This is a genomic window from Solirubrobacter soli DSM 22325, assembly GCF_000423665.1.
Taxonomy (GTDB): Bacteria; Actinomycetota; Thermoleophilia; order Solirubrobacterales; family Solirubrobacteraceae; genus Solirubrobacter; species Solirubrobacter soli.
In genome coordinates this window covers 58954-174296 of the sequence record NZ_AUIK01000025.1, presented here as the reverse complement: position 1 = coordinate 174296, position 115343 = coordinate 58954, and the positions used below count along the sequence as shown (strand labels likewise).

General features: G+C 71.6%; 104 protein-coding genes (2 of these 104 only partly in view). 62 read left to right on the top strand and 42 right to left on the bottom strand.

The genetic code is table 11. The features are described from left to right. On the bottom strand, positions 1 to 372 hold the 5' portion of the coding sequence (gene grxD / locus G569_RS50120; protein ID WP_037497794.1) for a Grx4 family monothiol glutaredoxin. Its footprint begins 27 nt before the window's first position; only the first 372 of its 399 coding nucleotides appear in the window; its start codon is at positions 370 to 372; the stop codon falls past the left edge of the window. A 3-nt stretch (positions 373 to 375) separates the two neighbouring features. Then, the gene (locus G569_RS0120590) at positions 376 to 603 is read right to left on the bottom strand and encodes a BolA/IbaG family iron-sulfur metabolism protein (RefSeq protein ID WP_028064826.1); all 228 of its coding nucleotides are present in this window, start codon (positions 601 to 603) and stop codon (positions 376 to 378) included. A gap of 71 nt (positions 604 to 674) precedes the next feature. On the opposite strand from G569_RS0120590, the gene G569_RS0120585 reads away from it, so the two are divergent. The 6 genes from G569_RS0120585 (at position 675) to G569_RS0120555 (ending at position 5153) form a co-directional block, all read left to right on the top strand. Then, complete coding sequence (locus G569_RS0120585) at positions 675 to 1028, top strand: HesB/IscA family protein (protein ID WP_028064825.1); 354 nt, start codon at positions 675 to 677, stop codon at positions 1026 to 1028. A gap of 50 nt (positions 1029 to 1078) precedes the next feature. Beyond that, on the top strand, positions 1079 to 1831 hold the full coding sequence (locus tag G569_RS0120580) for a hypothetical protein (RefSeq protein ID WP_157592183.1): 753 nt from the start codon (positions 1079 to 1081) through the stop codon (positions 1829 to 1831). A gap of 21 nt (positions 1832 to 1852) precedes the next feature. Beyond that, the gene (locus tag G569_RS0120575) at positions 1853 to 2476 is read left to right on the top strand and encodes a glutathione S-transferase family protein (RefSeq protein ID WP_028064823.1); all 624 of its coding nucleotides are present in this window, start codon (positions 1853 to 1855) and stop codon (positions 2474 to 2476) included. 102 nt (positions 2477 to 2578) lie between these two features. Beyond that, entirely contained in the window at positions 2579 to 3046 is a 468-nt protein-coding gene (locus G569_RS0120565; protein WP_028064822.1) for a group II truncated hemoglobin, read from the top strand. A 48-nt stretch (positions 3047 to 3094) separates the two neighbouring features. Then, complete coding sequence (locus G569_RS0120560; RefSeq protein WP_028064821.1) at positions 3095 to 3850, top strand: hypothetical protein; 756 nt, start codon at positions 3095 to 3097, stop codon at positions 3848 to 3850. A 10-nt stretch (positions 3851 to 3860) separates the two neighbouring features. Next, a complete protein-coding gene (locus G569_RS0120555; RefSeq protein WP_028064820.1) occupies positions 3861 to 5153 on the top strand; it encodes a hypothetical protein in 1293 nt (430 codons plus the stop codon). A gap of 47 nt (positions 5154 to 5200) precedes the next feature. Here G569_RS0120555 and G569_RS0120550 read toward each other — a convergent pair whose 3' ends face one another. From G569_RS0120550 to G569_RS61310, 4 genes are all read right to left on the bottom strand, one after another. After that, positions 5201 to 6544: a hypothetical protein gene (locus G569_RS0120550; RefSeq protein WP_028064819.1), complete on the bottom strand. Its 1344-nt coding sequence runs from the start codon at positions 6542 to 6544 to the stop codon at positions 5201 to 5203. Between the two features lie 58 nt (positions 6545 to 6602). Next, the gene (locus tag G569_RS0120545) at positions 6603 to 7985 is read right to left on the bottom strand and encodes a hypothetical protein (protein WP_028064818.1); all 1383 of its coding nucleotides are present in this window, start codon (positions 7983 to 7985) and stop codon (positions 6603 to 6605) included. Continuing rightward, a complete protein-coding gene (locus G569_RS0120540; RefSeq protein WP_028064817.1) occupies positions 7982 to 9001 on the bottom strand; it encodes a hypothetical protein in 1020 nt (339 codons plus the stop codon). Before G569_RS0120540 ends, G569_RS0120545 begins: the two co-directional genes overlap by 4 nt. A 204-nt stretch (positions 9002 to 9205) precedes the next feature. Further along, complete coding sequence (locus G569_RS61310) at positions 9206 to 9715, bottom strand: DsbA family protein (protein WP_037497789.1); 510 nt, start codon at positions 9713 to 9715, stop codon at positions 9206 to 9208. Between the two features lie 28 nt (positions 9716 to 9743). On the opposite strand from G569_RS61310, the gene G569_RS0120530 reads away from it, so the two are divergent. Next, positions 9744 to 11267, top strand: a complete 1524-nt coding sequence (locus G569_RS0120530) for a Na+/H+ antiporter (RefSeq protein ID WP_028064816.1) — start codon at positions 9744 to 9746, stop codon at positions 11265 to 11267. 39 nt (positions 11268 to 11306) lie between these two features. Here the strand turns inward: G569_RS0120530 and G569_RS0120525 are convergent, their stop codons facing one another. From G569_RS0120525 to G569_RS50105, 4 genes are all read right to left on the bottom strand, one after another. Next, positions 11307 to 12245 (bottom strand): DHH family phosphoesterase, encoded by a 939-nt coding sequence (locus G569_RS0120525; RefSeq protein WP_028064815.1) that lies wholly within the window; start codon positions 12243 to 12245, stop codon positions 11307 to 11309. A 54-nt stretch (positions 12246 to 12299) separates the two neighbouring features. Beyond that, the gene (locus G569_RS0120520) at positions 12300 to 15602 is read right to left on the bottom strand and encodes a P-loop domain-containing protein (RefSeq protein ID WP_028064814.1); all 3303 of its coding nucleotides are present in this window, start codon (positions 15600 to 15602) and stop codon (positions 12300 to 12302) included. A gap of 218 nt (positions 15603 to 15820) precedes the next feature. Next, positions 15821 to 16276, bottom strand: coding sequence for a Het-E N-terminal domain-containing protein (locus tag G569_RS58510; protein ID WP_053226717.1), 456 nt, complete (start codon positions 16274 to 16276; stop codon positions 15821 to 15823). 43 nt (positions 16277 to 16319) lie between these two features. Further along, the gene (locus G569_RS50105) at positions 16320 to 17006 is read right to left on the bottom strand and encodes a chlorite dismutase family protein (RefSeq protein WP_053226716.1); all 687 of its coding nucleotides are present in this window, start codon (positions 17004 to 17006) and stop codon (positions 16320 to 16322) included. 75 nt (positions 17007 to 17081) lie between these two features. On the opposite strand from G569_RS50105, the gene G569_RS0120500 reads away from it, so the two are divergent. After that, a complete protein-coding gene (locus G569_RS0120500; RefSeq protein WP_028064812.1) occupies positions 17082 to 19391 on the top strand; it encodes a lysylphosphatidylglycerol synthase domain-containing protein in 2310 nt (769 codons plus the stop codon). 2169 nt (positions 19392 to 21560) lie between these two features. On the opposite strand, the gene mug is transcribed toward G569_RS0120500, so the two are convergent. Further along, positions 21561 to 22175, bottom strand: coding sequence for a G/U mismatch-specific DNA glycosylase (mug, locus tag G569_RS61305; protein WP_245602523.1), 615 nt, complete (start codon positions 22173 to 22175; stop codon positions 21561 to 21563). A gap of 19 nt (positions 22176 to 22194) precedes the next feature. Between mug and G569_RS0120485 the strand changes: the two genes are divergently transcribed. Continuing rightward, entirely contained in the window at positions 22195 to 23268 is a 1074-nt protein-coding gene (locus tag G569_RS0120485) for an epoxide hydrolase family protein (protein WP_053226727.1), read from the top strand. On the opposite strand, the gene G569_RS0120480 is transcribed toward G569_RS0120485, so the two are convergent. Then, positions 23265 to 23630, bottom strand: a complete 366-nt coding sequence (locus tag G569_RS0120480) for a hypothetical protein (RefSeq protein WP_028064809.1) — start codon at positions 23628 to 23630, stop codon at positions 23265 to 23267. The two genes, G569_RS0120485 and G569_RS0120480, sit on opposite strands and share 4 nt — an antisense overlap. 2 nt (positions 23631 to 23632) lie before the next feature. Further along, positions 23633 to 27169, bottom strand: a complete 3537-nt coding sequence (locus G569_RS50095; RefSeq protein WP_064750409.1) for a methionine synthase — start codon at positions 27167 to 27169, stop codon at positions 23633 to 23635. A gap of 115 nt (positions 27170 to 27284) precedes the next feature. Between G569_RS50095 and G569_RS0120470 the strand changes: the two genes are divergently transcribed. Further along, entirely contained in the window at positions 27285 to 28175 is an 891-nt protein-coding gene (locus G569_RS0120470; protein ID WP_037497782.1) for an EndoU domain-containing protein, read from the top strand. Positions 28176 to 28199: 24 nt separating this feature from the next. Here the strand turns inward: G569_RS0120470 and G569_RS0120465 are convergent, their stop codons facing one another. Together G569_RS0120465 and G569_RS50090 are read right to left on the bottom strand one after the other, a co-directional pair. Further along, a complete protein-coding gene (locus tag G569_RS0120465; RefSeq protein WP_245602522.1) occupies positions 28200 to 29759 on the bottom strand; it encodes an ABC transporter permease in 1560 nt (519 codons plus the stop codon). A 5-nt stretch (positions 29760 to 29764) separates the two neighbouring features. Further along, complete coding sequence (locus tag G569_RS50090) at positions 29765 to 30589, bottom strand: ABC transporter ATP-binding protein (RefSeq protein WP_037497780.1); 825 nt, start codon at positions 30587 to 30589, stop codon at positions 29765 to 29767. Positions 30590 to 30703: 114 nt separating this feature from the next. Between G569_RS50090 and G569_RS0120455 the strand changes: the two genes are divergently transcribed. Together G569_RS0120455 and G569_RS0120450 are read left to right on the top strand one after the other, a co-directional pair. Further along, positions 30704 to 31099, top strand: coding sequence for a GbsR/MarR family transcriptional regulator (locus tag G569_RS0120455; protein WP_245602521.1), 396 nt, complete (start codon positions 30704 to 30706; stop codon positions 31097 to 31099). 52 nt (positions 31100 to 31151) lie between these two features. Beyond that, positions 31152 to 32096 (top strand): dienelactone hydrolase family protein, encoded by a 945-nt coding sequence (locus G569_RS0120450; protein WP_028064805.1) that lies wholly within the window; start codon positions 31152 to 31154, stop codon positions 32094 to 32096. 60 nt (positions 32097 to 32156) lie between these two features. Here G569_RS0120450 and G569_RS0120445 read toward each other — a convergent pair whose 3' ends face one another. Together G569_RS0120445 and G569_RS50085 are read right to left on the bottom strand one after the other, a co-directional pair. Continuing rightward, the gene (locus G569_RS0120445; protein ID WP_028064804.1) at positions 32157 to 33227 is read right to left on the bottom strand and encodes a carboxylate-amine ligase; all 1071 of its coding nucleotides are present in this window, start codon (positions 33225 to 33227) and stop codon (positions 32157 to 32159) included. Next, a complete protein-coding gene (locus G569_RS50085; protein ID WP_037497778.1) occupies positions 33224 to 33997 on the bottom strand; it encodes an NAD-dependent epimerase/dehydratase family protein in 774 nt (257 codons plus the stop codon). Before G569_RS50085 ends, G569_RS0120445 begins: the two co-directional genes overlap by 4 nt. 94 nt (positions 33998 to 34091) lie before the next feature. Between G569_RS50085 and G569_RS60540 the strand changes: the two genes are divergently transcribed. The 8 genes from G569_RS60540 (at position 34092) to G569_RS62785 (ending at position 45945) form a co-directional block, all read left to right on the top strand. Next, complete coding sequence (locus tag G569_RS60540) at positions 34092 to 35129, top strand: PspC domain-containing protein (protein WP_211233033.1); 1038 nt, start codon at positions 34092 to 34094, stop codon at positions 35127 to 35129. Then, complete coding sequence (locus G569_RS58505) at positions 35111 to 36346, top strand: sensor histidine kinase (RefSeq protein WP_053226715.1); 1236 nt, start codon at positions 35111 to 35113, stop codon at positions 36344 to 36346. Before G569_RS60540 ends, G569_RS58505 begins: the two co-directional genes overlap by 19 nt. Then, a complete protein-coding gene (locus tag G569_RS0120425) occupies positions 36343 to 36972 on the top strand; it encodes a response regulator (RefSeq protein WP_028064803.1) in 630 nt (209 codons plus the stop codon). Before G569_RS58505 ends, G569_RS0120425 begins: the two co-directional genes overlap by 4 nt. Positions 36973 to 37248: 276 nt before the next feature. Beyond that, on the top strand, positions 37249 to 38160 hold the full coding sequence (locus tag G569_RS65455) for a hypothetical protein (protein ID WP_053226714.1): 912 nt from the start codon (positions 37249 to 37251) through the stop codon (positions 38158 to 38160). A 66-nt stretch (positions 38161 to 38226) separates the two neighbouring features. Next, entirely contained in the window at positions 38227 to 39498 is a 1272-nt protein-coding gene (locus G569_RS0120410; RefSeq protein ID WP_028064802.1) for an SGNH hydrolase domain-containing protein, read from the top strand. Positions 39499 to 39562: 64 nt separating this feature from the next. After that, complete coding sequence (locus G569_RS60535; RefSeq protein WP_084285285.1) at positions 39563 to 44869, top strand: ThuA domain-containing protein; 5307 nt, start codon at positions 39563 to 39565, stop codon at positions 44867 to 44869. Positions 44870 to 44922: 53 nt separating this feature from the next. Further along, a complete protein-coding gene (locus G569_RS0120400) occupies positions 44923 to 45246 on the top strand; it encodes a hypothetical protein (RefSeq protein WP_157592180.1) in 324 nt (107 codons plus the stop codon). A 75-nt stretch (positions 45247 to 45321) separates the two neighbouring features. After that, positions 45322 to 45945 (top strand): hypothetical protein, encoded by a 624-nt coding sequence (locus tag G569_RS62785; RefSeq protein WP_157592179.1) that lies wholly within the window; start codon positions 45322 to 45324, stop codon positions 45943 to 45945. Positions 45946 to 46008: 63 nt separating this feature from the next. On the opposite strand, the gene G569_RS0120390 is transcribed toward G569_RS62785, so the two are convergent. Together G569_RS0120390 and G569_RS50060 are read right to left on the bottom strand one after the other, a co-directional pair. Then, the gene (locus G569_RS0120390) at positions 46009 to 48168 is read right to left on the bottom strand and encodes a glutamine synthetase III family protein (RefSeq protein WP_028064799.1); all 2160 of its coding nucleotides are present in this window, start codon (positions 48166 to 48168) and stop codon (positions 46009 to 46011) included. 106 nt (positions 48169 to 48274) lie between these two features. Further along, positions 48275 to 49480 (bottom strand): sensor histidine kinase, encoded by a 1206-nt coding sequence (locus G569_RS50060; RefSeq protein ID WP_084285283.1) that lies wholly within the window; start codon positions 49478 to 49480, stop codon positions 48275 to 48277. 135 nt (positions 49481 to 49615) lie between these two features. Between G569_RS50060 and G569_RS0120380 the strand changes: the two genes are divergently transcribed. The 6 genes from G569_RS0120380 (at position 49616) to G569_RS0120355 (ending at position 56193) form a co-directional block, all read left to right on the top strand. Further along, a complete protein-coding gene (locus tag G569_RS0120380; protein WP_157592178.1) occupies positions 49616 to 51925 on the top strand; it encodes a SpoIIE family protein phosphatase in 2310 nt (769 codons plus the stop codon). Between the two features lie 52 nt (positions 51926 to 51977). Next, the gene (locus G569_RS0120375) at positions 51978 to 53453 is read left to right on the top strand and encodes an ammonium transporter (protein ID WP_245602520.1); all 1476 of its coding nucleotides are present in this window, start codon (positions 51978 to 51980) and stop codon (positions 53451 to 53453) included. Next, positions 53450 to 53824 carry a P-II family nitrogen regulator gene (locus tag G569_RS50055; RefSeq protein WP_053226712.1) on the top strand — a complete coding sequence of 125 codons (375 nt, stop codon included), beginning with the start codon at positions 53450 to 53452 and terminating at the stop codon, positions 53822 to 53824. The genes G569_RS0120375 and G569_RS50055 overlap by 4 nt, the downstream gene beginning before the upstream one ends. A 78-nt stretch (positions 53825 to 53902) precedes the next feature. Next, positions 53903 to 55102, top strand: coding sequence for a PucR family transcriptional regulator (locus G569_RS0120365; RefSeq protein WP_245602526.1), 1200 nt, complete (start codon positions 53903 to 53905; stop codon positions 55100 to 55102). A 39-nt stretch (positions 55103 to 55141) separates the two neighbouring features. Continuing rightward, the gene (locus G569_RS66030; RefSeq protein WP_157592177.1) at positions 55142 to 55921 is read left to right on the top strand and encodes a calcium-binding protein; all 780 of its coding nucleotides are present in this window, start codon (positions 55142 to 55144) and stop codon (positions 55919 to 55921) included. 68 nt (positions 55922 to 55989) lie between these two features. After that, positions 55990 to 56193 carry a cold-shock protein gene (locus tag G569_RS0120355; RefSeq protein WP_028064795.1) on the top strand — a complete coding sequence of 68 codons (204 nt, stop codon included), beginning with the start codon at positions 55990 to 55992 and terminating at the stop codon, positions 56191 to 56193. Here G569_RS0120355 and G569_RS0120350 read toward each other — a convergent pair. Then, complete coding sequence (locus G569_RS0120350) at positions 56174 to 56764, bottom strand: COG1361 family protein (RefSeq protein WP_169542204.1); 591 nt, start codon at positions 56762 to 56764, stop codon at positions 56174 to 56176. The two genes, G569_RS0120355 and G569_RS0120350, sit on opposite strands and share 20 nt — an antisense overlap. Before the next feature lie 25 nt (positions 56765 to 56789). Between G569_RS0120350 and G569_RS58495 the strand changes: the two genes are divergently transcribed. From G569_RS58495 to G569_RS0120285, 13 genes are all read left to right on the top strand, one after another. Then, positions 56790 to 57335 carry a GNAT family N-acetyltransferase gene (locus G569_RS58495; RefSeq protein ID WP_169542203.1) on the top strand — a complete coding sequence of 182 codons (546 nt, stop codon included), beginning with the start codon at positions 56790 to 56792 and terminating at the stop codon, positions 57333 to 57335. A 127-nt stretch (positions 57336 to 57462) separates the two neighbouring features. Continuing rightward, positions 57463 to 58203: an MlaE family ABC transporter permease gene (locus G569_RS0120340; protein ID WP_028064793.1), complete on the top strand. Its 741-nt coding sequence runs from the start codon at positions 57463 to 57465 to the stop codon at positions 58201 to 58203. Then, a complete protein-coding gene (locus G569_RS0120335) occupies positions 58200 to 58997 on the top strand; it encodes an ABC transporter permease (protein WP_028064792.1) in 798 nt (265 codons plus the stop codon). Before G569_RS0120340 ends, G569_RS0120335 begins: the two co-directional genes overlap by 4 nt. A gap of 1 nt (position 58998) precedes the next feature. Then, complete coding sequence (locus tag G569_RS0120330; RefSeq protein WP_053226709.1) at positions 58999 to 59817, top strand: ABC transporter ATP-binding protein; 819 nt, start codon at positions 58999 to 59001, stop codon at positions 59815 to 59817. Between the two features lie 4 nt (positions 59818 to 59821). Beyond that, positions 59822 to 61168, top strand: a complete 1347-nt coding sequence (locus G569_RS58490) for an MlaD family protein (RefSeq protein WP_028064790.1) — start codon at positions 59822 to 59824, stop codon at positions 61166 to 61168. Next, entirely contained in the window at positions 61165 to 62802 is a 1638-nt protein-coding gene (locus tag G569_RS0120320; protein WP_028064789.1) for an MlaD family protein, read from the top strand. The genes G569_RS58490 and G569_RS0120320 overlap by 4 nt, the downstream gene beginning before the upstream one ends. Beyond that, a complete protein-coding gene (locus G569_RS0120315; RefSeq protein ID WP_028064788.1) occupies positions 62799 to 64205 on the top strand; it encodes an MlaD family protein in 1407 nt (468 codons plus the stop codon). Before G569_RS0120320 ends, G569_RS0120315 begins: the two co-directional genes overlap by 4 nt. Further along, positions 64205 to 65749, top strand: coding sequence for an MlaD family protein (locus G569_RS0120310; RefSeq protein ID WP_028064787.1), 1545 nt, complete (start codon positions 64205 to 64207; stop codon positions 65747 to 65749). The genes G569_RS0120315 and G569_RS0120310 overlap by 1 nt, the downstream gene beginning before the upstream one ends. A 2-nt stretch (positions 65750 to 65751) precedes the next feature. After that, entirely contained in the window at positions 65752 to 67077 is a 1326-nt protein-coding gene (locus G569_RS0120305; protein ID WP_028064786.1) for an MlaD family protein, read from the top strand. A 3-nt stretch (positions 67078 to 67080) separates the two neighbouring features. Continuing rightward, on the top strand, positions 67081 to 68673 hold the full coding sequence (locus G569_RS0120300; RefSeq protein WP_028064785.1) for an MlaD family protein: 1593 nt from the start codon (positions 67081 to 67083) through the stop codon (positions 68671 to 68673). 31 nt (positions 68674 to 68704) lie between these two features. Beyond that, complete coding sequence (locus G569_RS0120295) at positions 68705 to 71377, top strand: efflux RND transporter permease subunit (protein WP_028064784.1); 2673 nt, start codon at positions 68705 to 68707, stop codon at positions 71375 to 71377. Between the two features lie 97 nt (positions 71378 to 71474). After that, complete coding sequence (locus G569_RS0120290; protein ID WP_028064783.1) at positions 71475 to 72074, top strand: TlpA family protein disulfide reductase; 600 nt, start codon at positions 71475 to 71477, stop codon at positions 72072 to 72074. Continuing rightward, positions 72064 to 72645 carry a hypothetical protein gene (locus G569_RS0120285; protein ID WP_028064782.1) on the top strand — a complete coding sequence of 194 codons (582 nt, stop codon included), beginning with the start codon at positions 72064 to 72066 and terminating at the stop codon, positions 72643 to 72645. The genes G569_RS0120290 and G569_RS0120285 overlap by 11 nt, the downstream gene beginning before the upstream one ends. 11 nt (positions 72646 to 72656) lie before the next feature. Here the strand turns inward: G569_RS0120285 and G569_RS0120280 are convergent, their stop codons facing one another. From G569_RS0120280 to G569_RS63885, 4 genes are read right to left on the bottom strand one after another with little or no spacing between them, the layout of a single operon-like run. Beyond that, a complete protein-coding gene (locus G569_RS0120280) occupies positions 72657 to 73205 on the bottom strand; it encodes a CGNR zinc finger domain-containing protein (RefSeq protein WP_053226708.1) in 549 nt (182 codons plus the stop codon). A gap of 13 nt (positions 73206 to 73218) precedes the next feature. Next, entirely contained in the window at positions 73219 to 73659 is a 441-nt protein-coding gene (locus G569_RS0120275; protein ID WP_028064780.1) for a GNAT family N-acetyltransferase, read from the bottom strand. Then, complete coding sequence (locus G569_RS63890; RefSeq protein WP_028064779.1) at positions 73659 to 74621, bottom strand: aminotransferase class I/II-fold pyridoxal phosphate-dependent enzyme; 963 nt, start codon at positions 74619 to 74621, stop codon at positions 73659 to 73661. The genes G569_RS0120275 and G569_RS63890 overlap by 1 nt, the downstream gene beginning before the upstream one ends. Next, positions 74618 to 75094, bottom strand: a complete 477-nt coding sequence (locus G569_RS63885; protein WP_028064778.1) for a hypothetical protein — start codon at positions 75092 to 75094, stop codon at positions 74618 to 74620. Before G569_RS63885 ends, G569_RS63890 begins: the two co-directional genes overlap by 4 nt. Positions 75095 to 75123: 29 nt before the next feature. On the opposite strand from G569_RS63885, the gene G569_RS63880 reads away from it, so the two are divergent. Next, entirely contained in the window at positions 75124 to 75591 is a 468-nt protein-coding gene (locus G569_RS63880; RefSeq protein WP_028064777.1) for a hypothetical protein, read from the top strand. Then, entirely contained in the window at positions 75581 to 76018 is a 438-nt protein-coding gene (locus tag G569_RS50035; RefSeq protein ID WP_053226707.1) for a VOC family protein, read from the top strand. The genes G569_RS63880 and G569_RS50035 overlap by 11 nt, the downstream gene beginning before the upstream one ends. Before the next feature lie 37 nt (positions 76019 to 76055). On the opposite strand, the gene G569_RS0120250 is transcribed toward G569_RS50035, so the two are convergent. Both G569_RS0120250 and G569_RS0120245 read right to left on the bottom strand, forming a co-directional pair. Next, positions 76056 to 76361 carry a hypothetical protein gene (locus tag G569_RS0120250; RefSeq protein WP_028064776.1) on the bottom strand — a complete coding sequence of 102 codons (306 nt, stop codon included), beginning with the start codon at positions 76359 to 76361 and terminating at the stop codon, positions 76056 to 76058. A 344-nt stretch (positions 76362 to 76705) separates the two neighbouring features. After that, positions 76706 to 77953: an aminotransferase class I/II-fold pyridoxal phosphate-dependent enzyme gene (locus tag G569_RS0120245; RefSeq protein ID WP_028064775.1), complete on the bottom strand. Its 1248-nt coding sequence runs from the start codon at positions 77951 to 77953 to the stop codon at positions 76706 to 76708. Between the two features lie 110 nt (positions 77954 to 78063). On the opposite strand from G569_RS0120245, the gene G569_RS50030 reads away from it, so the two are divergent. From G569_RS50030 to G569_RS58485, 4 genes are all read left to right on the top strand, one after another. Further along, positions 78064 to 79095 (top strand): hypothetical protein, encoded by a 1032-nt coding sequence (locus G569_RS50030; RefSeq protein WP_053226706.1) that lies wholly within the window; start codon positions 78064 to 78066, stop codon positions 79093 to 79095. 10 nt (positions 79096 to 79105) lie between these two features. Further along, positions 79106 to 79720, top strand: coding sequence for a sterol desaturase family protein (locus tag G569_RS50025; protein WP_037497770.1), 615 nt, complete (start codon positions 79106 to 79108; stop codon positions 79718 to 79720). Positions 79721 to 79732: 12 nt separating this feature from the next. Then, positions 79733 to 80020, top strand: a complete 288-nt coding sequence (locus G569_RS0120230; protein ID WP_028064774.1) for a hypothetical protein — start codon at positions 79733 to 79735, stop codon at positions 80018 to 80020. 262 nt (positions 80021 to 80282) lie between these two features. Further along, positions 80283 to 81401: a DNA-3-methyladenine glycosylase family protein gene (locus G569_RS58485; RefSeq protein WP_053226705.1), complete on the top strand. Its 1119-nt coding sequence runs from the start codon at positions 80283 to 80285 to the stop codon at positions 81399 to 81401. Here G569_RS58485 and G569_RS0120220 read toward each other — a convergent pair. From G569_RS0120220 to G569_RS0120210, 3 genes are read right to left on the bottom strand one after another with little or no spacing between them, the layout of a single operon-like run. After that, positions 81319 to 82347, bottom strand: coding sequence for an ABC transporter substrate-binding protein (locus tag G569_RS0120220; RefSeq protein WP_028064772.1), 1029 nt, complete (start codon positions 82345 to 82347; stop codon positions 81319 to 81321). The genes G569_RS58485 and G569_RS0120220 overlap by 83 nt on opposite strands. Continuing rightward, positions 82344 to 83201: an ABC transporter permease gene (locus tag G569_RS0120215; protein WP_028064771.1), complete on the bottom strand. Its 858-nt coding sequence runs from the start codon at positions 83199 to 83201 to the stop codon at positions 82344 to 82346. The genes G569_RS0120220 and G569_RS0120215 overlap by 4 nt, the downstream gene beginning before the upstream one ends. Further along, positions 83198 to 83908: an ABC transporter ATP-binding protein gene (locus G569_RS0120210; protein WP_028064770.1), complete on the bottom strand. Its 711-nt coding sequence runs from the start codon at positions 83906 to 83908 to the stop codon at positions 83198 to 83200. The genes G569_RS0120215 and G569_RS0120210 overlap by 4 nt, the downstream gene beginning before the upstream one ends. 179 nt (positions 83909 to 84087) lie before the next feature. Here G569_RS0120210 and G569_RS0120205 point away from each other — a divergent pair, with 179 nt between their 5' ends. After that, a complete protein-coding gene (locus G569_RS0120205; protein WP_028064769.1) occupies positions 84088 to 85191 on the top strand; it encodes an adenylate/guanylate cyclase domain-containing protein in 1104 nt (367 codons plus the stop codon). Here G569_RS0120205 and G569_RS0120200 read toward each other — a convergent pair. Then, positions 85172 to 86020, bottom strand: a complete 849-nt coding sequence (locus tag G569_RS0120200) for a prenyltransferase/squalene oxidase repeat-containing protein (protein ID WP_169542202.1) — start codon at positions 86018 to 86020, stop codon at positions 85172 to 85174. The two genes, G569_RS0120205 and G569_RS0120200, sit on opposite strands and share 20 nt — an antisense overlap. A gap of 113 nt (positions 86021 to 86133) precedes the next feature. Here G569_RS0120200 and G569_RS50015 point away from each other — a divergent pair, with 113 nt between their 5' ends. Both G569_RS50015 and G569_RS0120190 read left to right on the top strand, forming a co-directional pair. Beyond that, positions 86134 to 88842 carry a M14 family metallopeptidase gene (locus tag G569_RS50015; protein WP_157592172.1) on the top strand — a complete coding sequence of 903 codons (2709 nt, stop codon included), beginning with the start codon at positions 86134 to 86136 and terminating at the stop codon, positions 88840 to 88842. Between the two features lie 60 nt (positions 88843 to 88902). Beyond that, positions 88903 to 91062 carry a M15 family metallopeptidase gene (locus tag G569_RS0120190; RefSeq protein WP_028064767.1) on the top strand — a complete coding sequence of 720 codons (2160 nt, stop codon included), beginning with the start codon at positions 88903 to 88905 and terminating at the stop codon, positions 91060 to 91062. A 246-nt stretch (positions 91063 to 91308) separates the two neighbouring features. Here G569_RS0120190 and G569_RS0120185 read toward each other — a convergent pair whose 3' ends face one another. From G569_RS0120185 to G569_RS50010, 3 genes are read right to left on the bottom strand one after another with little or no spacing between them, the layout of a single operon-like run. Beyond that, a complete protein-coding gene (locus tag G569_RS0120185) occupies positions 91309 to 92682 on the bottom strand; it encodes a VWA domain-containing protein (RefSeq protein ID WP_245602519.1) in 1374 nt (457 codons plus the stop codon). A gap of 54 nt (positions 92683 to 92736) precedes the next feature. Next, positions 92737 to 93615, bottom strand: coding sequence for an AAA family ATPase (locus tag G569_RS0120180; RefSeq protein WP_028064765.1), 879 nt, complete (start codon positions 93613 to 93615; stop codon positions 92737 to 92739). After that, the gene (locus G569_RS50010; protein WP_157592171.1) at positions 93612 to 94232 is read right to left on the bottom strand and encodes a TetR/AcrR family transcriptional regulator; all 621 of its coding nucleotides are present in this window, start codon (positions 94230 to 94232) and stop codon (positions 93612 to 93614) included. Before G569_RS50010 ends, G569_RS0120180 begins: the two co-directional genes overlap by 4 nt. A gap of 183 nt (positions 94233 to 94415) precedes the next feature. On the opposite strand from G569_RS50010, the gene G569_RS0120170 reads away from it, so the two are divergent. From G569_RS0120170 to G569_RS0120155, 4 genes are read left to right on the top strand one after another with little or no spacing between them, the layout of a single operon-like run. Continuing rightward, positions 94416 to 94967: a YceI family protein gene (locus G569_RS0120170; RefSeq protein ID WP_028064764.1), complete on the top strand. Its 552-nt coding sequence runs from the start codon at positions 94416 to 94418 to the stop codon at positions 94965 to 94967. Positions 94968 to 94973: 6 nt separating this feature from the next. After that, a complete protein-coding gene (locus tag G569_RS0120165) occupies positions 94974 to 95522 on the top strand; it encodes an NADPH-dependent FMN reductase (protein ID WP_028064763.1) in 549 nt (182 codons plus the stop codon). A gap of 42 nt (positions 95523 to 95564) precedes the next feature. After that, positions 95565 to 96143 (top strand): hypothetical protein, encoded by a 579-nt coding sequence (locus tag G569_RS0120160; RefSeq protein ID WP_028064762.1) that lies wholly within the window; start codon positions 95565 to 95567, stop codon positions 96141 to 96143. After that, the gene (locus G569_RS0120155) at positions 96134 to 96676 is read left to right on the top strand and encodes a hypothetical protein (protein ID WP_028064761.1); all 543 of its coding nucleotides are present in this window, start codon (positions 96134 to 96136) and stop codon (positions 96674 to 96676) included. Before G569_RS0120160 ends, G569_RS0120155 begins: the two co-directional genes overlap by 10 nt. Here G569_RS0120155 and G569_RS58480 read toward each other — a convergent pair. Genes G569_RS58480 through G569_RS0120130 form a run of 5 tightly spaced genes read right to left on the bottom strand, consistent with a single transcriptional unit; the run spans position 96673 to position 101846 of the window. Next, the gene (locus G569_RS58480; RefSeq protein ID WP_157592170.1) at positions 96673 to 98211 is read right to left on the bottom strand and encodes a globin-coupled sensor protein; all 1539 of its coding nucleotides are present in this window, start codon (positions 98209 to 98211) and stop codon (positions 96673 to 96675) included. The genes G569_RS0120155 and G569_RS58480 overlap by 4 nt on opposite strands. A gap of 41 nt (positions 98212 to 98252) precedes the next feature. Then, the gene (locus tag G569_RS0120145) at positions 98253 to 99017 is read right to left on the bottom strand and encodes a hypothetical protein (RefSeq protein WP_157592169.1); all 765 of its coding nucleotides are present in this window, start codon (positions 99015 to 99017) and stop codon (positions 98253 to 98255) included. Next, a complete protein-coding gene (locus G569_RS0120140; RefSeq protein WP_028064758.1) occupies positions 99014 to 99358 on the bottom strand; it encodes a hypothetical protein in 345 nt (114 codons plus the stop codon). Before G569_RS0120140 ends, G569_RS0120145 begins: the two co-directional genes overlap by 4 nt. Further along, positions 99351 to 100520: an ArsA family ATPase gene (locus tag G569_RS50000; RefSeq protein WP_064750411.1), complete on the bottom strand. Its 1170-nt coding sequence runs from the start codon at positions 100518 to 100520 to the stop codon at positions 99351 to 99353. The genes G569_RS0120140 and G569_RS50000 overlap by 8 nt, the downstream gene beginning before the upstream one ends. Before the next feature lie 12 nt (positions 100521 to 100532). Then, positions 100533 to 101846, bottom strand: coding sequence for a D-glucuronyl C5-epimerase family protein (locus tag G569_RS0120130; protein ID WP_028064757.1), 1314 nt, complete (start codon positions 101844 to 101846; stop codon positions 100533 to 100535). A 69-nt stretch (positions 101847 to 101915) separates the two neighbouring features. Between G569_RS0120130 and G569_RS0120125 the strand changes: the two genes are divergently transcribed. Genes G569_RS0120125 through G569_RS0120100 form a run of 6 tightly spaced genes read left to right on the top strand, consistent with a single transcriptional unit; the run spans position 101916 to position 108210 of the window. Then, positions 101916 to 103001, top strand: coding sequence for a hypothetical protein (locus G569_RS0120125; RefSeq protein ID WP_157592168.1), 1086 nt, complete (start codon positions 101916 to 101918; stop codon positions 102999 to 103001). A gap of 46 nt (positions 103002 to 103047) precedes the next feature. Then, positions 103048 to 104184: a calcium/proton exchanger gene (gene cax / locus G569_RS0120120; protein ID WP_053226701.1), complete on the top strand. Its 1137-nt coding sequence runs from the start codon at positions 103048 to 103050 to the stop codon at positions 104182 to 104184. A 54-nt stretch (positions 104185 to 104238) separates the two neighbouring features. Then, positions 104239 to 104577: a LytR/AlgR family response regulator transcription factor gene (locus tag G569_RS0120115; protein ID WP_037497865.1), complete on the top strand. Its 339-nt coding sequence runs from the start codon at positions 104239 to 104241 to the stop codon at positions 104575 to 104577. Then, entirely contained in the window at positions 104577 to 105947 is a 1371-nt protein-coding gene (locus tag G569_RS58475; protein WP_053226700.1) for a sensor histidine kinase, read from the top strand. The genes G569_RS0120115 and G569_RS58475 overlap by 1 nt, the downstream gene beginning before the upstream one ends. After that, on the top strand, positions 105944 to 107566 hold the full coding sequence (locus G569_RS58470; protein ID WP_053226699.1) for a histidine kinase: 1623 nt from the start codon (positions 105944 to 105946) through the stop codon (positions 107564 to 107566). The genes G569_RS58475 and G569_RS58470 overlap by 4 nt, the downstream gene beginning before the upstream one ends. Continuing rightward, entirely contained in the window at positions 107557 to 108210 is a 654-nt protein-coding gene (locus tag G569_RS0120100) for a response regulator transcription factor (RefSeq protein ID WP_028064753.1), read from the top strand. The genes G569_RS58470 and G569_RS0120100 overlap by 10 nt, the downstream gene beginning before the upstream one ends. Here the strand turns inward: G569_RS0120100 and G569_RS0120095 are convergent. Next, a complete protein-coding gene (locus G569_RS0120095) occupies positions 108201 to 109640 on the bottom strand; it encodes a TRAP transporter substrate-binding protein (protein WP_028064752.1) in 1440 nt (479 codons plus the stop codon). The two genes, G569_RS0120100 and G569_RS0120095, sit on opposite strands and share 10 nt — an antisense overlap. Positions 109641 to 109747: 107 nt before the next feature. Between G569_RS0120095 and G569_RS0120090 the strand changes: the two genes are divergently transcribed. Continuing rightward, complete coding sequence (locus tag G569_RS0120090; protein ID WP_028064751.1) at positions 109748 to 110761, top strand: TolB family protein; 1014 nt, start codon at positions 109748 to 109750, stop codon at positions 110759 to 110761. A gap of 33 nt (positions 110762 to 110794) precedes the next feature. Here the strand turns inward: G569_RS0120090 and G569_RS0120085 are convergent, their stop codons facing one another. After that, positions 110795 to 111109, bottom strand: a complete 315-nt coding sequence (locus tag G569_RS0120085) for a hypothetical protein (protein ID WP_028064750.1) — start codon at positions 111107 to 111109, stop codon at positions 110795 to 110797. A gap of 10 nt (positions 111110 to 111119) precedes the next feature. Further along, complete coding sequence (locus G569_RS0120080) at positions 111120 to 111458, bottom strand: hypothetical protein (RefSeq protein WP_028064749.1); 339 nt, start codon at positions 111456 to 111458, stop codon at positions 111120 to 111122. A gap of 89 nt (positions 111459 to 111547) precedes the next feature. Between G569_RS0120080 and G569_RS0120075 the strand changes: the two genes are divergently transcribed. Continuing rightward, positions 111548 to 112714, top strand: a complete 1167-nt coding sequence (locus G569_RS0120075; RefSeq protein WP_028064748.1) for an acyl-CoA dehydrogenase family protein — start codon at positions 111548 to 111550, stop codon at positions 112712 to 112714. Here the strand turns inward: G569_RS0120075 and G569_RS0120070 are convergent. Further along, positions 112711 to 113451, bottom strand: coding sequence for a dienelactone hydrolase family protein (locus G569_RS0120070; protein WP_084285268.1), 741 nt, complete (start codon positions 113449 to 113451; stop codon positions 112711 to 112713). The genes G569_RS0120075 and G569_RS0120070 overlap by 4 nt on opposite strands. Positions 113452 to 113476: 25 nt before the next feature. On the opposite strand from G569_RS0120070, the gene G569_RS0120065 reads away from it, so the two are divergent. Together G569_RS0120065 and G569_RS61290 are read left to right on the top strand one after the other, a co-directional pair. Continuing rightward, positions 113477 to 113920, top strand: a complete 444-nt coding sequence (locus G569_RS0120065) for an SRPBCC family protein (protein WP_028064746.1) — start codon at positions 113477 to 113479, stop codon at positions 113918 to 113920. 10 nt (positions 113921 to 113930) lie between these two features. Next, a protein-coding gene (locus G569_RS61290) for a 3-hydroxyacyl-CoA dehydrogenase/enoyl-CoA hydratase family protein (RefSeq protein WP_157592167.1) crosses the window boundary here: on the top strand, positions 113931 to 115343 show its 5' portion. Its footprint extends 180 nt past the window's final position; the window shows 1413 of its 1593 coding nt (coding positions 1–1413); it begins with the start codon at positions 113931 to 113933; its stop codon lies beyond the right edge, outside the window.

The following is a 115343-nucleotide window of genomic DNA, read 5'->3' as shown; positions in this document are numbered from 1 at the left end:
GGGCGGGGCGCCGGCCTCGGCGGCGACGGGGGCGTCGGCCGGAGCGGCGTCGGACGGGATGATGCCGAGCGTGCTCGCCAGCTCGCCCGTCTCGTACATCTCGGTGACGATGTCGCAGCCGCCGACCAGCTCGCCGTTCACGAACAGCTGCGGGATCGTCGGCCAGTTCGAGATCGCCGACAGCTCCTGGCGGATGCGCGGGTCGGGGAGGATGTCGACCGCCGCGTACGAGGCGCCGAGCGCGTCGAGCGCCGCGACCGTGCGCGCGCTGAACCCGCACATCGGCTGCTCCGGCCGGCCCTTCATGAAGAGGATGACTTCGTGCTCGGAGATCGCCTTGGAGATCTCGTCGCGGATGGGATTGGTGCTCACGGTCTACTCCGCCTTGGTGACGAGGGACAGGGCATGGATGGGGCCGCCGATGTCGGTCCCGAACACCGCGTAGACACGGCGATGCTGCTCGATGCGGCTCATTCCGGCGAACTCCGGCGCGACAACTTCGGCGCGAAAGTGGTCCTCAGTACCGGTGAGGTCGATAACCGTGGCTGAAGCACCCGGAATAGCGGCCTCGATGCGTTGCTTGAGATCGTCCGTAGAGGGCATCTGACGTACAGGCTAGCGGTCGCTACACTTCGGGAAGTATTGGCTGGGAGACCACCACAGGAGTACGACACGTGATCAGCTTCACCGACAAGGGCGCAGAGAAGGTGCAGGAGTTCCTGTCGTCCCAGAGCGCCGACGTCCAGACCTCGGGTCTGCGCGTGGGCGTGCGCGGCGGCGGCTGCTCAGGCTTCCAGTACGCGCTCGCCTTCGACACCGAACGCGACGGCGACACCGTCTTCGAGGACCACGGCCTCCGCATCCTCGTCGATTCCCCGTCGCTGCCGTACGTGCGCGGCGCGATCGTCGACTACGTCGAGTCCATGCAGGGCGCCGGCTTCAAGGTCGACAACCCGAACGTCATCGCAGCCTGCGGTTGCGGCTCTTCCTTCCGCGTCGCGGAGGAAGAGGAAGTCTCCGCCGTCTAGTCGACAAACGTTCACTTGTAACGGCGTTTCGCGCCGCTTGAATGGCGCGCATGTTCATGCGCGCCTTCTTGTTGTCCATGGCCGTGCTCGCGTTGGCCGCTCCGGCCGCCTCCGCGGGGCCTTTCGACAAGGTCGTCCCGATCTATGACGCGTCCGACGGCGTCTCTGTGACGCGCTCGGGCGGCAAGATCGTGTTCCGGTTCGGCCCGAAGGCCGCGAAGCTCTATCGCGGGCTCGCCGGGAAGAAGGCCGTGGTCGCGTGCGGGCATCCGATCAAGGACGACGGCAGCTACGGGGGAGGCGGGGACACCGGCGGGGGCAACTACTCGTGGCACGCGGGGATGTTCTGGACCGACGTGCGGCTTCCGAGCAGGCGCGGTCGCGTGAGCGTGCGACTGCCGAATCCGTCTGACGTCTGCTTCATCTCGGTCAAGGATCCGCGTGACGACGTGTGCATCCCGGCCGTTGGGGACGACGACTACTGCATGAAGGTCGTGGTCACGCGGACCGAGCAGGGTGTCATCGACCTCGACGAGCGGTTGCGCGCACTCGAGCTCGACTCGATGTTCGACCAACCGATCGCGGAGCTGCAGGAGGAACTCGGCGATGAGGTGGTCGCGCTCGACTCGCCCGACGCCACGCCGCCGCCCGGCATGGTCGGGCTCTTCAACGACGAGCAGACGACCGTGGCGGCGACGCTCCTGCGCGACGGCCGCCGCTGGTATGTGCGCCGCGACGGCGATGTCTTCAGCACGAACGTCCCGGCGATCGGCACCAGCGGGCACCTCGACTCACTCTTCTAGCCGCTCGCGCGTTGGAGGCGTATGCGCCTCTATGACTACGCCGCCTCCGGGAACTGCTTCAAGGTCCGTCTGCTGCTCGCGCTGCTCGGGCGGTCGTACGAGCGGGTCGCCGTCGACATCTTCGCCGGCGACACGCTGACCGACGCGTTCGGGGCGCTCAATCCGCTGCGCGAGACGCCGGTGCTCGAGCTCGACGACGGGCGGACGCTGACCCAGTCCAACGCGATCCTGACGTTCCTCGGCGAGGGCACAGCGTTCCTGCCGGACGATGCGTTCGCGCGAGGGGAGGTCGCGATGTGGCTGTCGTTCGAGCAGGAGCGGGTGATGGGCGGGATCGGCGGGCCGCGGTTCCGGGCGCTGACCGGGCGGCCGTTCGACCCGGCGCGGCTCGAGACCGGGCGCGGGGCGCTCGCGCACCTCGACGCGCACCTGGCGACGCGCGACTGGCTGGTCGGTGAGGCGCCGACGATCGCCGACGTCGGTGTGTTCGCGTACGGCAGCCGCGCGGGCGAGGCCGGCCTGGACACGCCGCCGCACGTCAACGCCTGGCTGGACCGTGTGCGTGGGTTGCCGGGCTTCGTCGACGACTACGTCGTCTACCCGGACAACGCGCGGCCCGGGGCGTCGCGGTCGATCTACGACTGACCCGGGGCACAGTCGCGGCGTGACGCTGCGCGAGCGCGACGAGGAGTTGGCGCGAGCCGAGCGGCTGCTCGACCGGGCGGGCGAAGGCTTTAGCGTGGTGGGATGAGCGAGACGCCGACGATCTATGAGTGGGGCGGTGGCCGCGAGGCCTTCGAGCGCTGGCTGAACGTCTTCTACGACCTCGTCGAAGGGGTGCCGGAGCTCGCGCGGCTGTTCGGCGGGACCGTGAGCGAGGAGCACCGCGTGCACGTCACCGAGTGGTGGTGCGAGGTGATGGGCGGGCCGCCGGTCTACACCTCCGAGCGGGGCGGCTACGAGCACATGCTGGCCAGGCACCGCGGCCTCGCGATCACCCCCGAACTGCGCCTGCGCTTCGTCACGCTGCTCAGCGAGGCGGCCGACGTGGCGGGCCTGCCGGACGACCCCGAGTTCCGGGCCGCGCTGATGGGCTACGCGGAGTGGGGCACGCGGCTCGCCGTCCACAACTCCCAGCCGGGCGCAGCGGTCGCGGAGCACGCGCCGGTCCCGCGCTGGGGCTGGGGCGTCGCGCCGCCGTACATCCCTGAGTAGACGAAGATCCCATTGATCAGCGGTTCGCGTGCGCTTCAATGCCGCGCGATGCTCATCCGAACCCTGATCCTCGCCTTGGTCTCGCTCGGCCTCGCCGCTCCCGCGGCGCACGCTGAGACGCTCGGCGACCTGTACGTCCCTGACTACGACGCCGCTGACGGCGTGACGGTCGGCCACGCGGGCGACATCCCATACCTGCATTTCGGTCCGAAGGCGGCGAAGCTCTGGAAGACGATCGGCGGCCGGAAGGCCACGGTCGGGTGCGGGACGGTCACCGTGAAGGATCTCGGGGACGGGTTCGGGACCACGGGGTTCGGCTCATCGGAGATCAAGCTGCCCGCGCGGCGCACGCGTGTGTTCCTGTACGACGGCGGCTCAGGAGAGCTGTGCGTGATCGCGACGAAGCGGTCCAAGCGCGAGAGCCAGTGCCTGCCCATGTCCGCGCCGGACGACAAGCTCTGCATCCGCGTGGTGGTGGCGATGACCGACTCGGGGCGCGCGTACATCGACGCGAAGAAGCGGGCGATCGAGCTCTTCGTGGCTCCCACGCTCCAATCGTTCGCCACCGGGGAGGACGGCGCCAAGGTCCGCAAGTTCCTCGACCGCTACGTGGTCACGCTTCCCGACCCGGACGCCGCTCCGCCCGCCGGCAAGATCGGCGCTTGGACGCAAGGCGAAGACGCGGTCTACTCCAGCCTGCTCGCCGACGGCAAGCGCGCGTTCTGGAGCATGCGCGGCGGCGTATACAGCACGAACCTCGCAGATCTCATGGGTCCGCGCGAGGACGCCTTCTCGATCTTCTAGCCTCGGCTGGGTGCCGAGGCTCGCCCTGGCTTGTTACGCGCTGGCGGCGGCCGTTCTCGTCGCGCTCGTGGTCGTGGAGCTCTCGCGCGACGACGTCGACGTCAAGCCGGCGCGACAGGGGCCGACCGCGAAGAGCTCCCCCACGCCGGCGGCCACACCCGCTCCTCCCACGCCGCCGCCCGCCGGCAAGGGGCTCGCGGTGGGGGTGACGGAGTTCAACCCGAACCTCGTCGCCGCGCCGGCGGCGAAGCAGGTCCCCGAGCCGTGGAACGGCGTGCGCGACAAGCTCGGCGCGATCAAGCCGGCGTACTTCCGGCTCGTGATCGACTGGGCGTCGATCCAGCCCGCGGCGGAGACGCCGGCGAACATGGACCAGCCGAACGGCGGGTGCATGCGGGAGGTCGGGCCGTGCCTCGGCTGGGGCGGGGTGCGGGAGCAGCTGCGGGCGCTGGCGTCGCGGCAGCGTGAGGGCGGGTGGACGGCGCTGGTGGTGTTCACGGGGACGCCGGACTGGGCGGCGAGCCCGGCTTCCGGCTGCGAGCGCCCGCAGGCGGGGCCGCGGTCACGCCCGCCGCGCGCGGACGCGCTTGGGGCCTACCAGGCGCTGATCGAGCGGGTGATCGCGACGGCGCGCGAGGAGGGCGCCGCGCTGAGCTTCTTCACCCCCTGGAACGAACCCAACCACCCGGCGTTCGTCAGCCCGCAGCGGGCCGCGTGCGACCCGTCGTCGCCGAGCCTGGCGCCGGCGGCCTACGCGCAGCTCGCGGCCGCGATGCAGCAGGCGCTCGCGGCCGCGGCCGGCGACCAGCAACTCGTGCTCGGCGAGACGGCGGGGCTGATGAAGACGACCCGCTACGTCACCTCCGTCCCCGACTTCATCGCCGGCCTCCCCAAGGACCTCGTGTGCGCGACGACGGTCTGGACGCAGCACGCATACATCGGCGGCGACGACCCGGTCGAGCAGGCGTCGAAGGCGCTCGACGCCTTCGGCTGCGGCCACCCCTTCACGATCTGGATCACCGAGACCGGCGTCGGCCCGGCGCCGAAGGACCTCAGCGCGGGCGCCTCGATCTCCGACGCCGCCGCCGGCTGCCTCGCCCTCCACGACCAGCTCGTGCGCTGGTGGGAGGACCCGCGGGTGACGATCGCCTTCCAGTACACCGTCCGCGAGGACGACAAGTTCCCCACCGGCCTGGTCTCCACCGACCTCACCCACGAGCGCCCAGCCCTCAAGGAATGGACCGCGTGGGGCGGCGCCCGCAAGCCAACCGACCCGCCCCCACGATCCACCTGCGCAACCTAAACCCCACCTAAAGGGTCAGACCCCTTAGGTGGGGTTTAGGTTTGTCGCTAGCGGACTCTCGCGGTGAGGGTCTTGGTGACCGCGGGGCCGCCGTTGGGTGCCCAGGTGACCTTGACGGAGAGCTTGCCCTTGCGGGAGACCTTCAAGCGAAGGGCGGCGGTGCCCGCCTTCTTGACGGTCTTGGAGGCCTTGCCGACCGTGCGCTTGCCCGCCTTGGCGGTCGCGGAGAGCTTGCCGGCGCCCGGGACCTTGACGGAGAGCTTCACGCCCGCCCGCTTGGTCGCGGAGAGCACCTTGACCGAGAGCGACGGCACGTCGGTCTTGACGTCGTCCTTGACGTCCTTGTCGACCTGTGTGCGCGCCGGCGGGACGTCGGCCGGGCCCCAGTCGGGCTCCACGGCGTTCGGGATGACGACCGGCGGCGTGGGCGTGGCGCCCTCCACCGTGCAGTCGGCCGCGAACGGCGGGACCGCCGCGACGTGGACGCCGTCACCGTCGTGGTAGGCGATCGCGCCGCCGTCCGGGGAGAACGAGGGGACGCCGAACGTCCCGCCCGCCGGCGTGCCGTAGCGGTAACAGATGTGGACCTCGTCGCTGTTGGGGTCGCCGTCCTTCCACGAGGTCGGGAACGTCGGGACGTAGTAGACGGTGAGCGTCGAGTCGTTCTCGCCCGTGACGAACGCGAGCTTGCGCTTGTCGCGGGTGATGTCGCCGCCTGAGACGTGCGGGTTCTTGTCCGCGGTGTCCGACGTCCAGTTCATCACCATGTTGCCGTGGCCGTTGCCGCCGTCGGAGATGCGGTCGAGGATGATGTCGCGGTTCGGCAGGTGCGACGGGTTGGAGATCATCGTCATGTCGTTGTCGACCCACGCCGGATGGCGCCAGCCCGAGTGGTAGCCGAGGCCCGGCTCGTCCCAGGACGTCTGCCGGTCCGAGTACGAGTAGCCCGTGCCCGCCTCATTGATCGCGACGACGCAGGTGGGCGGGAAACAGCCAGGGTTCTGGCTCTGCGTCATGTAGTAGTACGTATAAGCGACCTTCGTCCCGTCCGGGGAGATGGCGGGATCGAAGGGGCCGAAGAACGTCCGCGAGCCCGCGGGGCGGGTGTCGGAGACGGGCGTGTCGAAGTCGGCGAGCACGGCGCCCTCGCGCGACAGCTTGTTGAGGCGGACGCCCTTGAGGCCGATCATGGTGCCGTCGTCGGCCTGCGACACGTCGCTGTAGCCGCCGGTCGAGGTCACCTGGTAGGAGCGGGAGCCGTCCGGAGTCGACAGATAGATGTTGCCGTCGGTCTTGTTGACATAGGCGATCGAGTCGGCCGACGCGGTCTGCGCGCCCACTGCCAACGCGAGCAGGGCGGTGGGGAGAGCCGCCCACGTGGTCCATTTCATGGCAGGAGGATCGCGGCGGCTCATTGCCGCCTCATTGCCGGACCCTTGCGACCGCTTCTTAGGAGCCGGCTTGGGCCAGCAACCAGAGGGCAAGCGACGTGAAGCCGACCATCACGCCCAGCATCCAGTACTGCGAGCGCACGGCGAGCTTCGCCTGGCCGTACAGGACCAGCGCCCGGTCATGGGCGAGCATCAACGCCGCGACGTGGCCGACGACGACCACCGCGACCTGCACGTACCACGTGTCGTTCTGCGGGAAGACGCCGTAGTCGATCCCGGCATTGACGGTGCCGAACAGGTCCCACCCCTGCCCGAACGGGTCCGACGCCAGGTAGATGATCGCCTGCCCCTCGAAGACGAGGAACGTCAGGTAGTGGGCGGCGACATAGACCGCGGCGATCGGGACGAGCGAGTGCACGAAGCCGAACTCGAGCTTCGCGAACGAGAGCCCGCCGCCGACCGAGCGCGCGCCCTCGATCCCGAGCCGGTAGAAGCCGGCGACGAGGCCGACGCCCAGCAGCAGCCCGAACGTCGCCGCGATCTTCGACGCCGTCAGCGCGCCGATCCCGAGCCCGTCGAGCACGTCCACGACGTCCGCCGAGACGTCCTTCCACAACTGCCCCTGCGAGAGCCCGTCGAACGTGACGGTGCCGATCATCACGGTGACGAACGCCACGGTGCCGGCGGCGGGGTCCAGCCGCGTCAGGCCGGCGAGCGGACGCCGCACACCCAGCCTGCCGTCACGCACCTCCCACACCGACATGCGGGCGAACATGTCGAAGTACACGCCGAACGCCTCGCCCCGGCGCGACCAGGTCTCCACGCCCCAGTAGCACTGCGCGGCGAGCATCAGGATCGTGTAGCCGAGCGCGGCCGTGACAAGCGTCCCCGGCTCCTCGCCCCACCCGCTCACGAGCTCGATCCACGTGAACATCCACAGCCCCACGACGGCCGGCCAGCGCCCGAGCTTCTCCGGATACGGCCGATTCAAAGACGGCAGCACCCGCCCGATCGCCCGGAACGGGCTGAACGCCCGGTAGATCCCGCCGAAGATGATCGACGCGAACACCATGCCGACCCAGAACGTGATCAGCAGGAACGTCGGCGCCCAGTTGTCCAGCGCGGTCCCTGACCCCAGATAGCCGGCCAACAGCGTCACGACGAGCAGGAACACGCCGATCGACCCGCACACGATCTGCACCGGGAGCGACGCGATCGCCCGCCCGTACTTCAGCGGCTTCCAGGAGTCCTGCTCCAACCGCGGCTGCGGCCACAGCACGGCCAGCGCGAAGAACGAGATGACCAGCACCGCCGCGGCCGCCCACGCGAACAGCCACTGCGGGATCGGCAGCTGCTGGCGCTGGACGAGACCGTGCGCCTCCGCAACTCCCGGCACGAGCAGGGCGACGGCCGCGGCCGCCGCGAGGACGCGCGTTTTCACAGGCCGGACTTGACCGCGTTCTCGAATTGCGTCACGCCGATCGACCCCTCCAGGCGGGCGGTGATGACGCCCTTGGTGTTGACCACGAACAGCCAGGGCTCCGACGCGAGGTTGAACTCCTTCAACGGCTCGCGCAAGCCCTTGTTGACGTCGTTGTCGACGTAGACCTCCTGGTGGATGAAGTCCATCTTGTCGCCATACTTGGCCTTCATCTGGAGCTCCATGTCGGTCACAGGCCCGCAGACCCGCGACTGGCACAGCTGCGGCGTGGAGAACAGCAGCGCGACCGGCTTCTTGCCCACGACGTCGGCGAAGTCCACGTCGTGCATGTCGCTCGGCGGAACGCGCGTGTCGATCTTCGAGACGTCGCCCTTGGCGCTCTCGAGCGTGTCGGTGTGCACCTTCGGCGCCTTGTCGCCGACCCCGGGGATCCGGTCCGCGCTGGTCGGGGTGACATTGATCTCGCCGGTGGCGCCGGTCAGCGACCCGTCGGCCTTCTTGGTCGTCGCCAGCACGGAGTACTTGCCGTCCTTGGCGAACTTGACGTCGGCGCCGTAGACCGCCACGAACGGGTCGGTGGTCGTCGCCGCCTGCTTGGAGCGGTAGCGCTTCTCGGTCAGCAGCACGTCGGCGGGCGCGACGAACGGGCCCTCGGCCTTCGCGTCCGGCGTCGGCGCCACGTAGACCGCGGTCGGCCCATAGACCGGCGTGCCGTCGCTCGCGATCATGCCGAACGCCATCCGGCTGTCACCGGGCGTGGTGAAGACCGAGCTGGCGAGCGCGAGCTGCGGGCCCGCCGCCATCTTGTTGGCCAGCTCCTGCAGCGTCGCGCCGTTCGCCGCGGGGAACTCCGCCGCGGTCGGCTCGGACGCCTTCTTGACGTTCTCGCGCACGCCGTTCTCGCTCGGGACGTTCTGGACGGCGTCCGACGGTGTGGTCGGCTTGTTCGAACCGCCGCCACAGGCGGCGACGACGAGGGACAGCGACAGGGCGAGGATGGTTGTGGCGCGCAGCATCAGCCGGGCAAGGGTAGTCGCCTGCGATGGGATCTGACCCAGGAGCCGGTTGACGAATACCGGTACGCCCGCTGCGGCGCATCCGCGGCGTCTCGCGCCACCCGCGCTGCTCACGGCCCAGAGGGCCGCATCGCGAGCGCGGCCGGCCCGAGCCACTGGCGGGCTGCACCACATCGGTCGGACCGACCATTCGTCAACCGGCTCCTAGCCGGTCAGCGCTTCGACGAGGGACCCCGCGTCGAACGAGCCGATGTGTGGCACGCCGTTGACGATGAACGCCGGGGTGGCCGCGATCCCGGCGGCGCGGGCGGCGTCCTCGTCGCGCGCGACCCGGCCGGCGTAGGCCCCGTCGATCAGCTCGGCGCGGAACCGCTCGACATCGAGTCCCAACCGCTGCGCCACCTCGGCCAGGTCGGCGACCGCCAGCTTGCCGCCGTTGGCGTACATCGCGTCGTGCATCTCCCAGAACTTGCCTTGGGCCGCCGCGGCCTCTGAGGCCTCGGCCGCCTTCTGCGCCTCCGGGTGCACCTCGTGCAGCGGCAGGTGGCGGAAGGCGAACCGCAGCCGTCCGTCGAGCCGCGTGCGCACCCGCCGCACGATCGACTGTGAGGCGGAGCAGTACGGGCATTGGAAGTCGCCGTACATGATCAGCTCGAGCGGAGCGTCCGGCGGGCCGGCGACGTGATCGTCGCCGTCGAGTGGCGGCACGGGCATCGCCGGCGATCCTAGACTCCCGCGCTCCGTGGGTGACCTCGAGCTCCTCTTCGCGCTGCTCTTCGCGGCGGTGCTGCTGGTCCGCGCCGCCGACCACGTCGGCGTCCCGTACCCGATCGTGCTCGTGCTCGCCGGTCTCGGGATCTCGTTCATCCCCGGCCTGCCGCCGATCGAGCTCGACGCCCACGTCGTCCTGCTCGTCTTCGTCCCGCCCCTCCTGCTCTCGGCAGGCTGGTACTCCTCGCCGCGCGAGCTGCGGGCGGAGAGCCGCGCGCTGGCGCTCCTCGCGCTCGCGCTGGTGATGGTCACGACCGTCGTGATCGCCGTCGCCGCCCACGAGCTCGTCGCCGAGCTCACGTGGCCGGCGGCGTTCATGCTCGGCGCGGTGGTGGCGCCGACCGACGCCGTCGCCGCGGTCGCGACCTTCACCTCCGTGCGCGTGCCCGAGCGCGTGAAGCTGCTCGTCCAAGGCGAGTCGCTGATCAACGACGCGACCGGCCTGACCGCGTTCAAGGTGGCCGTCGGCGCTGCCGGCGTCGAGGGCTTCCAGGCGGGCAAGGGGCTGGGCGAGTTCGTCCTGGCGGCGGCGGGCGGGACGGTCGTCGGCGTCGGCGTCTCGTGGGTGATGCTGCGGCTGATCCGCCGCCAGCCCGACGTGACGGTCTCGGTCTTCCTGACGGTCGCCGCGGCCTACCTGAGCTACATCATCGCCGAGGAGGCCCGCGCGTCGGGGATCCTCGCGGCCGCGGTCGCGGGCCTGTACTCCGGCTGGCACCAGTCGGAGTACTTCGACGCCGACACCCGCCTGACCGCCAGCGCCTTCTGGAAGATCATGGTCTTCGGGCTGGAGGCGCTGCTGTTCATCCTGCTCGGACTGCAGCTGGACTCGATCCTCGACGAGGTCGGCGACGGCAGCGCGGGGACGCTGCTGGCGACCGGCGCGCTGCTGGCGGCGCTCGTGATCGCGGTGCGGTCCGTGTTCGCGCTGCTGCCGCTCGCGCCTGGCCTCTCGCTCAAGGAGCGCGTCGTGGTCGGCTGGTGCGGCATGCGCGGGGCGATCTCGCTGGCCGCGGCGCTCTCGATCGAGGAGGGGATCGACGGCCGCGCCGAGGTGATCTTCCTCACGTTCGTGGTGATCCTGATCACGCTCGTCGGCCAGGGGCTCACGCTGCCGCCGCTGATCCGCGCCCTACGGCTCCCGGACGAGCGCGAGTGGTCGCCCGAGGAGGCGATCGCGCGGCTGGAGGCGGCGCAGTCGGCGCTCGACCGGCTCGACGAGCTCGAGGACGAGCAGCGGATCGGCGAGGAGCCGCTGCGGCGGCTGCGGGACCTCTATCGCGCCCGCTTCCGCCAGTGCATGGCGGTGATCGGCGGCGAGAAGACCCCGGACGTCTCGGCGGAGCAGCGGATGCGCTTCGGCGAGGTCCGCCGCGACCTGATCAAGGCCGAGCGCGCCGCCGTGCTCGGCCTGCGCAACGAGGGCAAGGTCAGCCAGGAGATCCAGCGGCTGATCGAGCGCGACCTCGACCTCGAAGAGGCACGGCTGAGATAGCCCGCTCCCCGGACTCCGCGGGGAGCGGACTACAAGAGATCAGCCGTCCGCGTTGATCTTGGCGACCAGCTCGGTGAGCACGCGCGCGGCGTCGTCGTTGGAGACCTGGCAGGTGCCGGCCGCGTCGTGACCGCCGCCGCCGTACTGGAGCATCAGCTCGCCGACGTTGGTCTTGGAGCCACGGTCGAGGATCGACTTGCCGGTGGCGAACACCGTGTTCTGCTGGCGCAGGCCCCAGAGGACGTGGATCGAGATGTTGCACTGCGGGAACAGCGCGTAGAGCATGAAGCGGTTCGTGGGGTGGATGACCTCCTCCTCGCGGAGGTCGAGCACCACCAGGTTGCCGTGCACGGTGGAGCAGCGCTTGATCTGCTCCTCGGCGGCCGCGGCGTGCGCGTTGTAGAGCTCGACGCGCTCGATGATGTGCGGGTTCTCGAAGATCTCCTCGACCGACATCGCGGTGCAGATGTCGATCAGCTGCATCATCAGCTGATAGTTGGAGATCTCGAACTCGCGGAAGCGGCCGAGGCCGGTGCGCGGGTCCATCAGGAAGTTGAGCATGACCCACCCGGTGGGGTGGAGGATCTCGTCGAGGTCGAACTGGGCGGCGTCGCCCTTGTCGACGGCGTCCATGAGCTCCTCGATGCCGGGGAAGACCTCGGCGCCGCCGTAGTAGTCGTAGACCACGCGCGCGGCGGACTGCGCGCCCGGCACGATCACGTGGTTGTCCTTCGGGCCGCCGACCCGCTTGGCCTCGGAGCTGTGGTGGTCGAACGAGATCGCCGCGTTCTCGTTGTACGGGAGGTTCGTCGTGACGTCGTTCGGGCCGATCTCGACCTTCCCGTCCTGCACGTCCTTCGGGTGGACGAAGAGGATGTCGTCGAGGATCCCGAGGTGCTTGAGCAGCGCCGCGCAGACCAGCCCGTCGAAGTCCGACCGCGTCACCAGCCGGTAGCGCTCGGCGTGGGTGGAAGTCATAACTGGAGTCATCCCCCAGGGACATCGGCCGCATTCGCGGAAAGTTCAGCCGCCTCACCCGGTCCACCACCCGTCGATCTCGCCGATCCAGTCCACGAGCAGGCGCGGCAGCTCCGGGTCGAGGTCCGTCAGCGGCCCGCCGCTGATCGCCTCCATCACGTTGAACCGGCCGCTGAGCCACGCGGCGAGGAACGCGTCCTGCAGGACGATCGCCGCCCGGGCCTGGTCGAGCTCGTGCAGGACGTCGGCGATCGTGAGCAGCGACGACGCGCGCTTGTGGGCGTCGGGGATCGTCGCCGCGGTGGCGATCAGCCCGTCGAGGACCCTGAGCGCCTCCGCCGCGGGCAGGAGGCGCGCGAGTTGGGCCGGGAGACGCAGCGGCGCCCAGTAGTCGACCGCGTCCTCGTCCAGGACCTGCAGCGCCTCCCGTGCCGCGGCCGCGGCCTCGGTGTCGAGACCGGCCTCGGCGAACACGTTCGCGACGATCCACGGCTTGTCGTCGATGCTCTGCGCGAGGCCGTGGGCGGTCGCCGCGGCGTCGCGGCCGGCGGCGCGCAGCCCGCGGACGAGCGCCGGGCCGTAGAACTGCGCGCCGTCGGGATCGGTCCCCTCTGCGAGCCCGATGCACCGCTCGGCCTGGTCCTCGTACCCGCTGTCCCGGAACACGGGTGCGAGCGTGAAGAGGGTCTCGACCCGCGCCCTCGGCCCGTATTCGGCGGGCGCGTCGGCGAGCACGCGCTCGGCGAGCGCCAGCGCGCGATCGGTCGCGCCGGCCCGTGCCATCGCCGCGGCGATCTCGGCGAGCTTGAGCAGATCGGGGTACTCGCCGTCGGCGAGCGCGAGCGCGTCGTCGATCCGGCCGCAGTCCAGGAGCGCATCGATCACGGGGTCGACGTCCCGCGACACCCGCGCCCCCGGGAGCACGCGCTCGACCCGCGCGTGGGCCGTGTCCGCGCATGCGGCGGCGCCGGCGCGATCGCCCGCGGCGGCAAGGGTCAGCGCCAGCCGGCCGAGCGCGCCCGCGGCCTCGCCGCCGTCGTCGATCGACTCGGCGATGCGGATCGCGCGACGCGCCTCCTCGAGCGCGGCCGTCGTCTCGCCGCGGTCGAGCAGGACGGCCGCGACCTCCGCGCGCGCCGCCGCTCGCGCGTGCGGGAGGGCGAGGTCGGCCACGGCGCGGGCGTCGTCCTCGTGCCCGCGTGCCGCCAACGCGGCCGCCACCGGGACAACGGCCGCCGCGAGGACCGATCCGTCGCCCACGTCCAGCGCCTGCAGACAGCGCCGCGCGCCCGCCGCGTCGCCCATCAGCGCGTAGCCCTCGGCGAGCACCGCGAACGTGTCGTTGCGGTCCTCGTCGACCTGCGCCTCGAGCGCGGCGAGCGCGTCGCCGTGGCCGAGCGCGCCCAACGTGCGCAGGTCCTCGTTGCTGGTCCAGCGCTCCGGCAGGCCGAGCTCCTCGCGGGCGGCCGCGAGCCGGGCACCGAGCAGCTCGCGCTCCTCGTCCAGGCCGGGGTGGTGGAGCAGCCGCAGCGCGTCGCCGACGTGCTCGGCGGGACCGTCGGCGATCCTGCGCGCGAGCGCGCGGGCGTGTTCGAGATCGCCGGCGTGCGCCCAGCCCTCGGCCAGGCCGCCGAGCTCGACCGACGACGTCGCGCCGGCCTCGATCTCGGACAGCGCGTCGTCGAGGCCGGCGGCGCCGGCGGCCACGGCGAGGTTCGCGAGCAGCGTCTTGTCGACGTTCTCCTGCGCACGCGCGTCGTCGAGGGTCGCCCGCACGAGCGCGGCCGCCGCGTCCGGCTCGCCCGCCGCGCGCAGGGGCCCGGCCACGTATGCGAGGCACAGCGCGCGCTCGTCCTCCCACTCCGCCGACGCGGCGACGTCCAGCAGCCGCCGCAGCAAGGGCAGGTCGCCTCCGGCGGTGTCGACGAGGTCGAAGAGCACCTGCACGAAGTCGTTGAACTTGAACTCCGCGACGGCGAGCTGCTCGATGGCATCGGCCAGGATCGCTCGTGCGGCGTCCGTGCCGCGCGCCACGGCGCCGAGCGCGGCGGCCCGCTTGGTCGCCGAGACGGCGAGGTCCGCGCGGGCGCGGGCCTCCTCGGCTCCGCCGCAGCGGGCGAGGACGCGCAGCGCCGGCGTTGGGATCGTGCTCGCGGCCGACACGGCGTTGCCGCCGATCAGGCACAGCCGGACCCGCGCCGGCGCGTCGCCGTCGGCGAGCTCGATCGCCGTCGCCACGTCGCGGATGAACCCGGTCGCGGCACCGAACCGGTCGCGCTGGCGCGTCAGCCAGGCACGGTCCGGAAGCGCGACCGCGCTCGGCGGATCGGTCTCGGCGTAGTGGTCGGCGCAGTGCTCGAGGACGTAGACGGGGGTTTCGGGCGGCCACCCGCGCGTCCCGTAGGTGCGACACCAGCCGGCGAACACGGTCCGCAGCTCGTTCAGCTCGGCGGCCGAGAACTCGCCGGCGACGAGGCCCCGGAGGCTGTGATGGAAGATGTCCAGGCGCTCCGGGCCGATCAGGAAGCGCCGCACCGGGCGCAAGGCGGCCCGGAGCGAGCGGCGCGGCTGCTCGAGCACCTCGGCGAGCTCCTCCTCGGTCATGCCGCCGTGCGCGACGACGAGCGCGCCGAGCAGCCGCCAGGAGACGTCGCCGAGCTCGGCCTCGGCGAGCCGCTGCAGCTGCCGGGCGAAGTAGTCGTCGGCGTCGTCCGGCGGGTCGTGCTCGAGCCGGTCGAGCTCGCCGGCGCCGTGCTCGGCGATCGCCTCGCACACGAAGCGCGCGAACAGGGGCTCGCCGCGGGTCAGGGCGAGGATGCGGCCGGCGCTCGCCGGGTCGAGGCCGTAGCGGTCGAGGAGGCTCCCGATCGCGGTGACGCCGAACGCCGCGAGCTCGAGGACGGCGGCGCGCTGCAGCGGATGCTCCGGGGGGACGGCGCCGCGCGGGTCCGGCTCCGTCCGCGATGAGACGACGACGTGGACGTGCGGGCCGAGCGCCGTCGGCAGCAGGTCGGCGATCGCGATCTCCTCGGCGGCCATCTCGTCCAGCCCGTCGACGATCAGCAGCAGCGGCCGCTCGATCGTCGCGCGGGCGACCGCGGCGGCCCACAGCTCGCTCGCCTGCGCCCGCAGCTCGATCACGCCGGGTGGTGTTCCGCCCTGCGCGCCGAGCGCGTCGAGCAGCTGCGCGTTGATCGCCTGCAGGAACGCGACCGCCGTGTTGCGGGCCCCGTCGGCGCGGATGAAGAAGCAGGCCATGGTCGGCCGTGGCCCGGGCCGGTCGGCGGCGCCGAGGCGGTCGACGAGCTGCGCGAGCAGCGCCGACTTGCCGAAGCCGCCGCGCGCCTCGACCAGCACGTAGCCCGGCGCGGCGCGATTGACGTGGCCTCCGATGAAGGCCAGCTCGTCCTCCCGCGCGACGAACCGCTTGCGATAGAAGGCCAGCAGGTCGGCGATGTCGGCGAGGTACTGCGTGCGGGGGTAGCCCGGACCCTGGTAGACCGTCAGGCTGAGGTCGCCGCCGACGTCGAGGTCGTGAAGGTGGAAGCGCGCCGGCGCCGGTGCCGACGCGCCTTCTAAGGGCGTTCCGGTGACGCTCCGGAGTCGACGTCGACGCCGCTGATGTCGATGCCGCCCGTGGTCGTCACGTGATCGAGATCGACCGCCGTCGCGTTGCCGCGCGCCTTGATGTCCGCGATCCGGATGAACGCCGCGTGGACCTCGTCGAGGTCGACGCCGACCGCCTTCGCCGCGGCCGCGTCGTTGGCGCGGACCTCGTCGATCACCCGCTGCGCCGCCTCCAGGACGGCCACGTCGTCCCCCGCCGCGCCGTCCTTGAGATCCTCGGCCAGTGAGTCGCGCTTGGGCTCGGACTCGGGCTTGCGCTCGACCGCCCCCACGTCGACGCCGCGCTTGGAGAGGAGCCCCTTCAGCGCCGCGTAGGCGTCCTTCACGGCGCTGGCCGCCGTGTCCTTCAGACCGGCGGCCGCGCCCGCGGCGACGGCGGCGACGATCAGCGAGATCGGGTCCATAGGGCCGATCCTCTCCCCGCGCCGCCCGCGGGTCAAGCTCAGGTCAGGTGGCCGCGTGCACGACCGCGCCGTCGAGCGCGTTGAGCGCGCGCTCGACCGACATCGCCACGCAGGTGAACGTGGGGGTGTCGCGCTTGGTGTAGGCGCTCGCCTCGGTGGTGCGCAGGCGCTGGACGAGGTCGAGGAAGACCGCCGGCTCGTCGCCCTCGAACGCGACGACGAACTCCTGGTCGTCGAGCCCGAACGAATAGCTCGTGTTGAGGTCGATGCTGGGGTACTCGCGCCCGACGCGGATGTGCTCCTGCATGATCCGCCAGCGCTCCTTCGGGTCGATCCCGTACCACTCGCGGGTCTTGACGAAGGGGTAGACGAACAGGTACTTCGAGTGCGCGGGGCGGACCTCGAGGCGGGACTCGTCCGAGTACTCGGACGGCTTGGTCATCGCCAGGAAGCTGTAGGACGTCGTCGCCCACGCCATCAGGCCCGTCTGGGCCAGCACGACGTGGAACTCGTGGATGCGCTCGAGGTTGCTCGCCTGACTGAGCAGGAGCAGGTCGGCGTCACCTCTCGTACCCACCAGCGAGAAAGCGCGCAGGAGCCGATCCTGCCCGAAGTCCTCGCAGGCGGCCATGACCTCGCGCTTGTGAACCTCGCGCTCGCTCGGATCCAGGCGCCGCCAGGCCGGGTCCACCTTCAGAAACGTGTATTTGACGAACTGGCGCTCAGGCATATCTCGGGGAGTCAGGATAGGTGAAGAGCGGTTAGCCGTACCGGACCCGTCGTTCACGTTTCATAGGATCGCGGGATGCGGGTGGCCCTTGTATCCCCGTACTCGTGGACATACCCGGGCGGTGTAACCCGCCATATCGAGGCCCTTGCCGGTGAGTTGGACCGGGCCGGCCACGACGTCAAGGTGCTCGCGCCGTTCGATCCCGACCGCCGCCGGACCGCCTGGATGCACCGTGGGGCGCGGCCTCAGGTGCGCGATGTGCCGGACTGGCTGGTGCCGCTGGGCGGGACGATCGGGTGGCCGTCCAACGGTGCGGTCTCCAACCTGGCGGGCACGCCGTCGGGCGTCGCGAAGCTGCGCAGGGAGCTGCGAGCAGGCGGTTTCGACGTCGTTCACATCCATGAGCCGGTCGCGCCGACCATCGGATGGGACGCTCTGACGAGCGGCAACGCGCCACTTGTCGGGACGTTCCACTGCTATTCGGAGTCGGTTCCGCCGCACAAGGTCGCGGCGCTGCTCGGGGCCCGGCGCAAGCTCAATCACCTGAACGTGCGGATCGCCGTGTCGGAGGCCGCCGCGTGGACCGGCCGGCGCTTCTACGGCGGGCGCTACCGGATCATCCCCAACGGCGTCGTGATGCCGGAGAACGGGGTGCCGGAGCCGCGCCGCCGTGGTCCCGGCGAACCGCTGCGGATCGCGTTCGTCGGTCAGGCCGTCGAGCGCAAGGGCCTGCCCGTGCTGCTGCGCGCGTTCGAGGCGCTGCGCCGCGAGGTCCCCGCCGAGCTGATCGTGATCGGCTCGACCGCCGAGGAGCTGGCGCCGCTGCTGGTCGAGGCCGACGGCGTGACCGCGCTCGGCCGCATCGACGACGCCGCCAAGGAGGCCGCGCTGCGCTCGGCCGACCTGCTGTGCGCGCCGTCGCTCGGCGGCGAGTCCTTCGGGATGGTGCTGACCGAGGCGTTCGCGGCCGGCCGCCCGGTCGTCGCGTCGGACATCGCCGGCTACCGCGACGTCGTCGCCCACGGCCGCGACGGCCTCCTGGTCCCGCGCGGCGACGCCACGGTGCTCGCCGAGACCCTGCGCGACCTCGCGATCGACCCCGCGCGGGTCGAGGCGCTGGCCGCGCATGCCGGCCGTAGCGCCGAGCGCTACACGTGGCCGCGGATCGCCGCGCAGGTCGCCTCGGCCTACGAGGACGCGCAGGTCGTCCCGCAGCCGGAGACCGCGACCGAGCGGGCGGCGGTCAGGATCGGCCTCAAGCCCGCGGACGGCCTCGAGCGGATCCCGGCGCGACGCCTGCCTTCGCTGGAGCCGGTCCCGGCGGGCGGGCGCAAGACGCGCCTCGCGCGGCGCGCGCTGCTCGGCGGCGCCGGGCTCGCGACCGTCGTCGGCTCCTACCTCGCCGTCCAGCACATCGGGCTGAGCCGGATCGGGGACACGCTGGTGCGCTCGCAGCCGTCCTGGGTGCTGTTCGGCCTGGCGCTGATGTGCGCGTCGATGCTGCTGCGCGCCGTCTCCTGGCACGCGATCTTGAAGGCGGCGATGCCGGACGCCCGGCCGCGCGTGGTCGACGCCGTCCAGGGCACCACGATCGGGGTCCTGATGTCGGCGACGCTGCCGGCGCGGCTCGGCGAGCCGTCGCGCGCGCTCGTGGTGGCGCGGCGCCTGGGGCGTGCGCGCGACCGCTTGCCGGTCGTGCTCGGCACGCTCGTCTCGCAGACGCTGATCAACGTGCTCGCGCTGGTGATCCTCGGCGCGGTGATGTTCACCACGATCGGGCTCTTCGCGGGCCGCCAGCAGGCGCTGCTCTGGTACGGGCTGGCGCCGCTGATCCTGCTCGTGGCCGTGCTGGTCGCGCCGGCGCTGATCCGCAGCGGGCTGCCGTCGCGCTCGGCGCGCGTGGCCAAGTGGGTGGCGCAGGGCCGCGACGCGGCCTCCCGCGTGCGCTCCGGCCTGACCGTCTTCATGCGCCCGCGCGAGGGGACGATCGCGATCTCGATGCAGTTGTCCGCCTGGGCGCTGCAGTGGGTGTCCTGCTACGTGCTCCTGGTCGCGCTCGGGCTCGAGCACAAGGCCGATCTGGGCGCCGCGGCGGCGATCCTGTTCGCGGTCAACGTCACCGCGGTCCTGCCGGTCACTCCCTCCAACCTCGGCGTCTTCCAGGCGGCGTGCATGGCGGTGCTCGTCGGCGCCTACGGCGTCGCGCCCGCCCAGGCGCTCGGCTACGGGATCATCCTGCAGGCCGTGGAGGTCGCGACCGCGGTGATCATGGGCACGCCCGCGCTGGTCAAGGAAGGCCTCTCCTGGCGCGAGGTGCGCCTGCGCGCCCTGCACAGCGCCCCCGTCTCGTTGAGACCGAGCAACCCAGCCGAAGAGCCAGTCTGAGTTTGACCTGACTGGGTCCGGGGAGCGAAGGACTGCTCGTACTGACAGGCCGGTCACAAAACTCAGGGCTCGCGCAACTAATGGGCGATGGCCCTACTTTCCGCCGTAGCCCTCGGCGCTGCGCTGATCGCGCCTGTCGCGCCCACCGACACCACACCTGAACAGCGGGTCGCTCCCGCGAGCAGCGCCGTGACCACGCTGCGCGCCGCCGATCCGGAGAGCGGGCAGCCCGCGTGGACGTTGCGGCTCGCGCGCTCGGAGACCGGGCTGCAGTGCAGCACCGTGGGGCAGGTGAGTGACGACGCGTTCGGCCTGGAGGGGCTCGACGGCACGTTCCGCGTGCTGCCGGAGCCCAACGTGGACGCGTGCGGAGAGCCGGGGACGCTGCTCGGCGCGCGGGTGTTCGCGGCGCGGCAGGTCGAGAACGTGCGGACGGTCGTGTACGGCGTCGCGGGCGCGGGGGTCACGCGGGTCAGCATCGCCGTGGCGGGCGGGAGGACGCAGGTGGTGCCGCACACGGCCGAGGGCGCATTCGTGGCGGTGCTGCGCGGCTATCCGGAGGATGCGCAGCCGAGCGTGACGATCGCGCGGGCGGACGGCTCGGAGCGCACGCAGTCCTTCGCGGCGAAGCACGGGTTCGTCGTCGCCGATCCCTATGGCGGGCGGGCGTGGAAGCTCGAGGCGTTCGGGTTCGGCGGCTCGCGCGCGGCGAAGCTGCAGCGGACGTGCGTGCTCTTCGCGACCGCGCGCTCGGTGCCGGGTGACGCGAACGTCAGCTCGACCCCGGTGTGCGGACTCGAGCCCGCACGGCGGGGCGTCAAGCATCGCGCCCTGTACTTCGCCACCCGGCGTCTGAGCGGTGCCGGGCCGTCGCGGAACTACCTGGCGGGCAACTGGAACCACCATCCGGCGCGGGTGGCGGTCTGGGGGATCGCCCGCGACGCCAAGCGGATCACGGTCATCGCCGGCTCGCTGCGGGTGCGGACCGCGCCGCGGCTCAACGGAGGGTTCCTCGTGTTCCTGCCGCCGTCGACGCGAGCGGCGTCGGTGCACGTGGTGATCGACGGGAAGCGCTACGGGTCGTCGTTCGGCACGGTCACGCCGCCGAAGCAGGCGCGGGCCTCGGCGGCGAGCGTCCCGGTCGGCGAGGTCGCCCCGGGCCGGTTGGACGACGGCAGCTACGCGCCGGGGTGGGTCCAGTACCGGATCACGAGCTCCAAGCTCGCGGTCACGCTCGACGATCCTGCCGGCGGGCTGCCGTGGGTGCTGCGGCAGTTCGACGCCGACCGCGTCGTCGTGGAGGAGCCGACGCGGTCGCTCGCGGGCGCGCGGCGGATCGGGCGCAGCCGCTGCGTCCAGCTCGGCCGCCTGCGCGGCGCGACGGTCGGGTGGGTCTACGCGGACGGGCAGTTCCGGCCGGTCGACAACGAGTACCCGCTGCTGCAGTGCACGGCGCTCAAGCGGCAGACGCCGGTCGGCACGATCGCGTCGACGCTCGGGCTGGCGGACGTCGCGGCGCCGACCTTCACCGGCTCGGTGGTGTGGGGGTACATCCCGGGCGCGAAGGAGGCGACGGTCAGCGGGACCGGGAGCGCGGACGGCGCGGCGAAGGTCAACGACGGCGCGTTCCTGCGGCTCGGCGGGGCCGACGCGCGGGCGGGCGCGCTGACGGTGACCGGCGGGGGCAAGACGCTGCGGAGCGGGCAGGGCGAGCTGCCGACCTTCATCACGAAGCGGTTCACGTTCCCGACGCCGATCGCCGGCACCGAGGCGCTCGAGGCGCCGGCGCCCGACCCGTCGGGCGGCCCGCACTGGGCGATGCAGGTCGCACAGACCGAGCAAGGCGTGCCCTGCGTGGTCGGGCCGGCGCGGGCCGTCGGCGACCGGGCGGGCACGGTCGACCTGCGGCTCGGGCTGTTCACCGGCGGCGGCGCGTTGCGCAGCGAGTCGTGCCGGCCGCTCGAGACCAAGCCGAACGCCGAGCGGCCCTGTGACATCGGCTGGGGCGGCGGCAACGCCGAGGAGCTCGAGGGCCAGGACGCGTTCCTCGCCGTCGGGCGGACCGAGCGCCGGCTGCTGGCGGGGCGGACGTACGTCTCCGGGCAGTGCCGCGCCGACGTCGAGCGGGTGACGCTGCGCACGCCGCGCGACGTCCGCATGCTCGTGCCGTCAGCGACCGGGCGCGCGATCCTCGCCGTCTACGACGGGGACTTCGTCGACGGCGAGCTGGTCCTCACCTACCACCTGCGCGACGGGAAGACGGTCACCGAGCGGCATCCGCTCGGCTTCTAGACGGAGTTCGGTGTACAGCCGCGCGAAGTCCGCGGGCTTGTAGTGGGCGTTGAGGCCGCTCGGGTTGGGAAGGACGAAAACGGGAGTCCCGCCCACCCCGCCGCCGATCGTCTCGGCCTGCCGGCCCATCTTCGCCTTGGGACGACCGTAGGCGGTCTGGTAGGCGCCGAGGCCGAGGACCGCGACGACGCGCGGTCGGAGGCGCGCCACGAGCGCGTCGAGGTCGGCCGCGCCGCTGCGGAGCTCCTCGCGCGAGAGCTCGTCGGCGGCGCGGGTGGGGCGGGCGACGAAGTTCGTGATGCCGACGCCGTAGTCCGGCAACGTGCCGTCCTCGTCGGGGCGCAGCAGACGCGGGGTGAAGCCGGCCGCGTGCAGCGCGGGATAGAACCGGTTGCCGGGGCGGGCGAAGTTGTGGCCGACCTCGGCCGAGCGCAGCGACGGGTTGATGCCGACGAAGAGCACCGTCAGGTCTTTTCCCAGAACGTCGAGCACGATCCTTAGGATGCCCGCGATGCGGATCGAGCCCTTCTCCATCGCGGTCGAGGACGCGGTGCTCGACGACCTGCGGACGCGGTTGGAACGGACGCGCTGGCCGAGTCCTTCTCCGGGCGAGCCGTGGGCGCAGGGCGCCGACGTCGCCTCCCTGCGGGAGCTCGTGGCGTACTGGCGCGACGGCTTCGACTGGCGCGCTCGCGAACGGCGGCTGAACGCGTTCGACCAGTTCGTCGCCGACGTCGACGGCGTCCGCGTCCATTTCGTGCACGTGCGCCGTGGCGGCGTCCCGCTCGTGCTCACCCACGGGTGGCCGAGCGCCTTCACCGAAGGTGTGGGCCTGGTCGACCTGCTGGGAGGCTTCGACCTCGTCATCCCGTCGCTGCCCGGCTACGGATTCTCCACGCGCCCCGACGTCTGCACGACCCCTGACGTCGCACGGCTCTGGCACACGCTGCTGCAGGGGCTCGGCTATGAGCGCTACGGCGCGTGCGGCGGCGATTGGGGCGCCGCGGTCACGACCTACATGGCGGTGCAGCAGCCCGAGCGGATGCTCGGCATCCACATCTCCGCGCTGGACAACTCGCCGGAGCCCAAGCCGCCCTTCACCGACGCCGAGCGCCGGTTCATGGAGGCGGTCGGCCACTGGGACGTCACCCAGCGCGGCTACAGCACGATCCAGAGCACCCAGCCCCAGACCCTCGCCTACGGCCTGACCGACTCACCCACCGGCCTGGCCGCGTGGATCGCCGAGAAGTGGCGCTCGTGGGCCGACCCGGACTGCCCGATCGACCGCGACTTCCTGCTCGAGCTGATCACGCTCTACTGGGTCAGCGACACGATCGCCACCGCCAATCGCGACTACCTCGACAACTACCGCGCCGGCACCCCGCGCCTGGACGACTACGTCACGGTCCGCACGGCGATCGCCAACTTCCACCACCAGCGCATCTCCGAGGGCGTCCTCCCGCGCGAGTGGGCGGAGCGCTCCTACAACGTCGAGCGCTTCACCGACATGCCCCGCGGCGGCCACTTCGCCGCCGCCGAGGCCCCGGACCTCCTCGCGGCCGACATCGCCGCGTTCTTCGGCTAGTTCGGGACGCCGGCGATCTGCCAGCGGCCGTCGGCCCTGCGGAGGGCGACCTGGGAGTCGCCCGGGAAGAGGCGGGCGCGGGCGTTGTCGCCCGCTGAGGTGACGGTGTCGACCTTGAGCACCTCGGTCTCGCGGCGCTGGTCGGGCGTGAGGGTGTCGTGGGCGCGTTTGAGGGTGGCCGGGCAGTCGCCGAGGGAGCGCTGCACCTCGGGGAGCATCAGCGCGCACGCCTTGGCGGCGTCGCCCGCGGCGAAGGCCGCCAGGTAGTCGGTGACGACCTGGCGGACCGCTTTGTCGTCCGGGTTCTCGCCGCAGCCGCCCAGGACGGCGGCGGCGAGGGCGGCGAGCGCGAGGCGCCGCACCGTTAGCCCGTGACGCCCGCCGGGGTGGCCTGCGCGAGGGTGTCGGCGTCGGCGAAGCGCGAGGGGTCGCGGGCGGTGCCGCGGATGACGTCGTCGGGCGAGCCGTCCGGCAGCAGGCGGCCGTTGCGCATCCCGTAGTAGCCCGCCTGCGGGTGGTGGGAGACGAGCGCGAGCGTGGACTGCTCCGGGATCGGCGCGTAGCCGTCGGAGATCTCCATGCCGATGTTCTCGAGCTCGAGGAGCTTCTCGACCTTGAGGTGCTCGGACTGGTCCGGCACGGCCGGGTAGCCCCACGAGTAGCGGCGGCCCTGCGTGACGGGGATGCCGAGGTCGTTGCGGACACGCCAGTGCAGCCACTCGGCCAGGCCCTCGGCGGTCTGCACGCCCAGGCCGTGGACGAAGAGCTGCTCGGCGAACTCGCCGTCGGCCTCCAGCTTGGCCATCAGCTCGGTGACCTCGCTGCCGACCGTCACGGCCTGCAGCGCCACCACGTCGAGCTCGCCGGAGTCCTTCGGGCGGTAGAAGTCGGCCAGGCAGAGCCGGTCGCCCTTCGGCTGGCGCGGGCAGGTGAAGCGCTCGATCACCGTCTCACGATCGGTCGGGTCGAGCACGACGATGTCGTTGCCCTCGCTGTAACACGGGAAGTAGCCGAGCAGCGCCCGCGGGTGCAGGTAGTCGGCCTCGTTCCACATGCGCTCCAGGCGGGGACGGAAGTCGTCCTCGAGCAGCTTGCGCCACTCCTCGCCCTTCACGCCGCGCCCGCCCCAGTGCAGCTTGAAGAGCACGTGGGTGTCGAGGTGGGTGTAGAGCTCCTCGCGGTCGACCTCGATCTCGCGCACGCCCCAGAACGGCGGCTCGGGGACCTCGACGTCGGTGCGGACGGGGCTGCGCACGCTGTCGTCGGTCGTGTCGAGGACCTCCTCCTCCTCGCCGACCTCGCGCAGGCGCACGGCGGCCTCACGGACCTCCTTGACGATCTCCACCCGGCGCTCGGGCTCGATCAGGCGGTCCATCACGGCCAGGCCCTCGAAGGCGTCCTTGCAGTAGAAGACGCCCGGGTCGTACTGGACGTCGGACTCCTTGCCCTCCGGGAAGGCGGCGCGCAGCGCGAACTTGCGGTTGATCGCGGCGCCGCCGAGCAGCACGGGGAACTCGAGGTTCTGCGAGTGCAGCTCCTGGATCGCGGCCGGCATCTGCTTGGAGGTGGACACCAGCAGCGCGCTCAGCCCGATGGCGGTCGCCTTGTGCTCCTTCGCCGCGTCGAGGATCGTCGAGATCGGCACCTGCTTGCCGAGGTCGACGACGGTGTAGCCGTTGTTGGTCAAGATCGTGTTGACCAGCGACTTGCCGATGTCGTGTACGTCGCCGAACACGGTCGCCAGCACGACGGTGCCCTTGGTGTAGCCCTCGAGCTTCTCCAGATACTGCTCGAGCTGCGCCACGGCGCGCTTCATGACCTCCGCGCTCTGGAGCACGAAGGGGAGGATCAGCTCGCCGGCGCCGAACTTGTCGCCGACCTCCTTCATGGCCGGCAGCAGCACGTTGTTCAGCGTCGGGACGGCGCCGATCTTCTCCACGGACGCGTCGATCTGCGCCTCGACGCCGTCGCGCTTGCGGCGCAGGATGTGCCAGTGCAGCGCCTCCTCGGGCTCCATGCCCGCGGTGGGGTCCGCCGCCTCGGCCTCGGCCGCCGGCCCCTTGGCCTCGAAGTGCTGGATGAAGATCTCCAGCGCGTCCTCGCGCCGGTTGAAGACCAGGTCGTCGGCGAGGTCGCGCTCGTTCTGCGGGATCTCGCCGTACGGCGTGATGTGGTTCGGGTTGACCATCGCCAGGTCGAGGCCCGCCTCGACGCAGTGATGGAGGAAGACCGAGTTGAGCACGCTGCGCGCGGGCAGGCCGATGCCGAACGACACGTTGGAGACGCCCAGCGACGTCTTCACGCCCGGGAGCTCGGACTTGATCAGCCGGATGCCCTCGATCGTCTCGACCGCCGACGGCTTCCACTCCTCGTCGCCCGTCGTCAGCGTGAACGTGAGCGCGTCGAAGATCAGCAGCTCCGGGTCCATCCCGTGCTGGTTGCAGACCAGGTCGGTGATGCGGCGCGCGACCTCGAGCTTGCGCTCGCGGGTCTTGGCCATGCCGACCTCGTCGATCGTCAGCGCGATCAGCGCGGCGCCGTGCGCCATAGCGATCGGGACGACGCCGTTGAGCTTGTCCTCGCCCGCCTCGAGGTTGACGGAGTTGACGATCGCGCGACCCGGGATCTGGTCCAGCGCGGTCTCGATCACCTCGGGCTCGGTCGAGTCGACCTGGATCGGCGCCGGCTGCGTCAGCGACACCTTCTTGGCGACGAGCCGCATCTGCTCGTCCTCGTCGGTGCGCTCGGTCAGCGCCACGCACAGGTCGAGCACGTGCGCGCCGCCCTCGACCTGGTCCTCGGCGACCTGGAGCAGCCCGTCGTAGTCGTCGGCGAGCAGCAGCTCCTTGGCCTTGCGCGAGCCCTGCGAGTTCACGCGCTCGCCGACGATCGTCGGCGCGGGCTCCTGCACGAGCGGCGCGGCCGCGATCATCGAGGACACGTGCGGCGGGCGCGGCGCCGGGCGGCTGCCGATCTGATGGTCGCCCACACGCTCCTTGATCGCGCGGATGTGCTCGGGCGTGGTGCCGCAGCACCCGCCCACGATCGACACGCCGTAGCGCTCGACGAACTCGCCGAGCGACTCGGCCAGCGGGCCGGGCTGCTCGGGGAACACCGTCTCGCCGTCCGGCCCCTGGTGCGGGATGCCGGCGTTCGGGATGCAGTGCACGGGCAGCGGGGAGAACTCGCCGAGGAAGCGGATCGCGTCGCGCATGTCCTCGGGACCGGTCGAGCAGTTGAGGCCGATGACGTCGACCTTCAACGCCTCGAGCGTCGTCAGCGCGGCGCTGATGTCGGTGCCCAGCAGCATCTTGCCGCCGTTCGGGAGCAGCGACACGCTCGCCTGGATCGGCACGGAACGGCCCACCAGCTTGAACGCCTCGCGCATGCCGAAGATCGCGGCCTTGACCTCGAGGATGTCCTGCGCGGTCTCGACGATCAGGAGGTCGACGCCGCCTTCGAGCAGCCCCTTGGACTGCTCGGCGAAGACCTCGACCAGTTCGCGGAAGCGGATCTGACCCAGCGACGGGTCCTCGGACGCGGGCAGGAAGCCCGTCGGCCCGATCGAGCCGGCGACGAAGCGGTCCTCGCCGACCGCCTTGCGGGCGATCTCGGCGGCACGCCGGTTGATCTCGAGCGTGTGCTCGGCCAGGCCCCACTCGTCGAGCTTCAGGCGCGAGGCCTGGAACGTGTCCGTCTCGACGACCTCGGCACCCGCCTCGACCATCGACTCGTGCACGCCCTGGATGACGTCGGGGCGGTTGAGCACCAGCGCCTCGTGACAGCGGCCCGGCAGCTTGTAGTCGCGCTCGAGGGACAGGTCGAACTGCTCGAGCGTCGCGCCCATGCCACCGTCGAAGACGACGACGCGGTCACGTGTGGCGGCAAGGAAGTCGCGCATTACCGACATAGGCTAGCGCAACCTTGACACATGTTTGGCAAGGTTTGCGGATGTCCGCATGGCGACGCACCGGGAACAGGAGCCGTTAACGCCGCTGTAGCGTCGCGCTGAGGCCATGAGCACCCGTCGGTTTGCGGAGGGGGAGAGGGTCCAGAAGGAGCGGCGGCCGCCCGAGCCGGCCCCGCTCCAACTCCACGCGCTGCTGCGGATGCAGCAGGGCGCGGGCAACCAGGCCGTGGGCCGCATCCTCGCGCGCGCCAAGTACAAGCCGACCGAGGTCCGCAAGCAGGTCAACACCGCCGCGGCCGACGGCGCGGGGACCAAGGACGCGATCCTGCTCGCGATCTACAACGAGATGCGCTTCACGTACGACCCGCTCCCGCCGGTCTTCAGCAAGGTCGACGTGGCCACGGCGAAGTTGATCGAGCTCGGATCGATCGACGCCGATGACGTGCTCGCCTTCGCCGCCGCGGCCGAGGCGAAGGTGTCGGGCGGCACCGGCAGCGCCAAGGGCAAGAAGGGCAAGAAGGCCGGCACCACGGTCAAGTCGCCGGAGGAGACCCTCAAGGCGGAGATCGAGGCGGACCGCGGGGCGATCAAGTCCAGCATGGGCGATCACGTCCTCAAGGGCGCGTGGCGCACGGACAACCGGCCGAGCGGCTTCCACACCAAGAACGGCGGGTCGACCACCCACGAGGGGTTCGGAACGATCACGAAGGTGACCGACCTCGTCTATCAGCAGAGCGTGCGCGCGGTCGACGAGCCCCGCAACGTCAAGCCCACGCAGTCGACGTTCTTCCCCGACGCGGCGAACGCCGACGACGTGATCGACGCGATCACGAGCGTGTACGGCAAGCACGGCCGCGAGAAGGGGCGCTCGACGGTCGGCTATCCCAAGGCCCTGGTCGGCATCAAGCTCACGCAGCGCGACGGGACGGCGTTCCCGGACGCCGACCCGATACCCGGCGAGGGCTACGACAAGGGGTTCAAGCCCAAGAAGCGCTAAGCGTCGCGATTCCGACTCGGGACGCTAGCCCGTGAGGTCGCGGCGACGCAGGCCCGCGAGGCCGGCGGCGCCGAGCGCGGCGGCGATCAGCGCGAGTGTGAGCGGCGCGGCGCTGAAGGCGCCGCCCGGCAGTTGCGGGCTGTGGGCGAACGGCGACAGGTCGATCACGCCCTGGCTGAGCTTCAGCACCGGGCCGAGCTCGGCCAGCGCGAGGCAGAGCGCGAGCGCGGCCCAGGCGGCGGTGGTCGCTCTCGGGGCGAGGCCGAAGAGCGCCAGCGCGACGCCCGCCAGCACCCACGCGGCCGGGACTTGCGCGAGCGCGGCGCCGAGCAGGCGCGGGAGCTGTCCCGCGTCGCCCGTCGTCGCCGCGTGCGCGACGCCCGCCGTGACGCCGGCGACCGCGAGCAGCGCGGCGGTCCCGGCCAGCGCGATCAGCGAGTGGCTGAGCGCCCACGCGGTACGCGAGACCGCGGTGGCCAGCAGCGGCTCGGCACGCCCGCCGGTCTCCTCGCCGCGCAGCCGCAGCACGGCCTGGACCGCGTACCCGGCGGCGACGAGCGCGAGGACACCGAAGGTGGCCGCCAGGTAGGCGTCGGCGAGGCTCTCGGTCCCGCCGAGGCGGGCGAGCGCGTCGCGGACCTCCGGGCTGTCGCCGATGACGTCGCCGATGTCCTTGGCGATCGAGCCGAACGCCGCGCCGACGATCGCGAAACCGAGCACCCATCCCGCCAGCGCGCCCCGCTGCAGGCGCCAGGCGAGCTGGAGCGGGGTGCGCAGCGTCCCCCGCGCGGGGCCGGGGCGCGGCGGGAGGATCCCGGCTCCGAGATCGCGGCGGACCGCGAGCCGGGTGGCGCTGAACGTGAGCAGCGCCGCCAGGGCGAGCAGCGCGGCGACCAGCCACCAGCGCTCGCCGCCGAACGGGCGGATCGCCTGCGCCCAGCCGAGCGGCGAGAACCAGGAGACGGCGTGCGGGCCGGCGTCGCCGATCGCCCGCAGCGCGAACGCGGCGCCGAGCGTCCCGATCGCGAGGCCGTTGGCGCCGCGCGCGGACTCGGCGACCTGCGCCGCCGCCGCGCCGACCGCGCCGAAGACGAGCCCGGTGGCGGCGAACGACGCGCCCAGCGCGAGCGCGCCGGCGAACCCGAGGCCGGTCGCCACGACGGCCAGCAACACGATCACGCCGAGCACGACGCTTGCGAGCGCCGAGGTGATCAGCGCCGCCGCGAGCGGGGCGTGGCGGGAGACGACGCCCGCGCCCACGAGCTCGGCGCGGCCGGTCTCCTCCTCCGCGCGCGTGTGGCGCACGACGAGCAGGATCGCCATCAGCCCCGCCAGCGCGAGCGCGATCCCGCCCAACCGCCAGGCGACGAGGCCACCGACGGAGTCCGCGTAGATGCGCCCGTACAGGGCGAGCGTGGCGGGGGTCGAGCCGAGCGTGCGGACGACCTCGGCGCGTGAGGACTCCGTCGCGTACAGACTCGAGTAGGACGAGGCCGTGACCATCACGGCGAGCCCGAGCCCGAGGACCCAGGCCGGGATCATCACCCGGTCGCGCTTGAGCGCGAGCCGAAGGAGGATCCCCACCCCGGTCACGAATAGTGCCTCAGGAACAGCTCTTCGAGCGTGGGCGGGCGGCTGACGAGCGACCTCACGCCGACCTTGACGAGCTGCTCCAGCGTCGCCTGCAGCTCGCCCGGGTCGACGCGTTCGACGACGTGTCGGCCGTCGCTCAGGTCGGCTTCGATCGTGATCTGCGTGAGGTGGCGCAGCTCCGCGAGCGTGCCGGTCTCGACGGTCTTGCCCGAGCGGATGATCGTCACGCGGTCGCACAGCGCCTCGACCTCGGAGAGGATGTGGCTCGAGAGCAGGACGGTGCGGCCGCGGCCGCGCTCGTCGGCCACGCACTCGCGGAAGACCTCCTCCATCAGCGGGTCCAGGCCGGAGGTCGGCTCGTCGAGGATCAGCAGCTCGACGTCGGAGGCCAGCGCGGCGACGAGCGCGACCTTCTGGCGGTTGCCCTTGGAGTAGGCGCGGCCCTTCTTGGTCGGGTCGAGCTCGAAGCGGTGCAGCAGCTCGGCGCGGCGCTGCTCGTCGAGGCCGCCGCGGAGCCGCGCGAGCAGGTCGATCGCCTCGCCTCCGCTCAGGTTCGGCCAGAGCGTCACGTCACCGGGCACGTAGGCGAGGCGGCGGTGCAGGGCGGTCGCGTCTTCCCAGGGATCTCCATCCAACAGGCGCGCCGCCCCGCCGTTCGCCCGCAACAACCCGAGCAGCACCCGGATCGTCGTGGACTTCCCGGCACCGTTTGGGCCGAGAAAGCCGTGCACCTCGCCCGCGGCGACCTCGAGGTCGAGGCCGTCGAGGGCGCGCGTTGTGCCGAAGGTCTTGACGAGGCCGGTGACGGAGATGACGGGCACGTTTCACAACATACACGAAATCGTGAAAGTTCTGAAATGTGTAAAGATTGGCTGGTGACAGACGACGTCGCGCGGTTCGTCGAACGTTTCGCATCCGTCTTGGAGGAGAGCGGCATGCCGCGCATGCCCTCGCGGGTGTTCGCGGCGCTGCTCGCCACCGACAGCGGGCGCGCCACCGCCGTCGAGCTCTCCGACGGGCTGCGGGTCAGCGCCGCGGCCGTCTCCGGCGCAGTGCGGTACCTGATCCAGACGAGCCTGATCAGCCGCGAGCGCGAGCCGGGGTCGCGGCGCGACGTCTATCGCCTGCACGACGACGAGTGGTACGAGGCGATCTATCGCCGCGAGGCCGTGCTGGCGCGGTGGGTGCGGGCGGTCCAGGACGGTGTCGAGGCCGTCGGGCCCGACACACCCGCGGGCGCGCGCCTGCGCGACACCGCCGACTTCTTCGCGTTCCTGCAGACGGAGATGCCGGCGTTGTTGGAACGCTGGCGCGCGTCACGTTCTCATTGAACGCCCATCTGGCACCCTGCGTAAGACAGTCGTCTTCAACAGGGGGAGTCTGATGACGGAGCTGCAGCAGTACCTGGCGGACGAGGTCGCGGAGGACCACGCGGACGGGATCATCACCCGGCGCGAGGCGGTGAGGCGCCTCGGGCTGCTCGGGGTGACCGCCGCGACGGCGTCGGCGATGCTGACCGCCGAGGCGGCCGCGAGGACCGGCGGCGGGCACGGCGGGCACGACCACGACCACGGTCATGGCAAGCACGGCCACAAGCCGGAGGCGGCGACGTCGGCGTGGGCGCCGGCCGCGCGCGAGTCGATCACCTTCAGTGGCCCGACCGGCCCGCTGCTCGCGGCGTGGGCGCCGGCGGTCAAGCCGCGTGGCGGCGTGCTCGTGATCCACGAGAACCGCGGGCTGACCGAGCACATCAAGAACGTCGCTGGGCGCTTCGCCGCCAGCGGCTACTCGGCGCTCGCGCTCGACCTGCTCTCCGAGGAGGGCGGGACCGGCGCGTTCCCGGGCGAGGCCGAGGTGGCGGCGAAGCTGTCGGAGATCTCAGGCTCCAACCCGGGCCGCTTCGACGCCGACATGAAGGCCGCGCTGACCGAGCTCGAGAAGCGGGTGCCGCGCAAGTCCACGCTCGGCGCGATCGGCTTCTGCTTCGGCGGCGGCATGATCTGGCGCCTGCTGGCCGCGCGCGAGCCGCGCCTGGACGCGGCGGCACCGTTCTACGGCCCATTCCCGACCGGCGGCAACCTCGGCGGCAACAAGGCGAACGTCCTCGGCGTCTACGGCGGCCTCGACGCGCGCGTGAACGGCACCATGCCCGCCGCCAAGGCGTCTCTGGACGCCGCGCGCCTGGACTACGAGCTGCTCACGTTCACTGAGGCCGACCACGCCTTCTTCAACGACACCGGCGCCCGCTTCAACGTCCCGGCGGCCGAGGAGGCCTGGCGACGCGTGATCGGCTGGTTCGACCACGCGGGCGACCACGGCCACCGCTAGTTAAAGGGTCCGACCCTTTATCTAAAGCCCACCTAAGGGGTCAGACCCCTTAGGTGGTGTTTAGAAACGCTCGACGAGCCACTCGGTGAGGCCGCGGACGCCGACGTCCGCGGCGACCGCCCGCTGGCGAAGCGCCCCATTGGACTCGACGAGCGGGCGGGCGGCGTCCGCGCCGAGGTGCTCGATGCGGGCGAGGAGCAGCTCGCGGGTGGAGGTGCGCTCGCCGGTCTGGAGGTCGGCGAGGGTGCCGTCGAGGCCGTCGCGCATCGCCGACCAGCGGTTCTCGTCGATCCGCCAGGAGTCGTCGGCGGAGAGGATCTCGCCCGCGTCGTGGCGGGCGGCGAGGTCGTGCATCAGCGCGTACGTGAAGGCGGCGATGCCGTGGACGTCGTCGACGCTGGACTGGGCGTCGGGCGCGCGAAGCTCGAGGGTGCCGTAGGTCGTGTGCATGCGCAGCTCGAACCACCAGCGGCGCGGGTCGGGCACGGTGTCCGACCGTTCGCCCCAGGTGAGGCCGTTGGCGAACCACTCCCAGCTCGGGATGTACGGGGGGACGCCCTGGCGCTGGAGGTTCACGGCGATCGTCGGGCGGATCGACGCGAGGCCGGTGTCGCGGCCGGCGTGGAAGGGCGCGTTCGCCGCCAGCGCGGCCAGCTCGGGCAGGTGCGAGCGCATCGCGTTGTAGACCGCGAGCGTGCGGTCCGCGCCGCCCAATGACACATGCAGGTGCAGACCGGAGACCAGCTGACGACGGGCGCGCTCGCCGTACTCCTCCAGCGTGCGCACGTAGCGCGGGTCGTCCGTCAACACGCCGAGCTCGGCGGTGAACGGGTGGGTGCCGGCGGTCATCAGGCGCCCGTAGGGCTCGGCCGCGGCCGCGAGGTCGCGCCGGGCGGCCGCGAGCGAGGCGACCGCGGTCGCGACGTCGGGGCACGGCGGCGTCACGATCTCCAGCTGCGCGGCGGGCAGCTCCAGCTTGAAGCGCGGATCGCCGTCCGTCGCCTCGACCACCTCGCGGGCGTACGGCGCCAGGTCGAGCGTCTCCGGGTCAAGCAGGAACAGCTCCTCCTCGATGCCGATCCCGAGCTCGTCCGGCGCGTCGAAGCGCGCCCGCAAGGTGTCGGCGTTCACGTCGCCCAGCCGCCGTGGTCGAAGGCCGCGTTCGGGCCGCCCTGGTACTCGTAGTCCGGCCCCTCGAGCGAGTCGGCGTAGACCTCCGCGTCGTCCTGGGGCACGAAGCCGATCTCCTCGTCCGGCGGCCACCAGCGGCGCGTGTTGGCCGAGGCGCCGTAAACGATCGCGAAGTCGACGTCGTCGGCGGTCAGCGCCGCCTGCACGAGCCGGATGCCGTCGGCGTGGCTGAGCCACGTCGAGAGCTCGCGCCGCTCGCCCGGCGTCGGGCGCCAGGAGCCGATCCGCAGGCAGACGATCGACAGCCCGAAGCGGTCGACGTACATGCTGCCGAGCGCCTCGCCGTAGGCCTTGGAGGCGCCGTAGAGGCCGTCGGGCCGGGCGCGCTGGGAGCCGTCGAGCGGCACGCCGGGCGCGTACATGCCCGACGCGTGGTTGGAGCTCGCGTAGACGATCCGCGAGACCTTGGCGCGCCGGCACGCCTCGAAGACGTGGTAGACGCCGTGCAGGTTGGGCCCGGCGATCACCTCGAACGGCGCCTCGTTGGGGACCGCGCCGAGGTGGACGACGGCATCGACGCCGTCGACGGCGCGCTGGACCGCCTCGAAGTCGGTCAGGTCGGCGTGGACGTAGATCTCGGGCGGTTGCAGGTCGTCCGGCTCGGTGAGGTCGGAGAGCCGCAGCTCCTCGACGGTCTCGCGCAGCGCGGGGCGGATGACGGTCCCGATGTGTCCGGAGGCGCCCGTGATGAGCACGCGTCGTGGCTCCATGGGGCCGGATCCAAGCAAGTCCGGGAAATCCCGGAGACGCCCTCCGGACAATCACGACTGGTCGTCGGCGCGAGTGCCTCCGACAATGGACGCCATGAACGACGTCCCCGCTCCCACGACGCGCGCCCGCTCCGGCCGCTGGCTGGGCGGCGTCTGCGCGGGGCTCGCCGAGCGCTGGGGCGTGCCCGTCGGGCGCGTCCGGCTCGGGTTCGTGCTCGCGTCGGTCGTGCTCGGCCTCGGCGTGCTCGTGTACCTCGCGGCCTGGCTGATCCTGCCCGAGGACGGGGTGGACGGCGGGCAGCGCGGCATCGTCCTGGTGGCGCAGGCGATCGGCGGGCTGCTCGGGCTCGCGGCGCTCGCGGCGGCGGGGGCAGCGGCCACGATGTTCGGCTACGGGTGGGCGGTCGTGGCGGTGGCGTGCGCGGTGCTCGTCGGCGTCCTGGCCGGGTGGGCGCGGCTCGGGCCGGCGTGGGCGCTGCTGCCGATCGGCGCGCTCGTGCTGCCCTCGGTGGCGATGGCCGTCGGCGGGGTGCGGATCGACCCGAGCACCTCGACCAAGGTGCTCGCGCCCGGCACGACGGCGGAGCTGCCGCGCGGGGTCGTGCGCAGCGGCTTCGGGCTGTTGACGGTCGACCTGCGCCGGACCGAGCTGCCCGCGAGCGGGACGATCCCGCTGCGCATCGAGGCGGGCCCGCGGCGCACGCTGATCGCGCTGCCGCACGATCGCTGCGTGCACGTCGTCGTCAACCAGCACGAGGCGCCGCCGGCGCTGCGGCTCGGCGGGGCGCTCGTCGGGCGCTACGGACAGGTCGGCCCGCAGGTCTTCGGCGAGCGCCGGCCTCCGCACTACGCGACGCCCCGGGACCGCCCCGGCCCGGTGCTGGCCGTCGACTTCTCCTCCGTCGGTGGATCGCTGGTCGTCCGCGACTACCCGAACGACATGAACCCGGATGACTTCCCAGACTGGCCCGGCTATCCCGTGTTCGGAGAGCCGCGGCCGGACACGACCGGCGTCGCGCGTGCCGAAGCACTGACCATGCTTCATGACTGGCACGCGCGACGCAATGTCCAGGTACGTGACAAGAAGCGGATCGATCGACTGATGGGCGGGCCGTGCACGGCGAAGCGCTGAACACCGCCGAGACGGTCGAGCTGCCGCGCCCGGAGCGCGCCTCGCTGCTGGAGCCCGCGCGGCTGCTGACCGCGGCGGCCGGGCTCTTGCTCGTCGGCGGCCTCGCGCTGGCGCTGGGCGAGGCCGGGACGACGGCATCGCTGGCCGCGGCCGGCGCGGGCACGGTGCTCGCGCTGTTCGTCCTCGTCCCGCGCGCGATCGCGGGCGCGCAACGGCATCCGATGCTCGTGGTCGGCGCGTTGCTGGCGGCCGCCCCGGTGCTGCTGATCGGCTTCACGGGCTACGTCGGGGACACCCGCTACCTCTACGGGCTCACCGACCTCGTGCGGGCGTTGCTGCCGCTGTCGATCGTCGGGCTCGCCGCGCTCGGCGGCCTCGTGCTGCTGGCGGAGGACCTGCGGGTGCGGCTCGGCACCGCGGGCCTGACCCCGTGGCAGCGGCTGACCGGGACGCACGACACGCCGGTTCCCGCGCCGTGGCGGGCGCTGGCCGGGCTCACGCTGCTCGGCGGCTCGGCACTGCTGCTGCTCGCGTTCGCGGGCGCCAACGGCGGTGACGTGGTCGTCCTGTTCGTGCTCGCCGTGGGCGCGTTCGCGGTGATCGTCACGCCGCTCGTGATCGCGGGCTTCGCGCGCGCCGACCGGGTCCACGTGGAGGACGCCCGTGAGGACGAGCGGCGGCGCGTCGCCGCGCACCTGCACGACTCCGTGCTCCAGACGCTCGCCCTGGTGCAGCGCCAGGCGCACGACCCCGCCGCGGTGGCGCGGCTCGCGCGCCGGCAGGAGCACGAGCTCCGGGCATGGATGGCGGGCGAGGTCGAGCTCGGCTCGGAGACGCTCGGCGCCGCGCTGCGGGCCGCGGTCGCCGAGGTCGAGGACGACCACGGTGCGACAGTGGAGCTGACGATGCTCGGAGACCGCCGGCTCGACCGGTCGACGGAGGCGCTCGCCGCCGCCGCGCGGGAGGCGCTGCGCAACGCCGCGCGCCACGCTCCGGGCGCGCCGATCTTCGTCTTCGGGCAGGCGAACGCCGACGGCGCGGAGGTGTTCGTGCGCGACGAAGGACCGGGCTTCGAGCTCGAGACGGTGCCGACCGAGCGGCGCGGCGTGCGCGACTCGATCGTCGGTCGGATGGCCGCGGTCGGCGGCTCGGCCGTGGTCGAGTCGCGGTTCGGCGAAGGGACGGAGATCGCGCTGCGGATCGGGGTGATCGGATGAGGATCGTCGTCGTCGACGACCACCATCTCTTCCGCGCCGGTGTGCGCGCGGAGCTCGCCGCGCACCACGTGGTCGTGGGTGAGGCGGCGACGCCCGCCGAAGCACTGCGCGTGATCGCCGAGACCAAGCCGGACGTCGTGCTGCTCGACGTCCACCTGCCCGAAGGCGGTGGCGTGAGCGTGCTCGAGGGGCTCGCCCCGGACGGTCCCAAGGTGCTCGCCTTGTCGGTGTCCGACGCCGCGGAGGACGTCGTGCCGATGATCCGCGCGGGCGCGCTCGGCTACGTCACCAAGACGATCGACACCGAGGAGCTCTTGAACGCCGTCGCGACGGTCGCGGCCGGCGACGCGTGCTTCTCCCCCCGGCTGGCGGCGTTCGTGTTGCAGGCGTTCTCCGCACCCGCGCCGGCGACGGACGAGCTGCAGGCGCTGACGCCCCGCGAGCGCGAGGTGCTCCACCACCTGGCCCGCGGCTACTCCTACAAGCGCATCGCGGCGCGGCTCGGGATCAGCGACCGCACCGTCGAGTCCCACGTGGGCGCGGTGCTGCGCAAGCTGCAGCTGACGTCGCGCCACGAGGTCTCGCACTGGGCGGCGACCCGCGGTCTCGTCACCCCGGACGATTAACGACCTACGGCTCCGTCGGGGGAGTGACGGAGCCGCAGATCGGGGTTTATTGAGGGGAGGCGAGCCACCTCGCAAAGGCCTCGTCCGCGACGAAGGGTTGTTTGTCGGACGAGCGCTGCGGGTGACTCAACCCCTGTATCGGCAGCCGCGAGAAGGACTTGAGCACGAATTTTCGCTCGTCCATCCGTCGAGCGGGCTGGGCCGGTTCGCGGAGGGTGCCGATGTTGCGAGTGGGTCCTCGGTGGGGCTTGGAACCCGGGAGAAACCGACAACCGAATGAGCAACTTGAACGTAGGGGGCGCAGGGAGCGCCGCCTGGCCCGACAGGGAGTGGGGCGCCGCCAGCCGCAAGGACAAGGTCGAGCACGTCGACTCGATCAAGAAGGTCGTGGACGACCAGCGGAGTCTCGGGCCGCTCGCCAACGGGACGGCGCGGCGGACGAATCCGGCGACCGCGCTGACGCAGCAGGACTTCGAGGTCGCGACCCGCCTCGGGCCGCACGGCGTGACGATGAAGTCGTTCGACCAGTTGGTGCCGAACGCGCCCAAGGTCGAGCGCAACCCATGGAACCCGGTCGCCGACCGCAAGTCGGTCAACGGCTACGACCACATCATGGAATCGCTGCGGACGTCCGCGCTCAAGCGCGACGCCGCGCTGGCCGGCAGCGCCAAGACCGAGCAGGCGCCGACCGCGACCGCCGACACGGTCGTGCAGGAGCAGCCCGAGACGGCCAAGCTGGCCTACAAGCCGCTGACCGCGAGCGAGTTCGGCGAGCAGTACGTGCGCAATGCGATCGCGCAATACCAGCGCAACTCGAGCCTGACGCCGGTCTCGCCGACGCCGTCGGACCAGGTGGAGCCCGTGGAGCCGACGCCGGACGACCCGACCGTGGAGCCGACGCCCGAGCCCGACCCGACGGTCGAGCCGGACCCGACGGTCGAGCCCGACCCGACGGTCGAGCCCGACCCGACGGTCGAGCCCGAGCCGACGCCTGAGCCGGACCCGACGGTCGAGCCCGAGCCGACGACCGACGATCCCACGGTCGAGCCCGACCCGACCACGGACGACCCGACCGTCGAGCCCGACCCGGCGACGGACCCCGAGCCCACGCCCGAGCCTGAGCCCACGCCGGACCCGGAGCCGCCGAGCGCGGACGGTCTGCTCGACGAGCTCATCGGCTTCCACTAGCGGCAGCCGCCGGAGCCCGTGTCACGCGCGGGCTCCGGAAACCGGCGGGTGTACCCTGCCGGGCTCGTGTTCGAGGCCCCGCCGCCATGGAACCCGCCGCCGGTCGTGCACGAGTCGCCGGTCAACGCCCAGGCAGGGCCGCTGGACCTTGCGTCCGCGTCGCTGGGGCAGGACGGGACCGAGCTGGTGCTCACGGTCACCACCCGCGGCGCGTTCAAGCCCAAGCAGCTCGATCACCGCGGCCCGCGCGCGCTCTGTCTCACGCTCACGTACGGGACGACGAAGGTCGCGCTGTGCGTCGCCGCGACGACGACCGGCGCGACGATCCTGCGCCGCGTCCCGCTCGACCCGCCCGGGACGGCGACACGCATCGCCTCGACCGAGACGCTCGAGGAGACGACGCTCACCGCCCGCTTCACGCCGACCGACGCACAGCTGCCGTTCGGGCCCTTCGACTGGTCGGTGATCTCGACCTGGGACGGCGGCATCGACCAGGTCGACGGCGGCGCCGCCCGCGCCCGCCTGCTCAACGTCCCCGACTGCTTCGGCGCCGCCGCCCGCGACCCCGCTCACCCCTGCAGCAACCCCGCGCTGGCGAAGGTCGTCACCCCGACGCCGTCTGAAGCGCTGCTGACGCCCAACGCGCCGTGCGCGCCCTACGGCCACACCGGGCTCGTCTACCCGTGCTACTTCGGCGTTGCGGCGGATCGGGCAAGAGCGACCGTCGCGCTGCTCGGCGACAGCCACGCGGAGCACTGGCGCGCCGCGATCGAGGTCGCGGCCCAGTCCAAGCGCTGGCGCGGGATCTCGCTCTCCCGTTCCGGCTGCCCCTACAACAGCGCGGGCGCGAAGCTGCGCACAAAGAAGGACAGCGACGAGTGCCGCCGCTGGCAGGGCCAGATCCGCCGCTTCCTGGCCGACCACAAGGAGATCCACACGGTCTTCGTCGCCGCCCGCGCGAGCGCCGACTTCACCCGCGACCCCGGCGAGGGCGCCCGCGAGGCGCTGCGGTCGCTGCCCAAGAACATCCGCCGCATCTACGTCCTGCGCGCGACCCCGGAGACGCTCGGCCCGGAGAACGGCTGCGTCAGCCGCCGCCTGCGCGCCAAGCAGACGATCGGCACCTCCTGCGCCTTGCCGCGGGCGACCAAGCTCCTGCCTGACCCCCAACGCAAGGCCGCCGGCGGCCGCGTCAAGGTCCTCGACTTCACGAGGTTCATGTGCGACGCGACGAAGTGCCCGTCGGTGATCGGCGGCGTGCTCGTGCGCAAGGACGGCTCGCACCTCACCCGGGCTTTTGCACAAACCCTGGGTCCTTTCCTGTTGCGCTCACTGTAAACGTTTGCCATTCTGTCGTCGCTGGCGGCAAAAGTGCTGTCACGGACGACAGAAGAGGGAGCGAATGGGTTTCAGGAGGAGAGCGGTCCTCGGGCTGCTTGCTGTGCTGGCGCTGTGCTTCGCCGGTGCCGGTCCGGCGCACGCGGCGGCGCTGGAGAAGGTGCTCGTCTTCTCGAAGACGGCCGGGTTCCGTCATGACTCGATCCCGCAGGGCATCGCGGCGATCCAGACGCTCGGCTCGCAGAACGGGTTCGCCGTCGACGCCACCGAGGACGCGACGAAGTTCACGGACGCGAACCTCGCGCAGTACGACGTCGTCGTGTTCCTGTCGACGACCGGTGACGTCCTCAACGACACGCAGCAGGGCGCGTTCGAGCGCTATATGAAGGCGGGCGGCGGCTTCGCCGGCATCCACGCGGCGTCCGACACCGAGTACACGTGGCCCTGGTACGGCCAGATGCTCGGCGCCTACTTCCGCAACCACCCCTCCGGGACCCCCACGGCGACGGTCAAGATCGAGGACGGCGACGAGCCCTCCACGACCGGCATCCCGGCCTCCTGGACGCGCGCTGACGAGTGGTACAACTTCCAGAAGCCGACCAACCCCGTGGTCGGCGGCAACCAGCCCGGCATCCCGGACTACTCGCCGCGCACGAGCGGCGTCCACGTCCTCGCCACCGTCGACGAGTCCACCTACGACGAGGTCGACGACTCCGCCGACGCCGACGACCACCCGGTCATCTGGTGCTCGAACTTCGACGGCGGCCGCGTCTGGTACACGGCGCTCGGCCACACGCAGGCGAGCTTCTCCGAGCCCGACTTCCTCAAGAGCCTGCTCGGCGGCCTGAAGACCGCCGCGGGCGCGGTGCCGGCCGACTGCGGCCCGATGCGCTCCGCCCCGCCCACCACGAACGACTTCGAGCTGGCGACGCTGGCCAAGGGCGTCGACAAGACCGGCGAGCCGATCTCGCTGGCCGTGCTGCCGGACCGCCGCGTCCTGCACACCTCGCGCGACGGCCGCCTGTGGCTGACGACGCCGAACGCGACCACCTCGCTCGCCGCGCAGTTGAACGTCTACTCGCACGACGAGGACGGCCTGCAGGGCGTCGCGGTCGACCCCGACTTCGCGACCAACAAGTGGGTCTACCTCTTCTACGCGCCGCGGCTGAGCACCCCGCTCACCGACGCGCCCACCGACGGCAACGCCGCCGCGTTCGCGCCCTACAAGGGCTACAACGTCCTCAGCCGCTTCAAGCTCGGCGCCGACGGCAAGCTCGACCTGACGAGCGAGCAGCAGATCCTCCAGGTCCCGACCGACCGCGGCTCCTGCTGCCACGTCGGCGGCGACATCGACTTCGACGCCCAGGGCAACCTCTACCTGGTCACGGGCGACGACTCCAACCCGTTCTCCTCCGACGGCTACGCGCCGATCGACACGCGCGCCGGCCGCAACCCGGTGTACGACGCGCAGCGCACCGCGGCCAACACCAACGACCTGCGCGGCAAGCTGCTGCGGATCAAGGTCGGGCCCGACGGCACGTACACGATCCCGGCCGGGAACATGTTCGCGCCCGGCACGATGGGCACCAAGCCCGAGATCTACGCGATGGGCTTCCGCAACCCGTTCCGGTTCGCCGTCGACAAGGCCACCGGCTGGGTCTACCTCGGCGAGTACGGCCCCGACGCCGGCGCCGCCAACCCGAACCGCGGCCCCGGCGGTCAGGTCGAGTTCAACCTGATCAAGCAACCCGGCAACTATGGGTGGCCGTACTGCACGGGCTCCAACGACGCGTACAACCAGTGGGACTTCGCCACCAACACGGGCGGCGCGAAGTTCAACTGCGCCGCGCCGAAGAACACCTCGCCCAACAACACGGGCCTGGTCGACCTCCCGCCGGCCATCCCCGCGTGGATCGCCTATGACGGCGGCTCCATCCCGGAGTTCGGAAGCGGCTCGGAGTCGCCGATGGGCGGCCCGACCTACCACTACGACGCGGGCAACCCGTCCGAGACGAAGTTCCCGGCCTACTTCGACGGCAAGAACTTCGCCTACGAGTTCGGGCGCGCGTGGATCAAGACGTTCACCGGCGGCACCGACGGCGTGACGTTCCCGTCGGTCGAGACCTACTTCGGCAACTTCGGCTTCAAGCAGCTGATCGACCTCGAGTTCGGTCCCGACGGCTCGCTGTACGTCCTCGACTACGGCTCCGGCGGCTACTTCCAGGGCGACGAGAACTCGGCCGTCTACCGGATCGACTACGTCTCCGGCCAGCGCAGCCCGGTGGCCGTGGCCAAGGCGGACAAGATCTCCGGCCCCGCCCCGCTGACCGTGAAGTTCTCCTCGGCGGGCTCGATCGACCCCGACGGCGGCGACCTGACGTACGCGTGGGACTTCGACGGCAACGGCACGGTCGACTCGACCGACCCGGCGCCGACCTACACGTTCCCGCAAGGCCGCCACACCGCGGCGCTGACCGTCAAGGACCCGTCCGGCAAGGAGGGCCACGCATCGGTCAACATCGTCTCGGGCAACACGATGCCCACGGTCAAGATCAACCTCCCGCCGAACGGCGCGATCTACGACTACGGCGACACGATCAAGTACACGATCACCGTCACCGACCCCGAGGACGGCACGATCGACTGCTCGAGGGTCCGGCTCGACACGGCGCTCGGCCACAACGACCACTCGCACGGCGACCAGTCGATGACGGGCTGCAGCGGCCAGTTCACGATCCCGCAGGCGTGGGAGGACAAGACCCAGCACACCTGGTACATCCTCGGCGCCAGCTACACGGACAAGACGTCCGGTCTCGAGCTGACGGGCACCGCGCAGACGATCCTCGAGTGGCGCACGCAGCAGGCCGAGCTGTTCGACGCCCAGCAGGGCCTCACCGCGGTCAACGCGGCGGCGGCCGCGGGCGGCGGGCGCATGGGCTACAGCGATCCCGGCGATTGGGTGCGCTTCGACAACGTCAACCTCACCGGCATCACGTCGATCACCGCGCGCACGAGCGGCACGTCCGCCTCGCGTCTGGAGGTCCACGCGGGCTCGCCGACCGGTCCGCTGGTCGCGACGATCCCGGTCGTCGCGTCCGGTGACTGGGAGCAGTACAAGGTGCAGGACCCGGCCGCGGTCACCGACCCGGGTGGGACGAACGACCTCTACGTGGTCTTCGCGCAGGGCGGCATGGACCTCGACGAGTTCACGTTCAACGGGCCGGGCGCCAATGGCAACGCGGCCCCGCTCGTGACCGCGAGCGCGTCGACGGCCTCCGGCGCGGCGCCGCTGAAGGTCGACTTCACGGCCTCGGCCACCGATCCCGAGGGGACCGCCGTGTCCTACTCGTGGAACTTCGGCGTCGCCGGCGCGCCGCTCGCCACCACGGCGAACGCGACCTACACCTACACGCAGCGCGGCATCTACACCGCCACGCTGACGGTCAAGGACGCCGACGGCCGCACGACGACCCGCACGTTCAACGTCGAGGTCCTCGGCACCTGCCCGGGCTCGGACACGTTCCCCGGCACGTCGCTGAACCGCACGGTCTGGCCGACGATCGTCCGCGAGGACGCGGCCAACTACAAGGTCGCCAACAACGTCCTGTCGATCAACGCGGTCGCCGGCGACATGTGGACCGGCAACACGACGGCCAAGAACATCATCTCCCGCCCGGTCCCCGCAGGCCCCTGGAGCGTGACCACCAAGGTCACGATGAACCAGGTCGCCACGGGCGAGCAGGCGGCGCTGATCCTGCGGCAGTCCGACCAGGACTTCCTCAAGGCGGCGTTCATCCGCACCGCGGAGGGCCGCAACGTGGAGCTCGTGGGCCTGCGCACCGGCGCTGAGCCGGTGGTCGAGCGGTCGGCGATCTTCCCGAGCAGCGCGTCGGGCACCGTGTTCCTGCGGATGATCTCCGACGGCACGAACGTCACCGCGCAGTTCTCCCAGGACGGCGTGAGCTGGACCGCGGTCGGCACGCCGCGGCCGCTTGACCGGATGCCGAGCCCGACCATCGGCCTCTCGGCCTACAACGGCACCGCGGGCACGCCGGCGAACTTCGAGTGGTTCAACCTCTCGGGGCCGACCGACGAGTTCGACGGCGACGCCGTCAACGACTGCCGCTGGACGACGATCCTGCGGCCGGTCGCGGGCGAGACCCGCGTGACGGGCGGGGCACTGCAGATCGACGCGCTCGACGGTGACCAGTACAACGGCACCTCGACCGCCAAGAACGTGCTGCTGCAGCCGGCTCCCGCGAGCGGCGCCTGGCAGGCGATCACCAAGGTGACCGTCCCACAGGGCGGCTCCTACGAGCAGGGCGGCCTGATCTTGTTCAAGGACGACAAGAACTTCGCCAAGGCCGTCGTGATGGACCTCGAGGGCACCGGCTGGGTCGTCGAGTTCGGGCAGGACATCAACGGTGTCGCCAACAGCCCGACGGGCTACCGGTCCGGCACCCTGCCGGCGAGCGTCGCCACCAACGGCGTCTGGCTGCGGCTGACCAGCGACGGCACCTCGCTCCGCGCGGCGTACTCGCTGGACGGCACGGCGTGGACGGACCTCACCCCGGTCCGCTCGCTGGCGACGCTCGCCAGCGCCAAGGTCGGCCTCGCGGCCTATCACGGCAACGGCCAGGCGGTGTCTTTCGACCGCTTCGAGCTCAAGCTGCCGGTGACGAACACCGCCCCGGCGATCAGTTCGGTGACGGCTTCGCCGCAGAGCGGCCCGGCACCGCTGCAGTCGCAGTTCGCCGTGGTCGCGACCGACGCCGAGAACGACCCGCTGACCTACAAGTGGGACCTCAACGGCGACGGCACGGTCGACTCGACCGCCGCGAGCCCCTCGTACCGCTACACGGTGGCGGGCGAGTACATCGCGACGGTGACCGTGTCCGACGGCAAGCTCGAGACGTCCAAGAGCGTGAAGGTGACCGTCACCGGCGCGTTCGTGGACACGTCGGGCGCCGTCAACGGCGAGGTCCCGGGCGTGCTCAGCGTGACGCTCGGCGCTCCGGCGTCGTTCGGCATGTTCATGCCGGCGGTGACGAAGGACTACACCGCGTCGACGACCGCGACGGTCACCTCGACGGGCCTGAACTCGGTCCTGACGGTCGCGGACCCGAGCACGACCAGCACCGGCTACCTGGTCAACGGCACCCGCCCCCTGGCGCAGCCGCTGCAGGTCAAGACCGGCTCGGCGGCGTTCGCGCCGCTCACCTCACCGGTGACGCTGCTGACGTTCCCCGACCCGGTCGGCAAGAGCACGTCGGCGATCGACTTCAAGCAGTCGATCGCCGAGACCGACGGCCTGAAGTCCGGCACGTACGGGAAGACGGTCGTCTTCACGCTGTCGACGACGCAGCCGTAGACGAACGATCGGTTCTCCGCCCCGCGCGCTCGCGCGGGGCGGAGCGGCCGTCGATGCGGATCACAGTGGACCGCATCTCTTTGAACCTGACGGTGCAGGGCGTCGGTGCCGCCTCCGCCCCGAAGCGGGACCTCAACCCGCCGACGGCGCGCGCGGTGCCCCAATCGCTCGACGGCGGCGCCGCGGACGAGTTCCGGGTGTCGGTGACCGTCCCGCCGCCGAACCGCTACGACGCGGTCCTGGACCGCCTTCGCCTCGCCGCTCTGCGCCGCGACGCCGCGGCCGCCGCGACATCGCACACCGCGAAGTCCGACACGCCGACCGACGACGACGCGATCGTCGACCGGCGCGAACGACAGCGCAAGCGCGAGGGCTGACCTCGACCAAGGTCGAGTCGCCGGACGCTCCTGACTGGAATACGGTCGGCTGGAAAGCCACCAGGAGGAGTGGAGATGCAGCGTTCGTCCCGGCTACGGCCGTCTCCCAGCATGGTCGTGGCCTGCGCCGCGGTGGTTCTCGCCTGCGGCGGGAGTGCCGCGGCGGCAACCCTCATCACCGGCGCCCAGATCAAGGACGGTTCCCTCACGGGCGCCGATGTCCGCGACGGCTCGCTGACGCGGGCCGACCTCTCGGCCGAGGCGCAGACCTCGGCGACCGGGACCCGGGGGCCGCGCGGCAGACGTGGACCGCGCGGGTTCCGCGGCCCGCAGGGCCTGCAAGGCCCGCCCGGCGCCAACGGCACCAACGGCGCGCCCGGCGCACCGGGCGCGCCCGGATCGGCGCTCGCGTACGCGCACGTGTTCAAGAACGGGACCGTCGACGGCAACCGGTCCAAGAACATCAGCGTCAAGCGCCCGTCGACCGGCAAGCTGTGCATCTACGTCAGCGGCGGCGCGCACGTGATCACCGCGAACGTCGACCTGAACACCGACGGCACCGGCGCCCGTGCATTCACCACGACCGAGCCCGACGACGCCGGCGGCAACGCGTGCGAGGGCACGGAGAGCGGCCGCGTCGTGATCACCGACGCCAACGGCAACGCCACCGACGACGGCGTCTACATCAGCGTCGACTGAAGAACGCCGAAGGCCCCGCGCGAGCGGGGCCTTCGAACGACGTCTGCTTGTCGGCAGCCGAGGCTACTTGACGAAGAGCATCTCCGAGTACTTCGGGAGCGGCCAGAGGTCGTCCGGCACGATCCGCTCGAGCTTGTCGGCGACCGCGCGGACGTCGTTCATGGCGGCGAAGACCGTGCCCTGGACGTACTTGGCGCCGTCGAGGCCGTGGTCGTCCTCGGGGTGGTTCTCGTCGAGGTTCGCCTTCTCGAGCGCGAAGATCGCCTCGACGAACTCGTCGACGAGGGCGGCGGACTCGGCGACGAGCTTCTCGATGCCGACCTCCTTGAGCGTGCCGAGCCAGCGGATCGCGGCGGGGAGGAGCATCGTGCGGGCGATCGACGCCGCGGTCTCGGCCTCGATGTTGATCGTGGTGACGTACTGCTCGACCGCGACCTCGTAGCGGGCGTGCAGCTCACGCCCGGAGAGCACGTTGTACTTGCCGAAGACCTCGATCGTCGACGGCTCGATCAGCCACGGCAGCGCGTCCGGCGACTGGCGCAGGTTGGCCAGGCCGCGCGTCTCGGCCTCCTTGTGCCAATCCTCGGAGTAGCCGTCGCCCGAGAACACGATCCGCTTGTTGGCGGTCCAGGTGTCCTTGACGACGTCCAGGACGACCGCCTCGAGCGAGCCGCCGCTGCCGATGGCGGCTTCGAGCTGGTCGGCGAGCTCGTCGATCGCGCCCGCGGCGATCGTGTTGAGAACCGTGTTCGGCATGCCGAGCGACATCGACGAGCCGAGCGCGCGGAACTCGAACTTGTTGCCGGTGAAGGCGAACGGCGAGGTGCGGTTGCGGTCGCCGCCGTGCAGCGGCAGGCGCGGGAGCACCGACGCGCCCATCTCGAGGTAGGCCTGCGGCGTGGCCGCGTCCCCGCTCCCGGACTCGATCGCCAGGAACGCCTTCTCGAGCTCCGCGCCGAGGAAGATCGAGATGATCGCCGGCGGCGCCTCGTTCGCGCCGAGGCGGTGGTCCTGGCCGGCGTTGGCGACCGACGCGCGCAGCAGCTCCTGGTGCTCGTTGACGGCCTTCAGCACGGCCGAGCAGAAGAAGAGGAACAGCAGGTTCTCGTGCGGGGTGTCGCCCGGGTCGAGCAGGTTGACGCCGGTGTCGGTGCCCATCGACCAGTTGTTGTGCTTGCCCGAGCCGTTGATGCCGGCGAAGGGCTTCTCGTGCAGCAGGCAGACGAGGCCGTAGCGGCGGGCGACGTTCTGCATGATCTGCATCGTCAGCTGCTGGTGGTCGGCACCGATGTTCGAGTTCTCGAAGATCGGGGCGACCTCGTACTGCGCCGGGGCGACCTCGTTGTGGCGGGTCTTGATCGGCACGCCGAGCTTGGCCAGCTCGACCTCGGTCTCGAGCATGCACGCCAGGACGCGCTCCGGGATCGACCCGAAGTAGTGGTCGTCGAGCTCCTGGCCCTTCGGCGGCTTGGCGCCGAACAGCGTGCGGCCCGTGGTGACGAGGTCGGGGCGCTCGAAGTAGTAGGTCTCGTCGATCAGGAAGTACTCCTGCTCGGCGCCGACCGTCGTGAAGACGTGGTTGGCCGTCGCGTCGCCGAGGATCCGCAGCGCGCGGATCGCGGACTTCGACAGCGCGTCCATCGAGCGCAGCAGCGGGATCTTGTTGTCCAGCGCCTCGCCGGTCCACGAGGTGAACGCGGTCGGGATGCAGAGCAGCGCGCCGTTCGGGTTCTCGAGGATGAACGCGGGCGAGGACGGGTCCCACGCGGTGTAGCCGCGAGCCTCGAAGGTCGAACGGATGCCGCCGCTCGGGAACGAGGAAGCGTCGGGCTCGCCCTGGATGAGCTCCTTGCCGGAGAACTCGGCCAGCGCGTTGCCGTCGCCGGTCGGGCCGTAGAACGAGTCGTGCTTCTCAGCGGTCGACCCGGTCAGCGGCTGGAACCAGTGCGTGTAGTGCGTCGCGCCGCGCTCCATGGCCCACTCGCGCATGGCCGACGCGACGGCGTCGGCGAGCGAGGCCTCGAGCGGCTCGCCCTTGGCGATCGTGGCTTCGAGCTGACGGAACACCGCCTTCGGCAGCCGCTGACGCTGGACGGCGACCGAGAAGACGTTCTCGCCGTACAGGTTGGCGCTGGGCTGGGTCAGGTCCGCCTGGCCAAGAGCGCCGCCGTTGGGGCTCCATTGGGCGGCAGCGACGTTGGGCGTGCGGGTGCGGGTCGGCATTTCGGGCGGAATCCTCCTCAGGATCGAGACAGCGCGCCTTACCCTAGGCGGGCGCGCCGCGGGCCTCTTTGTCCACGTGTCCAAAGAGACGGGCTTCGGGTTCGACTCAGGTGAGGCCCGGCCACGTGAAGCAGAACACGCTACCGCCGCCGCGGTGGGGCTCCACCCAGATCCGCCCGCCCGCGGCCTCGACCACCTTCTGGGCGATCGCGAGCCCGATCCCGGTGCCCGGATACTGCTCGCCCGCGGGCGAGCGGGCGAACATGCCGAAGATCCGCTGGGCGTGCGGGGCGGCGACGCCGATCCCGTTGTCGGCCACCTGGAAGCGCCAGCCGGCGCCCTCGGGCACCGCGGTCACGCGCACGCGCGGCTTGATCCCCGGCGCGACGAACTTGACGGCGTTGGACATCAGGTTCGTCAAAAGCTGCTCGAACTCGCGCGGGCGGGCCAGCACCACCGGCAGCTCGCCGATCTCCAGCAACGCGCCGGAGGCCGCCGTCGGGGCGATCCGGTGGACGAGCTCGTTCACGTCGACGCGCTCGGGCCCACGGCCGGAGTGGCCCACGCGCGCGTACGCGAGCAGGTCCTCCACGAGCGCGTGCATCCGGTCGGAGCCCTCGCGCGTCAGGCCGAGCAGCTCGGCGGCCCCGGCGGGCAGCTCCGCGCCGTAGCGCGTCTCGAGCAGGGCGAGGAACCCCGACACCGCGGTCAACGACTGGCGCAGGTCGTGCGAGACCACCGAGGCGAACCGCTCGAGCTCCGCGTTGGAGCGTTCCAGCTCGGCCGTCCGGCGCACCGAGCGCGTCCGCTCGCCCGCGAGCTGCTCGACCGCCTCGCGCAGGTCGGTGACGTCCTTGGCGGAGAGGTAGACCAGCGGCTCCGAGCCGTCGGCGACGACCGCGCTGCAGCGGAACCACCGGAAGGTCCCGTCCCGGCACAGCGCCCGCGCCTCGACCTCCTCGCTCTCCCCGCGCGGCATGTGCTCGAGCCGCTGCGCGAACGCCAGCACCTTCGCGCGGTCCTGGGGGTGCATGAAGTCCAGGTATGGGCGTTCGTAGAGCTCCGAGGGCGTCCAACCGGTCGTTCGTTCCCACGCCGCGTTGACCCAGCGCAGGTAGCCGTTGGCGTCGGCCGCGCCCAGCAGGTCCTGGGAGAGCGCGAACAGCCGCTCGGCGTGGGCGGCCTCGGCGCCGCCGGGGAATGGTGCTGATGGCGGTATCGAGGGCCTCCGCTGGCGATCCTTCCAGTAGTGACACGCACGGGCAACCCCAGGGGCCCGTTGAGGGATACCGGCACGCCCGGTGCGGCACATCCGCAGCGTCTCGCGCCACCCACGCTGCTCACGGCCCAGAGGGCCGCATCGCGAGCGCGTGCGACCCGAGCCACTGGCGGCTGCACCACCCCGGTCGGGCCGACCATCCCTCAACGAACCCCTACAGTCCCCCGCGTGCGCCGACCTTGGGGCCTCCGTTTTCGCGTGCTCGCGGCCGCCGGCGTCATCGCCGTCGTCTCGCTGATCACGTTCGGGGTGCTGCTCAACGGGCTGTCGGACCAGAGCAGCCTGGCGACGAAGGGCCGGTCGGTCACCGACGGGGTCAACCAGGCGGCCATGCTCGAGCGGCTCGCCTTCGAGATCGAGAACAGCGCCGGCCCCGCCGCGTCGGCGCGGGCGCGGGCCGCGGTGCCGGCGGCTGTGGCGAAGCTCACCGCGACGCAGAGGACCGCGGCCGATCGCGCCCAGGCGCAGGCCGTCGGCCGCCGTCTGGAGGCCTACGCGGCGCAGCCGAGCGACTCGACCCTGACCCCGTTCCGCGACGCGGTGCGGCGCTTCTCCGGTGCCAAGCGGGCGCAGCAGATGGCGCTGCGCGCCGAGAGCCAGCACCTGCGGACGCGGGCGGAGCGGATCGCCGCGGGCGGGCTCGCGGTCCTGCTCGTGCTGATCGCGGTGCTGGCGTTCGCGGCGGTACGGGCGATCGTCGTGCCCGTCAACCGGCTCCAGGGCTTCGCCCGCGAGCTCGGCGCCGGGCGGTTCGGCACCCGCCTCCCCGAGACCGGCCCGCCCGAGACCGCGGAGGTGGCACGCGCGTTCAACGTCACCGCCGAGAACCTGCAGCGCGCCACCGACCGCCACCTGGCCGAGCTCGACGCGGTCTTCCGCGACTCCCCGGTGGGAATCGCGTTCCTGGACCTCGACCTGCGGTTCGTGCGCGTCAACGAGGCGCTCGCGCGGATGAACCAGGTCCCCGCCGAGGAGCACCTCGGCCGCACGGTGGGCGAGGTGACCGGCCAGTACGAGATCGAGCGCGCGCTGCGCGCGGTGATCGCGAGCGGCGAGTCGCTCCTGGAGGTCGACACCGCGCTGCACGGCCGCCGGTTCGAGGTCAGCTACTTCGCCGTCCGCGACGACCGCGGAGAGCTGCTCGCGGTCGGCAAGGCGATGATCGACGTCACCGCCCGCCGTCGCGCCGAGGCCGCGCGCGAGCGGCTGCAGCAGGCGACCGAGGCGCTGGCGGGCGCGGTCACGGTCGCCGACGTCGCGGCGGTCGCGGTCGAGCAGGCCGCCCAGGCGCTCGACGCCGACGCGGCGGTCCTGCTGCTGCTCGACGCCGAGCGCGGCGTGCTCGAGATCGCCGCCGACCGCAACCTCGGCGGCCAGGCCCGCGACCGCTGGGGCACGCTCCCGCTGAGCGAGCCGATGCCCGCCACCGAGGCGGCCCGGCTCGGGCAGGCGATCTTCCTCCCCGACGAGGCCGCGCTGCTCGAGCGCTTCCCGAACCTCGAGGGCGCGCCGTACCCGCGCTCGGGCGCCTACGCGGCGGTGCCGCTGGTCGCCTACGGACGCACGCTGGGCGTGCTCTCGTTCGGCTTCACGCGGCCGATCGCGTTCGACTCCGACGAGCGCAACCTGCTCGCGGCGCTGGCCGCGCAGGCGGCGATCGCGGCCGCTCGCGCGCAGCTGTACGAGCGCGAGCACGCGGTCTCGCAGACGCTGCAGAAGTCGCTCCTCCCGCGCGCGCTTCCGGAGATCCCCGGGTTGGACCTCGCGGGGCGCCTGGAGTCCGGGGCGAAGGGGGTCGAGGTCGGCGGCGACTTCTACGACGCGTTCGCGATCGCCGATGGCGTATGGGGGATCGCGATCGGCGACGTCTGCGGGAAGGGCGTCGACGCCGCCGCGCTGACCGCGCTCGCCCGCCACACCGTGCGCGCCGCCGCGCACGCGAGCGAGTCGCCGGCCGCGGTGCTGCACACGCTCAACCGCGCGGTGCTGGACGAGAGCCGGCCGGGGCAGTTCCTGACCGCGATCTTCGCGCGCCTGATCGGGCTCGGGGACGGCAGCTTCCGCCTGACGCTGGCGTGCGGCGGCCATCCGCCGCCGGTCGTGGTCGACGCCGATGGCGCCCGTCGCGAGCTCGGCTGCGCGGGGACGCTGCTGGGTGTCGTCGACGAGCCGCAAATTGCGGACTCGACGGTCGACCTCCACCCGGGCGACACGCTCCTGCTCTACACGGACGGCCTGACCGAGGCCAACGCCCCGGAATCGACGATGACCACCGAGGAAGTCGCTGCACTGCTCGCGAAAGTGCGGCGCGCGACGGCGGCGCAGACCGCGCAGGGCGCGCTCGCCAGCGCGCTCGAAGCGGGTGCGGGCGCGGTCCGCGACGACGTGGCCGTACTCGTCGTACAGGTGCGAGAGCCCGCGCTCGACCGCGCGGACAACGGGGCAGATCGAATCTTCGACACGGGGACAATGTCGTGAGCTAGGTCCGAAGCGATTCTCCTACCGGATGCTGTTTGACAGAGGAGGATCGATGCGTAGGACCCGCTGGGCCGCCGGTGTGGGGGCCGGTCTGCTCGCACTACTGGCGCTGCCTGGGGCGGCGCTCGCCGATGGGATGACGTTGAACCTGTACACCGACGGCAAGTTGCCGATCGAGACAGGGATCAACTCGGTCTGGGTGCTCGTCGCGGGCATCCTCGTGATGTTCATGCAGGCGGGCTTCGCCTTCCTGGAGATCGGCTTCTCCCGCGGCAAGAACGCGGGCACGGTGATCGCGAAGATCCTGGTCAACTTCTCGATCGCGGCGATCTGCTTCTGGGCCGTCGGCTTCGCTTTTGCTTTCGGCAACGGCAACGAGATCATCGGAACATCCGGCTTCTTCCTGGCCGGCGCCGACGTCAGCAAGGACTTCGCCCTGATCAACCTGGGCGACGGCTCGATCACGGTCGAGACCCTGTGGTTCTTCCAGTTCGTGTTCTGCGCAGTGTCGCTGGCGATCGTCTGGGGCACCACGCTCGAGCGCGTCAAGTTCGGCGTCTACGTGATCTACGCGATCGTCTTCTCGGCGGTCATCTACCCGATCGGCGCCCACTGGATCTTCGGTGGCGGCTGGCTGGCCACGCAGTTCTCGGTGCAGGACTTCGCCGGTTCGACGGTGGTCCACCTGATCGGCGCCACCGGCGCGTTCGCCGTGCTGCTGCTGCTCGGGCCGCGTCGCGGCAAGTACGGCGCCGACGGCAAGCCGCGGGCGATCCCCGGCCACAACATGCCCCTGTTCGGTCTCGGCGTGCTGATCCTGTGGCTCGGCTGGTTCGGCTTCAACCCGGGCTCCGGCCTGACCGCGCTCGACGGGCGCTTCCCGGAGATCGCGATGGTCACGAACCTCGCGGCCGCCGCGGGCGTGATCGCCGCCGTCGCGGTGATGTACGTCAAGACCAAGCGGATCGACATCGGCATGGCGGGCAACGGCGCGATCGCCGGCCTCGTCGCGATCACGGCGCCCTCGGGCTACGTGGAGCTGTGGGCCGCCCCGATCATCGGCGCCGTCGCCGGCGTGATCGTCGTCTACGGCGTCCTCGCGATCGACAAGAAGATCGACGACCCGGTGGGCGCCCTTTCGGCGCACGGCCTGGCCGGCATCTGGGGCACGCTCTCGTGCGGCCTGTTCACCGCGCCGCGCCTGGCCGAGAAGAACGCCGTCGGTGAAGGCGGCCTCTTCTACACGGGCTCGCTCCACCAGCTGTGGGGCCAGTTCGTCGGCGTCGTGTCCGCGTTCGTGTTCGTGTTCGCGCTGTCCTTCCTCACCTTCTACCTGATCAAGAAGACGATCGGGCTGCGGGTTTCCGCGGAAGAGGAGGACGCCGGACTGGACATTTCCGAGCACGGCATGTACGGGTATCCGGAGCAGTTCATCCCGGCTCCGGAGCTCGTCGGGTATGCGCCGGCGGGTATGCCGGTCAAGTCCGGCGCGGCGCCCGCGGCCACGACCCGTGAGGTTCCCGCATGAAAAAGATCGAGGCATTCATCCGGCACGAGGCGTTCGAGCCGATTCGGATGGAGCTGCTCGAACTCGGCTTCCCGTCCCTGTCGATCTCCGAGGTCAAGGGGTCAGGACGCCAGAAGGGCATCACCGAGCGCTACCGCGGCGCCGAGCTGACGAACTGGCTGCGGCCGAAGGTCAAGCTCGAGTGCGTTGTCGCCTCCGGTGACGTGCAGACGGTCGTCGACGCGATCCTCAAGCACGCCCGGACCGGCTCCATCGGCGACGGCAAGGTGTTCGTCCTGCCGGTCGAGGAGGCCTACCGGATTCGCACAGGCGAGTCCGGCGAGGAGACCCTGCAGGCCCACCCAGGGGTCGCCGCACAGGCGGCCTCGTAAGAGGCCACCTGACCACAGGCGGATCTCGCGGGGCGGCCCACCACAGCCGCCCCGCGTATTGAAGGAGGCGTATTGAACGTGGCGATGGAGGTCCAGCCCGAAGATCGCGGGGCCACCGTGATGGAGCGGGTCAGGGCGGTGCACCTGCGAATGGTGGACGCGGTCCTGAGCGGCGACGGACTCGAGGGCGTGGCCGGTCTGGCCGCCTCGGAGACGGGTGGTGTCGTGGCGATCGTCGTTCCGCGCCTTGGCGCGGCGGCGGCGTCCGGACCGGTCGCCGACCTCGCGGGGCTGCGCCGCTACGTGGGAGAGCGAGCGCGGTCGCGTGCCGCCGCCGTGCCGAGCGGCGTGGTCGCGGAGGTGCCGATCGCCTCGGGCGACGAGCAGCTCGGCGCCGTGTTGCTGCTCGGCGAGGATCAGCCGGCCGCCGAGGCGCTGGAGTTCCTGCACGTCGCCGCGGTCGCGTGCCTGACCGAGGTCGCTGTCGAGGAGGCGCGGCTGGAGGTCGAGCAGAACCTCCGCGGCTCGTTCCTGGAGGAGCTGCGCGGGCGCGACGACCTCGAGGCCGATGAGGTGCTGCGGCGTGCGGCTCGCCTCGGCTGCGACCTCTCGCGGGGCGCGGTCGCGTTGTGCGCGGAGCTCAGCTCGGATCGGCCGCGCCACGTGGTCGCGACGATCGCGGGGGAGCATCCGGGCGCGCTGGCACAGCACATGGACGGCGGCGGCGGGTCGGGGCGCGTGTACGCGCTGCTGCCGGCCGTCGGCGGGGCGGACGCTTCGGCGACGCTCACCGCTGCTCGGCGACTCGCGGCGCGGCTCCAGCGGCACGGCACGGTCGGGGTCTCGTCCTTCTACGCCGACGTCGCCGATCTCGGCCGCGCGATCCAGGAGGCCGAGCTCGTGCTCGACGTCCTGCGCCGCTCGGACGTCCCGATCGACGAGGACATCGGCACCGGCACCTATCGGCTGCTGTTCCGCGTGCTCGCGTCGCACCCCGAGGAGGTGCGCTCGTTCTACGAGGACACGGTCGCGCCCCTGGTGGCCTACGACGCGCAGTACTCGACGGACCTCGTGGGCACGCTGAGCGCCTACCTGGAGCGCAACTGCAACATGAACGCCACCGCCTCGGCGATCTACGCGCACCGTCACACGGTCGCGTACCGCCTGGAGCGGGTGAAGGAGCTGACGGGCCTGGACCCGCTGCTCTCGGAGGACCGTGAGCGGCTGGGCCTCGGCCTGAAGGCGTACCGCATCATCGCTCCTCGTTTGCATAGGTAGACCGAACCTTCTCGCGTCATCCTGGGTTTCTTGCTCGGGATGACGCGTGGATGGATGGCGGCTGGGCTCGCCGTGATGACGCTCGCCGCCGGGTCCATCGAAGGGACGGATCTGGGCGACTTCCTCGTCGGCACGGCCGGCGAGGATCAGGTGCTGGCCAAGGGCGGGGGCGACACGGTCTTCGGCCTCGGCGGCGCCGACCGGATCAACGGCGGGCCGGGGAACGACCGCATCCAGGGCGACGGCACCTGCGAGGCGGGTGCCGTCCGGCCGGAGCAGTGCACCGACGACGACGATCGCTCCGGCGGCGACGACACGCTGCGCGGCGGCGACGGCGACGACGTGCTGCTCGGCGGGCGCGGCAACGACCTCGTCGACGGCGGCCCGGGGGTCGACTCGCTCTCGGGCGACTCCGGCAACGACGAGATCCTCGGAGGCGAGGGCGACGACGAGATCGACGGCGGGACCGGGATCGACAAGATCGACGCGGGCGACGGGGACGACTGGATCGCGACTGGTCCTGGCTCGGACACGATCAAGGCGGGCGCCGGCGACGACATGATCGCGACCGAGACCGGCAACGACCCGATCGACGGCGGGACGGGCGACGACGAGATCTCCTCGGGCGGCGGGAACGACCGGATCACGCCTGGGACGGGGCGTGACAAGGTCGAGTCCGGGGCGGGTGCTGACACGATTAACGCCCGCGATGGCGAGCGCGACGTCATCGACTGCGGGCCGGGAAACGACACGGTTTACGCGGACACGCGCGACAAACTCACCCACTGTGAGCATGTCAAGCACCACTCACGTGGATAACACTGGTACTTTTCCGCCGCCCGGCCGGGCATGTGACCCGGCGATATCTCAGCGGAGACACCAGAACAATGCCGACCGGCACCGTGAAGTGGTTCAACGACGACAAGGGCTTCGGGTTCATCACACCCGACGACCAGGGCGCCGACCTCTTCGTCCATCACTCCGGCATCAATGCCGACGGCTTCCGCACCTTGCGTGAAGGCGCCCGTGTCTCTTACGACTCGGAGGCTGGGCCGAAGGGCCCCAAAGCCGTCAACGTGACGGCGATCTAGCACCCACGAGTTCGACTTCGCCGTCCTCGCCGATCCGGGCGGGGACCGGCTCGTCGTCGATCGTGACGTCGAAGGAGCCGCTGGTGTCGCCGGCGGCGGCCTTCGCCTTGCCGGTCAGGCCGGGGGAGACGCGGTAGCCGAGCGTGTAGCTGCCGGCCCTGGAGGCGACGAGCTTCCAGACCAGCACCTTGGACTCGCTCGGCCCCAGCGTCCCCGCCGACCACGTGTTGACGGTGGCGACGTCGCCGCCCATCGGGCCCTGGTCGAGCACCCAGACCGGCCGCGCGGAGTCCGCCAGCGCCGGGTTCACCGCGTGCTGGCCGAACGCGACCGCGGCGGTGCCCTCCACGGGCTTGGTCTCCACGGTCACCGCGACGTTGTGCAGGGTCTTGGAGTCGGCGTTGCGCACACGCACGCGCAGCTGGACCGCCTGGCCGATGTGCTGGGCCTTCGGGAACGAGGCCGAGACGATCTCGACCTTGAACTCGCCCGAGGGCTCGTCGGCGTCCTGGCGCGCCCCGCCGCCGCAGCCGGCGACGATCACGGCGCACACGAGAGCCAGACGGCGCATCGCGCGCAAACGTACCATCGTCGCCGTGCCCAGCCTGCCGGTTCCCGAAGGCCTCGAGCGCGACGGCGTCGCGCTGAGGCGCTTGCGCGCGCGTGACGCCGGCCCGTTCGCGGCCGCGTTCCGCGACGACCCCGAGCTGGGCGTGGTGATCGGGGCCGACGAGGACCCGACGGAGAACGGGGTGCGTCGCTTCATCGCGCGACAACCTGGGTTGCGGGCGCGCGGCGAGTTCCTCGGCCTGGCCGTGACCGACGAGTCCAGGCGACCGTTCCTGGGTCACGTGATGCTGCACACGCTCGCGTGGCGCCACCGCCGAGCGGAGATCGGCTACTGGCTCGTCCCGGCCGCGCGCGGGCGCGGAATCGGCGGCACAGCGGTGTCCCTGCTGGTCGAATGGGCGTTCGACGAGCTCGGCCTGGAGCGGATCGAGATCACCACGACACCCGACAACGGTGCCGCGCGGGCGCTGGCGACGTCGCTCGGCTTCAGCGAGGAAGGTGTGATGATCGCGCGCAACCTTGAGCGCGGGCGGCGGGTCGACGTGATGATCCTGGCCCGTTTGCGCAAGTAACGGCGCGTCAACACGTTTGCAGCCCATAATCTAGGCGCTTCCGAGAGGGGAGAGGAGACAGTTGGTTCGCAGCGCCGCCGACCGCGTCTTCCTACCGGCAAAGGGTTTGCTGGAGGAAGTCGGGGACATGATGATCCTGACGGGGAAGACGATCGTCTCCGCGCTTCGTCCTCCCTACCCCTACGGCGGCGAGTTCGTCCAGCAGTTCCTGTTCGCGCTGCGGCTCTGCTGGTTCCCGCTGATGATCTCGACGATCGCGTTCGGCTACGCCGCGCCGGGCCTGCAGGCGTCCAACTTCCTCACGCTCTTCGGCGCCAATGACCGCCTCGGCGGGTTCTTCGTGCTCGCCTCGATCCGCGAGTTCGCGCCGTTCGTGACCGCGATCGTGCTCGCCGGCGTGGCCGGCACCGCGATCACCGCCGACCTCGGCGCGCGCAAGATCCGCGAGGAGCTCGACGCGTTGCAGGTGCTCGGCGTCGACCCGGTGAAGAACCTCGTCGTGCCGCGGTTTCTCGCGCTGATGCTCGTCACCGGCATGTTCGACGTCTTCGCCGTGCTGTTCGGCATCTTCGGCGGCCTCGTCGCCAACGGCGTCAACCAGCAGCCGGTCGGCCCGTTCTTCGCCAACCTGCTGACCAACGCGAGCATCCCGGACCTCTGGGGCAGCGTCCTGAAGTGCACGCTGTTCGGGGCGATCATCGCCGTGGTCTGCTGTTACAAGGGCATGACGGCCTCCGGCGGCGCCGCCGGCGTGGGCCGCGCCGTCAACCAGGCCGTGGTCATCTCGACGCTCGGCGTCTTCGCGTTCAACTACGTCTTCACGCAGACGCTGCTGGCGACCCACCCCGACATCCTCAACATCAAGTGAACGAGTGGCTCGCAGTCCCGCGCGACTGGATCGCGTCCTTCGGCGACATCGTCCGCTTCTCGGGGCGCGTGGTCGGCGAGGTCCTCGGGCTGAAGGTCCTCAAGTACTTCGGCGAGGCGCTGCGCCAGGCCGGCGTGCTGATCCTGAGCTCGACGCTCGTCATCTGGGGCCTGACGTTCATCATCGGCCTGCAGTGCGGCATCGAGGCCGCGTACTTCAACCGCGCGACCGGCGCCCCCGCCTACGCGGGCGTGTTCGCCGCCTGGTGCGACCTGCGCGAGCTGATCCCGTACGCGTTCGGCTACATGATGTCCGCCAAGGTCGGGACGGGCATCGTCGCCGAGCTCGGCAGCATGCGGATCTCCGACGAGATCGACGCGCTCGAGGTCATGGGCATCAGCTCGATGACGTTCCTGTGCGCGACCCGGTTGATCGCGTCCTGGCTGGTGCTGCCGTTCGTCTACCTGGCCGGCATCGGCGCGGGCTTCCTGGCGAGCTATCTGGCGGTGGTCGAACAGATAGGCGAGGTCTCCAGCGGCGGCTACTCGCTGATCTTCTGGATGTTCCAGAACCCGCCGGACCTCTTATTCAGCCTCATCAAGGCGATGGCGATGGCCACGGTCATCGTGCTCGTCGGCTGTTACTACGGCTACACGGCCAGCGGCGGCCCGGTCGGGGTCGGAACCGCAACCGCAAAGTCGATGGTTCTCAACATCGTCCTTGTACATCTCATCGGCATGCTCGGCACCCAGGTCTTCTGGGGCGCGAATCCGCGAGCGCCCATCGGAGGCTGACGTGAGTGAGCAACACCACGACGACGAATACAAGTGGCACACCGGCAAGAAGCGCCCGTCGGGCGTTCCGGACGCCGTCGAGTTCGTCGAGGTCCACAAGGCGTTCGGGCGCAACAAGATCCTGCGCGGCCTGAACATGGGCATCCCCGAGGACAAGATCTCGATGATCCTCGGGCCCTCGGGCACCGGGAAGTCCGTCTGCATCAAGCACATGGTCGGGTTGCTGTACCCCGACCAGGGCGACGTCCTGGTCCACGGCGAGTCCGTGCCGGGCATGCGCGACGAGGACCTGTTCGAGATGCGCAAGAAGTTCGGGGTGCTCTTCCAGGACGGCGCGCTGTTCGGCTCGATGAACCTGTGGGACAACGTCGCGTTCCCGCTGCGCCAGCACACCGACAAGGGCGAGGACGAGATCGCCGACATCGTCAACATGCGCCTGCGCGAGGTCGGTCTCGAGAACTCCGCGGACAAGATGCCGAACGAGCTCTCGGGCGGGATGCGCAAGCGGGCCGGGTTCGCGCGCGCGCTCGTGCTCGACCCCGACATCGTGCTCTTTGACGAGCCCGACTCGGGCCTGGATCCGGTCCGCACCGCGCTGCTGTGCGAGCTCATCCAGGAGATCCACGAGGAGAACGGCGGCGCCTACGTGGTCATCACCCACGACATCATGAGCGCCAGGCGCGTCGCGGAGTACATCGCCGTCCTCTGGAAGGGCCGGATCGTCGAGTCCGGGCCGGCCGAGGAGCTCTTCGAGTCCGACAACCAGTTCGTCTCCCAGTTCCTGTCCGGGGCTTCGAAGGGCCCGCTGGGCATGGAGTGATCGTTTGACGCTCGCCCGCACCGCCGTCCTGATCGCCGTCGCGCTCGTCGCTGCCCTGGCGATCTACCTCTTCGCCGTGCGCGGTGGCGGGCATGAGTACACGCTGATCTTCGAGAACGCGGGTCAGCTGGTGAAGGGCGACAACGTGCAGATCGGCGGGCGCGCGGTCGGCAGCGTGCGCTCGATCGAGCTCACGTCGAACAACCAGGCGGCGATCCGCATCGACGTCGAGGAGCCCTACGCGCCGCTGCGCGAGGGCACGCAGGCCGTGATCCGCTTGACGTCGCTGTCGGGCATCGCGAACCGCTACGTGGCGATCTCGCCCGGGCCGGACGCGAGCCGGACGCTGCCCGACCACACGACGATCCCGATCTCGCAGACGACGACCTCCGTCGACCTCGACCAGCTGTTCAACACGCTCGACCCGCAGGCGCGCAAGGACCTCCAGGGCGTCATCGAGGGCTTCAAGACCCAGCTCGACGGCAAGGGCCCGCAGGCCGCCGCGGCGACCGAGTACTTCAACCCGCTGCTCTCGAGCGCCCGCCGGCTCGTCAACGAGACGACCGAGGACGAGGACGCGCTGACCCGCTTCATCGTGTCGAGCTCGCGCACCGTCAGCGCGATCGCGGACCGCCGCGACGACCTCGCCGACCTCGTCGGCAACGCGAACGCCACGACGGGCGCGATCGCCTCCGAGAACCGCGCGCTGAGCCAGGCCCTGGCGCTGCTGCCGACGACGCTGCGGCGCGCGAACTCCACGTTCGTCAACCTGCGCGCGACGCTCGACGACCTCGACCCGCTGGTCGCCGACTCCAAGGTCGCGACCAAGGACCTGGCGCCGTTCCTGCGCGAGCTGCGCCCGCTGGTGCGCGACGCGAAGCCGACGGTCGCCGACCTGAGCACGCTCCTGCGCCGGCCAGGCCCCGACAACGACCTCGTCGAGGCGACCCGCAAGCTGCCCGGCTTCCAGAAGGTCGCCAGCCCGGCGTTCGCGAGCGGCACCGGCGCGCTCAAGAAGGGCCAGCCCGTGCTCGAGTTCGCCCGCCCCTACATCCCTGAGCTCGTCGGCTGGTTCCGCGACTTCGGCGCCGGCGCCGCCAACTACGACGCCAACGGGCACTACGCGCGCATCCAGCCGATCTTCAACGCCTTCCAGCTCGAGGAGCTCCCGGCCGGCCCGCCGCAGCTGGTCCCGCTGCCGGTCGCCCAGCGCCTCGACGGCCTGCAGACGGGCATGCTGCGGCGCTGCCCGGGCTCGGCCTCGCAGCCCGCGGCGGACGGCTCCGCGCCGTGGCGGGACACGGGCGGCAACCTCGACTGCGACCCCACGCAGGTGGTGGTCGGCCCATGATCCGCAAACTGGTCCCGATCCTGCTCGTGTTCGCCGTGATCGTGGTGGCGGTCGTGCTGATCGTCGCCCGCGACGACTCAGAGCAGGGCTACCAGGTGCGCGCGATCTTCGACAACGCCGGGTTCGTGATCCCCGGCGAGGACGTCAAGATCGCGGGCGTCAAGGTCGGCAAGGTCGCCTCGCTGGACGTGACGCCGGACTTCAAGGCGGCGGTCGTGCTCGACATCACCGAGCCCGGCTACCAGGACTTCCGCCGCGACGCGAGCTGCATCGTGCGCCCGCAGAACCTGATCGGCGAGCGGTTCGTCGAGTGCAAGCCGACGCAGCCGCGCGCCGCGACCGCGCAGGCGCCGCCGAGCCTGAGCAAGATCGACCGCGGGCCGGGCGAGGGCCAGTACCTGCTGCCGGTCACCAACACGATGCAGACGGTCGACATCGACCTGATCGGCAACACGATGCGCGAGCCCGAGCGCGAGCGGCTGTCGCTGATCCTCAACGAGCTCGGCACCGGCCTGGCGGGCCGCGGCAAGGACCTCAACGAGGTCATCCGGCGCGCGAACCCGGCGCTGCAGGAGACCAACAAGGTGCTCGAGATCCTGGCTCGCCAGAACGACCAGCTCGAGCAGCTCGCGGTCAACTCCGACACGATCCTCGCGCCGCTCGCGCGCGACCGGGCGCGGGTGGCGAGCTCGATCCGCAACACGAGCGAGGTGGCCAAGGCGACCGCCGAGAAGAGCGGGGCGCTGGCGGACGACATCCAGACGCTGCCGCGGTTCCTCGACGAGCTCGACCCGACGATGGTGCGGCTCGGATCGCTGGCCGACCAGACCACGCCGGTGCTGACCGACCTGCACGCGCAGGCGGGCAACATCAACGACATCGTGCGCCTGCTCGGCCCGTTCTCGAAGGCCGCGCTGCCGGCCGTCGACTCGCTCGGCGAGGCGGCCAAGAACGGCACGCCCGCCGTCACCGACGCGCGGCCCGTGATCGCCGACCTGCGCGGGCTGGCGAAGGCCGTGCGGCCCGTCGGGGCGACCCTGCGCGACGTGCTCGTGTCCTTCCAGGACACCGGCGGCATCGAGCGCGCGATGGACTACATCTTCTACCAAGTGGCCGCGATCAACGGGTTCGACGCGGTCGGCCACTACCTGCGCGCGGGCCTGATCGTCAACACGTGCTCCACGTACGCGGTGACGCCGGTCGGCGGCTGCTCGGCGCGGTTCCCGGACTACAGCGCCACCAGCTCGGGCGCGACCGCCACCGCGTCGAGCGCGATCGACGCCGCCGGTGACGACCCCGTGCTGCGCGCGACCGCGATCGCGCTGGCGCGCGCGCTCGGGCAGGAGATCGACAAGGCCAAGAAGGAACAGGCGGCCAAGCAGAAGGACGCCAAGGAGCCCAAGGCCAAGGTCAAGCGCAAGCAGGCGAAGGAGGACACGAGCTCGCCGCTGGAGTCCGTCCCGACCGTCCCGCCCGACCCGTCCGCGACCGCCGCTCCGGCCGATCCCGCCGCGCCCGCGCCGCCGGCCGAGACCGCCGCGCCGACCGCGACGCAGGCGCCCGCGGAGACCGCGACCCCCGCGCCCGACCCGTCCGACGCGCTGCTCGACTACCTGTTCGGAGGCGACGGATGAGAGGGCGCGGCGGCGGCATCGCGAGCAACCCCGTCCTGATCGGCGCCGCCACGGTGCTCGTGATCCTGGTCGCGGTCTTCCTCTCCTACAACGCCAACAAGGGCTTGCCGTTCGTCCCGACCTACCAGGTCAACGCCGAGGTCCCGAGCGCAGCCCAGCTCGTCGTCGGCAACGACGTGAAGATCGGCGGCACGCGGGTCGGCGCGGTCACGAAGATCTCGCCCCGGACGCTGCGCAACGGGCAGGTCATCGCGGTCCTCGGGCTCACGCTCGACAAGAACGCGGGCCCGCTGCCGCGCGACTCGACGCTGCTCGTGCGGCCGCGCTCCGCGCTCGGGCTCAAGTACGTCGAGATCACCCGCGGGAGCTCGCAGCAGACGTTCGCCGACGGCGACACGATCACGCTCGCGCACGCCCAGACCCCCGTCGAGCTCGACGAGTTCCTGAACATGTTCGACGAGCGCACCCGCGCGGCCTCGCAGGCGAACCTCGAAGGGTTCGGGACGGCGTTCGCGGGCCGCGGCGAGTCGATCAACACCGCGATCGGCGCCTTCCGCCCGCTGCTGACCGACCTCATCCCCGTGATGCGCAACCTCTCGGACCCGCGGACCGGGCTCGGGACGTTCGTGCAGGAGCTCTCGGACACGACCGCGATCGTCGCGCCGGCGTCCGAGACGCAGGCATCGCTGTTCCGCAACCTCGACGTGACGATGGCCGCGCTGCGTGCGGTCGCGCGGCCGTACATCCAGGACTCGATCGTCGGAGGCAAGCCCGCGCTCGACGCCGGCATCGAGAGCCTGCCGCGCCAGCGGCCGTTCCTGGCCAACACCGAAGGCCTGATGCGCGAGCTGCAGCCCGGCGTGCGCGCGCTGCGCACCACGGCGCCCGACATCGCCGGCGCGCTGGAGGCCGGCGTCCGGGTGCTGCCCAAGACGCCGCCGCTCAACAAGCGCCTCGACTCGCTGCTGCAGGAGGTCAAGACCTTCGCCGACGACCCGCTGGTCCCGCGCGGCATCCAGCACACCACCGAGCTCGTGAACTCGCTGAAGCCGACGCTCGACTACCTCGCGCCCACGCAGACCGTCTGCAACTACGTGACGCTGTGGTTCCGCAACATCTCCTCGCTGCTCAGCGTGGGCGATCGCAACGGCACCTGGCAGCGCTTCATCATCGTCACGACGCCGCAGGGCCCGAACAACGAAGGCGGCCCGTCGTCAGGACCCGCCAACGGGCCGACGGAGTCCAACCACCTGCACACCAACCCGTACCCGAACACGGCCGCGCCCGGCCAGCCGCGGGAGTGCGAGGCGGGCAACGAGCAGTTCCTGCGCGGCCAGACGGTCACGTCCAACGTGCCGGGCACGCAGCAGGACAAGACCGAGGGATACCCGGAGAGCAAGTGATGGCCGCCCGCCGCCACGCCCCCCGCCGCTCGAACGCCTTCATCGGGCTGATCGCGCTGCTGCTCGCCGCCCTGGTGCTGTATTTCGGCTTCACCAAGGACATCCCGTTCACGCACGGCTACATCCTCAAGGCGCAGTTCGAGTCGGCGAACTCGATCCGGCCCAACTCGCCGGTGCGCATCGCGGGCGTCGAGGTGGGCAAGGTCAAGTCCGTCGACGGCATGGAGGGCTCCAACGCGGCGGTGCTGACGATGGAGCTCAAGGACACGGCGCTGCCGCTGCACGCGGACGCGACGGCGAAGATCCGGCCGCGCATCTTCCTCGAGGGCAACTTCTTCGTCGACCTCAAGCCGGGGACGCCGGGCTCGCCGACGCTGCACTCCGGCGACACGATCAAGATCACCCAGACCGCCACGCCGGTCCAGCTCGACGAGGTGCTGACCTCGCTGCAGAGCGACTCGCGCGAGGACCTGCAGGCGGTGCTGACCGGGCTCAACACCGCGTTCAACGCCAAGGACGCCTCCGGCGAGACCGCGGCGCAGTCGTTCAACCAGGCGCTCGACGACATCCCGCAGGCCGAGAAGTCGACCGCGGAGGTGCTCGAGGCGCTGCTCGGGACCGAGCCGGGGCGTGACGTCGCGCGGCTGATCCGCGGCACCGCCAACACCGCCGACGAGCTCTCGCGGTCCGAGTCCGATCTCAAGGACCTGATCACCAACCTCAACCTGACGACGGCGGCGTTCGCGTCCGAGCAGTCGAACCTGCGCTCGACGATCCGGCTGCTCCCCGGCACGCTGGCGAGCGCGAACTCCGCGTTCAACTCGCTCAACGCCGCGTTCCCGCCCACGCGCCGCTTCGCGCGGGACATCCGCCCGGGCGTGCGCGAGACGCCCGCGACGATCGACGCCGCGTTCCCGTGGATCGAGCAGACGCGCAAGCTGGTCGGCAAGGACGAGCTCGGCGGCCTCGCGGAGGAGCTCTCGCCGGCGACGCAGGACCTCGCGAGGCTGATCGACCGCGCGACCGAGCTGCTGCCGCAGACCGACCTCGCCTCCAAGTGCCTGCGCGACGTCGTCCTGCCCGCCGGCGACGTCGTCATCAACGACGAGTTCATGACCGGCAAGGAGAACTACAAGGAGTTCTTCTACGCGCTGGCGGGGATCTCTGGCGAGGGCCAGAACTTCGACGGCAACGGCATGTACGTGCGCTTCCAGACCGGCGGCGGCTCGCAGACGGTCTCGCTCGGATCCCAGACGGCGAGCACCGGGCAGCTCTTCGGCAACAACGTGCAGGTGCCGCTCGGCAACCGGCCCGCCTACCCGGGCAAGAAGCCGCCGTACAAGCCCGACGCGCCCTGCTACAAGCAGAAGATCCCGGACCTCAACGGTCCCGCCGCCGCCAAGTCGCTGCCGACCGGCGCGCCCGCCGAGACGGCCCAGGTCAAGTCGGCGCGCGACAAGCTGATCCGCGAGGCCGACCTCAACGCCGTCCGCAAGAAGCTCAACCCGTTCGGCACCGCGAAGAAGACGGGGCAGACGCGGTGAGGATGGCGATCCGCAAGCACTACCTGGACTTCCTGGCGATCCTGGGCCTGCTGGTCATCGCCGCCGCGGTCTCGACCGTGATCCTGGGCAAGCAGCGGCTCGCGCTGCCCGGCTGGGTGCCGCTGGTCGGCAAGGACTTCTTCGTGATCGAGGCGGAGATGACGACCGCGCAGGCCGTCACGCCGGGCCAGGGGCAGACCGTCAACATCGCGGGTGTCGAGGTCGGCGAGATCTCCTCGGTCAAGCTGCGAGACGGCAAGGCGATCATCGGCATGCGGATCCGGCCCAAGTACGACCGGATCTACAAGAACGCGACGGTCCTGCTGCGCCCGAAGACGGGGCTGAAGGACATGGTCGCCGAGCTCACGCCCGGCACGCCGGACGCCGGGCGCATGGACGAGGGCGGCGTGATCCCGGTCTCGCAGACGCTGCCCGACGTCAACCTCGACGAGATCCTCTCGGCGCTCGACGCCGACACCCGCGACTACCTGTTGCTGCTGCTCAACGACGGCGCGCAGGGCCTCGGGTCAAAGGCCAAGGGCCGCGAGCTCTCGCAGGCGATCCGACAGCTCCAGCCGACCGCCCAGTACGCGCGCGAGATCAACGAGGGGCTGGCGCTGCGGCGCAAGAACATCGCGCGGGTCGTGCACAACTTCTCGCTGCTGACCGACGAGCTCGGCCGGCGCGACACGCAACTGGCGAGCTTCGTGCAGAACAACAACGCGGTGTTCGACACGCTGGCCGGGCAGGACGCGTCGCTGCGGCAGATCCTGCGCAAGCTCCCCGGCACGCTGCAGACGACGACCACGACGCTCGGCAAGGTCGAGACGATGGCCGACGAGCTCGGGCCGACGCTGGACGCGCTGCATCCGGCGGCGGTGGCGTTGGCGCCGTCGCTGCGGCAGACGCGGCCGTTCCTGCGCGAGTCGACCCCGATCATCCGCGACGAGATCCGCCCGTTCACGCGCGCCGCGCTGCCGACCGTGCAGGAGCTGCGGCCGGCGATGCGCGACCTGGCCGCGGCGACGCCGGACCTGACCGACTCCTTCAAGGTCCTCAACCGGCTGCTCAACGAGGTCGCCTACAACCCGCCCGGCGACAAGGACGAGGGCTACCTCTTCTGGCAGTCGTGGGTCAACCACGCGGGCAACGCGATCTTCTCCACCGCGGACGCGCACGGGCCGATCCGGCGCGGCCTCGTCGTGTTGACGTGCAACTCCGCGCAGCTGCTGGACTCCGTCGCACAGGCCAACCCGCAGCTCGGCACGCTCGTCGCCCTGCTCAACGCGCCCGCCCCGGCGCAGATCTGTCCGACGGCGGGGGGCTGAGGCGTGGTCAAGGACGCTCCCTCCTTCGGCAAGATCGCGGCGATGGTGCTGTTCGCGCTGTCGTGCTTCGGGCTGCTGCTGTTCCTCTGGCTCGCGTTCGGCGGGCCGGTGCCGCTCAAGCCGAAGGGCTACCGGTTCCACACGTCGTTCGCCGAGGCCGGGCAGCTGGCGCTCGAGGCCGACGTGCGGATCTCCGGCGTGCCGGTCGGCAAGGTCAAGACGATCACGCCGGACAAGCAGACCGGGCGGGCGGACGTCGTCATCCAGCTGCGGTCGCGCTACGCGCCGCTGCCGTCGGACGCGCGCGCGATCCTGCGCCAGAAGACGCTGCTCGGCGAGACCTACGTCGAGCTGACGCCGGGGCACGCACGGGTCAAGCCGATCCCCGAAGGCGGCGAGCTGCCCGCCTCACAGGTGTCCGACACGGTCGAGCTCGACGAGATCCTGCGCGCGTTCGACCCGCAGACCCGCGCCGCGTTCCAGGACTGGATGCAGACGCAGGCGGTCGCGATCGGGAACCGCGGGCGCGACCTCAACGACGCGCTCGGCAACCTCGCGCCGTTCGCCGAGGACACCTCGGACATCCTGTCGATCCTCAACAAGCAGGAGGGCGCGGTCTCGCGCCTGATCTCCAACACCGGGGTCGTGTTCGGCGCGCTCTCGGAGCGTGACGGGCAGCTGCGCTCGCTGATCGAGAACACCAACTCGGTGTTCTCGACGACGGCCTCGCGGGACGCGGAGCTGCAGGCGGCGTTCAAGGCGCTGCCGACGTTCGAGAAGGAGTCGGAGAAGACGTTCAAGCGGCTCGACGAGTTCGCCGCGGACACCGATCCGCTGATCACGCAGCTGCGCCCGGCGGCGCGCGAGCTGTCGCCGACGCTGGAGGACCTCGGGGACATCGCGCCGGACCTGCGCAACCTGCTCGAGCAGCTCGAGCCGCTGATCGACGCGTCGGTGAAGGGCTTCCCGGCCGCCGAGCAGACGCTCGAGGACCTGCGGCCGCTCGTCGCCCAGCTCGACCCGGCGACCGCGCAGCTCACCCCGGCGGTCGACTTCATCGGGCTCTACAAGCGCGAGCTGACCTCGTTCTTCGCCAACACGGTGGCGGCGACGCAGGCCACCGGCCTGCCGACCGGCGTGCACTACCTGCGCACGAGCAACCCGCTGAACCCGGAGAACCTCGCGGTCTATCCCAAGCGCCTGCCGACCAACCGGCCGAACCCGTACCGGCTGCCCGGCGGCTTTGACGAGATGAATCAGGGGCTGTCGGTCTACGAGGACCGCCAGTGCACCGGTGGGACGCTGGTGCCGACGGTGACCAACCAGCCGCTGCAGCTGGTCTCGGACGTCGCGGCGCCGGTCGCCACGGTCGTCGGCGGGCTGACGGCGACATTGCCGCCGATCCCGCAGGTCCCGCTGACGCCCGAGCAGGCGGAGGCGCTGATCCCGGACGAGCTGCTCGCCCGCATCCAGCAGTACGCCTTCGGTGGGACGACCGGCGTGGTCGCACCGCCGTGCCGCAAGCAGGGGCCGTTCGACGTCGGGGGCAAGAAGACGCAGTACCCGCAGATCGTCGCGCGCTCCGACGGGAAGTAGTGCCGTGGTCCGGTGGGCGGCAGCGCGGCCCGTGCGAGCGCTCGCGGTGGTGTTGGCGCTGGCGCTGGTCGGCGGCGGGTTGGCGGTCTGGCGGCTCTCGCCGTCGGCGGCGACGTCGACCCTGGTCGGCTCGGGCTCGTCCGCCGGCCGGGCGACCGACGTCGTGCACGCGCGGTTCGGGGACGACGCCGTCTACGTGCTCGTGCGGGGCGACCTCGCGCGGCTGGTCCTGACGTCCGACCTGAACCGGCTGCTCGGTCTCGAAGGCTGCCTAGCAGGCAATGTGCCGTCGGGGGCGGCGGTGCCGGGTGGGGCGTCCGGCCCGTGTGCGGGGTTGGCGCGGATGAAGCCGGTGCGGGTCGTGTACGGGCCGGGGACGTTCATCAACTCCTCGGTCGAGGAGCTGACCAAGCAGCTGCAGGCGCAGACGCGGGCGCGGGCGGCGCAGGCGGACCGGGCCAACGAGGCGGCGCGCAAGCTCGCGCTGGCCGAGGGGCGCTCGCAGGCCGAGGCGAAGCGGCTGGGCAAGCAGGCCGAGCAGCTCGTCTACGCGCAGTTCGCCCGCGACCTGCTGGCGCTGAACGCGAAGTACGGGCTCAACCTGACGGGCGCGCCGAAGCTCAACGACCCCGATTTCGTCTACTCGCTCGTGTTCGACCCGGCGCGCGGCGCACGCGAGCCCAAGGCGCGGTTCGCGTACCTGTTCCCGTCGGCGGACTCCGCGCTCGTGTCGGTGCGGCTGAAGGCGGGCCTCAGCGACTCCGAGCGCGCGCGGGCGGTGGCGCTGATCCGCGCGGCCGTGGCGATGCCCGACTGGAAGTTGGACGGCGGCGGCCGCTACGTGGTCACGGGCGTGCCGGTGCTCGCGGGGGACCTCACGGACGTGCTCGCGTCGTCGACGCTCCGGCTGCTGCTGGTCGCGGTGGCGGTGATGGCGCTGGTCCTGGCGCTCCTCTTCCGGGCGCGGCTGCGGCTGCTCCCGCTCGGGTTGGCCCTCTGCGCGGTGGCGATCCTGTTCGGGGCGCTGACGCTGCTGGGGCTGCCGCTGACGATGGCGTCGATCGCGGTGCTGCCGGTGCTGATGGGCCTGGCGGTCGACTACGGCATCCAGTACCAGGCGCGGCCGGCGGCGGTGCGGTCGATCTGCACGGCCGCGCTGGCGACGGCGGTCGGCTTCCTCGTCCTGCTGCTGTCGCCGGTGCCGATGGTGCGTGGGTTCGGCGCGTTGTTGGTGGTCGGCGTGGGTGTGTCGCTGGCGGTCGCGCTGACCGCGGGCACGGCGGTGATGGTCCTGGCCGCCCGACGCCGCGGGTCGTCGGGCCCGGTCGCGCGCTCGCTGCGCGGCGCCGGCGAGCTCTTCGACGGCGCCGCGCGAGGCGTCGCCACCGGCGCGGCCGGGGCCGGCCGGCGCTCGCGGCGCGGCTCCGCCGCGGTCTGGGCGCGGCTCCGCCGGCGCGCGCCGCGCACCGCGGCCCCGCGCGGCGCGTCTTTCCCCCGCGAGGCGTCCGCCCCCCGCGGCGCGTCCGCCCCGCGTGAGACGTCCGCCCCCCGCGGCGCGCCCGCCCCGCGCGGCGTCGCCGCCGCGCTGCGCCTCTTCGCGCGCCACCCTGAGCGCGTCCTTGTCGTCGCGGCCGCCCTCGCCATCTGCGGGTGGGCGCTGGACGCGCGCATCGGCGTCGTCTCCGACTTGCCTCGGCTCGTGCCGCAGGACCTCGCGGCCGTGCGCGACCTCGACGCGCTGCAGAAGGACACGGGCGTGGCGGGCGAGGTCGACGTGCTCGTCGAGGCCAAGGACCTGACGGACCCGAAGATGATCGCGTGGATGCGGGCGTACCAGCAGGAGCTGCTCACGCGTCACGGCTACAACGCGCAGAAGGGCTGCTCGGGCGGCGAGCTGTGTCCCGCGCTCTCGCTGCCGGACCTCTTCCGCACGCCCGCGCTGTCGGCCACCCGGGAGCAGATCCGGGCGCTGCTCGACGCGGTTCCGCCGTACTTCTCCCAAGCAGCGGTCACGCCTGACCGCAAGACCGCGGTGCTCGCGTTCGGCATCCGCCTGCAGTCGCTCGAGGCACAGCGCGCCGTCATCCAGGACATGCGCGCGCGGCTCCACCCGCCCGCGGGCGTGACGGCGACCGTCGCCGGGCTGCCCGTGCTCGTCGCCGACGCCAACCACGCGCTGAGCGACCCGCTCCGGCGGGCGCTGACGGCGCTCGCCGGCCTGGTCGCCGTCGCGCTCGCCCTGTTCGCGGTCTACCGCTCGTGGGCGCGGGCGTGGGTGCCGCTGGTGCCGATCGCGCTCGCCACCGGCTGGTCCGCGCTCGTCCTGTGGCTGCTGGGCATCCCGCTGAACCCGATGTCCGCCGCGCTGAGCGCGCTCGTGATCGCGATCTCGACCGAGTTCTCCGTCCTGCTCAGCGCCCGCTACCGGGAGGAGCGCGAGGCGGGCCTCGCCCCACCCGACGCGCTCACCGCCACGTACGCCTCGACCGGCGCGGCCGTGCTCGCCTCGGGCGTCACGGCGCTCGCGGGCTTCGCGGTCCTGATCGCCTCCGACGTCGCCATGCTGCGCGACTTCGGCCTCGTGACCGTGATCGACCTCGCCGTCTCGCTGCTCGGCGTCCTCGCCGTCCTCCCGGCGGTCCTCGTGGCGGCCGAACAGCGCACCGCGCGCCGCCGCGCCCGCTCCCGGGCCGTCGCGGCATGAACGCGCGATCATTAACGGGCCTGTCCCCTTAACGTCTTGTTCGCATGAAAATCCCTGCTCACAGCGATTTCGCTTGGTTAAGGGGTCTGACCCCTTGATGAGGGGGGCGCGGCCTGGGGTCATCGTTGCGGCGTTCGTCGTCGCGCTGCTCGGGTGGATCGCGCTCAACTCGGCGGCGACGGAGACGGCGGGGTCGAAGGGGCTTCAGCCCGGGGAGGCGCTGCCGCCGTTCGCGATGCCGTTGTCGACGTCGAGCTGCACCGGGCGCTGCGACGCGAACGTGGCGACCAAGGCCGACCAGGGCGCGGCGGGGTCCAAGCCCGCTTGCGAGGTGCGTGGGAAGGACGTGCTGAACGTGTGCGAGCTCGCGGAGGGCGGCCCGTTCGTGCTCGCGTTCGTGTTCACGCCGGTCGAGCGCTGCCGGGCGCAGGTCCCGCTGCTCGAGGCGGCGGCCGAGCGCAACCCCGACGTCGAGTTCCGGATCGTCGCCGTGCGCGGCACCGCGGCGGACGCGCGCGCCCTGCGCTCGACGCTGCCGGTCGGCTACGACAACGACGGCGCGGTCGCGAACGAGTACGCGGTCGTGGTCTGCCCGACGATCACCTTCGTGCGCGCGGGCGGGAAGGTCGCCGGGTCGACCGTCGGGCCACTCGGCGAGCAGACGATCGAGGCCTGGGTGCAGCGGATTGTCCGCTGAGCCGCCGATCGCGTTCGGGCCCGGGATCGCCACGTGCACCTTCGCGGTCGAGCGCAACCCGGTGCGCCGATCGCCGCGCGACCTGCGCCGGCGGCTGAACGCGCTCTCGGACCGCCACGGCGGCGCCCGCGCGATCACCCAGCGCACCCGCGAGGTCCCGCAGGCCTACCGCACCCACTACGGCGTCGAGCGCAGCCCCGCCGAGGAGCTGACGATCAAGCGCCTGATCCGCGGCCAGTACCGCTCGCGCGGCGTCCTGCGCGACGCGCTGCTGATCGCGACGATGGACACCGAGGTCGCCGTCTACGCCCTCGACGCCGACCGCGTCACCGGCATCCCACGTCTCGCGGGCGAGGAGATCGTCGACGACGACGGGCCGCTCGTGCCGCTGTTCGTCGAGCCGGGCGCGAAGACCGGCCGCTGGCCGAACCGCCGCCTCATCGGACGCGACGTCGCCGCCACCCGCGCCACGCGCCACATCACGCTCTACGCGGTCACCGCGCCCGGTATCGCCGACATCACGGTCGAGGAAGCGGTCTACACGGCCTACGACATCAGCGCCTCTGCGTAGGCGCGGCGCGACTACGCCCGGGCGCGCCTCGCGTGCCGGGCGACCCGCGTGCGGGTCCCGCAGGCCGGCCCGCACCAGCGCTGGTCGCGGCGGCTGCGCATGAAGAACTGGCCGCAGCTCGGCGCGTCGCAGTACGCGAGTGCGGGGGAGGCGAGCAGCTCCACGGCCGACATCGCCGTGCGGGCGAGGAGCTCGTCGAGCGGGTCGGTCTCCGGCGGCGCGACCAGCTCGACCGTGCCGTCGCGCAGTTGCGGGACGAGCGGCACGGCGGCGAGCGCCGCGTTCACCTGCCGCTCGATGCCGGGCGGCGCGGGCTCGCGGTTCGCCGCGGCGAGCAGCAGCGCGAAGATCGCGTCGCGCAGCTCGCGAACCTCCTCCAGCCGGGTGTCCGCGGCGGACTCGGTGGGGCCGGGGACGCGCGACGCCTCATGCTCGACCCACGCCCGCAGGTCGGCGCCTGACGCGAGCAGCTCCGTGTAGTCGCCGCCGCGGCGGCGCACGGTGTTCGCGAAATCGACCGCGAGGGGCTCGCCCAGCCAGGACCAGCGTTCGGGTGGCACGATGAGAACTCTATTAGAGATGCCGCTCGAAGCAGAGCGAATCTTCACATCCGGCGTACGCGCCCCAGCATGCGATGGGCCGATAGCCGACCCGCTCGTACAAGGCGACCGCCTCGTGCTGGAGGAAGCCGGTCTCCAACCGCATCGTGGTCACGCCCCGCGCGGTGGCCTCCGCCTCGATCGCGGCGATCAGCGCGCGGCCCACGCCGCGCCCGCGGGCCTGCGGCCGCACCCACATCCGTTTGAGCTCCGCGACCCCGTCGTCCAACAGCCGCAGGCCGGCGCAGCCGAGCGGTTCCTCGTCGACCGCCACGAGGAAGATCGCCGTGTCGGACACCGACGGCTTCACGCCCGGCTCGTTGTCGAAGCCGTAGGTCTCGATCACGTAGGCCTCGAGCTCGTCGCGCAGGACAGCGGCGTCGGGATCGTCGAACGGCCGGCGCTCGATCCGCATCACAGCTCCCGCAGCGCCGCCAGCAGGCGATCGGTGGACGCGGCGTCCCCCAGCGTCACCCGCACGTGACGCTCGTCGCCCCACGCGGACCCGGGCGCGACGTAGATGCGCCGCGCGGCCAGCTCCTCGGCGACCGGCAGCTCCAGCCACGCGTACGGCCCGACGCCCGGGGCGACCGGGAACTCGGCCGCGAGCCGCGCCCGCTGCTCCGCCACCTGCGCGGCGCGCCGAGCCGCCGCCTCGCCGCCGTTCTCCACCGCCCACCGCGCCGCGGCCAGCGCGGGCGCCCCCACGCCGAGCGCCGGCGTAAGCGAGGGTCCGTCCTCCGGCACGATCGCGTAGCCGATCCGCAGCCCCGCGAGCGCGTGCACCTTGGAGAACGAGCGGACCTGAATCACGCGCGGGTGGTCGATCACGTCGAGGTCCGCGAACCCCGCGAGCGCCTCGTCGAGGATCAGCCACGCGTCGCCGGGAGCGACGTCAGGCACCGCGCCGGTGGGGTCGTTCGGCCGGCACGACACCGCCGTCCGCGTCCCTGACACCTCGCTCACCGGCACCGGCGTCGCGCCCGCCTCGGATACCAGCTGCGGCAGCAGGCCCCAGCCGGGCCAGACGATCTCGACCGTGTCCGTCGCCACCGCCCGCAGCGCCGCCCGCAGCAGCTCGCCCGCGCCGTGCCCGATCATCACCCGCGCGGGCGCGATCCCGTGCGAGGCGGCGATCGCCTCCCGCAACGCCGAGGCGTCGGGGTAGCTGTTCGCCGCTCGTCGCAGGGCGAACGTCGCGGCGTTGATCGCCTCCGCGTGTGGGGCGAGGTGCAGCGCCGCGCCCGAGAGGTCGAGCGGCGGCAGCCCGACCGGGTGCCGCCGGCGCTCCTCGTCGCGCCGCTCCAGCAGCTCCCGCGAGACCTCCTCGGGCGACAGCTCGTCGAACTGCCGGTAGTAGCCGAAGAGCCGCTTCATCCCCCGGCCGACAGCGAGGGAGCGGGGCCTTGGATGATCAGGAACCAGAAGCCGAACGCGACCAGCGCGATCACCGCCGAGGCGCCGAAGATCCGCGCCAGGGCGCCGTCGCGCTGCTCGTGCCCGGCGGCGCGCCGGACCATCCGCCACATGCGGTCCAGCCGCGAGCAGATCGACAGCGTCACGAACAGGGAGGCGAGGATGCCCGCGAACGCGACCACGATCCCGCCCATGTGCGAGTCCAGCCAGTAGTCGGCCTGCGAGCCGATCCACAGCCACGCCAGCGGCTGCGGCCCCCACACCGAGAGGCACAGCAGCGCCTCGACGAACAGGATCGCCGCCGCGAGCACGCCGTCGGCCCGCCGACGCGCGTCCCCGCCGCGCTCCGGCGTGCCGCGGAGGTGCACCGGCCCTGTCCCCGGACGGCGCCCGATGAAGAGCCCGCCGGTGTCCGTCGGATCGTTGCGCGGCACCCTGTCGAGGATAGATAGGCTCGGAGCACGTGAGCCGGCACAACAAGGGCAAGCGCCGCCGGCGCCCGAAGAGCACGTCGCCGCAGGTCCCGCCGCGCCCGCCCCGCGGCGTCGAGCGGATCGACGCGCGCCCCAAGGCGCCCTGGCACCCGGTCCCGCTGGTCGAGATCTGCGTGCTGATCGGGATCGTCTGCATCGCGGTCGGCTTCTTCTCCCGCGACAGCCCGATGGGGCGGCTCGTGTTGGCGCTCGGCTTCATCCTCGGCGCGCTCGGCGGCCTCGACACCACCGTGCGCGAGCACTGGGCCGGCTACCGCTCGCACACGCTCGTGCTGGCGGCGTTCCCGGCCGTCGCCGTGGCCGTCCTGAGCGCGCTCGCGGGCGCGCCGCCGATCGTCGTGGTGATCCTGTTGCTCGCCGTCTTCCTGGCCGCCTTCGTCGTGCTGCGTCGCGTGTGGGAGCGGGCGGCGCCTATCCTTCCGCCGCGTGGCGGATGACAAACGCATGCGGCTGCGTGGGCTGCACCACGTGACCGCGATCAGCGGGGACATCGAGCGGACGATCGCGTTCTACCGCGACACGCTCGGGTTGGCGATCGTCCACGACGCGCCGTCGGACGACGATCCGGACGCCCGCCACGTGTGGTTCGGCTCGGGCGACGGAACCTACGTGAGCTTCATGGAGTACCCGCGGATGCCCGACGGCGTCGTCGGCCGCGGGTCGACGCACCATTTCGCGCTGCGGGTGGACTCCGAAGAGGAGCAGGAGGCGTGGCGGGACTACCTGCGCGAGCACGACGTCGAGTGCACGGACGTCTTCGACCGCGGCGAGTTCCGTTCGATCTATGTCAGCGATCCCGACGGCCACATCGTCGAGATCGCCACGCGGATGTCCGGTCTCGGCGCCGGCGGGCCGCCCGCTTAGCGGACCAACTCGCCGACGCCGCTTCCAAAGGGCCGCGCTATGCGATCAGGGCAAAGCCCTGCTCGTGGTCCCCGCTCAACCGCTTCGCGAGCTCGTTGCGCTGACGCTCGGTCATGGACCCGATGGTCTTGGTCTCCACCATCGGGATCTGGGCAAGGAACCGGCGGCAGCGAGTGCGTCCCCAGCGATGCTGGCTCATCAGCAGGTCCGCGATGCTCATGCTCTCCGCCTCCCAAGGCCGCTCGAGCACGATCTCGGCCACCGACGCCTCACCCTCGGCCACCTGGCGCTTGAGCTCGGCGCGCGCAAGCCGCACGCGGTTTGCCTGCGCGAGCGCCCGCATGTGTTGTGGCGCAGGTGCTGTCGCAGTTGCTTCCATCGAACCTCCCCGCTGGATCCCCGCTCCGTCTTGCGCGGATCCGTCGTTTGCATGTCCTCGGTCGATTCGCGGGCACGGCAACGAGCGCCGCTTTGGAGAACGTGCACCCGACAGTGCGCGTCTCCGACGGCCACCCGATGATTTCCAGCCCTGCACGTCCCGTGCGTCCCTCACCCGGGACATTCCGTGTCGCGCTTCGACCGGTGAGGAGGCTAGCCCGACCCCGCCCTGCCTATCAACGCTCAACCACCCTCCGCACCCGCAAAGAGCACCCTTTTTTCTGCTGGTGTTGCCGTTCGGTGAATCTGCTATGCGGCCGGTGACGGCAACGCGCCGTGCTCGGATTCGAACTTCTGTTTGACGTTTTGAAATGCAACCAATGCGCGATCCAGGACTTCCCGGTCATGCGTCGCCATGACGCTGGTTCGCAGCAATGCACCACCAGGTGGTACGGCGGGATGTATCGCGACGTTGACGTAAACGCCGGCGTCGTAGAGGGCGCGCCAGAGGAGCACCGCCTTCCAGTCGTCCTCGACCAGGATCGGGACGACGGGCGTGATCGCGGGCTCGCCTTGGATGACCCGGAAGCCGAGATCGCGCAGACCGGCTGAGAGGTACTGCGCGTTGTCCAGGACGCGCGCGAACAGCTCCGGACCCTCCGGGCTGCGAATGATCCGCAAGGCCGCGAGAGCGGCGCCTACGGCCGCCGGAACGCCGCTCGCGGTGAAGAGGAAGGCGCGGCTCGAGATCCGCAGGAAGTCGATGACCTCGTGCGAGCCCGCGATGAAGCCGCCGCAGGACGCGAGCGACTTGCTGAACGTGCCCATGCGCAGGTCGACGTCGGCCTCGACGCCGAAGAGCTCCGACGCGCCCGCACCGCGCGCGCCGAGCACGCCGGCGCCGTGAGCCTCGTCGACCATCAGCCGCGCGCCGTACTGCTTGACCAGCTCGACGATCTTCGGCAGCGGGGCGATGTCGCCCTCCATGCTGAAGACGCCGTCGACGACCACGAGCACGCCGCCGCCGTCCTCGTTGGCGCGCTGGAGCATCTTCTCCAGGCGGTCGAGGCGGTTGTGCTTGAACGGGCGCAGCTTGGCCTTGGAGATCAGGCAGCCGTCGAGGATCGAGGCGTGGTCGGCGGAGTCGACGATCACGGTGTCGCCGGGGGCGAGGATCGTGCCGAGCGTGCCGACGTTGGCCTGGTGGCCGGTCGAGAAGACGATCGCCTCCTCGGTCCCCATCCACTCGGCGAGCTCGCGCTCGAGGTCGAGGTGGAGATCGAGCGTGCCGTTGAGCAGGCGGCTGCCCGTGAGCCCGGTCCCGTACTTGTCGAGCGCCTCGCGGGCGGCCTCCCTGACGCGGGGGTCGGCGGTCAGGCCGAGGTAGTTGTTCGACCCGAGCATGATCCGCTCGGCGCCCTCCATCTCCACCACGGGGCCCGCCGGGCCCTCCAAGCGGCGGAAGTACGGGAGGAGGTCCGCCTCGCGGGCGGCGCGCAGCTGCTCTGAGCGCTCGTGCCCGCGCACCTTGGCGAAGACGTCAGTGGCAGTCGGCATTGGTAGGGTCCGTCTCCGTGAGCGTGGTCGTCCGTCCCGTCTCTGGCTGGCGGGACCGCCGGGAATTCGTGAATCTCCCGTACCGGTTGCACTCTACTTCGGGGGTCTGGGTGCCTCCCCTGAAGCTGGAGCGCCACCTGTTCCTGATGCGGTCGCAGAACGCGTTCTTCTCGCACGGCGACGCGCAGCTGTTCCTCGCGTGGCGCGACGGGCGCGTCGTCGGGCGGATCTCCGCCCAGTACGACGACAACTACAACGCCTACCACTCCAACCGGGACGGCATGTTCGGGTTCCTCGAGTTCGAGGACGCGCCGGACATCGTGGCGCCGCTGCTGGAGGCCGCGTCGATCTGGCTTCGCGCCCACGGCCGCGACCGCATGATCGGCCCGATGGACTTCACGATGAACGACGAGTCCGGCGTGATGCTCGAGGGCTTCGACCGGATGCCGTTCGTGCGCCAGCCGTGGCATCCGCCGTACTACGGCACGCGCTGCGAGGAGGCGGGGCTGGACAAGGCCGTCGACCTGTTCATGTACGAGCTGGTGATCTCCGACCGCACGAAGATCCTCCCGATCGTCTTCAAGCTCGCCGAGCAGGTGCAACCGCGGCACGGGATCACGATCCGGCGGATGTCGCGGCGGACGCTGCGCCGCGACATGGACCGCTTCGCCGAGGTCTATAACGAGGCCTGGAGCGAGAACTGGGGCTTCGTCCCGTACTCCAAGCGCGACCTGGACGTCTACGCGCAGGAGATGCAGCTCGTCTTCGACCGCAACTGGTTCATGGTCGCCGAGGACGCGGCGGGGGAGACGGCGGCGATCGCGATCACGATCCCCGACATCAACCAGGTCCTGATGAAGATGCAGGGGCGGCTGCTGCCGTTCGGCTGGTGGTACTTCCTGCGGCGCGCGTCGATCATGGATCGGGTGCGGGTCGGCTTCCTCGGTGTCAAGCACGCCTACCAGCACACGGGGGTCGCGGCGGCGCTGTACGTGGAGCACTTCGACACCGCCTCGCGCGTCCCGCAGAAGTGGGGCGAGATGGGCTGGATCCTCGAGACCAACCGCAACATGAATCGAGCCATGGAGGCCATGGGCGGCCGCATCGTGCGGCGTTTCCGGGTCTACGAACGGGTTTTGTAAGGTTTCCCTTATGGACCGCTCGGAGTTCTTGAAGGCTTCCCCGCCGATGTTCAAGTCGGGCGTGCTGGACAAGTTCACCCGCGTCCATCACCTGGTGCCCGTCGTGATCTTCCTGCCGGCGATCGCGATCCTGTTCGCCTACGGGATCGACCGCGTCGGCTTCGTGCAGTCGCTCGGCTACGCGTTCGGCGGCTACCTGCTGTGGACGCTCGCCGAGTACTGGATCCACCGCGTGATCTTCCACTTCGAGCCGGAGGACGGGATCGGTGCGCGGCTGCACTGGATGGTCCACGGCGTGCACCACGATCACCCGAACGACCCGCTGCGGCTCGTGATGCCGCCCGCCGCGTCGGTCCCGCTCGCGCTGATCTTCTACGCGGCGTTCTACGTCGTGCTCGGCGCGGATCGGGCCTTCGCGTTCGGCGCGGGCTTCCTGGCCGGTTATCTCGCTTACGACATGATCCACTACGCGCTGCACCACCACACCCCCCGCACGCGGATGGGGAAGTGGCTGCGTGAGCTGCATATGCGCCATCACTTCCAGGACGACGAGCGCGGCTTCGGGATCAGCGCTCCGTACTGGGATCGCGTGTTCGGCACCATGCACGTCCGCCGCGGCCGCTAGTGTCTTCACTTCGTGGCTGAGGAAGCTGAAGAAGTCGTTCAGGACGCCGAGGTCGTCGACGGCCTGCCCGTCGTCACCGAGTCCGGCGTGATCGAGGAGCGCTCCATCGGCGCGCTCGCGCCGGCCCAGGTCGCCGCGCTGGCCGCCACCGGCTTCGTCGCCGGTGCCGCGACGGTCGCCGTCGTCTCGCGCCACCGCACCAAGAAGGCCTTGAAGAAGAGCCGCCGCTCGGGCCCGATCGGCGAGATCGTCTCGTCGCGCTCGTTCCTGGTCGACGTCCACCTGCTGCGCCGCGACTAGCGTGTCACCGCGCGGTGACGCCGCGTCGCGGGGACGGTACGCGCCGGCGTCCGCGGCAAGCACGCTCGCGTCGCCGCGGGGCGACGCCGCGCCCCGCGCGCATCCCTCCGCGCGGCGCCACCCCGCGGCCGACGGCGACGCCGCCCCCCGCGCGCGTCTCTCCGCGCCTGGTCCGGGAGGGGTGCGTAACGCGGGCGTCCGCTCAGGACCTTCTCGTTACGCACCCCCTTCCGCGGCCGGCACCGCTGGAGGGTTCGTGCTCGTGCGCGAGGTCGTGGAGCCTCGCTGGGCGCCGTTCCGGCCCGGTGTCGCCGGTGGGCTGGCGCGACGTCGCGGGAACGGGTTCGTCCGGCTCCTGCACGTGGACGGGGCGCCGGTCGTGGTGGCCGTGGCCGGGACGGTCTTCGCGGCGCGGGCGCGAACTGAGGGGGCCGCGCGGGAGGGGATCGCGCGGATGCGCTTCGCGACGGGCATCGACGACGACCTCGCCGACTTCCACGCGCGCTTTCGCGACGACCCGGTGATCGGCCGTGCGGTTCGCGCGGACCCCGCCGTACGGGTCCGCCGCAATCCGGACCCGTGGGAGACGCTGATGTTCTCGATCACGGAGCAGCTGATCGAGCTGACCCGCGCGGTCGCGATCCAGCGCCGCATGACCGCGGCGTACGGCGGCCGCTTCGACGGGCTGCGCGACTCGCCGTCCGCGGAGACGATCGCGGCCCGCGCACCCGCCGAGCTCGAGGCCTGCGGCCTGCACGCCAAGCGCGCGCTGGCGATGATCCGCTGCGCCCGCGAGGTCGCCGCCGGCCGCGTCGCGCTCGCGCGCGGCGAGAGCCGCGCCGCGGCGCCGGGCGGCACCGCGGGGCCGCGCGCCGCCGCGCCGGGCGGCCCCGCGGCGACGAGCGCCGCCGCGACGGGCGGCCCCGCCGCGACGAGCGCCGCCGCGCCGCGCGCCGCCGCGCCGCGCGCCGCCGCGCCGCGCGCCGCCGCGCCGGGCGGCGCCGCCCCGCGCGACCTCTCGCCGCCCGCGACGGAGCGCGATGCCGTCGTCGCGTCGCTGCGCGAGCACGCGGACTTCGCGCGCCTCCTGGCCGTCCCGGAGATCGGGCCGTGGACCGTCGAGATGCTCGCCTTGCACGGGCTCGGGCGGCTCGACGTCGTGCCCGCGGGGGACCTCGGGTACCTGAAGCTCGTCGGGCGGCTCACCACCGGGCGGCCGAAGGCGATCGCGGACGAGGCCGAGGTGCGTGGGTTCTTCGCGCCCTACGCGCCGTATGCCGGCCTCGCCGCGAGCTATCTCATCCGCGCGAGGACGATCCCAGGCCCTCTCCGGGCAGGAACTCGTTGGTCAGCGGGGGCGCCTCGGACGGCGGCTGCTTGAGCAGCTTCTCCGCGCGCATCCAGCGCTCGTAGTTGGCCCAGTCGACGGGCTCCATCCAGCCCCAGGGCTGCTCGGAGTCGGTCGGGAAGAACGTCGGGATCGTGGCCTCGAGCTGGGGTGCGAGGTCCTTCGGGTCGAGGTCCTTCTCGACCGCGGTGAGCGACTGGGCGCCGACCGTCGGGTCCTCGCGCACGAGCCGCGCGCCCGCCGCGGTGGCGGTGATGAAGCGCCGCAGCCGCGAGGAGCCGGCGGCGTCCAGCGACTGCCGGCGGGCGACGAAGATCAGCTCGTTGTAGGTCGGGACGCCGAGGTCGGGCATCTTCAGGATCACCGGGTCGCGCTTCTGCTGCTGCAGCTGCACGCCCTCGACGTTCCAGAAGGCGCCGAGGGTCGCGTCGGCCTTGCCGGAGACCATCGCGGGCACGAGATTGAAGCCGACGTTGGTCTCCTTGACGGTGGAGGGATCGACGCCCGCCTTCTCCAAGATCGTCTTGAGGTAGGCGCTCTGGTAGGGGATGCCGGCGGTGGCGACGCGCTTGCCCTTCAGGTCGGCGGGCGACTTCACGCCCGCCTTCGGCAAGGACATCAGCGACGTCAGCGGCGTCTGCACGAGCGCGCCGACGGCGACGAGCGTGTCCGCCCCCTGGTCGCGCGCGATCAGCAGGTCGGGCTCGTAGGAGATCGCCAGGTCGGCGCGCCCGGCCTGCAGCAGCTTGAGCACCGAGGACGGGTCCGGCGGCGGCTGCAGCTTCACGTCCAGCCCGGCCTTGCGGTACAGGCCGGTCTCGAGCGCGGCGTACATGCCGGCGTGGTCGACGTTCGGGATGTAGTCGAGCATCACGGTGAACGGCTCGAGCTTCGCGGGTTCGTTCCCGCTCGGCTCGGCCTTCTCGCCGCACCCGGCCAGCAAGGCCGCGAGCAGCGCAACGAGCAACGTCTTCTTCATGTCTTTGGCTCCCACGTGACGACCCGCCGCTCGAGCCACGCGAACAGCGCGTAGAGGGCGATCGCCTCAGCGATCAGCAGCGTGGTCGCGGCGAAGGCGCGCGCGGTCTCCAGCTGCCCGTTGGCGGTGACGAGGATGTGCCCGAGGCCGGCGTCCGAGCCCGCCCACTCGGCCAGCACGGCGCCGATCACGGCCACCGCGGCCGCGATCTTGAGCCCGGTGAAGCCGGCCGGCAGCGCCGACGGCCCGTCGAGGAACCGCAGCCGCTGCCACGGCGACGCGTCCAGCGAGCGCAGCAGCTTGCGCGCGTCGGCGTCGGACTTGCGCAGCCCGTCGGACACGTTGACGACGATCGGGAAGAAGCAGATCAGCGCGATGATCAGGATCTTCGGCGCCAGCCCGAACCCGAGCACGAGCACGAACAGCGGCGCGACCACCGGGATCGGCACCGCCTGCGAGCCGATCGCGAGCGGCCGCAGCGCACGGTCGACCGCGGGCACCATGTGCATGGCGACCGCCAGCCCGACACCGAGCACCACCGACGCCAAGAGGCCGAGCACGACCTCGAACGTCGTCGTCCACAGGTCGGGCGCGAGCAGCGACCGGTCCTCCCACAGCGCCTGCGCGATCTGCGTCGGCGCGGGAAGGAGCAGCTCGTCGACCCACCCGACCCGGACGATGAGCTCCCAGACCGCGAAGAGGGCGAGCAGGACGAGGCCGGGCGCGACGAAGCGCGCGGCCCCGCGGCCCACGGGCGTGGAGCGGCGCGGCGCGGGCGTGGCCGGCGCGGCGGGGCCCGGCGAGGCCGGGGAGCGTGGGGCGGAGCCGCCGGCGGGCGGGCGCGGCGCGCTCACGAGTCCACCCCCAACGCGGCGAGCGCGCGCTCGCGCAGCTCGACGACCGCGGCATCCGTCCGTACCCGGGGGCGCGGCAGCGCGACGTCCAACTCGAGGACCACGCGCCCCGGGCGCGGCGACAGGCAGACGACGCGGTCGGCGAGCAGCACCGCCTCCTCGACGTCGTGCGTGACCAGCAGCACGGTGCGCGGCTCACGCTCCAGCGCCGAGCCGAGCCACGTCTGCGCCTGCGCGCGGGTCAAGGCGTCCAGCGCCGCGAACGGCTCGTCGAGGCAGAGCAGCGGCCGTCCCGCGAGCAGCGTGCGGATGAACGCGACCCGCTGGCGCATCCCGCCGCTCAGCGCCGAGGGCCGCGACCGCTCGAACCCTTCGAGCCCGAACGTCGCGAACAGCCCGTGCGCGGCTGCGCGAGCAGAAGCCCGCGACGCGCCCCCCACCCGCAACGCCAACGCCGCGTTGTCCAACGCCGACAGCCACGGCAGCAGCCCGTCGCGCTGCGGCATCAGCGCCGCCGGCGGCGCAGACACCGTCCCCGCGTCCGGCGCCGCCAGCCCGCACACGATCTCGAGGAGTGTCGACTTCCCGCACCCGCTCGGCCCGACGACCGCGACGAGCTCGCCCGCGCCGATCCGCAGGTCGACCCCGTCCAGCGCCACGACGTCCCCGAACGCCTTGCGCACGCCGGAGAGCGTCACTCCGCTCACGTAAGGAGGCTCCTTCACAGGAGCCTCGACCTCGGTCACCATCCGCTCCCTCCGCGGGCATTACCCCACAGGTTCGAAGGGTCAGCGCCGGTACGTGGCGCTATCTCAGCCGGGCGTTCCTCCCAGCCCCCCTGTTTGAAGTTCGTCCCAAAGAGTACCCGGTACCTTGAGCGCCACGCATGGACTGGGACGCGGAAGGGCTCCTGGAGGGCCTCGAGGACGACGCCGCACGCGAGGCGCGCATGCGCCTGCTCGACGAGCTGCATAAGAGCGGGATGGACCTCGAGGAGCTGCGGCGCACCGTCGCCGAGGACAAGCTCGTGCTCGCGCCGGTCGCCCGCGCGCTCAGTTCCGAGGCCCGCTACACGGCGCGTGAGATCGCCGAGCGGACCGGCATCGGCCTCGAGTTCCTCACCGCCAGCCGCCGCGCGCTGGGCCTGCCGGTCGCCGACCCGGACGAGCGCGTCTACGGCGACACCGACCTCGAGGCCGCCGAGCTCGGCTCGTTCCACCGCCAGACGGGGTTCGACGACGAGGACGCGCTCGAGGTCGCGCGCGTGCTCGGCCAGGGGATGGCGCGCTACGCCGAGGCCACCCGTGCGCTGGTCGGCCGCACCTTCATCGAGCCGGGCCTGGACGAGCACGAGCTCGCCCACCGCTACCGCGTCGTCGCCGAGCAGCTGATGCCGCTCGCCGGCCCGTGGCTCGAGCACGTGTTCGCGCTGCACCTCCAGCAGGTCCTGCGCTCGGACGCACTCACCCACGAGCAGCGCCGCGCCGGCAAGCTCGACGACACGCAGGAGGCCGTGATCGCCTTCGCCGACCTCGTCGGCTTCACCGCGCTGGGCGAGAGCGTGCCGGTGGAGGAGCTCGGCAGCGTCGCCGGGCGCCTGAACACGCTCGCGGTCGACGCGCTCGAGCCGCCGGTCAAGATCGTCAAGCTGATCGGCGACGCGGTGATGCTCGTCTCGCCCGAGCCGGAGCCGATGCTCGACGTCGTGCTGCGGCTCGTCGAGGCCGCCGCCGAGGACGAGGCCTACCCGCCGCTGCGGGCCGGGATCGCCAGCGGCCAGGCGGTCCACCGCTGGGGCGACTGGTTCGGCACGCCGGTCAACCTCGCGAGCCGCCTGACGACCCGCGCCCGTCCGTCGACGGTCCTCGTCGCCGAGGAGGTCAAAGCCGCCGTGGACGGCCGGTTCGAGTTCTCCGACGCCGGGCGCAAGAAGCTCAAGGGCTTCTCGGCGCCCGTGCGCGCGTACCGGGCTAGAAGGTTCGACGGTTGAGCGCCAGCAGCGCCTGCGCCGACACCCACACCGGCGTCTGGCGCCCGGTGCGCGAGTAGCGCACGAGCCCGTTCGCCTCGGTCAGCGAGCGGATGTACGACTGCCCCTTCTTGACCGCGCCCGCATGGCCGCCGACCGCGACGAGCCCCTGCACGGCGTACGCCGTCGACTGCGAGTTCGCGGCGCCGCCGCGCGAGAGCGGGAAGCCGCCGTTGGCCTGCTGCTGGCGGGCGAGGAACGTCGCGCCGCGGCGGGCCGCGGCCGTCCGCCCGGCGAGCTTGAGCGCCTGCACGGCGGTCGCGGTGTCGTCGATGCCGCTCGCCCCGCGCCCGCCGACGTTGAAGCCGCCGTCGGAGTTCTGGTGGCGTTCGATCCAGCGCGCGGCGCTCGCCACGGTCTTCGGGCTCGCGCCTGAGCGCCGCAGCGCGAAGATCGCGAACGACGTGTAGCTCACGTAGCCGTCGAAGGACCCGTCGGAGCGGCGGTGGCGGAGGATGTCCTTGAGCAGGTTTCGCCCGCCGAACTTGCGCGGGTCCTGCCCGGCGGCGCGGACCACGAGCACGGTGCGCTCGACGTCGCCGATCGCGGTCAGCGAGCCGAGCCCGCGCTTGATGTAGCCGAGCGCCGCGGGTCCGGGCTTGGTGCCGGTCGCGGCGAGCCCGAGCAGCGCCCAGCCCGTCGCCAGTTGCGAGGAGCCGCCGGACTGGGTCATGCCGAAGCCGCCGTCGGAGTTCTGGGCGCCGCGGACATAGTCGGCGGTCGAGGCGGCGCTGGCAGGAGCGGCGAGCGCGAGGCCGACCACAAGGGTCAGGAATGTCAGACGAAGCAAGGAATCGAGGGTAGTTGGTTGCGGATATGAACATCCAGTGAAAACATCCGGCGCGGCGGGGCCCGCCGGCAGTGGCATTTGGAGGGCGAAACTGGGGGGTGGGAACGATGCGCATGCGCATTCGTTTGCTGGTGCTCGCGTTAGCCGCGACGGTGGTCAGCCCGGCCGCGGCTCAACAGCGTTCTCCGTTGGAGACGCCGGACGCGGTCCAGCAGGTACGTGTGCACGTGGACGGTGCGGTGGCGCTCTCGAAGCTCGAGAGCGAAGGCTTCGACTTCTCCGGCGGGCTCGTGCGGGTGCCGACGGGGATCGAGGTCGACGCGATCGTCACCGATCAGCAGGAGCTCGACCTGATCGCGCGCGGGGCGCGGATCGTCGAGCAAGGACAGGAATTCACGTGGCGGACCGTCAAGGCCAAGACGCTGACGTTGCCGCGGCCGGCGGACCCGACGGTGCGGATCGTCCGCGCCGACTGGTTCACCACGAAGGGCCAGGGCTTCCTCTACGTCGAGGCCCGCACGACACAGGGGTCGCAGACCACGCCGATCGTCGGCATGACGCTCGAGAACGACCAGGGCCCGGGCACCGAGTTCATCTCGGCGCGCGCGATGAGCCGCTTCGTCGACTCCGGCGTCTACATGTTCCACCGCAACCTCTTCAAGCTCGCGACGCGGCCGGACATGATCCGCGTCAGCTCGAGCACCGGCGGGGTGGCCACGGGCAAGGTCTCCAACTGGCTGCAGGACGTGACGCCGCTGACGGCGACGCCCGGCTACCAGTCCGACTTCGTCGACGACTACAAGACGCCGCAGCAGGTCTACGCGCGCTTCGAGCAGATCGCGCAGCAGTACCCGGACATCGCCGAGATCGTCCCGCTCAAGAACAAGACCAACGGCTACCAGCGCAAGGCGCAGGCGACGATCGGCGGGACCGGCCAGGCCGCGGTGGTCATGAGCTCCGCCGCGTGGGGCCATGAGGGCGGCAACGACATCACGGTCGAGTTCGTCAACCGGCCCGGCGCCGACCTGCCGCTGAGCGTCGAGATCAACGGCAAGGCGATCCGCGTGCTGCTGGCCAAGAACGCGGCGGGCGCGCTCGCCTCGACCGCGGCGCAGGTCGCGGCCGCCCTGGAGACCCAGTCACAGGGCCTCATCGATCGCGCACACCCGTACCGGACCAACGCGGGCACGGGCGTCGTGCAGGCGGCGGCGCCGACCGCGCTGACGGACTTCCTCGATCAGAAGCGCACCGGCGCGCCCGCGGGTGACCCGCCGCGGGGCCCGTACTCCGTCCGCGCGCTGCGGATCGGCAAGTTCCGCGACGGCTCCAAGCCCGGCGTGCTGATCCAGGCCAACGATCACGCGCGCGAGTGGGTGCCGATCACGATCACGCTCGAGACCGCCGAGCGGCTCGTGCGCAACTACGCCACCGATCCCGAGACCAAGAAGATCGTCGACACCACCGACCTCTTCCTGATCCCGTCCAACAACCCGGACGGCGCGAACTACTCCTTCTACAACTTCGCCTCGCAGCGGCGGAACATGACCAACCACTGCCCGGACGACAACGCCGATCCGGCGCGGCGCAACGCGTGGGGCGTCGATCTGAACCGCAACTACAGCGTGGCGTCCGGCTTCGACGGCTACGACGGCGCCTCGACGAGCTGCATCAGCGACACGTTCCAGGGCCCGGCCGAGCTCTCCGAGCCCGAGTCGCAGAACATCATCGACCTCGTCCAGCGCAACCGGAACATCAAGTTCATGATGTCCGTGCACTCCAACGGCGGGCAGCTGTTCTGGCAGCCGGGCGCGTACATCGCCAACGGCCGCATCACCACGCCGCGGCCGCCGCTCGGCCACGAGGCGTTCTACTGGCAGTCCGCCAACCGCATCCTCTCGCAGGTGCGCGCGTCGCGGCAGACCGTGGTCACGCCCGAGAACGTCGGCGGCTCGTCCGACGTGCTCTATTCGAGCGCCGGCAACGTGCGCGAGGAGCTGTACTTCAACTACGGCGTCTACGCGTTCGGCTGGGAGGTCGGCGGCTCGGTCTACAACCCGGCGACCGGCAACTTCCAGGACGGCTCGTTCCAGCCGCCGTGGGTCGCTGGCGGGCTCGTCTCCGGCCACGACGAGACGATGGAGTACGCCAACGGCGTGATCGAGATGTTCCGGATCGCCTCCGACTGGGGCGCGGACAAGACGCCGGCGACGACCTCGCTCCTGAACGCGGGTCAGTCGGACTCGCCGAAGGGCGTGCGCTTCGACACCTCGGAGCCCGCGACGATCTACTACACGACCGACGGGACCACGCCGACGCTGAACTCGCCGCGGTACAAGGAGACCGAGTTCCGCGAGCCGGGGGAGACCCTGTGGGTCGAGCAGACGACCACGTTCAAGTGGTTCTCGGTCGACGCGGCGGGCAACCTCGAGCCGGTGCGCACGCAGGACGTCGCGATCGGTGAGACCAGCACGCCGAGCGGCACGGTCCCGGCGACGCTGGCGCTGACGCTCGGCGCGCCGGCGAACTTCGGCGCGTTCACGCCCGGCGTGGGGAAGGACTACACGGCCACGACATCCGCGAACGTCATCTCGACCGCGGGCGACGCGGCGCTGACGGTGTCCGATCCCGGCCGCCTGGCGAACGGCCCGTTCACCCTGCCGCAACCGCTGGTGGTGGAGCTCTCGAAGGCGAGCTGGACGGCGCCGGTGTCCAACGACCCGGTGACGATCACGTTCAAGCAGCGGGTCAACGCGAACGACGCGCTGCGGACGGGCACGTACTCGAAGACGCTGACGTTCACCTTGAGCACCACGACGCCCTGAGCGCGCGAGGGCGTCGGGGATTTTCCCCGCCGCCCCACCGCTCGTCTGTACGGTTGGGCGGTGACTCGGACGTTCGAGCGCGAGCGGGAACCGGACGAGACCAAGCAGCCGGTCGCGCCGCAGGCGGCGCGTGTGCCCCCGGTGCTCGCGCTCCAGCGCTCGGCGGGCAACCAGGCGGTCACGCGCGCGCTGCTGCAGCGCTCCGCGCCCGACCCGCCCGCGGGGGTCACGCTGCCCGCCGATCCGCTGCCCGCGGGGGCGAACGTCACCGACCCGGACAAGTCGCGGGTCGCGCCCGACGCCTCGCTCCCGGGCGGGTGGAGCGACAAGAGCGGCGCGCAGTCGTCGGGAACGGTCGGCGGCGTCGACCGGATCCTGCTCGAGGGCATGCCCGGCAACCAGAGCCAGCAGCCCAACTCCTCGGGCGCGCCGACGCATGGCGGCGACGTGTCGGACACGGCCGGGACCGGCGCGGGGCTGAAGGGCCGCGCGATCGCGATCGTCCCGCGGGCGATGAAGGCGGCGCCCGGTGGGGAGGTCACGGTCGTCGTGCACCTGCACGGCATCGGCAAGGCGCTGCGCGAGCGCAACGACAACCCGCGCGACGTCCAGCACTACGAGATCGAGCAGCAGCTCGACGCGTTCGTCACCGCGCGCCCTGGGGCGAAGATCGTCGCGCTGTTGCCGATCGGCATCCAGACCGAGGGCAAGACCAAGGACGACAAGACCGTCTACGGCGTCAGCTTCGGCAACTTCGACACCGACGCGTTCGTCAAGGCGGCGTTCGCCGGGCTGGCGGGCGAGCTGCCGTCGGGGTCGACGCCCGGCGACGTGATCATGAGCGCGCACTCGGGCGGCGGGCTCCCGCTCGGCGGGATGCTGTCGAGCGGCAAGGGCCTGCCGGCGCGGCTGAAGGGCGTCTTCCTGTTCGAGGCGCTGCACGGCGACGTCGACAACTACGCGACCTTCGTCACCGGCCGTCTGGAGGCCGACCTGAAGGCGCTTGAGGCTGAGCGCGGCAAGGGCGCGAGCGACGCCGACACCTTCAAGGCCCAGGCCGCGTACCTCCAGGGCGCCCTGCACGTCGTCGCGTTCGGCGGGTTCGGCGGCTACAAGGACCGCACGCTGTCGGTGCGGACCAAGATCCTCGAGTGGTGGCAGCGCAACGCGAAGCGGCTGACCGCGGCGGCGAACGGCCACTCCGCGCTGCTGGACACGTTGTGGGCGCACTACCAGGCGCAGTTCTTCCCGGGCTCGACGCACGAGAACGCGCTCGCCACCTCCGCCAACAACCTGGGCCGCGCGCTCGCGTCGCTGGAGAAGGCGGGCGCGCTCGCCCCGGCGGCCGGTGCGACCGTCTCGCCCAAGCTCGCCCGCGCGCCGTGGGACCTCTCGCAAGACCCGGTCGTCGTGGTCAAGGCCGACGAGAAGAAGAAGCGCTCGGCGGTCAGCGCCGCGCCGTCGGACTTCGTCCCCGCGATCATCGCCGACGCGGGCGTGCCCGCCGACTGGCTGTCGAACTTCCAGTCGACGACGTTCCTCGGCAAGACCGTCGCCGAGCCGATCCACGCCGATCTCGTCGCGCACCTGAAGACCGTCGAGGCGTCGTTCGCGACCAAGTACGGCGGCGGCAAGCCGGAGGAGGCGGGCAAGGCGCTCGGGCTGAAGGAGAGCATCATCGGCTCGCGCCACGCGCCCACCAGCGCGGCGCTCTCGATGCACCTGTTCGGGCTCGCGCTGGACATCAACTACACGACCAACCCGTTCATCTCGGCGTCGGCCAACGACGTGTTCGCCCGCGCCAACAAGCAGCTCGGCCGCTCGGTCAAGGGCTTCCGCAACGGCATGAGCTACGACGACCTGGCCGAGCTCGACAAGCTGCTCGAGGACTACTTCGCGCTGCTCAAGGACGAGTCGACCGCCGCGGACGTCAAGAAGAAGATCCAGGCCGACCTCGATTTCGTGACGACGAAATGGGAGCGCAAGCAGCCGGCGCAGAAGGCGGCGATCGAGGCGGGCGGGCTGCTGGACCTCGACAAGCGCCTGGTCGAGGAGATCGGCCTCGACTGGGGCGCATCGTACGGCGACGTCATGCACTTCGACATGCGCAACAAGGGCAACGGCGCGAAGATCCACGCCGCGCTCGAGCGGTACAAGTCCAAGAAGGAAGGCGAAGGCGAGGCGCAGTACGCCAAGGACCACCCGGAGCCCGCCAAGTGACCCCCTGGCGCACTCGTCGCGCCTGTTGTCCGCGACATGCTCAGCACCGGACGCCGCGCCCTTGCGCTCGCCAGCCTCCTTGTCGCGGTTTCGCCCGTCGTCGAGCGACGGCGAGACGCTGCGCGCGCCGCGGCACCATCCATGACCTGCGGCTCAAGCGCGTCCCGGTCTCCGCGCCGAGCTTCTGCACCATCTGGCAGCGTCGCTGAAGAGGCCGAGCTTGCCGACCAACGCGCAGATCTTCGATTAGGCGGTGGTCGGGCGGGTGAGCGCCTTCACGAAGTCCTCGAGCTGGCGGGTCGTCCAGCACTCGTAGGCCTCGCAGAACGGCGTGTAGGCGCTGATCACGCTGTCGCCGTAGTTCCAGTAGAGCTTCGGCTCCGGGTTCAGCCAGAACGTGCGGCCGGCCTTCTCGGCGATCGTGGCGAAGATGTCCGCGCGCGGGTCGCGGCCGTTGGTGCGGGCGTCGCCGAGGACGATCACGGTCGCGCGCGGGTGCAGGTCGTCCTCGACCGATTGCAGGAACTCGCGCCAGACGCGGCCGTAGTCCGTGTAGCCCGAGACGTCGGCGACGCCGGCGTCCTTGGAGATCGCGTCGTTGACGGCCTTGAAGGAGCGCTCGCGCTCGAAGACGTCGGTGACCTCGGAGATGCGCTCAACGAAGACGAAGCTGCGCATCTTGCGGAAGCTGTCGTGAAGGGCGTGGAGCACTGAGAGGAAGAAGACGCTCGCGCTCGTCACGCTCGTGGACACGTCGCAGAGGACGTAGAGCTCCGGGCGTCTTGGCCGCTTGGGCTTGTACTTCAGGACGACGGGGACGCCGCCCGTCTCGAGGCTGGCGCGCATCGTCTTGCGTACGTCGACGTGGGCGTGGCGGGTGTGGCCGCGGGCCTGGTGGCCCTGGCTCGCCAGGCGCCGCTTGAGCTGCATCACGACCTTGTGCACCGCGGCGAGGTCCTGGGCGGGGCCGGAGGGGAGCGCGCGGTCGAGCTCGTTGAGCGGACGGGAGGGCGGGAGCGCCTGGGTGCGCTCGATCTGCGCGCGCTCGAGCTCGCGCCGCAGGTGCGCCTCGAACTTGCGGATCTGGTCGCGGGTCAGCGGCAGCTCCTGCGGAGCGCCCTCGCCCTTGACCAGGCCGGATGGCTCGGACTTCAGCCCCAGGGCCCTTCTTATCCGCTGGACGTCGACGCCGAGGACGCCGGAGCCCTCGCCACGGCGGCCGAAGGCGGCGATCGCGAGGCGGGCGAGGTCTCGCAGCGCGGCCTCGTCGCCCGCCCGGATCGCTTCGAGGATCTGCTCGCGCAGGGCGTCGAAGTCGATCCGGTCCCCGGTCTCGGCGCCGCGCGCCTGGGCGTCGGCCTCACCGATCCCGGCCTCGAGCGCGGCGCCCTCGGTGGCGCGGAAGAAGTAGCGATCGAAGACGAGGTCGAAGACGCGGCGGTCGTCCGGCGACTTCGCCAGCGTCGCCGCCAGTGCTTCCTTGAACGGCGTCGGGCGGGTCCACTCGACCTCTCCGAGCGCCGCGAACGCGTCGTTGAGCTCTGACGTGCCGACCGCCACGCCCTCGCGTCTGAGCGCGTCGGCGAAGCCGATGACGTGGGTCGATATCACCGCAACCACACCCGGGATGCCTGAAACCTGCGCACGATCCCTAGGCTGCCGTGGGCCAGGCTCCTAAGCGGCAAGGCGGACGCCGACCCGTTCCGCAACGGTGTCGAGGTCCGTGCGGTGCTTGACGATGATCGACAGCGTGTCGCGGAACGTCTTCTGGTCGATGTCGTTTGCGCCGAGCAGCAGCAGCGCGCGCGCCCAGTCGATCGACTCGGCGATCGACGGCGGCTTCTTGAGGTCGAGCTCGCGCACCATCGCCACGACCTCGACGAGCCGCTGCGCGACGGTCTCCGGGAGGCCGGGCGCGTGCAGGTGGACGATCTCGAGCTCACGCTCGGGCGTGGGGTAGTCCAGCCACAGGTAGAGGCAGCGGCGCTTGAGCGCCTCGGTCAGCTCGCGCGAGTTGTTCGACGTGAGCAGCACGACCGGGTGGGTGCGCGCCTCGATGCGGCCGAGCTCGGGGATCGAGATCTGGAAGTCGGAGAGCAGCTCGAGCAGCATCGCCTCGAACTCCTGGTCGGTCTTGTCGATCTCGTCGATCAGCAGGACGACCGGCTCTGGGCTCCTGATGGCGGTGAGCAGCGGGCGGGTGAGCAGGAACTCCTCGCCGAAGATGTCGTCCTGCACCGCCTGCCAGCCCGTGCCCTCGGCCTCGGCCTGGATGCGCAGCAGCTGCTTGCGGTAGTTCCACTCGTACAGCGCCTTCGCCTCGTCCAGGCCCTCGTAGCACTGCAGGCGCACGAGCTCTCGGTCGAGGTACTTCGCCAAGGCCTTGGCGAGCTCGGTCTTGCCGACGCCGGCGGGACCTTCCACCAGCACCGGCTTGCCGAGGCGGGCGGCGAGATAGGAGACGAGCGCCGTCGACTCCCCGGGGAGGTAGCCGACGCCCTGCAGGCCGTCGGCGACTTCGTCGACGGACGCGGGGACGACGGGATCGCTCATCGGGTTGAGTCTAGGAGGCGGGTGCAGAGGTCCGCGTGCGCGTCGGCCAGCTCCGCGCAGCTGAGCCGCCGGACGCCGCGCAGGTACGAGAACATCGTCGCCCGCAGCGGGGCGAGGATCACGTCGGCGAGGAACTCGGACCGATCGCCGAGGCCCGCCTCGCGCAGCAGCATCGTGACGTGGGTGCGGTAGAAGACGTAGGGCGAGCTCTCGAGCTGGCCGTCGAGCGAGTTCTCGGCAAGGCGCAGCAGCTCGCCGTGGCGGCTGAGGAACTCGATGTAGGCGCGGCCGAAGGCCAGCAGGCGCTCGAGTGGGGGCGCGCCCGGGCCGAGCGGTGCCGCCCCGCGGATCATCTCGTCCTGCAGGCGCGACTCGGTCTCCGACACGAGCGCGCGCACGAGGCCCGCGCGGTCGCCGAAACGCCGGAACAGCGTCCCCTTGCCCACGCCCGCCTCCGCGGCGACGGCGTCCATCGTCACGCAGTCGGGGCTGCCGCCGTTGAACAGCCGCTCCGCCGCCGCGAGGACCTTCCGGCGGTTCTCCGCCGCATCCGCCCGCTCCGGCCGCTCGCCGCCCGCCAACGGCAACGCCCCGCCCGCCATCGGCAGCGCGCTCACGCCGACCACCGCTCGCGCGCCCGCGCGTCTTCGCGCCGCGCTGCGGCGGCTGCTCGGGCGGTGTCGGGGGCGGTTGTCATGAGAACAACTATAGCTAAGTGGACCGTAGTCCGATCAGGTGCTACAGTACCTGCATCAAGCGGACCACGGTCCGGATACGAGCCAGAAGGACACCCCAACCCCATGAGCGCCATCACCTCCACCACCCCGATCCCCGCCGGCACGACGTGGGCGGTCGACAAGGTCCACTCCAACGTGGGCTTCGCCGTCAAGCACATGGTCGTCTCGACGTTCCGGGGCCGTTTTGAGGACTACGACGCGACCCTCACCGCCAACGAGGACGGCACCCTGCGCCTCGAGGGCCGCGTGTCCGCCGACTCGATCTCGGTCAAGGACGAGAACCTCGCCGCCCATCTGAAGGCGCCGGACTTCTTCGACACCGAGCGTCACCCGTACGTCACCTTCTCCTCGACGCTGATCCGCGCCGAGGGCAACGCGCTGATCGTCGACGGTGAGCTGACCATCAAGGGCAACTCCCGCCCGATCGAGGCGCGCGGCACGATCTCCGAGCCGGCCGTCACCTTCGGCGACGTCGAGAAGGTCGGCATCGAGCTCGAGGCGATCGTCGACCGCACCGAGTACGGCCTCGACTGGAACGCCCCGCTCCCCAAGGGCGGCTTCGCGCTCGCCAACGAGGTCAAGCTGGTCGTCGAGCTCGAGCTGGCGAAGGCCTAACGAGCGATGAAGGTTCTCGGTCTCTCCGGCAGCCTGCGCGCCGGCTCCCACAACTCCAAGCTCCTCCGGGCGGCGGGCGACCTGCTGCCCGGGGAGGCCGAGCTCGTCGAGTTCGATGGGCTCAAGCTGATCCCGCCGTTCGACGAGGACGACGAGCACACCCGCCCCGACGAGGTCCAGGCGCTCTTCGACGCCATCGCCGAAGCCGACGCCGTCCTGGTCTCCACGCCCGAGTACAACCACTCGATCCCGGGCCAGCTCAAGAACGCCCTCGACTGGCTCTCGCGCCCGCTGGCGGACTCGCCGCTGCGCAACAAGCCCGCCGCGGTCGTCGGCGCCTCCACCGGCCTCTTCGGCGCGGTCTGGGCGCAGGCCGAGGCCCGCAAGGTCCTCTCCGCGATCGGCGCCCGCGTCATCGACCGCGAGCTGCCGGTCGGCATGGCCGACGACGCCTTCCACCCGCACGGCGCCCTCGTCGACGAGGACCTGTCACTGGCCCTCGCCGGCATTCTCGAAGAGCTGCGCGCCGAGACGCGCGACCGCGTCGCGGTGTAACTGCAGAACCTAAAGGGGCCTGGCCCCTTTAGGTTTTCGCGCGTGCGGATCCGCGAGAACGTCTGGACCGTCTGGCGCGAGAAGGTCGCCGACGCCGGCGCAACGTGGAGCATGCTGCTCCTCTTCGTACCCGACGACGGCGATCTCGCCGAGGCCCAACGGGCCATGCGGGCGGCAGTTCGGGCGGTCGCGAAGCCGTTTGACGAGACCTTCGGCGAATGGGACGTCTTCGACCTGGCGCTGCCGGCGATCGCGGACCGGCTGACGGTCGACGGGACGGTGTCGGTGTTCGCGCCGCGCGATCCCTATGTGCTCCCTTGGCGGGCGGCGATGCTGGCGGTCCGGGTGTGCGTCCGCGGCGAGCGGGAGAGTAAGGCGAACCGCTGGTACCGCTGGCATCCGGACCCGGAAGCACACCGCGCGGTGGTCGCGCACGCGGTCGAGTGGGCCCGGTTCGACGGCGCCGCGGACCGCTGCTCGCTCCGGGTCGACGCGGGCCTCTTCGACGTCGAGCCCGGCGAGCAGGTCGCCGATCGCGGGTCGCACCCAGAGGTGATGGCCTGCCGGGGGGCGGCGTTCCGGGGCATGGCGGCGATCCCGTTCTCCGGGCGGTGGATCTGATCGTCGGGACGGAGGACGAGACGCCCGACTGGTGGCAGGCGACGCTCAGCGAGTTGGCCGCCTTCCTGGAACGCCACGCCGGGCGGCTCGCGTACGGACGCGTGTGGCGCGGACGCTCACCAGGTGAGACGTTGCGCGTACAGGGGATGGTCGGAGCCGACTGGCCGGATCGCCGCTCAAAGCACCGCGGCCGCGGATTCTCCAAGGAAGCGTTCGAGGCGGTGCTCGCGCCGGATGCGTTCGGCGTCCAACTGCTCGGACCGGGCTACGCCGGCCGCGTCCCCGTCGGCCCACGCTGGCGCGGGCGGCCGGCGGGCGAGAACGCCGTCCTGCTCGAGCACGTCGACCCCGCCGCGTGGTTCGCGGCGCCGTTCGAGACGCAATGGACCCACTGGGGTCCGGGCAAGCCCGTTCCCCCCGAGGTTCCGGTGCCGGCGGTGCTGGCCGAAGCCCGCGCGGACCTCGCGTCGATCCTGGAAGGTCCGGGCGCGTGGGCGAGGGCGGGTTTCCCCGCCCTCGAGCGCGACGGCTAGCGCGCCAGGTCGAGCTGTTCGGTGAGGCGGGAGAGCTTCTCGGAGTGATCCGAGAGCTGCGCGACCGATGCGACGATCTCCTGCGTGGAGGCGTTGGTCTGCTGCGTCGTCGCCGACATCTGCTCGGCGGACGCGGCGGTCTCCTCGGCGTTGGTGGCGATGTCCGCGGTCAGCTTGGACATGCCGTCGAGCTCGACGGTGATCAGGCCGACGGCGCCGTCGATCTCCTCGAGGGTCGCCTTGGCGCGGGAGAAGCCTTCGGTGCCGACCTGGGTCTGGTCGGCGGCGTTGCGGACGAGCTGGACGGCCTGGTCGGTCTCGGACTGGATGCCCGCGATCAGCTCGCCGGCGTCGGCGGCGGACTTGCCGGCGCGCTCGGCCAGCTGGCGGACCTCGTCGGCGACGACCGCGAAGCCCTTGCCGCGCTCGCCGGCGCGTGCGGCCTCGATGGCGGCGTTGAGCGCGAGCAGGTTGGTCTGGCGGGCGATGTCGTGGATCGCCTCGACGATGCCGCCGACCTGCTGGGAGCGGCCGGCCAGCGCGGTGATCGCGGTGGCGGCCTCATCGATGCGCTCGCGCGCGTCGTTGAGGGCGGCGGTGGCGCCCATCGCGGCGTCGATGCCGGTGCGGCTGTGCTCGGTCGCGGTCGCGGCGGCGCTGGAGGCCTGATCGACGAAGTTGCGGCCCTGGACGGCGACGTCGGCCTGGCGGGCGGACGCCTCGGCGACCCGCGACGCGCTCTCGGCCATCTCGTTGATCGCCTGGCCGGTCTCGGACAGGCGCACGTTCATGGTCGAGCACATGTCCTGGACCTCGAAGGTCGAGGCGCCGAAGGTCTGCAGGGTCTCGTGCATCGTGGTGCGCACGGCGCCGAAGAGGTCGGAGATGTCGCGGCCCGGGCCGGCCTGGCCCATCATCTTCAGGTTCACGCCCATCGACGCGAACGTGTCGTAGTAGAAGGACTCGACGATCGCCTGCGAGTCGTAGTTGAAGATGCGGCTCAGCGCGCGCTCGGCGGCGGCCAGCACCGCGAAGTCGATGCCCTCGCCCTTGCGGCCGAACCCCTTCTTGACCACCCGCGCCGGCTCCGGCACGTCGGCGAGCATCGCGTCGTGGACGAGGTCGATGAAGACGGGGTAGGTGCCGAGGAACCACTTCAGCGGCAGGTTGATCTTCGAGTGCAGGGCGCCGACGCCCAGCAGGCCCTCGAAGTACTTGACCCCGAAGCCGCCCGGCTTGGCGGCCTCCTTGAAGATGTCCTTGAAGTGCCCGGCCTGGGCGGAGCCCCAGCCCTTCTTGAGCCCTTCGAGCGGAATGCCCTTCCCGTTCGCGTACTCGCGCAGGAAGCCGCCGGCGGGCCCGGCCGTGAACGTGTGCTCGGCGAGGGCCTTGCCGATCTCGTCGGCGTTGCGGTCCGCCCACGCCTGCATTCCGGCGAGGAGCTCGAACTCGGCGGCGGTCATACGCATATAGGAGCGACGCAGCTCTAGCCCGCGCTCGTCGATCTGGTAGATGGAAGCGGCAGACTGGGTCACGCCCCCCTCATCGGCCGATCGGCCGATGAGCTATAGGCCGCCTAACGGGGCGGGTCGTCCTCCCAGAGCGGCGGCGTGTCCTCAGGCCGCCGCTGGCGCCGGGTCGGGGCGTCCGCGGGATCTTCGGGTAAACGCGTGGTCTTGGCGCGCGAGGGATCGTCGAAGAGGCGCTCGGTGCGCGCATCCGCGGGGTCGGGAAGCCGTGTCGTCGTACTTTCGTCCAGGCGCGTGGTCTGCTCTTCCCACGTCGGCCGCTCGCGCAGCATCTCGGTGACCGCGGTGGCGTCGCGCGGGCGCCGGTCGGGCCGCCGGTCGGGCTCCCGCTGCGGGGGAGCGACCCAGCCCGTGTCGTCCGCCGCCGGGTTCGGCGGCTCGGGAGCGTGAGCGGCGCGGACACGCGCGCCCGCGGCGATCAGCAGCCCCGCGGCCAGCAGCGCGCCGAAGATCCCCCACTGGATGCCCATCGTCGCGCCCGCGCCCTGGATGCCGGGCTTGTCGAACAGCCGCCAGACGAGCAGCAGGACCGCCCACCCACCGGCCAGCGTGATCGCGACGCCGTCCCCGCCCGGCAGGTGGAACGCCTTCTCGCGCGAACGCGCCCAGACCAGGAACAGCACCGCGACCGCGACGAGCAGGACCGCGGCCTCTACGAACGTGAAGACCCCGAGAGCCCTGACGTTGGCCTGGACGACCTTGCCCGCCTGGAAGTACGACTTCTGATACCAGGGCAGCAGCTCCGACAACGCGAGCAGGATCGCCGCCAGGCCCGCCAGCTGCATCTCCTTTGAGACCTTGGACAGACTCACTGGATCGGGATGTCCTCCACCTCGCGCTCCGGCGCGGGCGGCGTGTCGAGGCGCTCGATCGTGTAGTCGAGCACCGCCCGGATCGCGATCAGCAGCTCGCGCAGCGCGTCGGCCAGCTGGCGGGCGAGCTCGGGCGGGAGCTGGCCGCGCAGGCCCTCGATCAGCCCGAGCAGGGCGCCCAGGTCCGGGAACGCGCTGCTCGATGGCGGCGGCGAGCCGGAGCTCCAGCCGTTCGGCGGCACGTCGCGCGCCGCCTCGTTGGCCGCCTGCTCGGCGCGCTCCTGCGCCTCGCGCACGAGCTTCTCCGCCGCCTCGTATGCCGCGCGGTCGGGCTCAGGCATCCTCGAACCCCACCACGAGCGACCCGCCCTCGAGCGTCGCCGACGTCGGCTTGAAGCCCGCCAGCGCGCCCGGCAGCACGATCGTCCGCTTGTGCCCGTCGACGCGGACGAGCAGCTCCAGCCCGATCTTCTTCAGCGACACGTCCCCACGCTCCGCGAACGGCAGATCCAGCCGCAGCGAGGCCGAACTGCCGTTCATCGACAGCTCCTGCGTCAGCCGGTCGTGGAGGATCGCCGCCGGGTCGGCTTCCGCGAAGATCGCGCCCGCCAGATCGTCCAGCCGCTCGGCCCCGATCACCTCGTTCGCGAAGTACGGCGCCTTGAGCACGGGGACGGCGAACGCGCTCGCGACCAGCGCCAGCTGCTCCTGCTGGACGGCGTGCCAGGCGCCGAAGTAGCCCTCCGACAGCTCATCCGGGAAGACGCGGTTCACGACCACCGCGTCGGTCAGGTACCCGTACAGGTTCAGGTACGTGTACGTGCGCATCGCCTCGGCGACGACCATCCGGTCCGGCGTCATCACCAGCCGCATCGACACCCGCGCGCCGTCGCGCAGCAGCTCGTGCATCGCCACCAGGTTGCCCACGAGGCGCTGGACCTCGGCGAGCACCTTCTCGTCGGGCAGCTGAACGTCGAGGAACATGCGCGCGAGCGGCCGCGCGGCGGACATCATCGACTGTTCCTTACCCAGGACCTTGTCCAGCCACCAGCGGGCGGCGTCGGGGAAGGACAGCAGGCGCAGCGTCTCGCCGGTCGGTGCGCAGTCGACCACGATGACGTCCCACTCGCCGGACTCGACGTGGCCCTTGAGCACCAGCAACGAGAAGAGCTCGTCGCCGCCGGGCGGGACGGTCAGCTCCTCGGCGGCGATCCGGTCCACGCCGCGCTCCACCAGCAGTGACCCGAGCCACTCCGAGACCGCGCTCCAGTGGACCTCGAGCTCGTCCTGCGCCTGGACCTGTTGTGCCTGGAGCTTCTTGCCCACCTTCGTCGGCGTGCCGCCGACGTCGGTCTGCAGCGCGTCGGCCAGCGAGTGGGCGGGATCGGTCGAGATCACCAGCGTGCGCAGGCCCGCGGCCGCGCAGCGGCGCGCGGTCGCTGCCGCCACCGACGTCTTCCCGACTCCGCCCTTGCCCGTGTAGAGGATGGTCCGCGGCCGCACGAACAATCCATACTACGGGCGCTTGGAGACCGTCACCTCACCGGACGCGCTCGTCTTGTTGTTGTTCAGATCGGTCGCGATGACGGTCAGCGTGTAGGCCCCGGTCTTCTTCGGCGCGGTCCAGTTGATCGTCTTGGTCCCGCGCCCCAGCACGCCCGGGTTGATCTGCGCCACGACCGTCTCGCCGCGCCGGACCGTGAGGTTGATCCGCGAGATCTTCGAGAGCTTGAAGCGCAGCTTCCCGGCCCTCTTGGCGACCAGCGAGCGCGGGAGGACCGACACGACCGGCGGCGTCGTCAGGTACTGGGTGAAGTGCTGCTCGGCGCTGCAGTACTGGACGGTCGCCGTGCGCTTGCACAGCTGGGTGAGGAAGTCGCGCAGCAGCTTGTGGTAGCCGAGGTCGGACTCGTAGGTCGTCGAGCCGCGGCTGTAGAGCGACCAGGCGCCGGTGTCGAAGGTCGGGACCTCCTTGCGGGCGGCGAGGTCGCCCGCGTCGAACAGCGCGCGCGCCGTCGCGTCCCCCGTCAGGGCGGCGAAGTCATAGAGGCCGACCAGCGACTGGACGAAGCCGTTGATGATGAAGAGGTTCGGCAGCCCGGAGTACTGCAGGTAGTGGGCGCCGTTCCCGTCCGGGACGCGCACGCCGGCGGGCGGGGGCGTCTCGAAGATCCCGAGCCCGCGCAGGGCGATCGGGAAGACGTCGGCCTGGCGCTGCAGGCGGGTCGCCGAGCGCGCGATCGCCTGCAGGCCCGTGCCCTGGGCGAGCGAGGACACCCACGGCGGGTTCTGCCCGTCGAACGGGAACAGGTACTCCCACGCGAGCCCGCCCGCGCGCTCGGTGGCCAGCGGCAGCGCCTCGTCGAGCAGCGCGCCCGCCCGCGCGTCGTAGCGCTTGCCGCCGCTCCAGTAGCCGTTGAGCTTGCCGAAGGTCCCCAGCCACTGGATCTGCAGCCCGTGGCCGGGGTAGAGCTGGTAGACGAGCTCCGAGCCGGGGAAGCTGATCCGCGCGCCCGCGTTGAGCAGCGGCTGCGATGCCCAGTACTCGCGGTTGCGCTGCAGCGTGAGGAACAGCGCCGGCAGCCGGCTCGGCTGGGAGAACGAGCCGCGCTCGGCCATCCCGTCGAGGTCGCGGATGACGCCGCCGAGCTCGACCTTGCGGCTCCCGGTCAGCTTCTTCTCCATCGCCTTCGCGTCGTCATAGATCGCCCGCTTGGCGGCGGCGTCGTCGGGCGTCAGCTTGCCTTCGGCGGCGAGCCGCTTGAGCTCTCCGGGGACCGTCAGGCGCTTCGCGGCGTCTGCGGTTCCGACGATCGAAACACTGCACAAAATCGTCGCAAAACCACAACAAAGACTGCGTCGTAGGCGCATTTCCCAATGCTAGGCTCGGCCGTGCCGATGACCCGCAGTCTCCGTTGCATCGTGCCGTTGGTCGCCGCGTTCGTGCTCGCTTCGTGCGGCTCCGACAGCAAGGACACCGCCGATCCGGCACAGCGCGCCAGCGCCACGTCGGACGTGAACGCGCTGTTGCGCACGACGTTCGCCAATGTCTCGAAGATGCAGTCGGCGACCGTCGACATGCAGCTCAAGATCGTGCCGCGCAAGTCCGGCGACGGCCCCGTCACCGCGCACCTGTCCGGCCCGTTCGCGACCCAGGGGCAGAACAAGCTGCCGAAGTTCGCCTTCACGGCCGAGCTGACGTCCGGCGGCCAGACGTTCAACGCGGGCGCGACCTACGACGGGTCCAAGGCGTACGTGGCGCTGATGGGCACGCCGTACGTGGTCTCCGACCTCGTGACCAGGCAGTTCGTCGCGGGCTACGAGCAGTCGCTCAAGACGCGGCAGAAGGCCCAGGGCGGCCTCGTGCTCGGCACCCTCGGCATCGACTTCACGAAGTGGCTGCCGAACGCCTCCAACGAGGGCGAGACCCAGGTCGGCGACGCGAAGACGATCAAGATCTCCGGCCAGGCCGACGTCAAGCAGGTCATCGCCGACCTCGAGAAGATCACCGAGAAGGCGTCGGCGCTCAACGTCCCGGGAGCGAGCGGCCGGCTGCCGCAGAAGCTCACGCCCGAGCAGAAGGCCGCGGCCGAGAACGCGATCAAGAACCTGACGGTCGAGGTCTACACCGGCGTCGACGACTCGATCCTGCGCCGGCTGGTGGTCAACGCCGACCTCCAGGACGCCGGCTCGAAGATCGACGCTGGCCTGTCGCTGGACGTGACGTTCACGAAGGTGGGTCAGGAGCAGACGATCACCGCTCCCTCCAACCCGAAGCCCTTCACAGAGTTGCTGAAGGCCGTCGACGCGGCCGGCCTGGCGAACCTCGGGCTCGGCGGCGCCGCCCCGGGCGGAGCGAGCGACTCCACGGTCCCGAACAGCTCGAAGACGCCCAACAACGTGGACAAGTACGCCACGTGCATCGAAGCGGCCAAGGGCGACGCGGCCAAGGCGCGCAAGTGCGCCGACCTGCTGTCCGGTTAAGGACTCACGCACCTCTCACCGACCGCGGTCCGTATCCTCCGCCGCGGTGAGCGACGCCAGCGCCTCCAAAACCGACCTGCGCTCGTTCCTTTTCAGCGGGCAGGGCTGGCCGTACCTGCTCGTCCCGTTCATCGTCATCGCGATCGTCCTCGACCAGCTCGAGGCGGACCCGATCATCGTGTTCTTCTCCTCCGCGCTCGGCGTCGTGCCGACCGCGGCGCTGATGGGCCGGGCGACGGAGGAGCTCGCGCACCGCGCCGGCCCGGGCATCGGCGGCCTGCTGAACGTCACCTTCGGCAACGCGCCTGAGCTGATCATCGCGCTCTTCGCCCTCAACAAAGGGCTCCAGGAGGTCGTCAAGGCCTCGATCATCGGCTCGATCCTCGGCAACCTGCTGCTGGTGATGGGCGCCGCCTTCCTGATCGGCGGCTGGGGGCGCGAGCGCAACAAGTTCGTGGCCGAGGCGGCGAGCGCGCAGGCGACGATGCTGCTGTTGGCCGTCACGGCGCTGCTGCTGCCGGCGATGTTCCTGCTCGCGCGCGGCGGCGAGCTGCCCCAGCTCTCCGACGAGGCGACGAACTTCCCGTCCAGCGTCGAGCACATGTCCTTCGCGGTCGCGATCGTCCTGCTGATGTCCTACTTCGCGGGGCTGTGGTTCTCGCTCAAGACCCACCGTGACGTGTTCAACCCGGACACCGAGGATGAGGACACCGCGGCGCACGCGTGGTCGATCAAGAAGAGCGTCGGGCTGCTCGCGGGCGCCGGCGTGGCGGTCGGCTTCATGTCCGAGATCCTCGTCGGCTCGATCGAGGAGGCGTCCGCCGGCATCGGCCTGTCGCCGTTCTTCGTCTCGCTGATCATCGTCGCGATCGTCGGCAACGCGGCCGAGCACTGGGTCGCGGTCTACTTCGCCGCCCGCAACAAGATGGACATCGCGATCGCCATCGCGATCGGCTCGAGCGCCCAGATCGCGCTGTTCGTGATGCCGGTGCTGGTGCTGCTGAGCTTCGTGCTCGGGCCGTTCCCGCTCTCGCTGGAGTTCAGCGGCCTGGAGCTGGGGGCGATCCTGCTCGCTGTGTTGATCGCGTCACACGTCTCCCAGGACGGCGAGTCGACGTGGTTCGAGGGCGTGCAGCTCCTCGCCGTCTACGTCGTCCTGGGCGTCGTCTTCTACTTCGTGTAGAGACCAGGGGCGACCCTCGTGTGAGGGTTGATCGGCTGTGGGACGATCGCGGCGATGCGCGTCCTGATCGTCGACGACCACGCGCCGTTCCGAGCCGCCGCCCGCGCGCTGCTGACCGCCGAGGGCTACGACGTCGTCGGTGAGGCGGCGGACGGCGAGACCGCGCTGCGCGCGGCGGGTCAGCTGACGCCGGACGCGATCCTGCTCGACGTCCAGCTGCCCGGAATCGACGGCTTCGAGGTCGCCGCGCGGCTCGCGGACAGCGGGTACCCGGGCGCCGTCGTCCTCGTCTCGGGCCGGGCGCCCGGACGTCGCCTCCAGGACACGCCCGCGCGTGGATTCATCCCCAAGGGCGAGCTCACCGGGCCGGCGCTCGTCGCGTTGCTCGGCTGATGGACGTCGCGACCGGCATCGCCCTGCTCGCCTGCGCGGCCGTCGCCGTTGGGCGCGGGCGCCCGACCGCGACGCTGCTGGCGGCCGCGGGCGGGGCGTGGCTGCTCGGGTGCGCGGTCGACGTGTTCGTCTTCCTGCACCGCGGGCCGCTCATCCAGCTCGTCCTGGCGTACCCGGCGTGGCGCGCGCGGCGTTGGTCGTGGCTCGTGGCGTGCGGCTACGCGGCCGCCCTGATCGAGCCGGTCGGCGCGGCGGGCGCGGTCACGGTCGCCTTGGCGGCCGCCGTCGTGGCGGCCGCGGTCGCGCGCCGGCGGGTCGCCACGGGGATCGAGCGCCGTGCGGCGCGGGCCGCGCTGGTGGGCGCGGCGTTGCTGGCGCTCGCGCTCGCCGGGGCGACCATCGCCCGTGCCGCCGGCGCGGACCCGGCGGCCGCGCTCGCGGGCTACGAGCTCGCGATCGTCCTCTGCGCCGCCTACCTGGCCGGCGAGCTCTGGCTCGGCCGCTGGACGCAATCGATCACAGTGGCGCTGCTCGAGAGCCTCGGCCGCCGCGAGCTGGGCCGAGCCGTCGGTGACCCGACGCTCGCCCTGGCGTGGCGCGACGGCGACGGCTTCGTCGATCGCGCGGGAGGGCGGGTCGTCCCCGGGAGGCGAGTCGCGACCGCGGTCGGGGACGACGTCGTGCTGCTCCACGCGCCGGAGGCGCTCGCGGACTCCGCGGTCGCGGAGGCGACGGTCGCCGCCGCCCGCATCGCGCTGCGCAACGCGGCGTTGCAGGACGAGGCGGCCGCCCAGGTGGTGGAGCTCGAGGCGTCCGCCCGCCGGCTCGTCAGCGCCGCCGACACCGAGCGCCGGAGGCTGGCGCGTGAGGTCTCCGAGGAGGCGCACGCACGGCTGGTCACCGCCGCGGCGACGCTCGCGGTGGTCGACCCGGCGCTGGCGCGGGAGACCGCGGCGGCGGGGGACGAGTTGCGCGCGTTCGCCGCGGGCCTGCGCCCGCGGGCCCTCGCGTCCGGCGGGCTCGCGGCCGCGCTCGGCGAGCTCGTGGCGCACTCCTCGGTGCCCGTCGGACTCGTCGTCCCCACCCGGCGCTTCTCCGAGCTGGTCGAGACCACCGTCTACTTCGTCTGCTCGGAGGCGCTCGCCAACGTCGTCAAGCACGCGGGGGCGACCAGGGTCGAGGTCGAGATCGCCGAGCGCGACGGCGGCCTCGAGGCCCGCGTCACCGACGACGGCCGCGGCGGCGCCGACGTCGCCCAGGGCCACGGCCTCCGCGGCCTGCACGACCGCGTCCACGCCCAGGGCGGCACGTTCTCCGTCACCAGTGCGGAAGGAGCCGGTACGACGCTGACGGCGGTGGTCCCGGCATGACCGCGCCCTCGCAGGTCGCGGGCGCGCGGCCCGCCGCGGCGGCGGACGGCCGGGCAGGACTGCTCGGGCTGGCCGCCCTGGCGCTCGCCGGCGCGCTCGCGGCGTCCACCCGCGACGCCGACCTGACGCTGGCGGGTCCGCGGCCGTGGATGGTCGCGCTGCTCGTGCTCGTTCCCGTCGCGCTCGCCCTGGCGGCGATCCGGGAGCCGCGCTGGCTATCGGTGGCGGTCGTGTGGCCGCTCGCGCAGCTGGCCGGCCCGGCCGCGCCCGGGAGCGTGGCGTTCACCGCCGGTCTCGTCCTCGGGGCGGCGACGCCGGTGGCGGTGGCCTGGGCGGCGCCGACCCGGGCGTGGCCGCTGCTCGTCCCTTCGGCGCTCGTGCTCGGGCCCCTGTCCGCGGTCCTCTTCGATCCGGCCGCCTGCGAGGCGTGCCCCGCGAACCTGCTGCTCGTCCACGGTGACGGCACCGCGTACGACGCGCTGCAGCGCGCGGGCGTGTGGCTGGGCTTGGCCGGGGCGGTCGCGGTCGCGCTCGCCACCCTGCGTCGGGCGCCCGCGGTCGCGCTCTACCTCGCATTGGTCGCCGCCCAGTACGCTCACGGCCTTGCGCGCGGCTACGTCTCGACGGACCCGCTCGACCGCGGCCTGTGGGCCTTGCAGGGACTCGCGTTGCTGGCGGTCGCGGCGGGCACCGCCCGCGAACCGCTCCGGCGCCGCGCGGCCCGGGCGCGGCTCGCGCGGCTGATCGTCGAGCTCGAAGCGCACCCGGCGCCGCGCGGCCTGGGCGAGGCGATCGCCGGCGCGCTCGGCGACCCGGAGCTCGAGCTCGGCTATCGGCTTTCCGACGGGCGGCTCTACGACGCGAACGGCCGCGCGCTCGCTCCGGGTGCGGGGCGGGAGCTGACGCCGCTGCCCGAGGGCCGGGCGGAGCTCGCCCACGCTCCTGGAGCCGTGGACGCCGGGCTCGCCGCGGCGATCGCCGCCGCGGCGCGCCTTCCGCTGCACAACGAGCGCCTGCGCGCGGAACAGGTCGTGCGAGCGGCGCAGCTGCGCGCGATCCGTGCCCGGATCGTGGCGGCCTCCGACGCCGAGCGCCGCCGGCTCGAGCGCGACCTCCATGACGGCGCCCAGCAGCGCCTGGCGACGCTTGCGGTCACGCTGGAGGTCGCTCGGCTGCGGGCGGAGCGGACGGCCGGCGGGTCACGCGACGCCGGCGCGCTCCTCGCCGCGCAGGGACAGGTGCGGGCCGCGTTGGCGGCGCTCCGGGACATCGCCGGCGGCCTGGTGCCGCCGGTCCTGGCCGACGAGGGCCTCGCGCGCGCCGTTGAGGCGTTCGCCGAGGCCGCCGACGTGCGGATCGACGGGCCGCTGCCGGAGGGCCGGTTCCCCCCGGAGATCGAGACGACGGCGTATCGCGTGCTCACCGAGTCGATCCGCCACGCGGAGCCCGCGGGCGCCGCGGTGCACGCCGTCCGCGAGCGCGGCAGGCTCAGGCTGCGTGTCACCGGCGTCGCGGTCGAACGGGTCGACCTCGTCGCGCTCGACGATCACGTCGGCGCGCTCGGCGGCGCCCTGGAGGCGGCGCCGGGCACGATCTCCGCGGAGCTCCCGTGCGGGTAGTCATCGCCGACGACGAAGGCCTGCTCCGCGACGGTCTCGCGCACCTGCTGGGCGAGGCCGGCATCGACGTCGTGGGCAAGGCGGGGACCGCTCCCGAAGCGCTCAGGGCGGTCGCGCTGACCCGCCCGGACGTGGCGATCCTCGACATCCGGATGCCCCCGAACGGCACCGATGACGGGCTGCTCGCGGCGCAGGAGATCCGCCGGGTGCATCCCGCCACGGGCGTCCTGGTGCTCTCGCACGTGGTGGAGTCGCGCTACGCGCTGCGCCTGCTCGAGGAGGCCCCGGAGCGCGCCGGCTACCTGCTCAAGGAGCGGGTGAGCGACGTCGCGGTGCTCGTCGATGCCCTGAGGCGGATCGACGACGGCGGGTGCGTGGTCGACCCGACGATCGTCGCGCGGCTGATCGGCGCCCGCCGCGCTCACGATCCCCTCGACGAGCTCACCGCGAGAGAGCGTGAGGTGCTCGAGCTGATGGCCGAGGGCCGCTCCAACCAGGCGATCTGCGATGCCCTCTACGTCTCGCCGAAGACGGTCGAGGGCCACGTGCGGCTGATCTTCATGAAGCTCGGGTTGCGCGACTCGCCCGACCGGCACCGGCGTGTGCTCGCGGTCCTGACCTTCCTGCGCTCGCGTCAGAACTGACGCGCCGGCGCGGGTGGCGGGCACGTGCGCGACAGCGGCGCGCGGGCCGGGTCGTCGCCGATCCGCCGCCACGGCTTGGCGTCGAAGTTGAACGCCGAGATCGCGCCGCGCACCGGCCCGAGCTCGAGTGTGTCCTTGAAACGGCTCCACGTGTAGACGAAGTGCTCGCCCGGGCGATTGGTCGCGCTCTGCGGTCCGTAGCCGCCGCCGTCGATCACGTCCCAGACGACCCGCCGGCCGCGGACCGCGTACGTCCCGTACACCCACGTGCACGCCGGTGCCGCCGGCTCCTCCTGGGTGATCGCGAACCGCCCGCGCGAGAAGACGAGCACGTGATGGCCCCAGTTCTCGGGGGTGAGACCGCCGCCGCGGACGCCGTGGCGGACGAGGTCGTCGCGGTCGCTGGTGAACGTCCAGACCCCGTCGATCTTCGTCGGACCGGATTGGACGGCGCGCCGGCTCGGCGTGCACGCACGGTGCGGCGGCTCCGGCGGCAGGTCCGCGCGCAGCCGCGCGATCCGCGGATCCTCGCGCAGCCCGACGGCGCGCCGCAGCGCCGTCACGTCGGCGTGCGCGAACGTGACCGACCCGCGGGCGCAGATGATGTCGTAGGACTCGTCGTCGAGCGCGCGGATGCCGGCCAGCGTCGCCGGGAGCGCCGCCCGGGCGGCATCGCGCAGCCGCGAGCGTTGCGTGGCGGCGAGCCGGTTCCACGCGGCTCGGTTGGCGATCAGGACCATGATCCGCGGCCACAGCACGAGGTCCGGGTCGATGACCGCCGCGCCCTCGTCGGCGCGGGTCTGCTCGATCGCGGTGAGATCGATCTCGACCCCGTCGAAGCCCGATCGGTCGTCGGCGACGAACGGAGCCGTCGTCGCCCCGAGCCGTTGGAACGTCTCGGCCGACAACCGCGAGTCGCGCACGCCGATGCGCGCCCCCGCGAAGTCGCGCGGGGTCAGCAGCGGCCGGCGGAGGCCGAGCACGTGCCGCGGGGGCCCGGGCAGCACCGCGACGCCGACCACCCCCGACGCATCGACCTCGCGCAGGGCCGCGCCGGCCAGCGGGCTCTCCAGCACCGCGCGCTGCAGCGCGAGCGAGTCGACGCTGAACGGCGTCAAGAGCGGCTCGAACGCGTCCGTGCCGAGCGTGTCGAACGCCCGCGCGGCCACCAACGCGAACGACAGGCGTCCCGACCGCACGTCGGCGAGGGTTCCCGCCTCCGGGCGCGGGTCGCGCTCACGCCACTTGATGCGCGGGGTGACGCGGATGTTCTCGCGCGCCAGTTCCTCGCTGTAGGCCGTCAGGATCTCGGGCGAGCCGTCGCGCAGCGCGATCTCGATCTTCAGGTCGTCCGCGGACGTCCCGCCCGCCGCGTCGTGGCCGCCGCAGCCGGCCAGCGCGAGCGCGAGGAGCAGCCATCGACGGCGCATAGGCGGACCCTACGCCCGCCGCCGGGCCGGCACACGAGGGCCAGCCCTGGAACGGTCGAGGGCGTGCCCTCGTGATCGCGGGCCGCGCCATACCTAGCGTCCGCCGCATGCACTCCACCCGCTTGTTCCCATTGGGCCTGCTGGCCCTGCTCGCGGCCTGCGGCGGGACCGACGACGCCCCCGCGACCACGAAGGCCGCCGCCGCGCAGGCGCCGCAGCCGAGCGGCCGGATCGCCTTCCGGCGCTACCTCGACCAGGACCACCGGCAGGGCGCGGTGTTCCTGATCAACCCCGACGGGACCGGCGAGCGCCAGCTCACCCATCCGGGTCCGGCCGAGGTCGACGACCAACCCGACTTCTCCCCGGACGGCCGCGAGATCGCGTTCGAACGGTGCGACTCGTCCACCGGCGCGTGCAGCGTCTGGCGCGTCAACGTCGACGGCGGGGCGGCGACCAAGGTCAGGATCCGCTGCCGCCTGAAGCCGGTCTGCGAGGCCGGCGTCCCGAGCTGGACGCGCGACGGCCGGATCGTCGCGCAGCTCTCGGAGGGCCGCGTCAAACAGCACGGCGACGTCGACCAGATCGAGCGCTCCTCGATCGTCGTCGCCGAGCCGCGGTCCGCGTTCGGCAAGACGATCATCTCCCGCGACCACTTCACCGGCGACACGGCCCAGCCGATGGTCTCCCCGGACGGGACGAAGGTCGTCTACATGCGCTGGAACTCGTGGCGGACGCGGCCGAAGCTCGGCCGGGCGCTGCACGTGGTGGGGATCGACGGGCGCGGCGACCATCGGGTGACGCCATGGTCGCTGGGCGCCGGCGACCACGCGGTGTGGGCGCCCGACGGGCGCATCCTGTTCCGCTCCTTCGACGGTCAGGACGACAAGCAGTCGGACTTCTGGAACGTCGCCGCGGACGGCAGCGGCCTGAAGCAGCTCACCCACTTCAAGGCGCCGACGCTCGTCCTCTCGGCGTCCTACTCACCCGACGGCGCGTGGATCGTGCATGCGAGCGACGGCATCGACGGGAACGCCGACCTCTATCTGATGCGCGCCGACGGCAGCGAGAACCGCCCGCTCACGCGCACGAAGCTCTGGGACTCCGCCCCCGACTGGGGCTAGAGCGGGGGTCCGGGGAAGGGCAGCCCCCCGGTTTCAGTACTCGTCCGGGTCGGGCTCGAGCTCGTCCTCGTCCTCTTCCTCGTCCTCGTCCGGATCCTCGCGCGCGGAGGAGCGGGCGCGGCGGGTCTCGAAGGCCTCGACCAGCTCGTCGCGCTTGTGCTCGTCGATCGCGGGGTCGTCGCCGAGCAGGATCCACTCGGCGACCTCGTCGGCCTCCTCGTCCTCGATCAGCTCGAGGTCGACATGGGCGGAATCATCGACGATCAGGACGATCTCGGTCTCTGGGTTGAAGTAGGTGCCCGGACGGGTGAGGAGCTCGTCAACGTCGAAGCGGCGCAGGGCAGGCATGGGCGGGAGGCTACCCGTCCTGACTGAAAAGGCGCCGTTCGACCTCTCCTTCTACGTCGAGCGGCGGCTTGCCGCGGGCGATCAGGCGCCGGTTGCGGGCCTCGATCGCGGCCCTGACCTCGGCCTCGAGCGCGGGATCGCGCGGCGTCGTGTGAGGCCGCCCGAGCGCGGTGAGCATCTGCGCGATCTCCTCGTCGCGGCTCGAATCTTCGTTGACTCGCGAGTCAAGGGTCAGATCGGAACGGCCGATGTTGTCGTATGGCGCGCGGCTCAGCCCGAGCGCCGCAACACCGACCAGCCCGGCGACGACCACCACGGCCACGATCACGATCGGCAGCGCGTCCTGCACTTCCGTTCATTGTGCCGTTCCGGTCAAAAGCGGGTACCATTGAGACTGTTGACTGACCAGTCAATCGTGAGCTGGCAAGGAGTTTTGAGATGGTCGATTTCACACTGACCGACGAGCAGATCGCCCTCCGCGAGATGGCGCACGACTTCGCGGAGAAGGAGATCCGTCCGGTCGCCTGGGAGTACGACCGCGACGGCACGTGGCCGCAGGCGATCCTCGAGAAGGCCTGGGAGCTCGGGCTGATGAACTCCCACATCCCGGAGCAGTACGGCGGTCCAGGCGTCTCCTACCTGGAGGGTGCTCTGATCGAGGAGGAGCTCTCCTGGGGCTGCTCGGGCATCGCGACGTCGATCGGGGCCAACGGCCTCGCCACGGCGCCGCTCGCGCTCGCCGGCTCTGAGGACCTCAAGGCCAAGTACCTCGGGATGCTCACCGAGGCGCCGCTGTTCGCCTCCTTCTGCCTGACCGAGCCGGACGCCGGCTCCGACGTGTCCGGGATGCGCACCACGGCCACCCGCAAGGGCGACAAGTGGGTCATCAACGGCTCCAAGTGCTTCATCACCAACGGCGGCTACGCGAACTTCTTCACGGTCTACGCCAAGACCGACAAGGAGAAGGGCCACCGCGGCATCTCCTGCTTCCTCGTGCCCAAGGACGACACGGTCACGGTGGACAAGAAGGAGGACAAGATGGGCCAGCGGGCGTCCAACACCGCGACCATCACGTTCAACGACACCGAGATCCCGCTCGACCACATGATCGGCGAGGAGAACAAGGGCTTCAAGATCGCGATGATGACCCTGGACCGCACGCGTCCGGGCGTCGCCGCGATGGCCACGGGCATCGCCCGCGCGGCCTTCGAGTTCGCCACGCAGTACTCCAAGGAGCGCGTCCAGTTCGGCGTGCCGATCGCGATGCACCAGGCGATCCAGTTCCTGATCGCCGACATGGCGACCAAGGTGCATTTGAGCCGCCTCGCGGCCTGGAACAGCGCCGTGCTGCTCGACCAGGGCAAGCGCAACACGCTCGAGTCCTCGCACGCCAAGCGCTTCGCGGCCGACTCCGCGATGGAGGTCGCCACCGACGCCGTCCAGGTCTACGGCGGCTACGGCTTCATCAAGGACTACCCGGTCGAGAAGCTCATGCGCGACGCGAAGATCATGCAGCTGTACGAAGGCACGTCGCAGATCCAGCGCCTCGTGATCGCCCGCGAGACGCTGCTGCCCCGCCGCATCGAGGAGCCCACGGCCGCTTAGTCGTCGAGTCGTTCGATGAATCCGAGGATGCGGCGCCACGCGTCCTCGGATTCGTCCTTGAAGTCCTCCTGGCGGCGGTCGAAGAAGGAGTGCGGCGCGCCGGGGTAGGTGTGGATCTCGTGCTCGACCGGGATCGCCTGGTCGAAGGCCTGGACCTGATCGGGCGTGATGTGCTGGTCGGCCCCGGCGAACAGGCCCAGGACGGGGATCTTCGTCTCGGGCGCGCGGTCCAGCGCCCAGCGCTCGCCGTCGCGCTTGAGCGAGCCGTAGAACCCGACCGCGCCCGCCAGGCCGGCGTGGCCGAACGTGGCGCTCATGAACAACTGCGCGCCGCCGAAGCAGAAGCCGACGGTCACGGCGCGTTCGGCTCCGAGTGCGTTGAGCGCCGTCTCGACGTCGAGCGCGACCGTCTCCGGGGTCGTTTGGCGGACATGCGGCATGTACTCGAAGGTCTCGTCACGCGGGCCGAGGCCCGCCGTGCGGCCGAAGTAGTCGATCGCGATCGCGGGGTGTCCCGCCGCGGCGAAGCGCTCGGCGAGCTGCTCGTAGAAGCGGAACAGGCCGCGCACGTCGGGCAGGACGACCACGCCGGTGGGGCCGTCGGCGTCGGTTCGGTAGGCGCTGAAGTCGGTGCCGTCGGCGGAGGTCAGCGTGAGGCGCTCGCCGGCCGCGCCGCCGGCGATGACCTGGAAGCCCTCGGGCAGCTCGGGCACGATCGCGTCGAAGGGGAAGCACATGGTGCTCGGAACCTACCCTTGACAGGTGAGACGCACGTCGGTCATCCGGGTCGTCGAGGGCTCGGGCAACGAGGTCGAGCAGCTCTGGCACGATCGCTCGCGCTGGGCGTCGTGGCTCGACGGGTTCGCTTCGATGAAGAAGCTCGAGGACGAGTGGCCGCAGGAGGGCGCGCGCCGGGTGTGGGTGACGGCGGTGGGCGGGCGCGGGATGGTGATGGAACGCGCCACGGCCTTCGCGGCGGGCGACGGGCAGACCGTCGAGTTCGAGGACGAGAAGGTCCGCGGCGAGCAGCGGGTGCTGTTCGAGACCGACGGCGAGCGCACCCGCATCACGGTCACGTTCTGGTTCGAGACCAAGGAGCGCACGCCACCGGCGCGCGTGTGGTGGCAGCGGCGCAAGCTCCGCCAGGGCTGGGAGCGCTCGCTCGCCCGCTTCTCCTACGAGCTCGCGGCCGAGCGCGATCGCTAGCGTGCAGGGCATGTTCGTCTTCAAAGCGGCCGTCGTCGGGGCAGACGACGCGGCCCGCGAGATCGCGGCGGCGATCGAGGCCGCGGGCGTCTCGACAGTGCTGATCGACGGCAGCGAGTTCGCCGGGCTCGGCGACGTCGACCTGGTCATCGAGGCGATGCCCGAGCGCATGGAGGTCAAGCACCGGGTCTTCGCCGAGCTCGACGCGGCCACCCCCGGCCACACGATCTTCGCGACCACGACCTCCGGCCTGTCGATCACGGAGATCGGCGAGATCACGTTGCGCCCGGACAAGGTCGTCGGCCTGCACTTCGTCGCCCCGCGGCTCGTCGAGGTCGTCGAGTCCGACGACACGTCGGCCGAGACCGCCCAGGTCGCCGCCAACCTCGTCCAGCGGCTGCGCCGCGTGGCGGTGCGCTGCGTCGAGTGCCCCGGGTTCGTGGTCAACCGCGTGCTGACCTCCGCGGCCGCCGAACGGGGCTCGGCGACCGAGCATTCGGGCGCGCTGCGCGACGCCTACGGCGACCGCTTCCAGCTCGCCCGCAACGCCGGCGATGACACGGCCGACGAGCGGGCGGAGCTGAAGGCGTTGGTCGAGGCGTGCCTCTTGCTGGAGGAGGGCATCGCCGGCGTGCGTGACATCGACGCCGGCACCGGTCGCGTGTTCGCCGCGGCCGACGCGCGTGGGCTCGACGACCTGCTGTCGGCGCTGGACCGCGCCGAGAGTCGTTGGGGCGAGCACTTCGAGCCGCCGCTGATCCTGCGCCGGCTCGTCGCGCAGGGGCGGCTCGGCGTGAAGGCCGGCCAGGGGTTCTATCCGTACCCGCAGGTCGACGCTGATTTCGGGCCGGTGAAGGTGGATGTGCGGGGTGACATCGCGGTCGTCTGGATCGACAACCCGCCCGCGAACTCGCTCGGCCCGGCGACGATCGACGGGCTCGTGGCCGCGTGGGACGAGGTGCTGGCGCGGGGCGCCCGCGCGATGGTGCTGGCATCGGCTTCGCCGGCCCTGTTCTGCGCGGGCGCTGACATCAAGGCGTTCACACGGTGGGATGAGGCATCGGGCCGCGCGCATCTGGAGCGCATCCACGGCCTGGGGCGGGCGTGGGAGACCTCGCGCGTGACGACGATCGCCGCCGTCAACGGGTTGGCGTTCGGCGGCGGCTGCGAGATCGCGATGGCCTGCGATGTCAGGCTCGCCGGCCGCTCGGCGACCTTCGGCCAGCCGGAGATCAACCTCGGCCTGATCCCGGGCTTCGGCGGCTCCCAGCGGCTGGCCCGGCTCGTCGGCCCGGCGAAGGCGCTGGAGATGAACACGCTCGGCGACCCGATCTCCGCCGACGAGGCCTTCGAGTACGGATTGGCGAACCGGGTCCTCGAGGACCACGAGCTGTTCGACGCCGCGCTGGCGTGGGCGCGCAAG

Coding starts and splice junctions, on each gene's coding strand:
- G569_RS0120590 (WP_028064826.1), bottom strand. CDS start 603: ATGCCCTCTACGGACGATCTCAAGCAACGCATCGAGGCCGCTATTCCG.
- G569_RS0120580 (WP_157592183.1), top strand. CDS start 1,079: ATGTTCATGCGCGCCTTCTTGTTGTCCATGGCCGTGCTCGCGTTGGCC.
- G569_RS0120575 (WP_028064823.1), top strand. CDS start 1,853: ATGCGCCTCTATGACTACGCCGCCTCCGGGAACTGCTTCAAGGTCCGT.
- G569_RS0120565 (WP_028064822.1), top strand. CDS start 2,579: ATGAGCGAGACGCCGACGATCTATGAGTGGGGCGGTGGCCGCGAGGCC.
- G569_RS0120560 (WP_028064821.1), top strand. CDS start 3,095: ATGCTCATCCGAACCCTGATCCTCGCCTTGGTCTCGCTCGGCCTCGCC.
- G569_RS0120550 (WP_028064819.1), bottom strand. CDS start 6,544: ATGAAATGGACCACGTGGGCGGCTCTCCCCACCGCCCTGCTCGCGTTG.
- G569_RS0120540 (WP_028064817.1), bottom strand. CDS start 9,001: ATGCTGCGCGCCACAACCATCCTCGCCCTGTCGCTGTCCCTCGTCGTC.
- G569_RS61310 (WP_037497789.1), bottom strand. CDS start 9,715: ATGCCCGTGCCGCCACTCGACGGCGACGATCACGTCGCCGGCCCGCCG.
- G569_RS0120525 (WP_028064815.1), bottom strand. CDS start 12,245: ATGACTTCCACCCACGCCGAGCGCTACCGGCTGGTGACGCGGTCGGAC.
- G569_RS58510 (WP_053226717.1), bottom strand. CDS start 16,276: ATGGACCCGATCTCGCTGATCGTCGCCGCCGTCGCCGCGGGCGCGGCC.
- G569_RS50105 (WP_053226716.1), bottom strand. CDS start 17,006: ATGCCTGAGCGCCAGTTCGTCAAATACACGTTTCTGAAGGTGGACCCG.
- G569_RS0120500 (WP_028064812.1), top strand. CDS start 17,082: ATGCGGGTGGCCCTTGTATCCCCGTACTCGTGGACATACCCGGGCGGT.
- G569_RS0120485 (WP_053226727.1), top strand. CDS start 22,195: ATGCGGATCGAGCCCTTCTCCATCGCGGTCGAGGACGCGGTGCTCGAC.
- G569_RS50095 (WP_064750409.1), bottom strand. CDS start 27,169: ATGCGCGACTTCCTTGCCGCCACACGTGACCGCGTCGTCGTCTTCGAC.
- G569_RS0120470 (WP_037497782.1), top strand. CDS start 27,285: ATGAGCACCCGTCGGTTTGCGGAGGGGGAGAGGGTCCAGAAGGAGCGG.
- G569_RS0120455 (WP_245602521.1), top strand. CDS start 30,704: ATGCCGCGCATGCCCTCGCGGGTGTTCGCGGCGCTGCTCGCCACCGAC.
- G569_RS0120450 (WP_028064805.1), top strand. CDS start 31,152: ATGACGGAGCTGCAGCAGTACCTGGCGGACGAGGTCGCGGAGGACCAC.
- G569_RS50085 (WP_037497778.1), bottom strand. CDS start 33,997: ATGGAGCCACGACGCGTGCTCATCACGGGCGCCTCCGGACACATCGGG.
- G569_RS60540 (WP_211233033.1), top strand. CDS start 34,092: ATGAACGACGTCCCCGCTCCCACGACGCGCGCCCGCTCCGGCCGCTGG.
- G569_RS0120425 (WP_028064803.1), top strand. CDS start 36,343: ATGAGGATCGTCGTCGTCGACGACCACCATCTCTTCCGCGCCGGTGTG.
- G569_RS65455 (WP_053226714.1), top strand. CDS start 37,249: ATGAGCAACTTGAACGTAGGGGGCGCAGGGAGCGCCGCCTGGCCCGAC.
- G569_RS60535 (WP_084285285.1), top strand. CDS start 39,563: ATGGGTTTCAGGAGGAGAGCGGTCCTCGGGCTGCTTGCTGTGCTGGCG.
- G569_RS0120400 (WP_157592180.1), top strand. CDS start 44,923: ATGCGGATCACAGTGGACCGCATCTCTTTGAACCTGACGGTGCAGGGC.
- G569_RS62785 (WP_157592179.1), top strand. CDS start 45,322: ATGCAGCGTTCGTCCCGGCTACGGCCGTCTCCCAGCATGGTCGTGGCC.
- G569_RS0120390 (WP_028064799.1), bottom strand. CDS start 48,168: ATGCCGACCCGCACCCGCACGCCCAACGTCGCTGCCGCCCAATGGAGC.
- G569_RS50060 (WP_084285283.1), bottom strand. CDS start 49,480: ATGTGCCGCACCGGGCGTGCCGGTATCCCTCAACGGGCCCCTGGGGTT.
- G569_RS0120375 (WP_245602520.1), top strand. CDS start 51,978: ATGCGTAGGACCCGCTGGGCCGCCGGTGTGGGGGCCGGTCTGCTCGCA.
- G569_RS50055 (WP_053226712.1), top strand. CDS start 53,450: ATGAAAAAGATCGAGGCATTCATCCGGCACGAGGCGTTCGAGCCGATT.
- G569_RS66030 (WP_157592177.1), top strand. CDS start 55,142: ATGACGCGTGGATGGATGGCGGCTGGGCTCGCCGTGATGACGCTCGCC.
- G569_RS0120355 (WP_028064795.1), top strand. CDS start 55,990: ATGCCGACCGGCACCGTGAAGTGGTTCAACGACGACAAGGGCTTCGGG.
- G569_RS0120350 (WP_169542204.1), bottom strand. CDS start 56,764: ATGCGCCGTCTGGCTCTCGTGTGCGCCGTGATCGTCGCCGGCTGCGGC.
- G569_RS0120340 (WP_028064793.1), top strand. CDS start 57,463: ATGATGATCCTGACGGGGAAGACGATCGTCTCCGCGCTTCGTCCTCCC.
- G569_RS0120320 (WP_028064789.1), top strand. CDS start 61,165: ATGATCCGCAAACTGGTCCCGATCCTGCTCGTGTTCGCCGTGATCGTG.
- G569_RS0120315 (WP_028064788.1), top strand. CDS start 62,799: ATGAGAGGGCGCGGCGGCGGCATCGCGAGCAACCCCGTCCTGATCGGC.
- G569_RS0120310 (WP_028064787.1), top strand. CDS start 64,205: ATGGCCGCCCGCCGCCACGCCCCCCGCCGCTCGAACGCCTTCATCGGG.
- G569_RS0120305 (WP_028064786.1), top strand. CDS start 65,752: ATGGCGATCCGCAAGCACTACCTGGACTTCCTGGCGATCCTGGGCCTG.
- G569_RS0120290 (WP_028064783.1), top strand. CDS start 71,475: ATGAGGGGGGCGCGGCCTGGGGTCATCGTTGCGGCGTTCGTCGTCGCG.
- G569_RS0120275 (WP_028064780.1), bottom strand. CDS start 73,659: ATGCGGATCGAGCGCCGGCCGTTCGACGATCCCGACGCCGCTGTCCTG.
- G569_RS63890 (WP_028064779.1), bottom strand. CDS start 74,621: ATGAAGCGGCTCTTCGGCTACTACCGGCAGTTCGACGAGCTGTCGCCC.
- G569_RS0120250 (WP_028064776.1), bottom strand. CDS start 76,361: ATGCGGGCGCTCGCGCAGGCAAACCGCGTGCGGCTTGCGCGCGCCGAG.
- G569_RS0120245 (WP_028064775.1), bottom strand. CDS start 77,953: ATGCCGACTGCCACTGACGTCTTCGCCAAGGTGCGCGGGCACGAGCGC.
- G569_RS50025 (WP_037497770.1), top strand. CDS start 79,106: ATGGACCGCTCGGAGTTCTTGAAGGCTTCCCCGCCGATGTTCAAGTCG.
- G569_RS0120220 (WP_028064772.1), bottom strand. CDS start 82,347: ATGAAGAAGACGTTGCTCGTTGCGCTGCTCGCGGCCTTGCTGGCCGGG.
- G569_RS0120205 (WP_028064769.1), top strand. CDS start 84,088: ATGGACTGGGACGCGGAAGGGCTCCTGGAGGGCCTCGAGGACGACGCC.
- G569_RS50015 (WP_157592172.1), top strand. CDS start 86,134: ATGCGCATTCGTTTGCTGGTGCTCGCGTTAGCCGCGACGGTGGTCAGC.
- G569_RS0120180 (WP_028064765.1), bottom strand. CDS start 93,615: ATGAGCGATCCCGTCGTCCCCGCGTCCGTCGACGAAGTCGCCGACGGC.
- G569_RS0120170 (WP_028064764.1), top strand. CDS start 94,416: ATGAGCGCCATCACCTCCACCACCCCGATCCCCGCCGGCACGACGTGG.
- G569_RS0120165 (WP_028064763.1), top strand. CDS start 94,974: ATGAAGGTTCTCGGTCTCTCCGGCAGCCTGCGCGCCGGCTCCCACAAC.
- G569_RS0120140 (WP_028064758.1), bottom strand. CDS start 99,358: ATGCCTGAGCCCGACCGCGCGGCATACGAGGCGGCGGAGAAGCTCGTG.
- G569_RS0120125 (WP_157592168.1), top strand. CDS start 101,916: ATGACCCGCAGTCTCCGTTGCATCGTGCCGTTGGTCGCCGCGTTCGTG.
- G569_RS0120115 (WP_037497865.1), top strand. CDS start 104,239: ATGCGCGTCCTGATCGTCGACGACCACGCGCCGTTCCGAGCCGCCGCC.
- G569_RS58475 (WP_053226700.1), top strand. CDS start 104,577: ATGGACGTCGCGACCGGCATCGCCCTGCTCGCCTGCGCGGCCGTCGCC.
- G569_RS58470 (WP_053226699.1), top strand. CDS start 105,944: ATGACCGCGCCCTCGCAGGTCGCGGGCGCGCGGCCCGCCGCGGCGGCG.
- G569_RS0120095 (WP_028064752.1), bottom strand. CDS start 109,640: ATGCGCCGTCGATGGCTGCTCCTCGCGCTCGCGCTGGCCGGCTGCGGC.
- G569_RS0120090 (WP_028064751.1), top strand. CDS start 109,748: ATGCACTCCACCCGCTTGTTCCCATTGGGCCTGCTGGCCCTGCTCGCG.
- G569_RS0120085 (WP_028064750.1), bottom strand. CDS start 111,109: ATGCCTGCCCTGCGCCGCTTCGACGTTGACGAGCTCCTCACCCGTCCG.
- G569_RS0120075 (WP_028064748.1), top strand. CDS start 111,548: ATGGTCGATTTCACACTGACCGACGAGCAGATCGCCCTCCGCGAGATG.
- G569_RS0120070 (WP_084285268.1), bottom strand. CDS start 113,451: ATGTGCTTCCCCTTCGACGCGATCGTGCCCGAGCTGCCCGAGGGCTTC.